This window comes from Paenibacillus sp. URB8-2 (genome assembly GCF_013393385.1).
Taxonomy (GTDB): domain Bacteria; phylum Bacillota; class Bacilli; order Paenibacillales; family Paenibacillaceae; genus Paenibacillus_AQ.
Genome location: NZ_AP023239.1, coordinates 4,207,824 through 4,323,166 on the forward strand (window position 1 = coordinate 4,207,824; position 115,343 = coordinate 4,323,166).

At 51.0% G+C, this 115,343-nt stretch carries 104 protein-coding genes, 5 tRNA genes, 3 rRNA genes, 1 pseudogene and 2 other annotated features (2 of these 115 cut by a window edge); of the genes and pseudogenes, 8 read left to right on the top strand and 105 right to left on the bottom strand.

Annotation, left to right across the window (positions count from 1 at the left end; genetic code table 11):
* Positions 1-275 carry the 3' portion of a hypothetical protein gene (locus PUR_RS19435; RefSeq protein ID WP_179036665.1) on the top strand. It extends 115 nt beyond the left edge of the window, so the window shows 275 of its 390 coding nt (coding positions 116-390); the start codon falls outside the window, past its left edge; it ends in the stop codon at positions 273-275.
* 31 nt (positions 276-306) lie between these two features.
* Positions 307-582, top strand: a complete 276-nt coding sequence (locus PUR_RS19440; RefSeq protein WP_179036666.1) for a hypothetical protein — start codon at positions 307-309, stop codon at positions 580-582.
* A 466-nt stretch (positions 583-1,048) separates the two neighbouring features.
* Here the strand turns inward: PUR_RS19440 and PUR_RS19445 are convergent.
* From PUR_RS19445 to PUR_RS19515, 15 genes and pseudogenes are all read right to left on the bottom strand, one after another.
* Positions 1,049-1,474, bottom strand: a pseudogene (locus tag PUR_RS19445) (AAA family ATPase); the annotation flags it as partial.
* A 266-nt stretch (positions 1,475-1,740) separates the two neighbouring features.
* Complete coding sequence (gene tnpA / locus PUR_RS19450; protein WP_179034640.1) at positions 1,741-2,229, bottom strand: IS200/IS605 family transposase; 489 nt, start codon at positions 2,227-2,229, stop codon at positions 1,741-1,743.
* A 186-nt stretch (positions 2,230-2,415) separates the two neighbouring features.
* A complete protein-coding gene (locus PUR_RS19455; RefSeq protein ID WP_179036667.1) occupies positions 2,416-4,605 on the bottom strand; it encodes a HelD family protein in 2,190 nt (729 codons plus the stop codon).
* A gap of 169 nt (positions 4,606-4,774) precedes the next feature.
* A complete protein-coding gene (locus PUR_RS19460; protein ID WP_179036668.1) occupies positions 4,775-6,073 on the bottom strand; it encodes an NCS2 family permease in 1,299 nt (432 codons plus the stop codon).
* Positions 6,074-6,195: 122 nt separating this feature from the next.
* On the bottom strand, positions 6,196-6,951 hold the full coding sequence (locus PUR_RS19465; protein ID WP_179036669.1) for a tRNA threonylcarbamoyladenosine dehydratase: 756 nt from the start codon (positions 6,949-6,951) through the stop codon (positions 6,196-6,198).
* Between the two features lie 12 nt (positions 6,952-6,963).
* Positions 6,964-8,739, bottom strand: a complete 1,776-nt coding sequence (aspS, locus tag PUR_RS19470) for an aspartate--tRNA ligase (RefSeq protein ID WP_179036670.1) — start codon at positions 8,737-8,739, stop codon at positions 6,964-6,966.
* A 64-nt stretch (positions 8,740-8,803) separates the two neighbouring features.
* Positions 8,804-10,066 (bottom strand): histidine--tRNA ligase, encoded by a 1,263-nt coding sequence (gene hisS, locus PUR_RS19475; RefSeq protein ID WP_179036671.1) that lies wholly within the window; start codon positions 10,064-10,066, stop codon positions 8,804-8,806.
* Positions 10,067-10,511: 445 nt separating this feature from the next.
* The gene (gene rpiB, locus PUR_RS19480; RefSeq protein ID WP_179036672.1) at positions 10,512-10,961 is read right to left on the bottom strand and encodes a ribose 5-phosphate isomerase B; all 450 of its coding nucleotides are present in this window, start codon (positions 10,959-10,961) and stop codon (positions 10,512-10,514) included.
* Positions 10,958-11,632, bottom strand: a complete 675-nt coding sequence (rpe, locus tag PUR_RS19485) for a ribulose-phosphate 3-epimerase (protein ID WP_179036673.1) — start codon at positions 11,630-11,632, stop codon at positions 10,958-10,960. Before rpe ends, rpiB begins: the two co-directional genes overlap by 4 nt.
* 41 nt (positions 11,633-11,673) lie before the next feature.
* A complete protein-coding gene (locus PUR_RS19490) occupies positions 11,674-12,684 on the bottom strand; it encodes a LacI family DNA-binding transcriptional regulator (RefSeq protein WP_179036674.1) in 1,011 nt (336 codons plus the stop codon).
* A 465-nt stretch (positions 12,685-13,149) separates the two neighbouring features.
* Entirely contained in the window at positions 13,150-13,578 is a 429-nt protein-coding gene (locus PUR_RS19495) for a hypothetical protein (RefSeq protein WP_179036675.1), read from the bottom strand.
* A 37-nt stretch (positions 13,579-13,615) separates the two neighbouring features.
* Positions 13,616-14,140, bottom strand: a complete 525-nt coding sequence (locus PUR_RS19500) for a type 1 glutamine amidotransferase domain-containing protein (protein WP_179036676.1) — start codon at positions 14,138-14,140, stop codon at positions 13,616-13,618.
* A gap of 108 nt (positions 14,141-14,248) precedes the next feature.
* Entirely contained in the window at positions 14,249-14,401 is a 153-nt protein-coding gene (locus PUR_RS19505; RefSeq protein ID WP_179036677.1) for a hypothetical protein, read from the bottom strand.
* Positions 14,402-14,592: 191 nt separating this feature from the next.
* Positions 14,593-15,036 carry a D-aminoacyl-tRNA deacylase gene (gene dtd / locus PUR_RS19510; RefSeq protein ID WP_179036678.1) on the bottom strand — a complete coding sequence of 148 codons (444 nt, stop codon included), beginning with the start codon at positions 15,034-15,036 and terminating at the stop codon, positions 14,593-14,595.
* A gap of 19 nt (positions 15,037-15,055) precedes the next feature.
* Positions 15,056-17,233, bottom strand: a complete 2,178-nt coding sequence (locus tag PUR_RS19515; protein ID WP_179036679.1) for a RelA/SpoT family protein — start codon at positions 17,231-17,233, stop codon at positions 15,056-15,058.
* 404 nt (positions 17,234-17,637) lie between these two features.
* Between PUR_RS19515 and uraA the strand changes: the two genes are divergently transcribed.
* On the top strand, positions 17,638-18,954 hold the full coding sequence (gene uraA, locus PUR_RS19520) for a uracil permease (RefSeq protein WP_179036680.1): 1,317 nt from the start codon (positions 17,638-17,640) through the stop codon (positions 18,952-18,954).
* Between the two features lie 127 nt (positions 18,955-19,081).
* On the opposite strand, the gene PUR_RS19525 is transcribed toward uraA, so the two are convergent.
* From PUR_RS19525 to PUR_RS19550, 6 genes are all read right to left on the bottom strand, one after another.
* The gene (locus tag PUR_RS19525) at positions 19,082-19,600 is read right to left on the bottom strand and encodes an adenine phosphoribosyltransferase (protein WP_179036681.1); all 519 of its coding nucleotides are present in this window, start codon (positions 19,598-19,600) and stop codon (positions 19,082-19,084) included.
* 161 nt (positions 19,601-19,761) lie between these two features.
* Positions 19,762-22,173, bottom strand: coding sequence for a single-stranded-DNA-specific exonuclease RecJ (recJ, locus tag PUR_RS19530; RefSeq protein WP_179036682.1), 2,412 nt, complete (start codon positions 22,171-22,173; stop codon positions 19,762-19,764).
* A 32-nt stretch (positions 22,174-22,205) separates the two neighbouring features.
* Positions 22,206-23,168, bottom strand: coding sequence for a cation diffusion facilitator family transporter (locus PUR_RS19535; RefSeq protein ID WP_179036683.1), 963 nt, complete (start codon positions 23,166-23,168; stop codon positions 22,206-22,208).
* Between the two features lie 117 nt (positions 23,169-23,285).
* Positions 23,286-24,188 (bottom strand): protein translocase subunit SecF, encoded by a 903-nt coding sequence (gene secF, locus PUR_RS19540; protein ID WP_179036684.1) that lies wholly within the window; start codon positions 24,186-24,188, stop codon positions 23,286-23,288.
* Positions 24,178-25,428 carry a protein translocase subunit SecD gene (secD, locus tag PUR_RS19545; protein WP_179036685.1) on the bottom strand — a complete coding sequence of 417 codons (1,251 nt, stop codon included), beginning with the start codon at positions 25,426-25,428 and terminating at the stop codon, positions 24,178-24,180. Before secD ends, secF begins: the two co-directional genes overlap by 11 nt.
* A 307-nt stretch (positions 25,429-25,735) precedes the next feature.
* The gene (locus tag PUR_RS19550; RefSeq protein ID WP_179036686.1) at positions 25,736-25,987 is read right to left on the bottom strand and encodes a post-transcriptional regulator; all 252 of its coding nucleotides are present in this window, start codon (positions 25,985-25,987) and stop codon (positions 25,736-25,738) included.
* 247 nt (positions 25,988-26,234) lie between these two features.
* Between PUR_RS19550 and spoVB the strand changes: the two genes are divergently transcribed.
* Positions 26,235-27,800: a stage V sporulation protein B gene (spoVB, locus tag PUR_RS19555; protein ID WP_232101896.1), complete on the top strand. Its 1,566-nt coding sequence runs from the start codon at positions 26,235-26,237 to the stop codon at positions 27,798-27,800.
* On the opposite strand, the gene PUR_RS19560 is transcribed toward spoVB, so the two are convergent.
* Positions 27,801-28,547, bottom strand: coding sequence for a YetF domain-containing protein (locus PUR_RS19560; protein ID WP_179036688.1), 747 nt, complete (start codon positions 28,545-28,547; stop codon positions 27,801-27,803). It abuts the gene before it with no gap.
* 211 nt (positions 28,548-28,758) lie between these two features.
* Here PUR_RS19560 and PUR_RS19565 point away from each other — a divergent pair, with 211 nt between their 5' ends.
* Positions 28,759-29,151 (top strand): TIGR04086 family membrane protein, encoded by a 393-nt coding sequence (locus PUR_RS19565; protein ID WP_179036689.1) that lies wholly within the window; start codon positions 28,759-28,761, stop codon positions 29,149-29,151.
* Positions 29,152-29,252: 101 nt separating this feature from the next.
* Complete coding sequence (locus PUR_RS19570) at positions 29,253-30,092, top strand: phosphatase PAP2 family protein (RefSeq protein ID WP_232101572.1); 840 nt, start codon at positions 29,253-29,255, stop codon at positions 30,090-30,092.
* A 164-nt stretch (positions 30,093-30,256) separates the two neighbouring features.
* Here PUR_RS19570 and yajC read toward each other — a convergent pair whose 3' ends face one another.
* The 55 genes from yajC to PUR_RS19845 form a co-directional block, all read right to left on the bottom strand.
* Entirely contained in the window at positions 30,257-30,574 is a 318-nt protein-coding gene (gene yajC, locus PUR_RS19575) for a preprotein translocase subunit YajC (protein WP_179036691.1), read from the bottom strand.
* Positions 30,575-30,618: 44 nt separating this feature from the next.
* A complete protein-coding gene (tgt, locus tag PUR_RS19580; protein ID WP_124695802.1) occupies positions 30,619-31,755 on the bottom strand; it encodes a tRNA guanosine(34) transglycosylase Tgt in 1,137 nt (378 codons plus the stop codon).
* 21 nt (positions 31,756-31,776) lie between these two features.
* Positions 31,777-32,805 (bottom strand): tRNA preQ1(34) S-adenosylmethionine ribosyltransferase-isomerase QueA, encoded by a 1,029-nt coding sequence (gene queA, locus PUR_RS19585; protein WP_179036692.1) that lies wholly within the window; start codon positions 32,803-32,805, stop codon positions 31,777-31,779.
* Between the two features lie 6 nt (positions 32,806-32,811).
* Positions 32,812-34,899, bottom strand: coding sequence for a SpoIID/LytB domain-containing protein (locus PUR_RS19590; RefSeq protein WP_179036693.1), 2,088 nt, complete (start codon positions 34,897-34,899; stop codon positions 32,812-32,814).
* Between the two features lie 37 nt (positions 34,900-34,936).
* A complete protein-coding gene (ruvB, locus tag PUR_RS19595; RefSeq protein ID WP_179038000.1) occupies positions 34,937-35,944 on the bottom strand; it encodes a Holliday junction branch migration DNA helicase RuvB in 1,008 nt (335 codons plus the stop codon).
* A 79-nt stretch (positions 35,945-36,023) separates the two neighbouring features.
* The gene (ruvA, locus tag PUR_RS19600; RefSeq protein ID WP_179036694.1) at positions 36,024-36,641 is read right to left on the bottom strand and encodes a Holliday junction branch migration protein RuvA; all 618 of its coding nucleotides are present in this window, start codon (positions 36,639-36,641) and stop codon (positions 36,024-36,026) included.
* Entirely contained in the window at positions 36,638-37,141 is a 504-nt protein-coding gene (gene ruvC / locus PUR_RS19605) for a crossover junction endodeoxyribonuclease RuvC (RefSeq protein WP_179038001.1), read from the bottom strand. The genes ruvA and ruvC overlap by 4 nt, the downstream gene beginning before the upstream one ends.
* A 295-nt stretch (positions 37,142-37,436) precedes the next feature.
* Positions 37,437-38,189: a BofC C-terminal domain-containing protein gene (locus tag PUR_RS19610; protein ID WP_179036695.1), complete on the bottom strand. Its 753-nt coding sequence runs from the start codon at positions 38,187-38,189 to the stop codon at positions 37,437-37,439.
* A 264-nt stretch (positions 38,190-38,453) separates the two neighbouring features.
* Positions 38,454-38,530 (bottom strand) — tRNA-Arg (locus PUR_RS19615).
* Between the two features lie 6 nt (positions 38,531-38,536).
* Positions 38,537-38,611: transfer RNA gene (locus PUR_RS19620), tRNA-Gly, on the bottom strand.
* 31 nt (positions 38,612-38,642) lie between these two features.
* Positions 38,643-38,719, bottom strand: a tRNA-Asp gene (locus PUR_RS19625).
* 24 nt (positions 38,720-38,743) lie between these two features.
* Positions 38,744-38,820 (bottom strand) — tRNA-Met (locus PUR_RS19630).
* A 33-nt stretch (positions 38,821-38,853) separates the two neighbouring features.
* Positions 38,854-38,928 (bottom strand) — tRNA-Glu (locus PUR_RS19635).
* 145 nt (positions 38,929-39,073) lie between these two features.
* Positions 39,074-39,190: ribosomal RNA gene (rrf, locus tag PUR_RS19640) — 5S ribosomal RNA — on the bottom strand.
* 120 nt (positions 39,191-39,310) lie between these two features.
* Positions 39,311-42,242, bottom strand: a 23S ribosomal RNA gene (locus PUR_RS19645).
* 220 nt (positions 42,243-42,462) lie between these two features.
* Positions 42,463-44,018 (bottom strand): 16S ribosomal RNA (locus tag PUR_RS19650).
* The 16S, 23S and 5S rRNA genes sit together here with 5 tRNA genes alongside, the layout of an rRNA operon.
* Before the next feature lie 526 nt (positions 44,019-44,544).
* Complete coding sequence (locus tag PUR_RS19655; RefSeq protein ID WP_179036696.1) at positions 44,545-46,029, bottom strand: LysM peptidoglycan-binding domain-containing protein; 1,485 nt, start codon at positions 46,027-46,029, stop codon at positions 44,545-44,547.
* A gap of 286 nt (positions 46,030-46,315) precedes the next feature.
* On the bottom strand, positions 46,316-47,200 hold the full coding sequence (gene ilvE, locus PUR_RS19660) for a branched-chain-amino-acid transaminase (protein WP_179036697.1): 885 nt from the start codon (positions 47,198-47,200) through the stop codon (positions 46,316-46,318).
* 4 nt (positions 47,201-47,204) lie between these two features.
* Entirely contained in the window at positions 47,205-48,092 is an 888-nt protein-coding gene (gene pheA, locus PUR_RS19665; protein WP_179036698.1) for a prephenate dehydratase, read from the bottom strand.
* Positions 48,089-49,069 (bottom strand): homoserine kinase, encoded by a 981-nt coding sequence (thrB, locus tag PUR_RS19670; protein ID WP_179036699.1) that lies wholly within the window; start codon positions 49,067-49,069, stop codon positions 48,089-48,091. Before thrB ends, pheA begins: the two co-directional genes overlap by 4 nt.
* 134 nt (positions 49,070-49,203) lie before the next feature.
* Positions 49,204-50,490, bottom strand: coding sequence for a homoserine dehydrogenase (locus tag PUR_RS19675; RefSeq protein WP_179036700.1), 1,287 nt, complete (start codon positions 50,488-50,490; stop codon positions 49,204-49,206).
* 71 nt (positions 50,491-50,561) lie between these two features.
* On the bottom strand, positions 50,562-50,999 hold the full coding sequence (locus tag PUR_RS19680; protein WP_025336025.1) for an ACT domain-containing protein: 438 nt from the start codon (positions 50,997-50,999) through the stop codon (positions 50,562-50,564).
* Between the two features lie 245 nt (positions 51,000-51,244).
* Complete coding sequence (obgE, locus tag PUR_RS19685; RefSeq protein WP_179036701.1) at positions 51,245-52,555, bottom strand: GTPase ObgE; 1,311 nt, start codon at positions 52,553-52,555, stop codon at positions 51,245-51,247.
* Between the two features lie 17 nt (positions 52,556-52,572).
* A complete protein-coding gene (locus PUR_RS19690) occupies positions 52,573-53,313 on the bottom strand; it encodes a Spo0B domain-containing protein (protein ID WP_179036702.1) in 741 nt (246 codons plus the stop codon).
* A 203-nt stretch (positions 53,314-53,516) separates the two neighbouring features.
* Positions 53,517-53,828 (bottom strand): 50S ribosomal protein L27, encoded by a 312-nt coding sequence (rpmA, locus tag PUR_RS19695; RefSeq protein WP_124695202.1) that lies wholly within the window; start codon positions 53,826-53,828, stop codon positions 53,517-53,519.
* 17 nt (positions 53,829-53,845) lie between these two features.
* Positions 53,846-54,181: a ribosomal-processing cysteine protease Prp gene (locus PUR_RS19700; RefSeq protein ID WP_179036703.1), complete on the bottom strand. Its 336-nt coding sequence runs from the start codon at positions 54,179-54,181 to the stop codon at positions 53,846-53,848.
* Positions 54,182-54,193: 12 nt separating this feature from the next.
* Positions 54,194-54,505 carry a 50S ribosomal protein L21 gene (gene rplU / locus PUR_RS19705; protein WP_179036704.1) on the bottom strand — a complete coding sequence of 104 codons (312 nt, stop codon included), beginning with the start codon at positions 54,503-54,505 and terminating at the stop codon, positions 54,194-54,196.
* A 14-nt stretch (positions 54,506-54,519) separates the two neighbouring features.
* Positions 54,520-54,604 (bottom strand) — a sequence feature (ribosomal protein L21 leader region).
* Between the two features lie 76 nt (positions 54,605-54,680).
* Positions 54,681-55,931: an Rne/Rng family ribonuclease gene (locus tag PUR_RS19710; protein WP_179036705.1), complete on the bottom strand. Its 1,251-nt coding sequence runs from the start codon at positions 55,929-55,931 to the stop codon at positions 54,681-54,683.
* A gap of 77 nt (positions 55,932-56,008) precedes the next feature.
* Positions 56,009-56,851, bottom strand: coding sequence for a M50 family metallopeptidase (locus PUR_RS19715; protein ID WP_179036706.1), 843 nt, complete (start codon positions 56,849-56,851; stop codon positions 56,009-56,011).
* A complete protein-coding gene (locus PUR_RS19720; protein WP_179036707.1) occupies positions 56,844-57,683 on the bottom strand; it encodes a M23 family metallopeptidase in 840 nt (279 codons plus the stop codon). Before PUR_RS19720 ends, PUR_RS19715 begins: the two co-directional genes overlap by 8 nt.
* 190 nt (positions 57,684-57,873) lie before the next feature.
* Positions 57,874-58,668 carry a septum site-determining protein MinD gene (gene minD / locus PUR_RS19725; protein ID WP_124695198.1) on the bottom strand — a complete coding sequence of 265 codons (795 nt, stop codon included), beginning with the start codon at positions 58,666-58,668 and terminating at the stop codon, positions 57,874-57,876.
* A 4-nt stretch (positions 58,669-58,672) separates the two neighbouring features.
* Positions 58,673-59,332, bottom strand: coding sequence for a septum site-determining protein MinC (locus tag PUR_RS19730; protein WP_179036708.1), 660 nt, complete (start codon positions 59,330-59,332; stop codon positions 58,673-58,675).
* 80 nt (positions 59,333-59,412) lie between these two features.
* Positions 59,413-59,943 (bottom strand): rod shape-determining protein MreD, encoded by a 531-nt coding sequence (gene mreD / locus PUR_RS19735; protein ID WP_179036709.1) that lies wholly within the window; start codon positions 59,941-59,943, stop codon positions 59,413-59,415.
* Positions 59,940-60,818 carry a rod shape-determining protein MreC gene (gene mreC / locus PUR_RS19740; protein ID WP_179036710.1) on the bottom strand — a complete coding sequence of 293 codons (879 nt, stop codon included), beginning with the start codon at positions 60,816-60,818 and terminating at the stop codon, positions 59,940-59,942. Before mreC ends, mreD begins: the two co-directional genes overlap by 4 nt.
* A 65-nt stretch (positions 60,819-60,883) precedes the next feature.
* A complete protein-coding gene (locus PUR_RS19745) occupies positions 60,884-61,918 on the bottom strand; it encodes a rod shape-determining protein (RefSeq protein WP_179036711.1) in 1,035 nt (344 codons plus the stop codon).
* A gap of 41 nt (positions 61,919-61,959) precedes the next feature.
* On the bottom strand, positions 61,960-62,649 hold the full coding sequence (gene radC / locus PUR_RS19750; RefSeq protein ID WP_179036712.1) for a RadC family protein: 690 nt from the start codon (positions 62,647-62,649) through the stop codon (positions 61,960-61,962).
* A gap of 333 nt (positions 62,650-62,982) precedes the next feature.
* Positions 62,983-63,699, bottom strand: coding sequence for a Maf family protein (locus PUR_RS19755; protein WP_179036713.1), 717 nt, complete (start codon positions 63,697-63,699; stop codon positions 62,983-62,985).
* Between the two features lie 30 nt (positions 63,700-63,729).
* Positions 63,730-63,975 (bottom strand): DUF4321 domain-containing protein, encoded by a 246-nt coding sequence (locus PUR_RS19760; protein WP_179036714.1) that lies wholly within the window; start codon positions 63,973-63,975, stop codon positions 63,730-63,732.
* Between the two features lie 141 nt (positions 63,976-64,116).
* The gene (locus PUR_RS19765; protein ID WP_179036715.1) at positions 64,117-65,448 is read right to left on the bottom strand and encodes an SPOR domain-containing protein; all 1,332 of its coding nucleotides are present in this window, start codon (positions 65,446-65,448) and stop codon (positions 64,117-64,119) included.
* 68 nt (positions 65,449-65,516) lie between these two features.
* Positions 65,517-66,299: a (S)-acetoin forming diacetyl reductase gene (locus PUR_RS19770; RefSeq protein ID WP_179036716.1), complete on the bottom strand. Its 783-nt coding sequence runs from the start codon at positions 66,297-66,299 to the stop codon at positions 65,517-65,519.
* Positions 66,300-66,596: 297 nt separating this feature from the next.
* On the bottom strand, positions 66,597-67,496 hold the full coding sequence (locus PUR_RS19775) for an ABC transporter ATP-binding protein (protein WP_179036717.1): 900 nt from the start codon (positions 67,494-67,496) through the stop codon (positions 66,597-66,599).
* 48 nt (positions 67,497-67,544) lie between these two features.
* Complete coding sequence (locus PUR_RS19780; RefSeq protein ID WP_232101573.1) at positions 67,545-68,681, bottom strand: taurine ABC transporter substrate-binding protein; 1,137 nt, start codon at positions 68,679-68,681, stop codon at positions 67,545-67,547.
* Between the two features lie 53 nt (positions 68,682-68,734).
* Positions 68,735-69,583: an ABC transporter permease gene (locus tag PUR_RS19785; protein WP_232101574.1), complete on the bottom strand. Its 849-nt coding sequence runs from the start codon at positions 69,581-69,583 to the stop codon at positions 68,735-68,737.
* Positions 69,584-69,623: 40 nt separating this feature from the next.
* Positions 69,624-69,938, bottom strand: coding sequence for a DMT family transporter (locus PUR_RS19790; RefSeq protein ID WP_179036719.1), 315 nt, complete (start codon positions 69,936-69,938; stop codon positions 69,624-69,626).
* A complete protein-coding gene (locus PUR_RS19795; RefSeq protein WP_197970099.1) occupies positions 69,938-70,336 on the bottom strand; it encodes a DMT family transporter in 399 nt (132 codons plus the stop codon). The genes PUR_RS19790 and PUR_RS19795 overlap by 1 nt, the downstream gene beginning before the upstream one ends.
* Positions 70,337-71,260 carry a LysR family transcriptional regulator gene (locus tag PUR_RS19800; RefSeq protein WP_179036720.1) on the bottom strand — a complete coding sequence of 308 codons (924 nt, stop codon included), beginning with the start codon at positions 71,258-71,260 and terminating at the stop codon, positions 70,337-70,339.
* A gap of 129 nt (positions 71,261-71,389) precedes the next feature.
* Positions 71,390-73,456 (bottom strand): alkaline phosphatase family protein, encoded by a 2,067-nt coding sequence (locus PUR_RS19805; protein WP_179036721.1) that lies wholly within the window; start codon positions 73,454-73,456, stop codon positions 71,390-71,392.
* A 203-nt stretch (positions 73,457-73,659) separates the two neighbouring features.
* A complete protein-coding gene (locus PUR_RS19810; RefSeq protein ID WP_179036722.1) occupies positions 73,660-74,841 on the bottom strand; it encodes a GGDEF domain-containing protein in 1,182 nt (393 codons plus the stop codon).
* A 239-nt stretch (positions 74,842-75,080) separates the two neighbouring features.
* Entirely contained in the window at positions 75,081-76,469 is a 1,389-nt protein-coding gene (murC, locus tag PUR_RS19815) for a UDP-N-acetylmuramate--L-alanine ligase (RefSeq protein WP_179036723.1), read from the bottom strand.
* A gap of 7 nt (positions 76,470-76,476) precedes the next feature.
* A complete protein-coding gene (locus PUR_RS19820; RefSeq protein ID WP_179036724.1) occupies positions 76,477-77,853 on the bottom strand; it encodes a bifunctional folylpolyglutamate synthase/dihydrofolate synthase in 1,377 nt (458 codons plus the stop codon).
* 5 nt (positions 77,854-77,858) lie between these two features.
* Positions 77,859-80,492, bottom strand: coding sequence for a valine--tRNA ligase (locus PUR_RS19825; RefSeq protein ID WP_232101897.1), 2,634 nt, complete (start codon positions 80,490-80,492; stop codon positions 77,859-77,861).
* A gap of 244 nt (positions 80,493-80,736) precedes the next feature.
* Positions 80,737-81,026, bottom strand: a binding site (T-box leader).
* A gap of 376 nt (positions 81,027-81,402) precedes the next feature.
* Entirely contained in the window at positions 81,403-82,083 is a 681-nt protein-coding gene (locus tag PUR_RS19830; RefSeq protein WP_179036726.1) for a DUF559 domain-containing protein, read from the bottom strand.
* A gap of 152 nt (positions 82,084-82,235) precedes the next feature.
* Complete coding sequence (locus PUR_RS19835; RefSeq protein ID WP_179036727.1) at positions 82,236-82,772, bottom strand: hypothetical protein; 537 nt, start codon at positions 82,770-82,772, stop codon at positions 82,236-82,238.
* A 16-nt stretch (positions 82,773-82,788) separates the two neighbouring features.
* Entirely contained in the window at positions 82,789-83,184 is a 396-nt protein-coding gene (locus PUR_RS19840; RefSeq protein ID WP_179036728.1) for a GntR family transcriptional regulator, read from the bottom strand.
* Between the two features lie 99 nt (positions 83,185-83,283).
* Positions 83,284-84,624: a LysM peptidoglycan-binding domain-containing protein gene (locus tag PUR_RS19845; protein ID WP_179036729.1), complete on the bottom strand. Its 1,341-nt coding sequence runs from the start codon at positions 84,622-84,624 to the stop codon at positions 83,284-83,286.
* A 244-nt stretch (positions 84,625-84,868) separates the two neighbouring features.
* Here PUR_RS19845 and greA point away from each other — a divergent pair, with 244 nt between their 5' ends.
* Positions 84,869-85,354 (top strand): transcription elongation factor GreA, encoded by a 486-nt coding sequence (greA, locus tag PUR_RS19850; protein ID WP_179036730.1) that lies wholly within the window; start codon positions 84,869-84,871, stop codon positions 85,352-85,354.
* A 409-nt stretch (positions 85,355-85,763) separates the two neighbouring features.
* On the opposite strand, the gene PUR_RS19855 is transcribed toward greA, so the two are convergent.
* From PUR_RS19855 to PUR_RS19920, 14 genes are all read right to left on the bottom strand, one after another.
* On the bottom strand, positions 85,764-86,645 hold the full coding sequence (locus PUR_RS19855; protein WP_179038004.1) for an RluA family pseudouridine synthase: 882 nt from the start codon (positions 86,643-86,645) through the stop codon (positions 85,764-85,766).
* Positions 86,646-86,704: 59 nt separating this feature from the next.
* Positions 86,705-88,006, bottom strand: a complete 1,302-nt coding sequence (gene hemL, locus PUR_RS19860; protein WP_179036731.1) for a glutamate-1-semialdehyde 2,1-aminomutase — start codon at positions 88,004-88,006, stop codon at positions 86,705-86,707.
* A gap of 135 nt (positions 88,007-88,141) precedes the next feature.
* Positions 88,142-89,143, bottom strand: a complete 1,002-nt coding sequence (gene hemB, locus PUR_RS19865) for a porphobilinogen synthase (protein ID WP_179036732.1) — start codon at positions 89,141-89,143, stop codon at positions 88,142-88,144.
* A 75-nt stretch (positions 89,144-89,218) separates the two neighbouring features.
* Complete coding sequence (locus tag PUR_RS19870) at positions 89,219-90,205, bottom strand: aldo/keto reductase (protein ID WP_179036733.1); 987 nt, start codon at positions 90,203-90,205, stop codon at positions 89,219-89,221.
* A 236-nt stretch (positions 90,206-90,441) separates the two neighbouring features.
* Positions 90,442-91,431, bottom strand: a complete 990-nt coding sequence (locus tag PUR_RS19875) for an SPL family radical SAM protein (protein WP_179036734.1) — start codon at positions 91,429-91,431, stop codon at positions 90,442-90,444.
* Positions 91,432-91,645: 214 nt separating this feature from the next.
* On the bottom strand, positions 91,646-92,062 hold the full coding sequence (locus PUR_RS19880; RefSeq protein ID WP_179036735.1) for a hypothetical protein: 417 nt from the start codon (positions 92,060-92,062) through the stop codon (positions 91,646-91,648).
* 1 nt (position 92,063) lies between these two features.
* Positions 92,064-92,873, bottom strand: a complete 810-nt coding sequence (locus PUR_RS19885) for a HipA domain-containing protein (protein ID WP_232101575.1) — start codon at positions 92,871-92,873, stop codon at positions 92,064-92,066.
* Between the two features lie 137 nt (positions 92,874-93,010).
* Complete coding sequence (gene cobA / locus PUR_RS19890; protein WP_179036737.1) at positions 93,011-94,552, bottom strand: uroporphyrinogen-III C-methyltransferase; 1,542 nt, start codon at positions 94,550-94,552, stop codon at positions 93,011-93,013.
* 5 nt (positions 94,553-94,557) lie between these two features.
* Entirely contained in the window at positions 94,558-95,514 is a 957-nt protein-coding gene (hemC, locus tag PUR_RS19895; RefSeq protein ID WP_179036738.1) for a hydroxymethylbilane synthase, read from the bottom strand.
* Positions 95,515-95,518: 4 nt separating this feature from the next.
* Positions 95,519-96,166 carry a precorrin-2 dehydrogenase/sirohydrochlorin ferrochelatase family protein gene (locus PUR_RS19900; RefSeq protein WP_179036739.1) on the bottom strand — a complete coding sequence of 216 codons (648 nt, stop codon included), beginning with the start codon at positions 96,164-96,166 and terminating at the stop codon, positions 95,519-95,521.
* Between the two features lie 7 nt (positions 96,167-96,173).
* Positions 96,174-97,001: a cytochrome c biogenesis protein CcsA gene (ccsA, locus tag PUR_RS19905; protein ID WP_179036740.1), complete on the bottom strand. Its 828-nt coding sequence runs from the start codon at positions 96,999-97,001 to the stop codon at positions 96,174-96,176.
* Positions 97,002-97,016: 15 nt separating this feature from the next.
* Positions 97,017-98,405: a glutamyl-tRNA reductase gene (gene hemA / locus PUR_RS19910; protein ID WP_179038005.1), complete on the bottom strand. Its 1,389-nt coding sequence runs from the start codon at positions 98,403-98,405 to the stop codon at positions 97,017-97,019.
* A gap of 965 nt (positions 98,406-99,370) precedes the next feature.
* Positions 99,371-100,891 carry an oligosaccharide flippase family protein gene (locus PUR_RS19915; protein ID WP_179036741.1) on the bottom strand — a complete coding sequence of 507 codons (1,521 nt, stop codon included), beginning with the start codon at positions 100,889-100,891 and terminating at the stop codon, positions 99,371-99,373.
* Positions 100,891-101,961 (bottom strand): polysaccharide pyruvyl transferase family protein, encoded by a 1,071-nt coding sequence (locus PUR_RS19920; protein WP_179036742.1) that lies wholly within the window; start codon positions 101,959-101,961, stop codon positions 100,891-100,893. Before PUR_RS19920 ends, PUR_RS19915 begins: the two co-directional genes overlap by 1 nt.
* An 833-nt stretch (positions 101,962-102,794) precedes the next feature.
* On the opposite strand from PUR_RS19920, the gene PUR_RS26630 reads away from it, so the two are divergent.
* Positions 102,795-103,121 carry a transposase gene (locus tag PUR_RS26630; RefSeq protein ID WP_179038006.1) on the top strand — a complete coding sequence of 109 codons (327 nt, stop codon included), beginning with the start codon at positions 102,795-102,797 and terminating at the stop codon, positions 103,119-103,121.
* 253 nt (positions 103,122-103,374) lie between these two features.
* Here the strand turns inward: PUR_RS26630 and PUR_RS19930 are convergent, their stop codons facing one another.
* From PUR_RS19930 to PUR_RS19995, 14 genes are all read right to left on the bottom strand, one after another.
* On the bottom strand, positions 103,375-103,776 hold the full coding sequence (locus PUR_RS19930; protein ID WP_179036743.1) for a hypothetical protein: 402 nt from the start codon (positions 103,774-103,776) through the stop codon (positions 103,375-103,377).
* 2 nt (positions 103,777-103,778) lie between these two features.
* Positions 103,779-104,405, bottom strand: coding sequence for a hypothetical protein (locus tag PUR_RS26120; RefSeq protein WP_232101576.1), 627 nt, complete (start codon positions 104,403-104,405; stop codon positions 103,779-103,781).
* A 445-nt stretch (positions 104,406-104,850) separates the two neighbouring features.
* Positions 104,851-105,843 (bottom strand): glycosyltransferase family 2 protein, encoded by a 993-nt coding sequence (locus PUR_RS19940; RefSeq protein WP_179036744.1) that lies wholly within the window; start codon positions 105,841-105,843, stop codon positions 104,851-104,853.
* A gap of 24 nt (positions 105,844-105,867) precedes the next feature.
* The gene (locus tag PUR_RS19945) at positions 105,868-106,839 is read right to left on the bottom strand and encodes a glycosyltransferase family 2 protein (RefSeq protein ID WP_179036745.1); all 972 of its coding nucleotides are present in this window, start codon (positions 106,837-106,839) and stop codon (positions 105,868-105,870) included.
* Between the two features lies 1 nt (position 106,840).
* Positions 106,841-107,839 (bottom strand): glycosyltransferase family 2 protein, encoded by a 999-nt coding sequence (locus PUR_RS19950; RefSeq protein ID WP_179036746.1) that lies wholly within the window; start codon positions 107,837-107,839, stop codon positions 106,841-106,843.
* A 47-nt stretch (positions 107,840-107,886) separates the two neighbouring features.
* Positions 107,887-108,828, bottom strand: coding sequence for a glycosyltransferase family 2 protein (locus tag PUR_RS19955; protein WP_179036747.1), 942 nt, complete (start codon positions 108,826-108,828; stop codon positions 107,887-107,889).
* Positions 108,829-108,870: 42 nt separating this feature from the next.
* Positions 108,871-109,929, bottom strand: a complete 1,059-nt coding sequence (locus PUR_RS19960; RefSeq protein WP_179036748.1) for an EpsG family protein — start codon at positions 109,927-109,929, stop codon at positions 108,871-108,873.
* Positions 109,930-109,974: 45 nt separating this feature from the next.
* Positions 109,975-110,790 (bottom strand): glycosyltransferase, encoded by an 816-nt coding sequence (locus tag PUR_RS19965; protein WP_232101577.1) that lies wholly within the window; start codon positions 110,788-110,790, stop codon positions 109,975-109,977.
* A 14-nt stretch (positions 110,791-110,804) separates the two neighbouring features.
* Positions 110,805-111,689 (bottom strand): NAD-dependent epimerase/dehydratase family protein, encoded by an 885-nt coding sequence (locus PUR_RS19970; RefSeq protein WP_179036750.1) that lies wholly within the window; start codon positions 111,687-111,689, stop codon positions 110,805-110,807.
* A 3-nt stretch (positions 111,690-111,692) separates the two neighbouring features.
* Complete coding sequence (locus PUR_RS19975; protein WP_179036751.1) at positions 111,693-112,319, bottom strand: sugar transferase; 627 nt, start codon at positions 112,317-112,319, stop codon at positions 111,693-111,695.
* 29 nt (positions 112,320-112,348) lie between these two features.
* Complete coding sequence (locus PUR_RS19980) at positions 112,349-112,573, bottom strand: hypothetical protein (protein ID WP_124695152.1); 225 nt, start codon at positions 112,571-112,573, stop codon at positions 112,349-112,351.
* Positions 112,574-112,599: 26 nt separating this feature from the next.
* The gene (locus PUR_RS19985; protein ID WP_179036752.1) at positions 112,600-113,592 is read right to left on the bottom strand and encodes a copper amine oxidase N-terminal domain-containing protein; all 993 of its coding nucleotides are present in this window, start codon (positions 113,590-113,592) and stop codon (positions 112,600-112,602) included.
* Positions 113,593-113,594: 2 nt separating this feature from the next.
* Positions 113,595-114,239: a RodZ family helix-turn-helix domain-containing protein gene (locus tag PUR_RS19990; RefSeq protein ID WP_179036753.1), complete on the bottom strand. Its 645-nt coding sequence runs from the start codon at positions 114,237-114,239 to the stop codon at positions 113,595-113,597.
* 23 nt (positions 114,240-114,262) lie between these two features.
* Positions 114,263-115,343: the 3' portion of a polysaccharide biosynthesis protein gene (locus PUR_RS19995; protein ID WP_179036754.1), read on the bottom strand. Its footprint extends 758 nt past the window's final position; the window shows 1,081 of its 1,839 coding nt (coding positions 759-1,839); the start codon falls outside the window, past its right edge; it ends in the stop codon at positions 114,263-114,265.

Consider the following 115,343-nt stretch of genomic DNA (forward strand, 5'->3'; position numbering starts at 1 on the left):
GTTTTTTAAATACTAACGATCCAATCCTCCAAAAGGCTGCGTTTTCTAATAGTGAATTGTTTATTGACAACTTTTTTCATATTTTGAGTAACCAAATTTCTTTCAAACAGGCGATAGGCACATTAATAGCTGTACTAGATAAAGTTGGATATGTTGATCCAATAGATGCAGCAGCGGTTATTCTTGAGTTTGAGCAGCTTCTTAAACAAATGCCCTTAGAAGAAACCGAAAAGTTATATACAGTACGTTGGGCATCTGATGGGTATCGGGGTTGAATAGACATGGAGCTCCAAGGAGGTATATATCATGGAACATCAGAGTGAAGAAGAACGCGTCATCAAAAGCATACTTCTTAAGGATATAACTTGTCCTATTTGTGGTGGCCCGGTTTATATAGATGATGGATACGGTTCGATGGAAATGCAAGAATATTGTGAGATTGACCGTAATCATTATCGATTTTTTATAAACTTGTTTGCTACAACGATAATAGTTGACGGTAAAAAATTTGATGATTCACAAGCAGGATTCAGGGCGGCTTGCAAATATATTGAAGAGTTTGTGAAGAAAAGGCCATTATGAATTTCAAAAATAATTGTATAAGAGGATCGGGGATGAAGGAACGACAGACTCTAGAAGAACAATCATTGTTCTCGTTGGACCTTCAGTTTGCTCCTCTTTTTTTCAAGGGTTCCAGAAAATATTTTATTCCATACTCATCTACATCAAGTACAAGCAAGAAGGACACGACTTGACCGCGTTCTACTTGCTTATTTGTTTTGTGCCTCCTAGCGATTATATCGTTACTTTACTGTAAGACAGATGCAAAAGAATTACCAGGTCAGAAATAAAGAGTGATCCCTCAAAATCAACAAAAGTCCGCTTTTTCACTGTCGTACATTCTACTATCAAAAAATATTTTGAGAAAAAGTAATGATTAAATACTTTTTCTCCAAAACTACTTATTCTCCAAACAATATTAATCATATACCGTTTAAGATATTGCCTTTTTATTTTTTCTCTTTAATGATCAATGTATATAATGTTATGTCGCCCCGATAAAAATGATCGTTCCCTTCTCCACCGCCGGGAGAAGCGCATCCTGGCGCGAGCTGTTGAAGCGATGCACCTCGTCCAGGAACAGGATCGTCTTCGTGCCGTACAGGGCTCTCGCGTTCTGGGCCCGTTCGATCACTTCCCTTACATCCTTAACCGTCGCTTCCACGGCGTTAAGCCTTACGAACTCTCCCTTTGTATGGTGAGAGATGATGTGGGCGAGCGTCGTTTTGCCGCAGCCCGGAGGCCCGTACAGCAGAATGGAGGAGACCTGATCCGCCTCAATCGCCCGGCGCAGCAGCTTGCCTTTGCCCACAATATGCTCCTGGCCTATATATTCATCGAGAGTCTCCGGGCGCATGCGGTCCGCCAGCAGGCGGCCGTCGCCGGCCTCATTCCCGAAAGAAAATAAATCCATATCTACACTCCTTGCTTTAAGCTGTATTGCTCTATCATACCATTTCATAGGATATAGAGCACAGCCTCGAAGTTATATAGAACCGGCCGCGCCACCTTAACACCCCACTCTTTCACGGCTCATCTTGTTAAGTCAGGCAAATCAAAACCACCCGTATAACGGGTGGTTTGTTCTGCGGCTGAAAGCCTTTATTACTGGCCAGCCCTAAAGGGCACTGAATGGTTCGCCAACCGCACTACTTTTACTGCTACCCCTAAAGGGGTTTTCTATTTCTTCTTCTTTCGATTATCTTTGATCTCTTCTCCTGTAAATGGATCAATGTATTCCATGATTGTTATTTGTTCCGCGACGATATCCTCCTGCAGTTGATTTTGGATATATTCTTGTATCACTTTCTTGTTCCTTCCGACGGTATCCACGTAAAACCCTTTACACCAAAATTTCCGATTTCCATACCGATACTTTAGGTTGGCATGTCGGTCAAAGATCATCAAGCTGCTCTTTCCTTTTAAATATCCTATAAACGCCGATACACTGAGCTTTGGTGGAATACTCACCAGCATATGAATATGATCTTTACACGCTTCTGCTTCGATAATTTCTACATTCTTTCTTTCACATAGTTGTCTCAGTATTTTCCCAATATCTTGTTTCAATTTCCCATAGATTACTTGGCGTCTATACTTTGGGGCGAACACGATATGGTACTTACAATTCCATTTTGTATGTGCTAAACTGTTCACATCAGATGACATCTGTATTCCTCCTATTGTGCGATAAATTCGGTTGGCGAACCAAATTTATTGTAACATTAGGAGGAATTTTTTTTGATACATCGCTGGAAGCTCTCCCGAACCATACGCATAGCGTATGGTTTTCTTTTGCCAAAAAAATACAGCCCGGAACCCGTTCCAGGCTGTATTTATATTCATCCTTTCAAGCTATTCCGTCTTCGCCGCAGAAGGGGCTTCGGGCCACCCTTTAGCCGTCTCCCCGCCGTTCGCCGCTTCGCGCAAATAGTCCGGCATTCTGCCGTTATGGAGCAGCCACAGCTCGTGCAGCGCCCGGGTGCAGCCGACATAGAGGAGCTTCGCGTCCCATGCCGTTTCGCCATAAGATTCCAGATCGGCGTCGGCCACAATGGCAGCATCGAACTCCAGTCCCTTGGACAAATAGAGCGGAAGCACCGAGAGCCCTCCCTGGTATTCCGCGATTCCGCCGTCGATCAGATGGATATCGTCAAAATGCGCCGACAAAACTTCGTAGAGATGCGCTGCGTCCGCCAACGTCCGGGTCAGGATCGCCACGGTGCGGAAATCTCTTCCAGACAGGTCCGCAAGCGCCGACCGGATGTCGCCTTCCCGGCTCTCACCGTATTGAATCAGCCGAACGGGGCTGCCGCTGCGGAATACAGGGACGGCAAGCAGGTCGCTGCGAACGCCCGCCGACAGAATCCCGTTGGCAAAATCGATTATTTCCATCGTGGACCGGTAGCTTCGCGTCAGCGCGTGGTACGATGTATGCTCCGGCGCGAACAGGGACTGCATTTCGTTCCAGTCATGCACCCCTTTGTAGGCATGAATCCCCTGCGATAAATCGCCGAGAATTGTAAAGGAATGTCCGCGCACATACAGATCGAGCACCGCTATCTGAAACGGCGAGAAATCCTGCGCCTCGTCGATGACGACATGGTCGAACTTCTGCACGCCTTCATCCCCGTTGAGCAGGTAATGAATATACAGCAGCGGCGGTAAATCCTCCTCCAGCACCATCCCCTTCTTGAGCTGACCGCGCGTCTCCTTCAGCACGGCCGCCGGAATGGCCTCTGGGTCTTCGCTAGGCCAATCCGCAGGCGTCTTCACAGCGCGGAAGATTTGCTTGTAGATCGTCAACGGATCGTATTTGGGCCATTTGGCGCCATAGGCCTTCTCGCGCTGCGCCCCTTTCTTCTTCCGGTCTTTCAGCGCCGCTGCTGAAGGGCTCTTCTTCAGCTCCATCTCGATCCAGCGGTGAATCCGGGCCATGACCCGTTCCTTTCGCTTGGCAGGCGGATAAGGGGCGTATTCTTCATTATGCCACTTGAGAATCATTCTGCGGGGCAGAACCGCCCCCTCCCACGGAGAGAAATCCCCTTCCGGGACAGAGCTTGTTTCCAGCCGCCGCACCGCGTCTTCGATGATTCCCATCAGTACCGTCGACCCCTTGAAACGTCCGGGTGTCTGTTCCGTGATTTCGGGCATCCCGCCTGGCGCCTCGAACCAGCGGTTCAGCGTCTCCATGGCGTCATTTTGCGGCAGCTCCAAACCCAGCATATCCCCCGCCCAGTCGGCAAAGGTGCTCTGCTGAATGTTGCCGACGCCAAGCTCGGGCAATACATCGGAAATATAGTCCAGAAACATCCGGTTCGGGGCAAAAATAATCATCCGCTCCGCCGCCACCTGCTCCTTGTACTGATACAGTAAAAAGGCGAGCCGGTGCAGCGCCACTGTCGTTTTTCCGCTACCGGCAACGCCCTGGATGATGAGCGCCGTGTTTTTTGCCGCCCGGATAATGCGGTCCTGCTCTTCCTGGATAGTCGATACGATATCTCTCAGCCGGTTATCCTTGTTCTCTCCCAGACGGTAGACCAGAAATTCATCCGACACCGCCGGACCGTCGCTCTCGCGGTCAAAGGTGTCCGCAACCCGTTCCAAAATCCGCTTGCGGATCACCACGTTGCGCTTGAGATACACAAGCCCTTCGACAATACCCTCCGGCGATTCGTAAGAAGCCGGCTCCATGCCCCCGGTAAACGAATAGAACAGGCTCGCCACCGGTGCGCGCCAATCGATGACGAGCGGGCGGTCGCTAACCTGTTCGCGGTCCACGCCGATTTTGCCGATATAAAGCGCCTTGCGTTCCCCGTCGCCGCTCTCCTCGAAGTCCAGCCGTCCGAAGTAAGGCTCCTGTCGCAGCTTGCCCAGACTGCCGCGTCTTTGCTCCCTCGATGCCTCCAGAATCTGTTCCGTGTAATCGTTGCCCGTGTACACCGGTGTGTTTGTCAGCGTTGTCAGCTGCCGGTCAATTTCCGCAAGCGCTGTGGTCAGCCTTTCGTGCTCCTCTTGATAGGCACTTTGAAAGTTGTCCTCCAATTTCAGTTACCTCCTAAAAGTAATATGGGGAAAGCCTTCCCCCGTCCATGTTAAGGCAAAACCGGTCCGAAGGAGCTGCGCTCCCTGTCGCCATGCTCGCACAAAAAGGATATTCATTGTAGCACAGGTCATAAGCAATTACCATATCCCGGAATGTGAAACCTGCATTTCAAAGGAAGGCATGAAGAATAAAATTCGCTGTAAACAGACCGGCAATGCCATACAAAGCAGGAGGAACCTCGCTGCTTCTGCCCAGCGCAAGCTTTGCGACGGGATAGGCGATGAATCCGAAGGCCATGCCGTCGACAATGCTGTAAGTGAACGGAATCATGACCATGATCAAAAAGGCGGGAAAGCCTTCGCTGGGATCGCTAAAGTTCATCAGGCGCACACTCTGCACCATCAGGCCGCCGATAATGATCAGAATCGGCGCGATGGCGCTGTCCGGTATATAGGCCAGCGCCGGAATGAACAGGAACGTGGCGCCGAACAGCAGCCCGGCGATAAATGAGGTCAGGCCGGAACGTCCACCGGCGGCGATTCCGGCGGACGATTCGGCAGCGGCCACGACCGGACTGCTGCCCAGCAGCCCGGCGGCGATGTTGGCAACCGAGAGCGCCCGCAGGCTGCTCTTAAAGCGTTCGGGATGTCCGGCCATCAAGGTCTGCGCGGAGACCAGGCCGATGTTCTCAAATACGACGATCAGCAGCAGCAGAAAGACGGCGATCCAGAACACGAGGCTGAGCACACCGGTCCAATCCATGCCAAGGAACACTTTCCCGTAGCCGGCGAAGAGAGGCCCCGTCTCTGTCTTGTCCGGCCCGTGTCCTGCGCCGAGAAGGTAAGCAAGGCCGCTCCCGGCCAGCATGCTGATCAGGAGCCCGCCCCGCGTGCCGCGCAGGAACAGCACAATCGCCAGCAAAAGAGTGACGCAGGATGTAATGACTGCGGGATCGCTGAAATGCCCGATGGCGACAAAGGTCGTCCGGTGGGCGATCACGATCTCGCTTTTTTGCAGGCCGATAAAGGTCAGAAACAGCCCGATTCCAACGGTAATCGCATGCTGAAGATTGGACGGAATCGCATCGCTGAGTATCCGGTAGAGCGAAGTGAACGCCACCAGGGCGAACAGGAGACCCGTGACGACGACAACCGCCAGCGCTTCTCTCCAGTCCAGCTTCATGGAATGAACCAGAGTATACGTATAAAAAGCGTTGATGCCCATGCCGGGCACTACGATAATCGGCGTCTTTCCGCCGAAGGCCATCAGCAGGCAGCCGGCGACGGCCGTCAGCAGCGTGGCTGCCATCCCCGCCCGAAGCGGCATGCCCGCATCATGCAGAATGGCGGCATTGACCATGACGATATAGACCGACGCGAAATAGGAGACGATGCCGGCTGCCCATTCCCGCTTCAGATTAAGCTCCGGTTCAATCCCGAGGCTGCGGCGCCAAAAGTCGTTGTTCATGCAAGTTTACCTCCGGTATTACTAAGTATGCCAAAAATAACGTGAAAGCTTCACGGTCAGCAAAAGAGCGAGCCGCCCGCTTTCGGCGCTCGCTCTTTTCTCGATTCTATTTATGACCGTTTTTAAATCTTGACCCCGCCGATTTCCAGCAGCTCTCGCACGGCGACGCTGACCATAATGAGTCCCGCCACCGGCGGCACGAACGCGTTGCTCGCGGGAGGCTGCTTCGCCTTCCGGATCTCGGGCGCATTCTCCGGCACGATTTTGTCCGTCACATCCTGCCGGGGCTTCATCGGCTCCTCGGTCGAGAACACGACCTTAACGCCTTTTTTGATGCCTTCCTTGCGCAATCTCTGGCGTATGACACGGGCGATCGGGTCCATCGTCGTCTTGGAGATGTCAGCGACCTGGAATTTCGTCGGGTCCATCTTATTCGCCGCGCCCATGCTCGAAATCATCGGGATTTTGCGGGCGAGACATTCCTTGATCAGATGGATTTTGTAATGAATCGTATCCGATGCGTCGAGGATGTAATCGAGCTTGTATTTGAACAGCTCTTCATACGTTTCTTCGGTATAGAACATATTCAGCGCGATCGCTTCGCACTCCGGGTTGATCAGCTTGACCCGTTCCACCATCAGGTCCGCCTTCTTCTGACCGACCGTTGTCGTCAGCGCATGAATCTGGCGGTTGATGTTGGTAATATCGACCGAATCCTTGTCAATCAGGATAATACGGCCGACTCCCGTGCGGGCCATAGCCTCCACTGCAATGGAGCCGACGCCGCCAATGCCGAGCACGGCTACCGTGCTGTTCTTCATAATTTCCAGACCTTCGGGTCCGATAGCCAATTCGGTACGTGAGAACTGATGCAGCATGATGCCAGCCTCCTATTTCTTGGCTTTTTCCTTGATAGCGACTCTGATGTGCAGTTCGTCCAATTGCGCGTCTTTTACCGGAGACGGAGCGTCCATCAGCAGATCGGTCGCACTGGCCGTTTTCGGGAAGGCGATCGTTTCGCGCAGATTATTGCGGCCTGCCAGCAGCATAACGAGCCGGTCGAAGCCGAAGGCGATGCCGCCGTGAGGAGGCGTGCCGTATTCGAATGCGTCAAGAAGATAGCCGAATTTATCCTGCACTTCTTCTTTGGACAGTGAGAGCGCGTCGAACATTTTCTCCTGTACTTCGCGCTTGTAGATCCGCATCGAGCCGCCGCCGACTTCGTAGCCGTTCAGCACGATATCGTAAGCCTGCGCGCGGATTGCGCCGGGATCGGTGTCGAACAGGGCCACATCTTCTTCGCGCGGACGGGTGAACGGATGATGCTCCGCCATATATCGCTTCTGTTCCTCGTCATAGCCGAGCAGCGGGAAGTCGGTTACCCAAGCGAACTTGTACACACTGTCGTCGATCAGCCCGAGCTGGCGGCCGATTTTGAGACGGAGCGCGCCGAGGACGTCGGCGACGACCTTCTTGTTGTCTGCGGAGAAGAGCAGCAGGTCGCCTTCCTCGGCTCCAGTGCGTTCTTTAACTGCTGCAATCTCTTCCTCGGTGAAGAACTTCACGATCGGACCGCGGAATTCGCCTTCCTTCACTTGAATCCAGGCAAGGCCCTTCGCTCCGTAGCGTGCCGCATAAGGTCCGAGATCGTCGATCTCCTTACGCGTCCAGGTGCCGCAGCCTTTGGCGTTCAGGCACTTCACTTCCCCGCCTTTTTCGATGACGGAGGCGAACACCTTCACGCCGCTGCTTGCGACGATATCGTTCATTTCGATCAGTTCAAGACCAAAACGCAGGTCCGGCTTGTCCGAGCCGTATTTGCCCATCGCCTCGGCATGAGTCAGGCGCTGGAACGGCAGGGCGAGATCTACGCCGACCGTCTCTTTGAACAGGCGCTGCATCAGGCGCTCCATCATGGCAAGCAGGTCGTCCTGGGCCAGGAATGAGGTCTCGATGTCCACCTGGGTAAATTCCGGCTGCCGGTCGGCTCGCAGGTCCTCGTCGCGGAAACAGCGGGCGATTTGGTAATAGCGTTCCACACCGCCGACCATCAGCAGCTGCTTGTAAATCTGCGGCGACTGTGGCAGGGCGAAAAATTCGCCTTCATGCACACGGCTTGGCACGAGATAGTCGCGCGCGCCTTCCGGCGAGCTCTTGGTCAGAATCGGCGTTTCCACGTCGATGAAGCCTTCTCCGTCAAGGAAGTCGCGGAAAATCTTGGCCGCTTTCGAGCGGAGCAGCAGCGTCTTCTGCATTTCTGGACGGCGCAGGTCTAAATAACGGTATTTCAGGCGAAGCGACTCGTCCACTTCGACGCCGTCTTCAATGAAGAACGGAGGGGTCTTGGCCGCGTTCAGCACCTCAATGGCGGTAACGCGTACTTCGATCTCGCCGGTAGGCAGGTTAGGGTTCACGGTTTCCGGGTCGCGCTTGACTACCTGGCCGGTAACCGCAATAACATACTCGCTGCGCGTCTTGTCGGCAATTTCCAGCGCTTCGCCGGAATAATCCGGGTTGAAGACGGTCTGTACGATTCCGCTGCGGTCGCGAAGATCGATGAACAGCACGCCTCCAAGGTCGCGGCGGGTCTGCACCCAGCCGCTTAATGTTACGGTCTGTCCAATATGTTCCGTCGTCAACTGTCCACAGTTATGGCTTCTTTGCATGATATATCATACCCCTTTGTAATTAAAATCTATCTTTCATTGCCGTTCTGAGCAGACTTTTGGATCAAGCCTGCTCCGCCAGCACTTCTCCCAGATCTTCCAGTTTAACGGTGCGCTGCTCGCCTGTCGCCATGCTCTTGAGGGCGATTTCCCCGCGCTGCAGCTCTTCCTCGCCAAGAATGGCGGTATAACGCGCCGACATGCGGTCGGCGGATTTCATCTGTGCCTTCATTTTGCGTCCCAGGTAATCCCGCTCCGCCGAGAAGCCTTGGCTGCGCAGAATGAACAGCTGCTTGGTGATTTCGGCTTCCGCCTCTTCGCCGAGCGCTATGAGATACACATCCAGCGGCTTGGACGCTTCCAGCTCCACCTTCTGGTTCTCCAGAATAAGCTGAATGCGTTCCAATCCAATGCCGAGACCGACGCCAGGCTGGTCCGGTCCGCCGATTTCGGCAACCAGGCCGTTATAGCGCCCGCCTCCGCCGACCGTGTCAATGGAGCCGATGCCGGCCGCCTTGTACTCGAACGCCGTGTGTGTATAATAATCGAGCCCCCGAACAAGCCGCGTGTTGATGGCATAATCGACGCCCATCGCATCCAGATGCGCCCGCACCTTGGCGAAGTGAACCGTGCACTCTTCATCCAGACTGTCCAAGATGGACGGGGCATCGACGAATTTCGCCTGATCAACCTTGCAGTCCAGCACGCGCAGCGGGTTGCGCTCCATGCGCCGCTGGCAGTCGCTGCACAGGCTGTCCTTCATCGGACGCAGGAAGCCGAGCAGCTTCTCCCGGTATGCGGCCCGGCTTGGAATATTGCCGACCGAATTAATCTCGACCCGCACGCCGCTGAGGCCAAGGTCCTTGCAGAACTGGTAACCGAGCGAAATAACTTCTGCATCGATCGCCGGATCGACCGCGCCGAACGCTTCCACGCCGAACTGGTGAAACTGGCGGTATCTTCCAGCCTGCGGACGCTCATAGCGGAACATCGGACCGATGTAATAGAGCTTGCTGACATCCGGTTCTCCGTACAGCTTGTTCTGTACGTAAGCGCGGACGACGCCGGCCGTCCCTTCCGGACGCAGCGCCAGATCCCGGTCCCCCTTGTCTTTGAAGGTGTACATCTCGCCTTCCACGATATCGGTCGTCTCTCCGACGCCTCTTTCGAACAGCTCCGTATGCTCGAACATCGGGGTCCGGATTTCACGATAGTTGAAGCGCCGGCACAAATCTCTGGCTTTCTCTTCAACGAACTGCCATCTTTCCACCGCGCCTGGCAACACATCCTGCGTGCCAGTCGGCTTCTCAAATCTTTCTTTAGCCACAGCTGATCCCTCCTGAAAGTACCCTTGACCACTTTGAAAATTCCATAAAAAATCCCCCGCCCTGTTTGATCAACAGGGACGAGGGATTATCGCTAACGATCTTCACCCGTGGTACCACCCACATTCCAGCCGGAAACTCGAAGTTTCTGACCGCTCCAAGCGGTTAACGCCCGCCTACGCGCAAAACGGCTACTGACGCGGACATCCGCCGCTGTTCGCCGTGCGTTCTCGGGGAGGTCATTCATTCGCTCATCAACAGAATCCTTGCAGCCAAGCTGAATATTTACGTTGACCTCTTCAGAAGGCAGGTAAAATTCAACGATGGGATTCCTCTCTGGGGTTGTGGGGGTCGAATTACTGGGTCCCGTCATCAAAACATAATATTAAACCGTATATTGTTAGATTCTACTGAACCACTGCGCTAAAGTCAAGGGAAGGAATCGCCTCAGCATAAATATTGTTCTTCGATTTCTCCAATCATTCCGACCCGGTCCACATGCCTGCCGCCTTCAAACTCCGCTTCCAGCCAGCATTTGACGATCATCTTGGCAAGTTCGCCGCCGATCACCCGGGACCCGAAAGCGAGAATATTTGTATTGTTATGCCGCTTGGACATCTGCGCGGTGTACGGCTCGCTGCACACTACCGCCCGAATCCCTCTTACTTTATTCGCAGCGATGGAAATGCCGACGCCCGTTCCGCAAATCAGAATTCCCGCGTCCACCTGCCCGCCGATTAGCGCTTCGGCCACCAGTTTAGCGTATTTCGGATAATCGGTTCTTTCGGCGCTGTGCGGCCCGTAATCGATGAGCTCATGTCCCAGCTCTTCGACGTACGCCGAAATAATCGGCTTCAATTCGAATCCTATATGGTCGCTGGCGATGGCGATTTTCATCGGCTGCACTCCCGTTCTTTGGTTTTTAATCGGTCAATAATTTCCCGGTAAGACTCCCCCCTGCCAAACAAAGTAGAAGTGCCCAGCACAAAGCCTTCAACCCCGTATTGAGTGAGCTCGGATATTTTCTCCTCTGAAATGGCACCGTCAACGACAATAACAAACCCGCAGTGATTCCGCGACTTGTACTCATTCAATCCTTTGATCTTGTCATCCACATAGGGCAGATATTTTTGACCGGCGAATCCGGGGTTAACCGTCATGACCAGCACATAATCGACCAGGCTCAGCAAAGCTTCGACGGCCGCGATGGAAGTACCCGGATTGATGGCGATCCCGGCTCTTACCCCGTTAGCGTGTATGCGGTCAATAGTGCGAGTCGGATGCATGTCGGATTCCGGATGAAAATAAATAATATCGGCGCCTTTTTGCGAAAACATATCGATATGGGCGGAGGGATTGTCAATCATTAAATGAACGTCTACCGGCTTGCTCGTCTGCTTGCGGATATATTCAAAATCCTGGAGACCCATGCCGAAGTTCGGAACGAATTTCCCGTCCATAATATCAATATGATACACATCCACATCCGCCTTATCCAAAGCGGCCACCTCATCTTCCAGAGAACGAAAGTCGGCGCACATCATCGAAGGACACAGCAGCTTGCTCATCGCAATCCCCTTTCTTGGAGTAAACGATTACTCTTTCATTTTTATGTGGTCTTCCTTTCCACCAAACTGACCGGCACGATCTGATGCCTTTCGATGCTTCCCGGAACGCCGTCAATCATATCAAGAAGAATCCGGCATGCTTTATTGGCCAATGAAGCTTTATCCTGATTGATCGTAGTAATCGGAGGGTCGCAGTATTGAGAAATCAAATTGTTGTCGAACCCGACGATTTTAACCTGCTCAGGCACTTTATATCCCGTCTCTTGAATAAAAAGCAGCGCCCCGAGAGCCAGCCAGTCATTGGTGGCGAAAATCCCGTCAAAGGGGACACCGGCATCAACCAGGCCTTGAATGGCCTCCTTGGCTGCCTCAAGGCTGCTTTTTTTCGGATCAGTGTACACGATTCGTTCATCTTTTACGGGAAGACCGGCTCCGGCCAGCGCGTCTTTGTAACCTTTCAAACGTTCATTCACAGACGACAGATTGTTTTTCTTGGTCAGCAGAACAATCTCTGCGCAGCCCTTTTCAATCAGCTTATGCGTGGCCAGCCGGCCGCCTTCATAGTGGTCGGACTCGACAAAAGCCACGTTGGTATCCATTTTCGGACGACGGTCGATGCAGACGGTGGGCACTTTCCGTTTCAGAATATCCGTGGGCACTTCCTCCTGGCCGGAGATGCAGACCAAACCGTCCACCATTTTGCCGTCCAGCGTCTTCAGATATTCTTTCTCTTTCTTCGCGTCCTTGGCCGTGTTGCATATGATGGTGGAATAACCTTCTTCGAAAAAGAAACTTTCGATCTCCAGCACGACCGCTGCAAAAAATTCGTTGCTGATATCCGGAACCAGAACGCCGATCGTTTGGGATTTGTTCATGCGCAAGCTTTTGGCGATGCTGTTCGTTTCATATTGGTGCTCTTGAATTATTTTCAGCACCTTATCCCGCGTCTCGTTCGAGAATCTGCCGTTATCGTTGATCACGCGGGATACCGTCGCTACCGAAACACCGCTTAAACGGGCAATTTCCTTGATTGAGATTTGACCGTTCTTCATTTGTATCTTCCTATCCCTTCGAAATTTATAAGAGTAATCGATTACCCATTCGATAGTTAAATCATAGCACCCTTTGATAACGCTGTCAAAAAAAATTCAAGAAGCACATTCCCTTGTCTTTTTCAAAATCCATAAGAAGAAACGGCTTCGCCGTCCTCTGGAAGAGGAAGGCATCCGTTTCTCGTAAAAATATCAGGTTAAGGATAAGCGCGAAGCTTATACTTTCTGATATTTCAAAAAAATGACCTGCAGCCGATTGCTGCAGGTCCAACGTTATATATTATAAAAAAGGGGGTCATGGCTTTATTATAAACACAATATATTAAGCGATCATGATAGTAATATTACTCTTATATTACAGAAAAGAAAGCGTTTTATTTTCCTTGGATTACAAAAGCCTCCTTCGCCATTAAGGCGCAGGGGCTTTTATAAGTAAAACATTTTGCAGGCATGATGCCTAAGCTTTTAATCAAAAATTTCGACATAGGCATTTTTGCTCCGCAGGGTATGAACCACCGCGTTGAAATCCTCATCGCTCGCTTTGATCTCCATGACATAATGCAAATGATCCAAATCTCCGCCTGAGTACATCCGGTCCGCACGAAGATCATCCGTGCCAAGGGAATCATCGCCACTCAGCGGCGCTCTGCCGGCGTTATTGTCCACCGTAACCACCGGCACGGCCGCTGGGGCAGCACCGAAGGCTGCAAAGGTAGAGCCGCTTCCCGCCAAATTATTCGGCGGCATTAGAGGAAGTAGCAACCGCCTGTCTTCCCCCAAAGGATCGGTTAACGCCCCTACGTCCAGCCCTTCCACATCAAACGAAAGCAGCGCCGTCTTGGCGCCTTCCGCTTCGTCTTCCGTTCTGAAGTAAGCCTGAATCCGTTTGGTCATTCTTATCGCCTCCCTTAATTAACTTAGGGTGATGCGCTTATTGGGTCACTTTGACTTGGAGCGCCTGCAACAATTCACGCACAAAGGCGGGCTCGTCTTTCGGTGTGCGCGACGTGATATAATTGCCGTCCACAACGACTTCTTCGTCCTTGAACTTCGCACCCGCATTGACCATATCGTCTTTCAGCGGCGGATAGGACGTAATGGTGCGGCCTTTCAACAGGCCCGCGCTGATCAGGATTTGCGGTCCATGACAGATAGCCGCGATCGGCTTGCCGGCGCTGTCCGCTTCCTTCACGAATTTGACAATATCGGCATCCGAACGCAGCCCTTCCGGCGAGGAACCGCCAGGAATAACAACGGCGTCATAGTCGGCGGCCTTCACTTCGGAAATGGCCTTGTCGGCCGTATAAGAGGCTACGCCCTTTTTGCCTTTGAGCATCTCGCCCTTTTTCAATCCAATAATATCGGCCTCATGTCCGGCTCCTTTAACCGCATCGTAAGGAACCTTCATTTCGGAATCTTCAAATTGAGCGGCAAGCAGAAAAGCAACTTTACTCATTGTAAAATATTCTCCCTTCTGTTGTTCTTGGTCTCGTAGTCATATTACCCGAAATCGGCGTCTTTCTAACCGAATATCGAAAAAGCCGCCTCTTCTTCGCCCCTTCACTCACGAGCGCGGCAGCAGATTGCGGCTTCTTCCTTTCAGTACATCCTTGCTGAGCCATTCGGACTCCTTCACGCTTGCGGCGGCTTCCTTGGGGCTTCCGACCGGAAAGGCGGCCAACGTTCTCCAGGCCCAGGCTTTTGTCGGCTGTCTCATTTCTAGCGCTCCTTGGTCTTATGCTTGTCGTTCTTCCCTTGAAGTGTGCCCCGACCGCTAACAGCCTATCCAACATGATAACCCCGACCCTAAATCAACAAAAAAACGGATGGTCCGAGAACTTATTTTAAGTTCTCAGCCATCCGTTTAATATCATACCGCCTCCGGCGACCCGCTAACCTTAACTGCTTCTATCCCCTGCTGTCCAGAATCAGCGTAACCGGTCCCCAATTGATCAAGGACACATCCATCATTGCCCCGAAGACGCCTGTTTCGACTTTTAGTCCGGTAGCCGCCAGTTCACGGTTAAAGTAGTCGTAGAGCCGCTCCGCTTCAACCGGCGCAGCCGCTGCCATAAAGTTCGGGCGCCGCCCTTTGCGGCAGTCGCCATATAACGTAAACTGCGATACGGACAGAATCGATCCGCCCGTATCACTGACGCTGTGATTCATTTTTCCCGCTTCATCCTCAAAAATCCGCAGACCGGCGATCTTGCCCACCAAATACATGGCGTCCTGCTCCGTATCTTCATGGGTGACGCCGACAAGAAGCATCAGGCCTTCGCCGATCTCCCCGGCGGTCTTTCCATCAACTTCGACCCGCGCTTCTTTGCAGCGCTGTACAACCACTTTCATGAATCCCACAACTCCTGACTCACTGCATAATCCGGTGAACCGTGTAGACGTCCTTAACCCGTTTCACCTTTTCCACGACCGAATACAAGTGATCCGTATTGCGGATCAGGATGGTCATATGAATCAAAGCCATCTTGTTCTTGTCGGAACGACCGGTGACCGCCGAAATATTCGTCTTGCTCTCGGATACCGCCTGCAGCACTTCATTAAGCAGGCCGTTGCGGTCATGGCCGGTAATCTCGATATCAACGCTGTAATTCGCCTCCATGCTGCCTTCCCATTCGACCTCGATGACGCGCGCCGCTTCCTCGCTCTCCTCCGCCTTGATGTTCGGACAATCCGAACGGTGTACGGAAACGCCGCGGCCGCGCGTTACATAGCCGACGATGTCGTCGCCCGGCACAGGATTACAGCATCTGGCAAAGCGGACCAGCAGGTTGTCTATCCCTTTGACGCGCACGCCGTTCGTCGGCTGGTTTCGCTTCTCGGCGACCTTGATTTCCTTCTTCTCGGTCGTCAGTTCCAAATGGGCCGCCGCCGCTTCCTCCTGCTCCTTGCGCAGCTTCTCCGTTAAGCGGGTAGCGATTTGCGCCGCCGTTATGCCGCCGAAGCCCACAGCGGAGAGCATATCCTCTATATCGTTGAAAGCGAACTTTTTCGCCGCTTCCAGCAGCTTGTCGTCCGACATCCAGTCCGAAGGCTCGGTTCCGAGCCGCTTCAGCTCGCGCTCGATCGCTTCGCGTCCTTTTTCGACATTTTCCTCGCGCTTTTCTTTCTTGAACCACTGCTTGATCTTGCTTCGCGCATGCGAAGACTGGGCGATCTTCAGCCAATCCCGGCTCGGCCCATAAGAGTGCTTCGAGGTCAGGATTTCCACGATATCGCCGGTCTTAAGCTTATGGTCGAGCGGTACGATCCGCCCGTTCACCTTGGCCCCGATTGTGCGGTTGCCCACCTCCGTATGAATCCGGAAGGCAAAATCCAGCGGCACGGAACCCGCAGGCAGCTCGATTACTTCCCCTTTGGGAGTAAAAACGAAGACAAGGTCGGAGAAAAAGTCCATTTTCAGCGATTCGACAAACTCCGAAGCATCCTTGGCTTCATGCTGCAGCTCCAAAATTTCGCGAAAAAAAGGCATCCGGTTCTCAGGATTGGCGGCCCCGCCGCTTCCTTCCTTGTATGCCCAGTGAGCTGCTATCCCATATTCGGCTGTTCGGTGCATTTCCCACGTTCTGATCTGCACTTCCGTCGGTTCGCCGCCGGGGCCAACCACCGTCGTATGCAGCGATTGATACATATTCGCTTTCGGCATAGCGATGTAATCCTTGAAACGTCCGGGCATCGGCTTCCACAGCGTATGGATAATGCCGAGGGTGGCATAACAATCCTTGATGTTGTCAACGATAATGCGTATCGCAAGCAGATCGTATATTTCGTTGAACTGCTTGTTCTTGGTTGTCATTTTGTTATAGACGCTGTAAATATGCTTGGGCCGTCCCGAGAGGTCGCCTTCGATGCCCATTTCGTCCAGCTTGACACCTATGCGGGTGATGACGCTGTCGATAAACTGCTCGCGCTCGGCGCGCTTTTTGTGCATCAGATTGGCAATCCGGTAATACTGCTGGGGATTCAGGTAACGAAGCGCAATATCTTCCATTTCCCATTTAATGGCCGAAATACCGAGCCGATCCGCAATGGGACAAAAAATTTCAAGCGTTTCATAAGAAATGCGGCGCTGGCTTTCTTCCGACTGATACTTCAGCGTCCGCATATTATGCAGACGGTCCGCCAGCTTGATGACAATGACGCGGATATCCTGTGCCATGGCGATGAACATTTTGCGGTAATTCTCGTTCTGCTGTTCTTCCTTTGACCGGAAACGAATGCGTTCCAACTTGGTCAGACCGTCCACGAGCATGGCGCAGGTATCGCCGAATTTGTCACGAATCTGCTCGAGCGACACCGTCGTATCCTCCACAACATCGTGCAAAAGAGCCGCGATAATGGAGATGACGTCCATCTGCATGCTCACGACAATATCGGCCACAGCAAGCGGATGCAGGATATATGGCTCCCCCGATTTACGCACCTGCCCGTGATGGGCTTGGTCCGCAAATATATACGCCTCCTGTATGCGTGGAAGATCTTTTTCTTTTATATAGGCTCCGGCCCTTTCCAGTAATCGCTCAATGCCCATACTCGTCGTATCCGTTTCCTTTCTATAATAAAATGAACCCGCGTATTTTGCGCATCCGCAGGCAGGGTTCGGTTCTTTTCAATTTAAAAAAGCCGACAACTTCCCTTATACTGAAAGTTTCCTATTATTATGACGCTTGCGGCGGATTACGTCAACACTTGCCATTCTGTGGCATTTCTGAACGATTTATAAGACGGCTGTGAAAAAAATAACGGACTTTGTGAAAATGTTGTTGAAAAAACGGTCCGATCTATTTAATCTAGTAAAGGCGGTTTTCCTTACCGATAATGTAATAGATTCGTAAGGTCCGCAAGCCATCGGAAAACGCATTGAAGACATTCTTTACTTTGCGGGGCAAATTTCCGTGAACATCCAGATTTAAAACAATTAGAGGAGTGAATGTTTTGCAACGCGAAATTCAAGTCAACGAAAGACTCCCCCTGGGCCCAGGTTTTCTACTCAGCCTTCAGCATTTGTTCGCCATGTTTGGCAGCACGGTGCTTGTGCCCAACCTGTTCGGGGTCGACCCCGGAATGATTCTGCTGATGAACGGCATCGGCACACTGCTGTACATATTGATCTGCAAGGGCAGAATCCCCGCTTATCTCGGTTCCAGCTTTGCTTTTATCTCGCCGGTTACGGCTGTGCTGGCTGCGCATCAAGACGATCACAGTCATGGTTATTCGCTTGCTCTGGGCGCTTTTATCGTAACGGGCGTAATCTTTGTGGTTGTCGCCCTAATCATACGCTATGCAGGAACGGGCTGGATTGACGTCGTTTTCCCGCCTGCGGTAATGGGCGCCATCGTCGCTACAATCGGACTCGAGCTTGTGCCGGTGGCCGCGGGAATGGCCGGGCTGATCGCTCCATCGGGCGCTGTGGATTGGAAACCGGATGCGGGCGCGATTACGCTCTCCATGGTTACTCTTGGCGTGACGGTTATCGGATCGGTTCTGTTCCGGGGATTCCCCAAAATCATTCACATTCTGATCGGTATCGTCACAGGATACGTCCTGGCTTATCTTATGCACAGGGTTGATACCTCGGCAATTGCGAACTCGCATTTCTTTGCCCATCCGACGGTTACTACGCCTTCCTTTGACTGGCAAGCAATCTTGACCATCATTCCGGTCTCCCTCGTCGTTATTGTCGAACACATCGGGCACCTGCTCGTGACCAGCAATATTGTGGGCAAAGATCTCGCCAAGAATCCCGGACTTGACCGCTCGCTCATGGTCAACGGCATTTCGACGATTATTTCCGGGTTTGTCGGTTCCACTCCAAATACGACTTACGGCGAAAATATCGGCGTTATGGCCCTTACGAAAGTTTATTCCGTCTATGTTATCGGAGGAGCGGCGGTTATCGCCATTTTGCTATCGTTCTCCGGCACGTTTTCTTCCATCATCGCCAACATTCCACTTCCGGTCATGGGGGGCGTATCGCTGCTGCTGTTCGGTGTCATCGCGGCTTCCGGACTTCGCATCTTTGTTGAACAGAAGGTCGATTTCTCAAAGCCGACCAATATGATTTTGGCAACGCTCGTTCTCGTAGTGGGCATCAGCGGCACCTCCCTTACCATCGGAGGCGTTCAGCTCAAAGGCATGGCGCTTGCGACAATAGTTGGCATTGTGCTCTCCCTGCTGTTCAAGCTGTTCCAGGTTCTTGGCCTGTCCAATGACAAGGAAGAGATCAAGCAGGCCAAAGCGTCGGATGTTTGATAATATGCGCTCAGCATATCCATTCTAATATTTGCAAAAAGCCGGCAGCCTCATCGTACTTGAGTACGGTAATGGCTGCCGGCTTTTTATTTCCCGGAAAATAGCGAAATCTACCTAGAGATAAATGTCAATCTTCGTAACTAAGAAGGGAAACCACTTCAACGTCAGGAAGCTTCTTTCGGCCTTCAAGCTGCTCCAGTTCAATCAAAAATGCCGCTCCGACCACATTGCCTCCGAGCTGGTGAACAAGGTTAACCGCAGTCGAAATGGTACCTCCTGTTGCCAGCAGGTCGTCGGCGATCAACACATTTTGGCCGGGAAGTATCGCGTCGGTATGTACTGCAAGCCGGTCTTTGCCGTATTCCAGATCATATCCCGCTTCAATCGTATCGTACGGCAGCTTTCCGCTCTTGCGGATCGGTACAAAGCCTACACCCAGCGCATAGGCAAGAGGAGCCCCTACCACAAAGCCACGGGCTTCCGGACCGGCGATGACATCGATATTCAAATGAGACACGCGTTCTTTCAGCGCGTCAATAGCTTGGCGGTACATCTCGCCATCCTTCAGCAGAGTCGTAATATCTTTGAAGCTTATACCCGCCATCGGAAAATCCGGTATCACACGGATAAATTCTTTGAAATCCAAAATAACTCCCCCTAAAAGTTTTGATAGCATAACTTCTCTGAATGATCTTCGCAAAACTTGCTTCGGAAGCATTTGCTTTGTTTTGATAGCATAACTTCTTTGAATGATCTTCGCAAAACTCGCTTCGAAAGCATCTGCTTTCTCACAAGGCCTCAATGGATTTAGGATGCACCGAGTCTGCGCGACTCCATCCATTCTTGAAGCTCGGCTGTACTCCCTTCCGTGAAGTACTGCTCCATTTCCGCCAATTCACTGAGGTACATGAAATGGCTTGAAGAAGCCAGGTCGCGGGCTGCGGGCCGGGTCACAAAGGATAATTGTCCCTGCTCCCTCATAATAAAATCAAGCTCTTCGAATACGTCCAGCATCATCTTCAGCATCCGCAGGCTCATCGGCGATTTCCGGCTCAGCCGCAGAAGGACTTCCTGCTCTGAAATTGGCTTGGCGGCGATGACGGCCAGCCATTTATATAGGGTCTTGAAATGATCTCTTGTTGGAACGAGCAGACGATCTCGCTCCTGGCGGAGCGAGTGCAGCAGCGCGATGTTCTGCACCTCCGGAAAAGTCTTAAGCAGCACGTCAAGCTGCTGCGGCGACTCCGGCATATCCAGCAGGCATAGCAGGGATAATGGGTTCTCCAAATGTCCTCCCGCCGGCAGATCGTCTACAGGAGAAATTCCTTTATATTGATCATATACCCAAAAGGACATCCCTTGCCATTCCGTCTGCTCCCGCTCGAGCAGACGTTCCTTGCGGACCACCACCGCCGCAAGATCTTGCCTGGCGGCGGTCTGCGGAAGCAGCAGATCGAGCAGACGTTGTGTCCTGCCTGCGGCATCCCGCGCACCGCGGAAATCGAACAGCTGTGGCTGTGGGACCGCCAGATCTTGCAGCATAAGCTGCGCCTTTCGGGACCCGTTCCATTCGTTGACGGACAATTCCGCAAGCACATCAATGCCGGTCCCTGGCGGCAGCAGCTCGGCCAGCTCTCCCTTGCCAAAAGCGACGGCTTCGACCGTCCTGCCTTCCTGCTGCAGAACCAGCTTCAGGTGACGATTGCCCTGTCCCATAGTACGCGTCTCTTTCACTGCCGCTCCCCGAACGATAAATTTCGGTAGCGGATTGCTCATTCCGAAAGGAGCCAGCAGCTCCAGCTCCTCGGCGGCCCGTAGCGATAAATCGGCGAGCGTATATTCTCCGTCCGCCGTGACCACCGGCACAAAGTGTTCCTCCGTCAGAACACCGGAAGCGAACTCCTCAAGCGCGGCGGCAAATGCGTCCAGGTTGTCACGGTGCAGGCTCATGCCCGCCGCCGCCGGATGGCCGCCGAAGTGATCCATGAGATCCGCGCAGGATGAAAGCGCCGCGTAGATATCTAGGCCGGGAATGGACCGGGCCGAGCCTTTGCAATAGCCCGTTTCCGGATGGATGTCCAGTATAATCACAGGCCGGTAGTAACGTTCGAGCAGCTTGGAAGCGACAATGCCGACTACCCCGACATTCCATTCTTCCCCCGCCAGAACTATGATGCTTGGGAGTTCTCCATCCTTAACTCTTTCTTCCAAGCGGACTAACGCTTCGGCAACAATCCGGTCAACGACCATCTGCCGTTCTTTATTCAGCATGTCCAGTTCTGCGGCAAGGCGCTCTGCCTCCACGGGATCTTCTGTGGTCAGCAGAGACACCGCCCGTCCGGCATGATCGAGGCGCCCGCTGGCATTAATGCGAGGCGCCAGCGCAAAAGCGACATTGACCGCGCCTACCTTCTCCACGTTTACGGCGCTCACATCAAGAAGCGCCCGAATGCCGGGATACTTTGATTGGCGCATACTTATAAGTCCCCTTCGCACAATGGCTCGGTTCTCGTCAAGAAGGGGCATCAGGTCGGCTACCGTTCCGATAGCTGCAATTTCCAGCCATTCTTCCGGGACTTGTCCATCCAGAAGCGCCTGAGCCAGCTTGTAGGCGACCCCTACACCGGCTAATCCCTTAAAAGGATACGGGCAGCCAGGCAGCTTCGGATTGATCAGAGCATATGCGGGAGGCAGAACAGCCGGAGGCTCGTGATGATCCGTAACAACAACATCCATCCCAAGCTCATTCGCATAAGCGATTTGGCTGCAGGCGCTGATTCCAGTATCCACCGTAATGATCAGCGAGACGCCCTGCTGGAGCGCCCAATCGAGCGCGTGGTTATGCAGCCCGTAGCCCTCATTGGAACGGTGGGGGATATAAATGTCGAAGGAGGCGCCCAGGTGCCGCAGAAGATGAATCATCAGCGAAGTACTGGATACGCCGTCAGCGTCGTAATCGCCGTAGACGAGGATATGCTCCTCTTCCTCCAGCGCCTTTTTGATGCGGGGGACGGCCTCCTTCATCCCTTTCAGCAAGAATGGATCATGATCTTCTACCACTGCGCCTTCTATAAAGCTAAGTGCTTCTTCCGGGTCGCTCATCCCTCTCGCGACAAGCAGGGATGCAACGAGCGGAGAAACAGAAAGTCTCCGGGCCAATTCCCTGGATTGAACGGGATCGGCTACCGGAGATTGCCATTTGGTTTTTGAATGAAGCAATGCGGTTCACCTTTCTCTCGCGCTTGAGCCGGCTATTGCAGCAGCGTCGGCATTTCACTGTCCGTCAGCTCATAATTGGTTTTGTAAGGATAACCGGGTTCGTAAGGCACGATATCCATATGAACGTGGCCGACATGGACGAAACGGTGCTGCAGCAGCTTTTTGGCGCAATCTGCGATTTCGCGCGCTTCCATCACGCTGATTCGCGGATTGACGCTGATCGTGACCTGAAGATTGACATATCGGCCTTCCTCAAGCGCCTTTAAATGTTCCACGCGAATGACTCCATGAACTTTTTGAACGGTATCGATAAAATTTGCGGCATCTTCATGCGGAAGCTCCTGGCTATTCTTGCCGTAAATCGTACTGAGAATAAGCAAATATCCTTTGCGGAGAATAAGGCAAGCAGCAAGAAGTGCGGCGATCGGGTCCAGGTACAAGAGAGGATGCCAATTCAGATAGCCTCCGAGCATGGACGTCGCCACGCCGATTAATACGGTCAGCGAAGTATACAGGCTGAAGCGATGATTATCGGCATAAGCGGCATGACTTCCGTTTCCGATTTTTTGGGCAGTGCGGTATTGATATTGAAAAATAGCTTCTTTCACCAGCAGAGACAGACAGATCGTCAACAACGCGAGTTCTCCTGAAGGATTCAGGTCTCCGCTCGTCAAGTCGCGGATTGCGGAAAAAGCGATTTGCAGACCGCCCATTAAAATTAGCACCGCAAATACAACGGATAATAAAGGCTCGTTCTTATTCTTCCCATCCCGCGAATCCGGTTTCCGCGCCCTGTTGCCTTCTCCGCCGCTACGCCACGGAAGAATCTCGGCCAGCTTCGCCGCGGCATCCGCACCCGAGTATAAGGCATCGGCGATCAAAGCCTTGCTCCCCGAATAGTAACCTGCGACTCCTTTGGCCAGAGCCAGCGTGAAATCGCCGGCAATTCCCGTCCAAGCCACCCGCTCGTTTTGAGACGAATACTTTTCATTCATCTGGGTTCCTCCTTGCCGCTCCATGTACTCGCTGTGCTGATGGGTATAATATCCGACATCCCGCCTGAGGTTTCAAAAGCCGCGTCGTCATGGACGCGGCTTCGTTTAAAGGATCATTTACGCTTTGGCAGGCTTGCTCTTGGGCTTAACCTTCTGGTTCTTCTTCAGCAGCAGCCACAGCGGACTTGCGATGAAGATCGAGGAATATGCACCGAACAACAGACCGATAACCATGGCCAGAGAGAACATTTTGATCGACTCGCCGCCAAGCACCAACAGGAAGAATGCGGCGATGAATACGGTAAAGGCGGTGTAAAGAGAACGCATGATAGTCTGAGAGATACTCTTGTTGACGAGAACTTTCAGATCGTCGTAGGTCCTTTGCTTGCCGAAGCGCAGATTTTCGCGAATCCGGTCAAAAATAACGATCGTATCGTTGATTGAATAACCGATAATCGTCAGCACAGCGACAATGAATGTCAGATCCACTTCCAGTCTGAAAATGGAGAATACGGCAACGACCATGAACGCATCATGGATCAATGCAACGATCGCAGCTATCGCAAAGCGCCATTCAAAACGGATGCTTACGTACACGATAATGCCCAGGCAGGAAATGAGAACCGCATAAATCGCGTTGCGGGCGAGTTCTTTTGCCATTTCAGTATCGACGGTGTTGACTTCAAATGATGCCTTGTCGTCAAGCTTGGAAATGGCGCTCTTCAGCGCAGCATCCTGCTCACTCGTCAGTACTCCGTCATAGCGGATGGTCATGCGCTGCGTTCCGGGTGTAATATTCGGTTCATGATCTGTTCCTATGTTAGCGACAGCCGTACGGATTTGGTCCACCGTCAAATTCTTGGAAAGAGAAACGTCAACGTTGGAGCCGGCTTTGAAATCGACGCTGTAATTCAGATTGAATATCGCCAGGAAAATAATCCCGAGAATCGTGAGCGTGATGGAAAAAATGTAAAAATATTTGCTCAAGTGGACGTAATCGAGCTCTTTCTTAAAGCGCACTGATTTCACTCTCCTTTACCCCGAATTGCTTTGGCTTGCTCAGCTTGCCGGCCTTAACCAGCATATTAAGCAGCCAACGGGCGAAATAAAGGTTCGTAAATATGCTGAGCAGAATTTCTACAATCAGCACGAGCGCGAAGCCTTTTACCGAGCCTGTACCGAAAGCGAACATGACGGCCGCGACGATAATCGTGGTGACGTTCGAGTCCATAACAGTACGGAAGGAGGACTTGCTGCCTGCCTTGACGGAGGACATGATGCTCTTACCGCTCCGCATTTCTTCCCGAATTCGTTCATTTGTAATAATGTTGGCGTCAACCGCCATCCCGATCCCGAGTATGAATGCCGCCACGCCCGGAAGCGTCAAGGTAAAATCGGCAAATACGAAGACCAGAATAAGCAGCCATGTATGCAGAATCAAGGCAAAGCTGGCGATAAGGCCAGGAACACGGTACATACCGATCATAAAGAGCAGAATAAACACTGAACCAATCAGGCCGGCTTTAACCGTCTGATCCAGGGACTGCTTGCCCAAGGTTGCGCCTACGCTCTGGGAGTATTTCTCCGTCAGCTTCAGCGGCAGGGCTCCGAGATTGATCGTATCGGCCAAATTCCGGGCTTCCTCGATTGTATAATTCCCCGAAATCGATGCGGTTCCTTCCGTAAGCTCCGCTCTTACTTGCGGATCGGAAAGCTTAGTATCATCCAGGTAGATGGCCAGATGCTGACCGAGCAGACGCTTCGTAATTTCCGCAAATTTCTGTTTATCTTTAACCTTGATGCTGATTTCGATCTGATTCAGGCTGTCGCGGCCGATGGTCGCGGCGTTCTCAACGAAATCGCTGCCTACCAGCTCGATTTTGCTGTACGTTCCTTCGGCGTCGCCAGGCGCGGCGCTGCGGAAGGTAAGAACTGCCGGCTCCTTCATCTTTTCACGAACCTCAGCTTCATTGGTGACACCGGCGATTTTCAGACGGATACGATCCGTTCCTTCGGTGGTAACCTCCGGTTCGCTCGTTCCTAGTACGTTGGCCCGTTTCTCAAGGCTGGCAGCGGTCTGCAGCAAAGAAGCCCGGGTTATTTCCTTGCCTTGCTCGGAAGGCTGGGCTTGGTATAAAATTTCGAAGCCGCCCTTCAAATCAAGACCCAGCCGTACTCTGTCAAGCAGCCCGGGAGTCGATACCGCCATAACGGCCGCTAAGACGAGCACGGTAATGATGAAGCTCAGAAGTCTTTTCATGCTCTTGCTAGTTCCCCTTTCTTAAACTCAATATTCCTATTATAGCTACGCGCCAAATCAGCGTCAATTCAGCAAGCATTGGCAGCGCTGTGTTCGCGGCGTTCCTCCGGCAAGCTCCTATTAATTATAATCCTGCCTGACGGCATGCGGAAACAAGCGGCCAAAAGAGCGCCGCAATCAAAAAGAAACGGCAGCCCTCAGCCGCTTGCCGGGAATAGCCATCCGTTTCCTGAATTTCTATGAAGTTACCTTTCTCCTACTTTACGCCTTTGTGGAGCCGTTTGCAAAATATCCTCGCAAATTCCGTTCACTTTAGTCCCTTGTACATGGAAATGGTCAAATAATTCATATAGGTGGTTACTTTCAGGGAATAGATGTCATTCACGATTCTGTGGAGCGGCGGCGTTCCTTCCTTGGCATAATTCCGGCTGACACATTCCCAAATATCTTGGGCGATAACATATTCATAGCCGAGAAGCCGAAATTCCTCCGCTTTGCTGAGACACATGGCTTCGAACTCCTTGTCCAGCAGTTCTTGATCCTTACGCTCCGATTCCACGTGTTCACACCTCCCTGTTACGTCTATCAACAATGTCCATGAACTCTCTTCATAATTTTATAATATTCGACCTTCATTCGCGCTTTCCTTCTTTACCGTCAAAATGTTATGCGGGGAAGACTGTCATGTCCGATCACATGCGGCATATCCATTTAAAAGGACAACGTTCGGCTGCCGCCACATTTCACCCCGGAAGAAGGAATGCCCTTTGAGGAAACCGAAAAGGCAAAGCTTTATCTATGGAACGATGATTCTGCTCTCGGCTGGTATTGTTAACCGGATGCTGGGCTTCATTCCGCGCATTATCCTGCCGCGTGTAATTGGAGCCGAGGGTGTCGGCTTGTATCAGCTGGGCTATCCTTTCTTTTTAGTGCTCGTTACGGTCATTACCGGTGGGATTCCGCTGGCCGTCGCCAAAATGGTGGCGGAAGCCGAAAGCAAGGGACATCCGGAGCGGTCGCGACGCATCCTGCATACGGCTCTGGGGCTTAGCATCTCGCTGGGCATTCTGTTTACGGGAATCGCCCTTGCCGGCGCATCCTGGGTATCCAACGTTATTTTAACAGACAGCCGTGTATATTATACGTTCATCGCCATGATTCCAATGCTCACCATTGTCGCAGTTTCCGCCGTATACCGGGGTTATTTTCAAGGTCTGCAAAATATGATTCCCTCCGCGCTGTCTTCTGTGTTGGAGACGGTAACGCGAATTTTCTTCATGCTGTGGTTCTCTTGGCAGCTGCTGCCAAAAGGGATCGCCTTCGCCGCAGCCGGAGCCATGCTGGGAGTTACCGCGGGTGAAATTACAGGGATGCTGGTGCTGCTTATCCAGTACTATTCCGCCTTAAAAAAGGACAAACCGGAGCCTGACCAGCAGAACGACAAACCGGTTGAAGCGACAAAACAAGACCCCGCCCTAGGGAGCGCCGGCCGAAATGGCGGAATATTGAGACGTCTGCTTGGCATTTCCGTCCCCGTAACCGCCGGAAGGCTCGTCGGCTCGTTTTCCTATTTGCTGGAATCGATTATCACTGCGCGGAGCCTTGCCATGGCAGGGATTGCCACTTCAATGGCAACTGCTCAATACGGTTCACTTCAGGGTATGGTAATCCCGCTGCTCTTATTGCCGGGCGCGCTTACCACCGCGCTTGCCGTCTCGCTGGTGCCTTCACTGTCCGAAGCGTCGGCCCGCCGCGATCTCAAGGCGATTCATAAACGGATTCATCAGGCCCTGCGCCTGGCCATGGTCACAGGCGCCCCGTTCGCCGTGCTTATGTATGTGCTTGCCGTCCCTTTATGTACCCTGCTGTACGGCAGTTCAGACACTGCTCCCATGCTGCAAATGATGGCGCCGTTCGCCCTGTTTCTGTACGTTCAAGCTCCGCTTCAGGCTGTCCTTCAGGCGATGGACCGCCCTGGAACGGCATTGATCAATACATTGATCGGCGCGACTGTAAAAATTCTGCTGATCCTTTCGCTCGCCTCAAGACCGGAATACGGAATCAACGGCGCTCTGATCGCTATTATTGCCAACAGCATCCTGGTCACATTGCTGCACGGTTACAGCGTCGTCAAATTGATCTCCCTTCGCTTGAAGCTGAACGACCTGCTCAAGACTGGAGCGGCGATGACGATCATGGGCGCCGGCGTAAAATATGTATACACCCACATATCGATAGCCGAGGCCCAGTGGATGCAGTTTTTGTTCGCGTCCGCTCTCGGCATGGCGCTGTATCTGGGGATTTCCCTGTTAACCGGACTATTTTCCCGCCGCGACCTTGAACGAATTCCGCTTATCGGCCGATGGCTGTAGCTATTTGGAGCGGTTATGATCCACATAAAGCTTGCCTTTGTGGTCGATGGAACAAAGAAATACGTCACGAAAATCGGAGACGCCTTGTTGCCGAATCTGATTTCTTAGCCAAAAACGCGTTTTCCCAATCATCTCCAGATTATCATCCTGTACCTTGCCGTCCATAATCAGCGGTACCGGCAGTCCCTCATACCGGATTTTGTCTTTAGGGAACTCATTGACGGACGCTTCGCTGTCTGAAATGATTTTGCCTGAACTGCTGTTCCCTGAACGGTTGGAGGAAGAAATGTCATTGTCTTTCTCAATTACGGTCAGCTGTCCGGTAGGCTCCAATATCGCGAACTCGACATCTGCCAAGCTGGTAATATTTTGTCCTCTCAGCTGCAGCAGCAGATCGTCAATATTATATCTTTGTTTACGCATTTCCTTACGCTGAATTTTGCCGTCCGATATCAGAATGCTCGGTTTACCGTCAATCAGCAGCCGCAGCTTACGGCTTTTCAGGCTGAAATGGGCAAGCACCACCTGCGTCAGAACAAGCGTCACTATCGGCACGATTCCGTCATACAACGGACGCTCAATATCTTCGATTGCGAATACGGCAATTTCGGCGATCAGAATTGAAATCGTAAGGTCGAACACCGACAGCTTCCCAATCTCCCTTTTCCCCATGATGCGCAAGCTCAGGAAAATGAAGAGATACATCAGCAAGGTCATAAAGATATGTGCGGTGATATGCCGGAACATATTGCTTCGCTCTCCTTTACAGGTCCCCGGGCACACAGCGCCGGATGGAACAATGTAGTCCTATTCTGACCGCGAGTCCCATGTAACATTCGGAAACCCGGCGCTCAATTACTGGTAAATGCCCGTCCATCGCTTTCGTGTACTATTGGGGCAAGCCGTCTCATAGTATGAAGTAATTGACTTAGCACTTTGAATAAGAGGAGGTTAAACCATGGATTTGCTCCGGAAACTGTTCTCGCTGAAAATAGGGAATCCCGTGCTGTCGGGCCTGTGCCGCGCTTTTTTGTGGATGCTGATGGGAGCTTTCATTCTTTCGCTGCTGCTTTGGGGAAGCGGGCTGAGCGAACATGATCTCTCGCTGTATACCTATGTTGTACATGGACTGGCTATTGCCCTCGGAGGCTGGACGGCAGGCAAAAGAGCCATCAGCAGGGGATGGTATCAAGGCTGCCTTACAGGCGCTTTTTATGGAGTCATTGTGCTGATCATCGGTTTCTTGGCTTTGGACAGCCCTCTGAAAGCGCCTGATCTGCTGTGGATTGCGGCTGCAGCGTTCATCGGCGCGCTTGGAGGAATGTTCGGGGTCAATTTCCAGAAAGTATAATGTTTATATTTTCAAAAAATTGAAACAGCGCTTCCCAAAATGTGATACACTGTCATCATCTAATTGCTGTTTTTTGCACATTCAAGGAGGCTTTGATCGCTTTGCTTTACCAATCTATGAATACTGTTTCAGGGTTTACCGTAGTGATTGTCTTTCTGCTGATCGGCCTTGTCACCCGCCGAAATCCGTTTATGGCACTGGTTTACCTCGCCAAAGAAATGCTGCGATCCTATAAACTCGTGCTTCTGATCGCCGGCATGTCCGGTGTGCTGGCCCTTAACAAGTATGAGCTGCAAATTGAGAAAAAACTGCATCTCACCTCCGATTTCACCGGCTTTGTGTTCGGTCTCGAAGGACATTTCGTTCAGGCAGTACAGCATCTCTTCTACACTCCGTGGCTGACTCCGATTATCGTGTTCTTTTACATTTTTATGCTGCAATCGGTGCTTGCCGCTTCGCTTGGAGTGTATCTGATGGACAATAACCGTCTGATGCTCTACGCGACCTGTTACGCCGTTATTCTAAATTACGCAATTGCCATTCCCTTCTATCTTTATTTTCCGGTAAATGAGGTTTGGTCCTATGCACCCGCAGGGGTCCGGTTCGTGATGCTGGATGTATTTCCGAGATTTGAGCAGGAGTACCGGGCGTTGTCCGGACTGAATAATTGCTTTCCCAGCCTCCATACCTCCATTTCCCTGACATCGGCGCTGCTGGCTTTCAGGTCGGGCAACAGGCGCTGGATGACAGTCGCGGGCGTTTCGGCCGCCTTCATTATTTTCGGTATTTTCTATCTGGGCATCCACTGGTTTACCGATATGATCGGCGGTACACTTCTTGCCGTGCTTTCTTCCTCGCTCAGCGTTAAACTCGCCAAGCTTACGCTTCGCGGCGGTGAGGCTGCTCTGCGGGTCGGCAGTGAAGCTACCCCTTTGCAATAGGCTGTCAGTATCCCCATTCGGTATTGAGCGCTCCTTTTCATGCGCATGGCTTATAACATTCATCGAAGAAGTCCCGAACCGGGGCTTCTTTTTTCACACAATAAAAAGCGGTGTGCCTCCCATTCATGGAAAGCGCACCGCTTAGTGAAACAGAAACTTGCAAACTATTGCTTTGAATCCGCTTCCGTTGTTGCTACGGAATGGCTGATCGAACCACGGTCAAAGGTCAATTTTGTTACATCATTCACCCGGAGAACCACGATATCGTCCGAAATCTCCATAATCGTGCCGTGAAGGCCGCCGATCGTAACGACCTTGTCACCCTTTTTCAATGCCTTTAACATCGAATTGCGCGTCTTGGTCTTCTTCTGTTGAGGACGGATCAGCAGGAAGTAGAACACGATAAACATCAAGACAAACGGCCCAACAAGCCCTAAAATGCTTGAGGATTGGGATCCTGCACCTGCAGCGTACTGAAACATATTTCACCCCCCTTTCAAATCTTCGCTAAAGCACAATCCAGAGCTTAGAAACCTTTTGAATTATCATTTAAACCGTATTGTGCGAAAAACTCATCTCGAAAATCCAGCAGCCGGTCTTCCATGATGGCTTTACGCACCTTACGCATCAGTTCCAACAGGAAGTACAAATTATGATAGGTCGTCAAACGAAGTCCGAAGGTCTCGTCGCTCTTGATCAAATGACGCAAATACGCACGCGAATAATTGCGGCAGGTGTAGCAGCCGCATTCCGGATCAAGCGGCCCGAAGTCGCGGGCATACTGTGCATTTCGGACAACGAGTCTTCCCTGGCTGGTCATTGTCGTTCCATTGCGGGCAATACGGGTCGGCAGCACGCAATCGAACATGTCAACACCCCGGATTGCGCCTTCCAGCAGCGCGTCAGGAGAACCGACACCCATCAGATAGCGCGGCTTGTCCTGCGGCAGCAGCGGAACCGTATAATCCAGCACTTCATACATAAGCTGCTTCGATTCTCCGACACTGAGTCCTCCAATAGCATACCCCGGGAAATCCATGGAAGTCAACTCGGCAGCGCTCTGCCGGCGAAGATCTTCAAACATGCCTCCCTGAACGATAGCAAATAGGCCCTGATCATGAGGACGGGCATGGCTCTTCAGGCAGCGTTCCGCCCAGCGAGTCGTCCGTTCCAGCGATTTTTTTACATAGTCGTACTCTGCCGGAAAAGGCGGACATTCGTCAAAGGCCATCATAATGTCGGAGCCCAGCGCATTCTGAACCTCCATCGCAACCTCCGGCGACAAAAACTTCTTATCCCCGTTCAGATGGGAACGGAAGTGAACGCCTTCCTCCGTGATTTTACGCATCTCACTCAGAGAAAACACCTGAAAACCGCCGCTGTCTGTGAGGATCGGACGATCCCAGTTCATGAATTTGTGCAAGCCTCCGGCTTCACGGACGATATCATGTCCCGGACGGAGAAACAAATGGTACGTATTGCTCAGAATGATCTGGGCATCCATATCCTTAAGCTCTTCGGGACTCATCGTTTTGACAGTCGCCTGGGTGCCTACCGGCATAAAAGTGGGCGTCTCAATAACCCCATGAGGAGTATGAACTCTGCCGAGACGGGCCCCCGATTGTTTGCATGTCTTAATGTGTTCGTATGTTATTGCTGCCATATTCGTAACCCATCCTCTTACTTAGTAAATGAACATTGCGTCGCCGAAACTGAAAAAGCGGTACTTCCTCTGAATCGCCTCTTGATAGGCATCAAGAATATGCTCCCTGCCCGCCAAGGCGCTGACCAGCATGACCAGCGTCGATTTCGGCAGATGAAAATTCGTAATCAGGGCGTCCACCAGCTTGAATTCGTATCCAGGGTAGATAAAAATATCCGTCCAGCCGCTGCATGCTTCGAGCGGTCCATCGCCGAACATGCCGCCGACCGTCTCCAGCGTACGGCATGAGGTGGTTCCAACCGCCACGATTCGGCTTCCCTTTGCCCGGGCTTCGTTCAGCATATCCGCCGTTTCACGTGACAGCATGAAAAATTCCGCATGCATAACATGCTCCTCAACCGTATCCACGGACATCGGCCGGAATGTGCCAAGCCCGACATGGAGGGTAATGTAGGCTAGTTTAACCCCTTTTTCCTTAATCTTCTTCAGTAGTTCCTCCGTAAAATGCAAACCGGCCGTAGGTGCGGCCGCCGAGCCTTCATTGCGGGCATATACGGTCTGATACCGTTCCCGGTCGTCCAGCTTCTCCTTAATATAAGGCGGAAGCGGCATCGTTCCGAGCCTGTCCAGAATCTCCTGGAAAATCCCATTGTACATGAACCGCAGCGTGCGCCCGCCCATGTCGCTTTCATCCTCGATTACCGCCCGAAGTTCCTCACCGAAGAATATGACGGCACCGGACTTGAGCTTTTTTCCCGGCTTCACCAGAGCCTCCCACCGGTCTTCGCCCAAGCTTTTGAGCAGCAGCACTTCGGCCTTGGCTCCGGTATCTTCTTTAACGCCGAACAACCGGGCGGGAATCACTCTCGTATCATTCAGCACAAGCGTATCGCCTGGCTGCAGTTCATCAAGAATATCGGTAAATTGCCGATGCTCTGTGCTTCCGCTTCGCTTGTCCAACGTGAGCAGCCTGGATGCGCTGCGGTCGGCAAGCGGAGTCTGGGCAATCAGTTCTTCCGGCAGATGAAAATCATACAAATCCACATTCATTGCTAGTCATTCCTTAACTATAGTGACATTCTGAAAATAGTGTTGCAAAATCTCCTTGTAATCATACCCTTTATCCGCCATTCCCTTCACGCCCCATTGGGACATGCCGAGTCCATGGCCGTTGCCCCAGCCAATGAACAGAAAGCCTGGATTGGCGTCTACTACCCGCGCCTTGGAGTCCACGTCCATAACGACGGTCCCGCTGCCGCTTTGCGTTACCATACCTGAAGCGGACAGTACGCCCGTCTGCTGTGAACCGCTTACTGTTGCGGTTTGGCCGTCGGCGCCTAGTACAGTATAACTGCCCGAAGGCACAATATCAAACAAAGTGCTGGGCAGTCCGCCTAATGCGGAGCGGTACAAATCGGGATACTTCACTGTAAGGGCATTGCCGTTGGCCTGGACCAGAACGGCCCGGCCCGACGGACCACGCTCCGTTACCTGAAGGCTGACGATGGATGAAGGCAGAGTGCCGCTCGTCTTCCCTTGCAGACTCTTCAGAAGCTCGCCGGATGAATAAGGTCCTTTAATCCAACTGTAGCTGCCCGACTCCAGCACACTGTCCAGAACGACCGCATTTTCTCCCGGGTTCAGCTTGCCGACGGGGCTTACGCTGCTGTCAACCACAGGCAGCGCCCGCACATTGACATCCTTGGTCGTCGCCGTCAGCATGTTCAGGCCGGCGGCGGTCTTGTCGCCAGTCAATTTCACATTGTCTTCCCGGACATAGCCGTCCAAGCCGTTAGACAGCTGCACATAATACCATTTCTTCGCAGTAGCCACAGCGGAACTGTCGCCTGAACTGTCTACGCTGGAAAATACATTTCCTCCATTATTCCATACTTCGGACGGATCGGCTGTCATTCCGCCGCTGTTGGATGAGAATACGGCTTCAACGATATTCCCTCCACTCTTCAGCACCTCGCCTGCCGTGGAATCCACCGCCGACGTAATCGATGCCGCCTCGGCTCCAGTCCCGTTGTAGACCTGGCTGAGCGTAGTGTCCACGACATTCGCAATGTCGAATCGCAGCCCCTGCGCAAGCGCATAGCTGCGAGCAGCCACCGCCTGCGCCTTAAGCGCTTCGGCCGGCCAACTCGAAGAGACCTCCCCGCCAACGACCGAGTACAGATATTGTTCTAGCGAGAGTTCATTAACAACGGACAGCGATCCGTTCGATCCACCAAGCTCCAGGCTTCCGCGGTAGGTCCGCTTTGATCGTTCGGCAAGCTGAATGCCTGAACTGCCCGCTGAAGCCTTAAACTTCGCATCACCGGATACCGCGTAGTGTACTGCTTGAGTCTCGCTGTTCAAATCCAGTCCGACATCACTACGGATCATGAGACCCGCCGATGCCGTCGTCAATATCAGCTGCGGCATCACCTGGCCAAGCACAAGCCGTGCTGCGGCCAAGTCGCTGTCATTGGCAGCTTCGGCTACCCACACCTCGTACCGCGACCCTCCGCCTTCGGAAGGAACGACGGCGGTCCAGGCGTCAACGCCGGCCGCGGCTATACTTGCCCTTGCGGTGTCGGCTTCCTGCTGAGTGGCATAGCTGCCCGCTGTCAAATGCTTGCCGCCCTTGACAACGGGAACTTGGTCCGCCGGGAGGTTCAAACCGGCTTTGGCCACTCTATCAACCGCATTCTTCGCGGCGCTTTCGCTGGCGTATATCCCGGTATAGAGCTGATATACATTGCTGCCTCCCTTTGAGTTCAGAAACAGCAAAGGCTTGTCCGACGTGGACTGGAGCTTCTTCGCCGCATCGGCTACCGTCTGCCAGGAAGATGTCTCAAGCACCTTGACGCGGTATCCGTCCAGGCTTGCGCGCACCTTCGTCCCCGAAGGAATCGTAACGAGAACGGTCCCGCCATCTTGGGCGGTCAGGCTCCAGGCCTGGCCCGAGAGCAGCGTGACCGCCGGGACCGTCAATTTATATTTGCTGCCGATATCCGCAAAAAGCGCGACCCTGATCGTCCGGGCGGAATCGGCGTAACCGGCCCCGGCGGGCAGCAGCAGACTTCCCGCTGCCAGCGCGGCTGCCAGCAAGCCTTTTGCCAGAGCCGTTCTCTTTTTCCTCCATGCATGACTCATCTTCACGTTCTCCTCCAATCGCCAAAGTCGATAAAGTTCAAGATTGCTCCGGAGGGAGCGGAATTCCTAAATGCTGATAAGCGGCCGGGGTAACCATTCTTCCCCGTGGTGTACGCTGTAATAAGCCGATTTGCAGTAAGTACGGTTCATAAACATCTTCTATTGTCTGGCTCTCTTCGCCTATCGTAGCTGCAATCGTATCCAGCCCGACAGGTCCGCCGCGAAAGCCCGTAATCATCGAGCGCAGCATTTTATGGTCAATACTGTCAAGGCCCCTGGGATCAACTTGCAGCATTTTCAACGACTCCCCGGCAATTTCCGGAGTGATAATCCCATCTCCTTTGACCTGGGCATAATCACGGACCCGTTTCAGCAGCCGGTTGGCGATCCGGGGAGTTCCCCGTGAGCGCAGCGCAATCTCCTCGGCTGCGTCGCCAACAATCTCAATACCAAGAATATCAGCCCCCCGAGAGACGATATAGCTCAGCTCATCCTCTGTATAGAACTCCAATCGGCTGACAACGCCGAAGCGGTCGCGCAGGGGTGCGGACAGCAAGCCGGCTCGCGTGGTGGCCCCCACAAGTGTAAACGGCGGCAGATCCAGCCGGACCGAGCGGGCGCTTGGCCCTTTGCCGATCATAATATCAAGCGCAAAATCCTCCATCGCCGGATACAGCACTTCCTCAACCGTCCGGTGCAGCCTGTGAATTTCATCGATAAACAGCACATCGCCTTCCTGCAGATTGGTCAGCAGCGCCGCCAAATCACCTGGGCGTTCAATCGCGGGACCGGACGTCGTCCGGAGGTTCACTCCCAGTTCGTTGGCGATAATATTGGCTAGCGTCGTCTTTCCGAGCCCCGGCGGCCCGTACAACAGCACATGATCCAGCGCCTCGCTCCGCATTTTTGCCGCTTCGATATAGATTTTCAGGTTCTCTTTAACTTGATTCTGCCCTATATATTCAGCCAGATAGCGGGGACGCAGACTGAGCTCCACCGCCTGGTCTTCCATCATTAAATTCGCGGATATGATCCGGTCCTCCATCTTCCCATCGCTCCACTTCATCATGTACTTAGCGGACCTTTCGTCAACCGATGCTCATCCACTTCTTGCTTGGCCGGATCTACTTCGCCACATACAGCAGCTTGAGCGCCTTTTTCATCAGGACGTCAACCGAATCGGTCTCCGCTCCTTCCTTCTTCAGCGCCAGCCAGACACGGTCCAGCTCTGTCTCCGTATATCCAAGCGCCTTAAGCCCGTCTCTAGCTTCCTGCCAGGAAAGCTCGCCGCTCTCCGTATTCTGTTCCAACGCAAACAATCCGGTTTGGAAATTAGCCGTTCCCAGTCCGTCCAGCTTGTCCTTGAGATCCAAAATCATCCGCTGCGCCGTCTTCTTCCCGATGCCCGGCAGTTTCGTCAGAAATGTAATGTTCTCCTGATAAATGGCCGAAATGACATGGTCTGGCGTGCCTCCCGTTAAAATCCCGAGCGCCACACGGGGGCCGATGCCCGACACCTCAATCAGCTTGCGGAACAGCTTCTGTTCCTCTCTGGTGGGAAACCCGAACAGAAGAATCGCGTCCTCCCGCACGTGATGATGAATATATACAGTCACCGGTCCCTCTTGTTTGGCAAAAGCATAAGGATTCGGGCAAAAGACCCGGTATCCAACGCCCTGAACATCCAGCACCACATATTCTTGTTCCAAATGGACAACCGGTCCCCTTAAAAAATCGATCATTTGCGCAATACCTCATTTATCTTTGAATTCAGCGTATACGAATGAGCATGACAGACCGCAACCGCCAGCGCGTCGGCCACATCGTCGGGTTTCGGAACGGCGGACAGCTTGAGGTACATCCGCACCATTTCCTGCACTTGCTTTTTCTCCGCCTTGCCGTAACCGACAATCGCCTGCTTCACCTGCATCGGGGTATATTCCGCCACCGGTAGCCCACGCTGCACAGCCGCCAGCACCAGCACACCGCGCGCCTGTCCGACCGACATTGCCGTCGTCACATTGCGGTTGAAGAACAGCTTCTCCAGCGCTACGGCCTCCGGCTTGTAACGGTCAATCAGCTGCAGCATACCCTCATAAACGTGGAGCAGCCGCTCCTCCTCCGGCGTATGGGCTTCCGTCTGGATACAGCCATACTGAACCGGCGTAAGCTTGCTGCCATTTTTGTCAATGAAGCCGAAGCCGACAATCGCTATCCCCGGATCGATCCCCAGAATTCGCAAAACCATCTCTCCCCTATTTATCGGTAGCCTTCCCGCACGGTTCATTTCCCCGCCTTGAAAGCGAACATATGTATTCCTTCTACCCATTATAGCAAAAATAGGCTGTCCGGGGAGCATAAACTTTTCCATACCCGATATATAAAATAGTTTCACAAAATGTAACCTTAGCCTCAACCTCACTCAGGGCTTGACCAAACACCCGAAACTGATAAATCATACAACAAAAAAAGACCGCCGGTTTTCACCAACGGCCTTCATTACCCATCTCCTCAAGAATTCTCTTCAAAAACCCGCCCTACATCGTCTGCTCGGAATCGTCCCGCGCATAATCGCTAAAGGTCGAAAGCACACTATTGTACTCATCAATATCCTGTACCCGGATTCCGCCCTGAAGCTGCTTCCATACTTTTTCCGGCAGCGAGGATTTCATCGTTCCAATATCGATTTGAAAAAAGGTTTTAAGCGCCTCCTCCCGTTTAGGAGGTCCTTTGAACAGGGTGAGATTTCCTTCGTTATCTATGCCAATGTACGCTTCCTTCTTGCAGGAAGGCGATAAATCATTCACATTCCGCTCCAGCCAGACATCTCCGTCAGACCCGATTCTTCCCTGCCAGTCCGGTTGTTCCGAAAGCAGAGCCTGCAATTTCTCGGGATTCATTGGTCCTAAAGTATCCCGGACTTCATCACCACTAACGTAGGATGTCTTGTAATGGACTTTACGGCTGAGGCCGGTATCTTCAATAATCATGCTAAGCGACTTCGCATCGCCCAGACCCAAAATTCGTTCCCCCGGCTCTTCTTGTCCGAATACGGCCGAAGCCTGCTCATGCAGCAGAGTATAGTTGGAAACGGCATGGTTGTTCAGTTCGGCAAACTTTGCTTCCACCGCCGACATCGATCCCGTCAGCAGATCCGACAAGCGATCCGATACCCGCAATCCCGACCAGGCGCATACCGTAAGGACCGCACAGGCCGTTCCGACCCACAGCGCTTTTTTCCAGCGTCTCCACCGGCGCCACAGCTGCTTTTTCAAACGAAAAGCACTCATGTTAATCCCTTCATTCTGCTTTTTTCCCTAATTTGCCCGGGGTAGGCGGGATTTATGCAAGCTTTAGCTTTTTCGTTCGATGGATTTGCTTTCCGAAACTAATGATGATTACGCCAGACTTCGTTAATCAGAAAGTGACGTTTTGCCGGAGGATCAAATTCGAGGCAGGCTCTAAATACGAAGGCACAAAAAAAGGCTTAATCAAGCTGTACACTCAGCTTAATCAACCCTAAATTAGGTATCGACTCATTTAATAAAGTAAGATGGCGCGCCCTGAGAGATTCGAACTCCCGGCCTTTTGATTCGTAGTCAAACGCTCTATCCAGCTGAGCTAAGGGCGCAAAATATGGAGCGGACGACGGGAATCGAACCCGCGACCCTCGCCTTGGCAAGGCGATGCTCTACCGCTGAGCCACGTCCGCATAACGCTTTTAAATTAGGAAAATACAATAATGGCGGAACCGACGGGATTCGAACCCGCGATCTCCTGCGTGACAGGCAGGCATGTTAGGCCTCTACACCACGGTTCCAAGAGGCTCTTCTTTAAGAAGAATTGGTTGCGGGGGCAGGATTTGAACCTGCGACCTTCGGGTTATGAGCCCGACGAGCTACCGTGCTGCTCCACCCCGCGTCAACAAACAAAAATTCAAATCTGATAAATAAATGGTGACCCGTAGGGGATTCGAACCCCTGTTACCTCCGTGAAAGGGAGGTGTCTTAACCCCTTGACCAACGGGCCATACTAATCAACTCTTGTTCGTGACGACAAAATTTATTATATCAAATTTATGCACATAAAGCAATAGTTAATATTGTTTTCATATAGTTGCTTTAAAGATCGACATAACAAAAAACCACTGCTGAAATTCAGCAGTGGCTCATGTGCTTGGCGGCGTCCTACTCTCCCAGGACCCTTCGGTCCAAGTACCATCGGCGCTGGAGGGCTTAACGGTCGTGTTCGGGATGGGTACGCGTGGAACCCCTCCGCCATCGCCACCAAACGGATGTTTTCCGGTCGCTTCGCTTCCCGAATCTCTTCAGGAAAATCATCGACTACAGAAAACGCGCTACAGAGATCTTACTCCCTGAAAACTGGAACCGAAACGAATCTTGCGTTTAATTTGGATAAGCCCTCGACCGATTAGTATTGGTCAGCTCCATGCATTGCTGCACTTCCACCTCCAACCTATCTACCTCGTCGTCTTCAAGGGGTCTTACTAAATTGGGAAATCTCATCTTGAGGGGGGCTTCACGCTTAGATGCTTTCAGCGCTTATCCCGTCCGTACGTAGCTACCCAGCCATGCTCCTGGCGGAACAACTGGTGCACCAGCGGTACGTCCATCCCGGTCCTCTCGTACTAAGGACAGCTCCTCTCAAATTTCCTACGCCCACGACAGATAGGGACCGAACTGTCTCACGACGTTCTGAACCCAGCTCGCGTACCGCTTTAATGGGCGAACAGCCCAACCCTTGGGACCTACTTCAGCCCCAGGATGCGATGAGCCGACATCGAGGTGCCAAACCTCCCCGTCGATGTGGACTCTTGGGGGAGATAAGCCTGTTATCCCCAGGGTAGCTTTTATCCGTTGAGCGATGGCCCTTCCATGCGGTACCACCGGATCACTAAGCCCGACTTTCGTCCCTGCTCGACTTGTTGGTCTCGCAGTCAAGCTCCCTTCTGCCTTTGCACTCTTCGAATGATTTCCAACCATTCTGAGGGAACCTTGGGACGCCTCCGTTACGCTTTAGGAGGCGACCGCCCCAGTCAAACTGCCCGCCTGACACGGTCCCCGCACCCGATGAGGGTGCCAGGTTAGAACCTAGATACGATCAGGGTGGTATCCCAACGGCGCCTCCACCGAAGCTGGCGCTCCGGCTTCTAAGGCTCCCACCTATCCTGTACAGATCGTACCCAAGTTCAATATCAAGCTGCAGTAAAGCTCCATGGGGTCTTTCCGTCTTGTCGCGGGTAACCTGCATCTTCACAGGTATTAAAATTTCACCGGATCTCTCGTTGAGACAGCGCCCAAGTCGTTACGCCATTCGTGCGGGTCAGAATTTACCTGACAAGGAATTTCGCTACCTTAGGACCGTTATAGTTACGGCCGCCGTTTACTGGGGCTTCGGTTCACAGCTTCGGGTTTAACCCCTAACCGCTCCCCTTAACCTTCCAGCACCGGGCAGGCGTCAGCCCGTATACTTCGCCTTGCGGCTTCGCACAGACCTGTGTTTTTGCTAAACAGTCGCTTGGGCCTTTTCACTGCGGCCCCCTCGGGCTATTCACCCTACCGAGGCACCCCTTCTCCCGAAGTTACGGGGTCATTTTGCCGAGTTCCTTAACGAGAGTTCTTCCGCGCGCCTTAGAATTCTCTTCTCGCCTACCTGTGTCGGTTTGCGGTACGGGCACCTTCTCCTGGCTAGAGGCTTTTCTTGGCAGTGTGAGATCATGACCTTCGCTACTGTAATTTTCGCTCCCCATCACAGCCCAGCCTTATGGTGTACGGATTTGCCTATACACCAGCCTCGCTGCTTGGACGGACATCCATCAGTCCGCGTCACTACCCTCCTGCGTCCCCCCATCGCTCATAGCGGATTACGGTGGTACAGGAATATCAACCTGTTGTCCTTCGACTACGCCTGTCGGCCTCGCCTTAGGTCCCGACTTACCCTGAGCGGACGAGCCTTCCTCAGGAAACCTTGGGCTTTCGGCGGATCAGATTCTCACTGATCTTTTCGTTACTCATACCGGCATTCTCACTTGTATGCTGTCCAGCTGTCCTTACAGTCAACCTTCAACCCACATACAACGCTCCCCTACCCCTGATGCAAAGCATCAAGCCATAGCTTCGGTGGTGTGTTTAGCCCCGTTACATTTTCGGCGCAGAGTCACTCGACCAGTGAGCTATTACGCACTCTTTCAATGGTGGCTGCTTCTAAGCCAACATCCTGGTTGTCTGTGCAACTCCACATCCTTTCCCACTTAACACACACTTGGGGACCTTAGCTGATGGTCTGGGCTGTTTCCCTTTTGACAATGGATCTTAGCACTCACTGTCTGACTCCCGGTGCATCAGTAGCTGGCATTCGGAGTTTGACTGAGCTTGGTAACCCTTGCGGGCCCCGCACCCAATCAGTGCTCTACCTCCAGTACTGTTAATCACCGAGGCTAGCCCTAAAGCTATTTCGGGGAGAACCAGCTATCTCCGAGTTCGATTGGAATTTCTCCGCTACCCCCACCTCATCCCCGCACTTTTCAACGTGCGTGGGTTCGGGCCTCCAGTGCGTGTTACCGCACCTTCACCCTGGACAGGGGTAGATCACACGGTTTCGGGTCTACGCCCACGTACTTAAGTCGCCCTATTCAGACTCGCTTTCGCTGCGGCTCCGGCTTCTCGCCTTAACCTTGCACGTTAAACGTAACTCGCCGGTTCATTCTACAAAAGGCACGCCATCACCCATTTAACGGGCTCTGACTTCTTGTAAGCACACGGTTTCAGGTACTATTTCACTCCCCTTCCGGGGTGCTTTTCACCTTTCCCTCACGGTACTGTTTCACTATCGGTCGCCAGGGAGTATTTAGCCTTGGCAGATGGTCCTGCCGGATTCATACGGGGTTTCACGTGCCCCGCACTACTCGGGATCCGTCTCGGAGGGAACCAAATTTGGGCTACAGGGCTTTTACCTCTATCGCGGGCCTTTCCAGACCTCTTCGCCTATCTTGTTCCTTTGTAACTCCATGTGAGACGTCCCACAACCCCAGGGAGCAAGCTCCCTGGTTTAGGCTGTTCCGCGTTCGCTCGCCGCTACTGACGGAATCACTCTTGTTTTCTCTTCCTCAGGGTACTTAGATGTTTCAGTTCCCCTGGTCTGCCTCCACCTACCCTATGAATTCAGGTAGGAGTGACTGTGCATTACCACAGCCGGGTTTCCCCATTCGGACACCCCCGGATCAACGCTTGCTTACAGCTCCCCGAGGCTTTTTCGTTGTTCGCCACGTCCTTCATCGGCTCCTGGCGCCTAGGCATCCTCCGTGTGCTCTTAATAGCTTAACCAATTAAGCACTTTATCTTCACTTGATCAATCGCTTGACACAAGTTCAGCTAAAAGATGTTCTAAAACGCAATTTTCGTTTCGGTATCCAGTTTTCAAGGATCAAGATTGAGAGTTTGAGCTCTCAAAACTGAGCAACGAGTGAGCAACAGGCCTAAACCTGAGTTTTGGAAGCTTAGCTTCCGATTTGAATGTTTCCACTCGGGAAACGATTCTCCATAGAAAGGAGGTGATCCAGCCGCACCTTCCGATACGGCTACCTTGTTACGACTTCACCCCAATCATCTACCCCACCTTCGGCGGCTGGCTCCCTTGCGGGTTACCCCACCGACTTCGGGTGTTGTAAACTCTCGTGGTGTGACGGGCGGTGTGTACAAGACCCGGGAACGTATTCACCGCGGCATGCTGATCCGCGATTACTAGCAATTCCGACTTCATGCAGGCGAGTTGCAGCCTGCAATCCGAACTGAGACCGGCTTTATAAGATTGGCTCCACCTCGCGGTTTCGCTTCCCGTTGTACCGGCCATTGTAGTACGTGTGTAGCCCAGGTCATAAGGGGCATGATGATTTGACGTCATCCCCACCTTCCTCCGGTTTGTCACCGGCAGTCACTCTAGAGTGCCCAGCTTCACCTGCTGGCAACTAAAGTCAAGGGTTGCGCTCGTTGCGGGACTTAACCCAACATCTCACGACACGAGCTGACGACAACCATGCACCACCTGTCTCCTCTGTCCCGAAGGCCGCGCCTATCTCTAGACGATTCAGAGGGATGTCAAGACCTGGTAAGGTTCTTCGCGTTGCTTCGAATTAAACCACATACTCCACTGCTTGTGCGGGTCCCCGTCAATTCCTTTGAGTTTCAGTCTTGCGACCGTACTCCCCAGGCGGAGTGCTTACTGTGTTAACTTCGGCACCAAGGGTATCGAAACCCCTAACACCTAGCACTCATCGTTTACGGCGTGGACTACCAGGGTATCTAATCCTGTTTGCTCCCCACGCTTTCGCGCCTCAGCGTCAGTTACAGCCCAGAAAGTCGCCTTCGCCACTGGTGTTCCTCCACATCTCTACGCATTTCACCGCTACACGTGGAATTCCACTTTCCTCTTCTGCACTCAAGCTGCCCAGTTTCCAGTGCGACCACAGGTTGAGCCCATGGTTTAAACACCAGACTTAAACAGCCGCCTGCGCGCGCTTTACGCCCAATAATTCCGGACAACGCTTGCCCCTACGTATTACCGCGGCTGCTGGCACGTAGTTAGCCGGGGCTTTCTTCTCAGGTACCGTCACTCTTGTAGCAGTTACTCTACAAGACGTTCTTCCCTGGCAACAGAGCTTTACGATCCGAAAACCTTCATCACTCACGCGGCGTTGCTCCGTCAGGCTTTCGCCCATTGCGGAAGATTCCCTACTGCTGCCTCCCGTAGGAGTCTGGGCCGTGTCTCAGTCCCAGTGTGGCCGTTCACCCTCTCAGGTCGGCTACGCATCGTCGCCTTGGTGAGCCGTTACCCCACCAACTAGCTAATGCGCCGCAGGCCCATCCCCTGGTAGCAGATTGCTCCGCCTTTCCGTCTTCCGGTATGCACCAGAAGGTCTTATCCGGTATTAGCTACCGTTTCCGGTAGTTATCCCAGTCCAAGGGGCAGGTTGCCTACGTGTTACTCACCCGTCCGCCGCTAAGTCCTTTTGAGAGCAAGCTCTCAAAAGGACTCCGCTCGACTTGCATGTATTAGGCACGCCGCCAGCGTTCGTCCTGAGCCAGGATCAAACTCTCCAATAAGGTTTTTTCGTGAGGTTACCACCCGGATCACTCCGAGAAAATAACCATCCGAAAAGTTTATCGATAGAGCGATAAGCTCATTTTGAAACATCTGACGAGAATTTGCATTCTCTTCATTTTGGAACTCGCTAAAGCGAATCCCCACTCACTCGTTGTTCAGTTTTCAAAGATCAAACTTTATCGTTTTAAATCTTCAGTGCGGATGAGCATTTCTCAACCGGATCTTTATCATATCACTTTTTTCGACCGATTGCAACAACTTTTTTAAAAGCGTCAGCGTCTTTATATTAAGACTCTCTTTTTCCCTATTAAAAAATTGTTGTTAAACAGCTGCATCAGCGACTGGATTTATAATATAACATGTCCCGGCAAGAGTAACAACCCGTAAATTTTACCAATTTGGAGCTGGTATCATTTCCTTACTCAATTCGCCCTAAAGTCCCGTAAAGGAAACGCACACGAAAAGCGTGCAGACCGCACCCAAAGATAATGGATCTGCACGCGCAATTTCTATAATATTGACACCTTAATCGGAAATCCAGGGATTCCGGCGTTTTTTCGACGTCCCTCTGCTTTTGCTAGAATTCTGTTTAGCGGAGCCGCTCGGTTTGACATCCTTGCCGGAACGGCTTGATGTTTTGACTTTGGCTGCGGACGTAGCGGAAGCTGCTTTGGTCTCAACAGGGGCGGCATTCTGGACTGCCGCAGTCCCGTTGACCGTATTCAGCCCCTCCTGCGAAGACAATTCTCCTGCTGCGGCATCCGCCTGCGTCTCTCCCGGGATTCGGCTCAAGTAGTCCCAATCGTCCTTGCCCGGATATTCCGGCATCTGTGGAATGCCTGCGGTAACGGGAGAGCCGTAAGCTCCGGGTGGGTATGAAGGCGCCGAATAGGGTGGGGGAAACCCCATTCCATATGGAAAGCTTTGGGCTTCGCTCGTATAAACAGGCATTGCGCCATATACCGGTGCCTCATGGCCGCCAGGGTACGGCTGGAGACCGTCGCATCCACAGGAAGGCCAAGGAAGTGTTGCCGGCTGAATGCCGTACTGCGGTGAGGTATAGGCCGGATGCTCCGGGTAGGGTTTGACGTTGGCGGCGGGCATCTCTGCGGTATAGCCCGGCATGACTCCCGGATAGCACGGCGCCGCGATATTGGCGACAGGATAAACCGGTGCCGGGTAGCAATAAGGAGCCTGCATTTCAGGCATATACGCAGCAGGCTGAACGTTGCTAGGAGCATAAGGGATCGGCTGCACAGCCTCATACAGCGGGTATGTTGGAGGGCAGTCGTAATAGTACGGATTTTCGGCTATCCCCGGGTATCCAAAGGATTTATCGCAGGGGGTTACAGGTTCACAGGCGCAATATTCTTTGGGATGCTCGGGCATCGGTGGCAAAGAAACGGCTTCTTGGGCAGGAACCGAAATCTGTACAAACAGGCTCTGCGACTCGGTATGAATCTTCTCGGTAACCGGCGCCACAGGTGCCGGGATCACAGGCGCAGGGATAACAGGCATAGGGTTAACAGGCGCAGGGGCTGGCTCAACTGGCACCGGAGCAATGGGAGCTGTCTCTTTCGCTTTTTCAATGGGACCCGTATATGCTTTTCCGCCGGGAACGGTTTTGTCAGAAACGCCCATCACTGCATGTTCCGGTTGGTGTACAAGCGGAGCTGCCCCTTTTTTCGGAATGTTGACGATATCTCCTATTTTAAGCACATCGGGATTCTTGAGCTGGGGATTGGCCTGGATGATATCCTTGAGCTGAATCCCCCATGCCTTTGACAGTTTCCACAGGGTGTCTCCCTGCATGACCGTATGTTTGTGGAACAGCTCGCCGCCGTCCGGCACGGGAACGGGAACCGAAGGGATTTTCACCTTGTCTCCGATAGCCAGAACTTCGGGATTTGCGATTTGCGGATTGGCCTCAATTAATTTATCGAGCGGCACCCCATACTTTTTCGATAATTCATAGAGCGTATCGCCTTGCTTGACCATGTGTATTTTCACGCAATAATAACCTCCTAACGTTTTGTGGAGCAATGCTTATTGAAATATAAGAATGCATAAGCTTTGAGCTTACCCAAGGCCTTATATTTCCGCGAGAAACGATGCTGCCTCTCATGAGAACGGGACGCTCGTTTCTTCTGGCGCAGTGATTTGCGGTAGAGCCGCCTCCTTCGTTACTACATCTTATGCAGCCCATGGGCGATTGACATCCCGGAAGCAAAAAAAATCCTTTGACACGGCATGAGTGCATGCGCATCAAAGGATTGGTCGTTGCTATTCAAAAAACTTAGGACTGCCACACCTTGTAGCCGTCTTTGTCCACAATGCTCCGGAATTCCTCAAGTAGCTTCAGTGTGATCGGACCGGCATGGCCTTCGCCAATAATCCGTCCGTCGATTTCACGGGCCGCAATAACCTCCGCCGCCGTTCCGGTGAAGAATACTTCGTCCGCAATATAAATATCGTGCATCGTAAAAGGCTGTTCCTTAAGCGTGATGCCGAGCTTCTCGCACAACTCGATAATGGCAAGACGCGTAATGCCTTCGAGAGCGCCAAGGTAGCAAGGCGGCGTGTAGACAACGCCATTTTTGATGATGAAAATATTATCTCCGGAGCCTTCGGTTACATACCCCTGTGCGTTCAGCATGATCGCCTCATCGGCTTCCGCGAGGTTGGACTGGATTTTGACCAGAATGTTGTTCAGATAGTTAAGCGATTTGATCTTCGGATTCAGCGCATCCGGAATGTTGCGGCGCTGGGACACGGAAACGGCGCGAAGGCCGTTCAGATAAGCCTCTTCGGGATAGATGGCCAGCTGCTCTACAATAATAATGACACTGGCTTTGGGGCACCGGCGCGGATCAAGTCCGAGGTTGCCGGGGCCGCGGGAAACGATAAGGCGGATATAACCGTTGCGCATCTCATTGCGGCGAATCGTCTCTGCCATCGCTTCCAGCATCTCGTCATAAGTCAGCGGGATATCAAGCATGATGGATTTAGCCGAATCATACAGTCTGTCCAAATGCTCTTTGCATTTAAAAATGTTGCCGTTATAAATCCGGATCCCTTCAAAAATCCCATCGCCATACAGAAAGCCGTGGTCAAAAACGGATACCATGGCATTTTCCTTCGTTACGTATTGTCCATCTAGATAAATCAACTGCTCAGACATGAACTTACTGCACCTCCGCTTTCTCTTCCTCATAGGTGTATGTGGGATACGAGCCCAGAATTCGGACCTGGCAGCCCAAAGCTTTGATTTCCTCAATAGCGGCAGGCAGGAGGACCGATTCCAACGGTTCGAGCACATCGATATAAAAATAATAGGTACCCAGCTTCTTCTTCGTCGGCCGCGATTCAATCCGCGATAAATTCAGCTTGCGCCAGGCAAAAGCCGAGAGCACCTGATGAAGCGCGCCCGGAAAATCCTCCGGCAGCGTGACCAGCACGCTGGTCTTGCTGCCAGTGCTTACGCGGGGGATATCAAGCTTCCCGGGTCCCGCCAGCACAAAACGGGTAAAATTGTTGTGATGATCGGTAATTTTGCTTGCGATAATCTCTAGTCCAAAAGTCTTCGCACCAAGCTCAATGCCGATTGCCGCCCAGCCTTTGCCGGGATTGTTCTTGACGATTTCCACAGCTTCCGAGGTGCTGCCCACGGTTTCAAGTTCGGCTGACGGGGCATGACTTCGGATAAAATGGCCGCACTGGGCCATTGCAACCGGATGGGAGAGGATTTTTACGATGCCCGAGTAATCGACCTCGCCTTTTCCGTCCGTAAACTCGCCGGGATTAGCGATCAGGTTCTGCACGGAAGGATAAATCCATTCGGCCTGCATCGGCAAATCCACTTCATGAATAAGCCAGTCCATGTGCAGGCTGACCGAGCCTTCAATCGTATTCTCGACCGGAATGACGCTGTAATCGGTCTCTCCTTTGGCCGTGGCCAGAAACACGTCGGAAATAAGCTTATAGAACACAGGCCGGCAGGGCTCCCCTTTCATTAGATACAGCAAAGCTTCATGAGAGGTCGTTCCCTGCGGCAGCACCGCTATTGATTTCATGACCGTACTTCTCCTTTTATCATATCCAAAAATGATTGATTTTGCATCCCATTTTCGTCTACAGATTCCGCAAGCGCTCCCGTTCGGCACGGCAGAAGCCAGCGGGTACGCGCTTCAATGCCATGTTTACGCATAGTTTCTGTCAGAAAGGCTTCCAGTTCGCTCTTTCGGGACTCTCGCCCATCCACAAGCGCAATCAGCGTCGGGCCGGCGCCGCTTAAGGCGATGCCGAGGGCGCCGTGCCGCGTAGCTTCGGCCAGAACGGCTTCCATGCCGGGAACCAGAGCGGCCCGGTACGGCTGGTGCAGGCGATCCCGCATCGCCGCCCCGATCAGATCGAGGCGCCCGCTGGCAAGCGCTCCTGTCAGCAGCGAAGATCGGCTGACATTGTATACGGCATCGGCGACAGTCACGCTGGACGGGAGCACTTCCCGCGCTTTGGACGTCGCCAGCTCGAACTCGGGTATGACGACGAGGGTCTCCAGATCATCTGGCGGTTCGATGCGGATGACATCGGCATGGCTGCCATCCCAGGCGGCGGCGATAATCCCGCCGAACAGGGAAGCGCCGACGTTATCGGGGTGCTTCTCCAGCGCCGTAGCCATATCGAAGATCCGCTCATGGCTCAGAGGGGAACCGATCAGCGCATTGGCCGCAACCATGCCACCGATAATGGCGGAGGCGCTGCTGCCGAGACCGCGTGTCAGCGGGATCTCGGAATACATTGATATTTCCAGTTCGGGGACGGATACGCCCGCCTCGTCGAACACCATCTGCGCGACTTTATAAATCAGGTTGCTTTTATCCCGGGCCACATCCTTCATCTCATCGCCGTAAAGGTGAAACTCGGTCTGCTCCGCTTCTCCCATTTCGATCCAGGCGTACAGCGACAGCGCCATCCCGAGCGTATCGAATCCCGGCCCCAGATTGGCGGTGCTGGCAGGAACTTTTACCCTTACCTTCCGGACGTTACTCATGTCTGCACCGCCCTTTGGCAGCCATAAGGCCTTGAATAAAAATCATGGGACACTTCTCTATATTATCCTTCAATATGAAATATCTCACAAGCCATGTTCTCCTTTAAAGATAATTGCCTTTCCGGCGGTTTGCTTTAGCCCTCGACACGGTAATGGCTCTTCACGCGGCGAATGACCTCAAGTTCCTCGAAACGGCGGAGAACCTTGTTCATGCTGGCTTTGCTGGCATCGTGCGTAACGATAATGATTTCGGCATTCGGGTTGTTCGGATTAGCCTGCTGCACGACAGAATCAAGGCTGACGTCGCATTCGGCGAACACCTGGGTGATTTTGGCAAGCACTCCCGCCTTGTCGTCCACATGGAGCAGCAGAAAGTTTTTAAAGTAAATATCGTCGTCGCTCTTCAGCTTCTTCTGCTTGTAGGGAACAATCTGTTTCAGGCCATTAACGCCCAGCTTCAAATTCTTGATCACCGCCACCAGGTCGGCCACGACAGAGGTTGCCGTCGGCATTTCACCGGCTCCCGCTCCGTAGAACATCGTCTCTCCAACCGCTTCGCCATAAACATAAACCGCGTTGAACACGCCATTGACGGAAGCGATCGGATGGCTCGCCCGGATCATAGTCGGCTGGACGCTGATGCTGAATTCATCATTTTGGCTCTCGGCAATGCCCAGCAGCTTCATTTCGTAGCCGAGACGTTTGGCAAACTGGATATCCTCCTTGCTAACGCCGGAAATCCCGCTTACGCTCACATCCTGCAGCTCAACATTGGTGCGGAAGCCAAGCGTGCCGAGAATCGACATTTTGCGGGCGGCGTCCAGTCCCTCCACATCCGAAGTCGGATCGGATTCGGCATAGCCAAGCTGCTGCGCCTCTTTCAGCACATCGTCGTATGAAGCGCCTTCCTGGCTCATTTTGGTGAGTATGTAATTGGTCGTTCCGTTGACGATGCCCATGATTTTGACGATCCGGTCGGATGAAAAACCTTCGATCAATGTCCGGATAATCGGAATGCCCCCCGCCACGCTGGCTTCATAGAAGACATCACACTGTTTCTCCTGCGCCTTGGCCAATATTTCAGTGCCGTGCAGCGCCATAAGATCCTTGTTGGCGGTAACGATATGCTTACCCCGCTCGAGCGCCTCCAAAATATATTCTCTGGTGGTCTCGACTCCGCCCATAACCTCAACAATCACATCGATTTCCGGGTCGCGGATGACCGCCCACGGATCTGTGGTCAGCTTCGCCGGATCGATCTCGATCGAGCGCGCTTTATCTGCGGATTTAACGGCAATACGTTCAATATAAATCGGCGAACCGACCTGGCTGCTCAAATCCTCCTGGTTCCCCTGCACGATGCGCACCACGCCCGTACCGACCGTTCCCAGCCCGAGCAACCCTACTTTCACCGGTTTCATTTGAATCTGAATCCCCCTTAACGTGTATTCCACTCTTAGCCTTACACATTCTTTCAAAGACGCTTCCATCGTCAACCCTGTCCTACAATCAAAGCGCGTTTGACGCCGGGCATCCCCTTTAGGCTGTCCAGCATGTCTCCAAGCTCATCGTTCAAATGGGTAATCTCAATGGAAAGGACAACGTTCGCCCACCCTTGCAGCGGAATGCTCTGATGAATGGTCAGCACATTGGCTCCATGCCCCGCTACGGCTCCGAGTACCTTGGACAGCATACCGGACTCGTGTTCGAGATCCATCGAAATCGTTACGATGCGCTCCCTTTCCAGTTGGTGAATCAGATGGATGCCATCCTTGTATTTGTAAAAAGCGCTTCGGCTGAGACCCACCTGCTCCACGCCCTCATGCACCGTCTTGGCATCGCCGGCTTCCAGCAGCTGCTTGACCTGCATCGTCTTCAGCACCGCCTCGGGCAAAATATCTTCACGAACCAAATAATAACGTTCTTTCACAAACGTCCTCTCCTCAAAGACTTTTGTTTTTACATAGTGGACATTATAAGGTTATTCAGAAGGAATTGCAATACTTTTCACAAAACCGTTGTTCTCCGAAATTCAACTTCTGTTTCAGCCGTATCCCCCCGGGGACCACCCCATGTACGATCCATTCTTTGAAAAAAGCAAGAAAAAAGCGCCTGCACGGTCTTCCCTAACGGAAAACCAATACAGGCGCCTGATTGCGTGCCTTAATTATTTAATTAATAGTAGCTGCTGTTCTCGACGAACTCGAATTCAAAATCAGCGATCCGCACGATAGTGCCTTCTACCGCTCCGCGTTTGCGCAATTCCTCGTCAACGCCCATATGCCGCAGTGTCCGCGCCAGCTTGAGGATCGCATCATGCGAATTAAGCTGCATCCGTTTGAGCATCCGCTCAATCTTCGGACTGTTGACGACAAAGGCTTCGTTATCGCGAGTGATGGTAAACGAATCGTCCTCCGCCGCATTCAGCTTGTACACCTTGCGCTCGGCGCTCTCTACGACTTCCTCCACGGCCGGAGCCTGCGGGATGGAATCGAGCAGATCGGCGGCGCGGTAGAGCAGCTCCTGCACCCCTTGGCGGGTGAGTGAGGAGATTGGAAGGATTTCCAGATCGGGCCGAACACTGCCGGCGCGCTCACGGAAAGAAGCCAAGTTCTCCTGCGCTTCTTCCATGTCCATTTTATTGGCCGCCACAATCTGAGGACGATCGGCAAGCCCTACATTGTACTGCTTCAGCTCGTCGTTGATCTTCACCCAATCCTCAAAAGGATCTCGTCCTTCCGAACCGGCCATATCGACTACGTGGATAATGATTCGCGTGCGTTCGACATGACGCAAAAATTCATGTCCGAGACCGACGCCCTCATGGGCGCCTTCGATCAGCCCGGGCAGATCCGCCATGACAAAGCTGCGGCCGTCCCCGACGTCAACCACGCCAAGATTTGGCGTAATGGTAGTAAAATGATAAGCGCCAATCTTTGGCTTGGCCGCCGAAACAACAGACAGCAAAGTCGATTTGCCTACACTGGGAAAGCCGACGAGCCCCACATCCGCCATGACCTTAAGCTCAAGCACAACGTAGCGCTCCTGACCTTCCTCCCCATTCTCCGCAAGCTCGGGAGCGGGGTTATTCGGCGTCGCGAACCGGATGTTGCCACGGCCGCCACGGCCGCCGCGGGCCACAATGACTTCCTGGCCATGACGCGTCATATCAGCGATGATCTCGCCGGAATCGTCGTCGATCAGCACCGTTCCCGGCGGAATACGGACAATCATATTTTCGGCTCCCGCGCCGTGCTGGCTCTTGTTGCGCCCTTTTTCTCCGCGCTGAGCCTTAAAATGCCGCTGATAGCGGAAATCCATCAAAGTCCGCAGGCCTTCGTCCACGCGGAAAATAACGTCGCCGCCCTTGCCGCCGTCGCCGCCGGCCGGACCGCCCTCCGGCACATATTTCTCGCGGCGGAACGCCACCAGACCGTCGCCGCCGTCGCCGCCTTTTACAAATATCTTCGCTTTATCTACAAACATGGATGTCTCACCTTCCTTCACATTCCCATCGGCAGGCGCAGCTGAAAGTCCGACTTATGGGCCGTCAACCGCTCCGCTTTTACAATTTTGCCCTGCACGATATTAAATATCTGCTTCTGGAACAACTCCGCTCTCCCGCGCAGACCATCGCTGCCGAATACGATTACGATGTCCCCTTCATCCCGTTTAAAAGTAAGACGCAGCGAGCGGGTCTCGCCTTGAGCGGCCATTCCGCCGAACTGACAGGCTCTGACCATCTGCACAATAACCGAGGTCAGCTCATCTCCGGCTTCGGGCGTCAGCATGTCTTCCAGATGCAACCCTTCTTCCACCTCGATATCCAGTTGCAGGCTGCCGCCCACAGTCCGGAAGGATTGAAGGTAGAAGACCAGCGAAGGAATACCGAGCTTGGCGATCCGACTGTCCAGCGCGATGCGTTCCTTTATTCTTTCCACACACTGCACCGATTTATCAGGCTTGCCGAGCTGAATATAACCGTACAGCACTTGGAGATCATTCATCCAGTCATGACGGTGATGATTAAGCGTCCGAATCGCTGTCTGCTGCAGAATCCGTTCCTGTTTCCATAGTTCCCGTTCAAAATGCCGACGGACCGTTAAAACGCTGAATAAAGCCGCAGCAACTGCCCACAAGCCAAGCAATAGACATGTCCAAAGCGTCGGCCATATACAGGCGAGACCCAAAGGAAACGCTACCGACAACATCGCTGCTCCTATTGCGCTTTTCCAGGATTTCATACTGTCTTCCCCGTCCCTTGCGTTCGCGAATTGTTAGCATTCTACCGTAACCAGATCATTTCATGTTTACCAGTATACCATAGGAATTCCCGCAAATTCACCAAGAGGTTGTAAGATCTTCCCAGATCCAGTTCCCTATTTCTTTGAAAAAAAGCCTCCGGCATGATCGCCGGAGGCTTTACTAGCAGTTATGGTCCGTAAGCTTACGCTTCCAGAGCCGCCGCTACCGGAGCGACGTCTACCGGGTAGACGCTCACTTTCTTGCGATCGCGGCCCAGGCGCTCGAACTTCACAACGCCGTCCACTTTGGCAAACAAAGTATCGTCTTTGCCGATTCCCACGTTTGTGCCGGGGTGAATTTTCGTTCCGCGCTGACGCACCAGAATGCTTCCGCCGGTTACGGCTTGACCATCGGCGCGTTTCACACCAAGACGTTTCGCTTGGCTATCGCGTCCGTTCTTTGTGGAACCCACACCTTTTTTCGATGCGAACAATTGAAGATCCAATTTCAACATGCTGTCTACCTCCTTCTTCAAATAATGACTTCCTGTATCTGAATATACTTCCCGTACGACTCTGCAATCGTATTGAGCATAACGACCATGGATTCCATAAGCAGCTGCACTTTGGCAGCAGTCTCGGGGTCTTCAATCGACAACAGCGTCCCGCTGAGAAACCCGTCCTTCAGGGACGAATCCAGCACGACTCCAGTTAAGGCTTCAATCGCATTGACGGTACCGACCGTTACGGTCGAAACGCCGGCACATACGATATCTCTACCCTTTCTGTCATACTCGGCATGGCCTTTTACGGCAAAACCGAGGATCGCGCCTTGAGAGGAAGACCTCGTAATCCGCACGTTAATCATTAACGCACCTTCTTACGCTTGAATCTTCTCGATCGTTACTTTCGTGTAAGGCTGACGATGGCCCTGCTTCTTATGGTAGTTCTTCTTCGGTTTGTATTTATAAACGACAACCTTCTGACCTTTACCATGCTTCTCGACCTTCGCCGTTACGGAAGCGCCGTTTACGAGCGGAGTTCCCGCCGTCAGACCGCCTTCGTTCGATACAGCCAGGACACGATCAAACGTTACGCTTGCTCCGTCTTCCGCGTTAAGCTTCTCGATGAACAATACGTCGCCCTCTTGGACTTTGTATTGCTTGCCGCCAGTTTCGATAATTGCATACATTGGTTTTGCACCTCCTCATGTCTCAGACTCGCCTGGTCCAGGTGGCTCTCCCTTTCGGAATCGCGCTTGATTACCCGATCGGAGCGGTTACAGCATGTGCAGGAAAATAATAAACCGGACACATACTTATAGATAATAGCACGGAGAACTGAAATAGTCAACGTTTATAAATAAGCTATCCCTGGCCCGGTTTCCACAGCGGCGTTCTCCCGGTGCCTCCACAGCATTCGCATAGGCGAGACGAGAACTCCAGCGCGTCATGCCGCACTTTCTTTCGCGTCATCTCCAGAAGCCCCAGCCGGGTCCAGCCCAAAATGTGCGTCTTCGTCCGGTCTCGGCCTACGATGCTCTCCAGCCGGCCAACAACCATTTTACGATGCTCCTCCAGTTCCATGTCAATGAAGTCGATGACGATAATCCCGCCGGTATCCCGAAGCCGGATCAAGCGCCCGATTTCCTCCGCGGCAAGAAGATTCGTTCGCGTAACCGTCTCTTCCAGTGACGCTCCGCCCGTATATTGGGCGGTATTGACATCGATTACGGTCAGCGCCTCCGCCTCATCCCAGATCAGCGTCGCTCCTCCGTCGAGCGTGATTTTTCGGCTGAAACCTCGCTCCAGCTGCTCTTCCACTCCATATGCGGCAAAGATCGACAAGTTTCCGGTGTACCGTTCCACCGGCTTGTACCCATCCGGAGCCATCTCGCTTAAGAAGGTCTCGGCCTCCCGGACGGCCTGCTGCGAGTCGATCAGGAGCTCGTCCCTCAGAGGATCGAACGTATCGCGGATGAAACGCTGAACGATGCTGAGGTCGCTGTGCAGAAGAGCAGGGGCCTCCACCTTCTGCGCGCGACGCATAATCCCTTTCCACTGCGCCCGCAGAATGGAAAGGTCTCCTTCCACCGCTTCGGGAGGCTCGTCCTCGGAAACGGTGCGTATAATCAGGCCCTCTTCGTTCTTCCGCAAACGTTCGCCCAGCGCCTTCAATCGGCTGCGCTCGGATTCGCGTCCGATTTTTTTGGAAACCCCGACGTATTCCGCAAACGGCATGTATACCATCCATCTTCCGGGAAGCGTATAGTGCGTGGTGACCCGGGCTCCCTTGTTACCTCTGGGCTCTTTTCTGACCTGAACGACGATTTCCTGTCCGGGACGAAGGAGCGTATCAATCGAGGGCTTTACTTTGGGCTGCTTCTCCAAATGCGGATGCAGCACATCATCGACGTATAGAAACGCGTTTTTTTTCTGACCGATATCGACAAAAGCAGCCTGCATGCCTGGAAGAACATTCATTACCCGGCCTTTGTAGTAGCTGCCAACAAGTCCCTGCTGTTCCTGTCGCTCCGCCGCATATTCCACCAGTCTCCCCTCCTCCAGAAGGGCCATCCGGGTCATATGCTGAGAGCAGTGAACGATCATTTGTTTCATGGCTTCACCTCTGGCTTACATAAGAAGAACGGCTTCATTTCCTTTTTAGGACAGCGACCGCACTCTCGTAGAAATAATCACATTCCAAAATAAGATGAGAGCAGACGCTGTTCCGGTACGACCCCCATCACGCCTCCCTTGGCGTCAAGCACATAGATCAAATGATACTGGTGCCTTTTAAATAGACGCAAAATATCATCCAAAGGTTTCGCAAGAGGCGCAACTATCGGGCGTGCCGGAGTGCCTTTGTCCATATGTTGTTCATAAACGGCCTCCCGGCTCATGAGAAAAGCCATAAACCGGAAAGGAAGGTTCCGGTGGTCCGTTATATTGGAATACAGCAGAAAAGCGGCGATCATCAGCAGATTAAGCCGTAGTCCGCCTCCGCTTTCCAAGGGCAGCAGGGCGTACACGGCCGTCAAGGCGCTTGCGAATATACTAACTCTTCCGCACCACAGCAGAGTCGAATAATAAGGTGCTTGCAGGCTGACTGCAGCCTGTACGATTTTCCCCCCGTCAAGCGGCAAAATCGGAAGTAAATTGAACAGGGCAATGATGAGATTGGCGTGAATAAGATAAGTCATAAAAGCGGCGCTGCCCCAGCCCATTTCCCTCAATGCCGCCGCGACCAGAATCATCAGGACGTTCTGCAGCGGACCCGCAAGCGCAATTCCGATTTCACGGTAAGCGGTCAGCTTCCCGTTGTCCTCGAGAACCGCGACTCCCCCGAACGGGAGCAGCTGCACCGATTTGACAGTGGCACCTGCAAGGAGCGCCGCCCAGACATGCCCCAATTCGTGAACGAGAACGATGGCAAAAAGCGTAAGCAATTCGAGAAACTGCCCGGTAAGCACGGAAATCAGCATGATGATTACGAGCAGCGGATGCAGGGAAAAGGAAATGCCCCAGACCCTAATCAAAGCCGATCTCTTCCGCCGGATCGATATAAGCCTTGTCCTGTATAAGCGCAAAATAAAGCAGATTGGTTGAAGAAGCGCCGGTTTCCTCCATCCATCCCACGGTATCTCCGCTTTGAAGCCAGTCGTCCGCTTTCCGCTTCGTTCCGCTTAAATGTCCGTATTCGGCGGTAATTCCGCCGCTGTGCTGAACGGTTACCCGAATGCCTCCTTCCGCTTCTCTAGAAACGGACAGCACCCTTCCCATATCTACACTCTTGACCGTTACGCTTCCGGATGAACCGGCCGATGGTATAATTTCAACGCCTTTAAGCGTAGAAGCGAACGGCTTGACAATACTGCCTGTCAACGGCGGAGCAAGCTTATGATGAACCGAAGCTTTCCGAGCCGTCTCACTATCCCCAAATATCGGAATAAATGCCGGAGCGCCGTCAAAATAACGTTCGTACCACGCCCGGACCGAAGTAAAGTCCATGTCCTTGCTAAGGGCACCCGTTATGAAATTTTGCGCCCGATAGGCCCAGGGCTGCTGCACCGCGAATATCCCCCATACCGTCCCGAACAAAAGACAGCTGATGACCGTTCGCCGGATCAATCCGGACAGGAAGCGAGGCTTCTCCCGTCTCCCTTCATCGTTCCAGTCCTGGCGCCGCTCTTTCCAAAGCTTTTCGGGATCGGGCTCGCCCGTACTCCCGTTCTGGAATCCCCGCCAATCGTCCGCGCCGCTGTCCTCGGGCATGCCGAACCGCGGCGGTTTGGCGAAGTCCTGCTTGGTGTTCGGCAAATTGCGGATATGCTCCTTACGGTAGTTCCCTGCGTTTGGTTTATGACCCATATCCATCCCTCCGGCGGGCTTGTTTTATACCATCCTATGAGGGAATGAAGGTATTTTAGAACAAGCGTCCCTTTCCCACACGCGAAGAGCTGCATCCCATGCCTGACGCAAAAACAAAACAGTCCCGGATGACCACTGAAGAACGTGGTATCCGGGACTGATGCGTTTCGGGGGCCTCCGGCCCAAGGCGTTAGCCCAGACCGAAAAATTTCTTCAGCTTCTTGAATGTGCCAGGCTTGCGGTCCAGCTGCATGAGCGGTACCGCGTCGCCCAATATGCGGCGGGCAATGTTACGGTAGGCGATGGCTGCGCCCGAATCCGGATTCATAACCGTCGGCTCTCCGAGGTTGGCGGCCTTGATCACCAGTTCGTCATCCGGCACGATCCCAAGAAGGTCGATATTGAGCACCTGCAGAATATCCTCGACTTCCAGCATGTCGCCGGATTTAATAAGTCCAGGCCGGATGCGGTTGACGACCAGCTTGGGCGACTGCACTTCGGACTGCTCCAGCAGTCCGATCACACGGTCGGCATCGCGCACGGCCGCATGCTCAGGCGTCGTCACGACAATCGCCTTGTCGGCGCCGGCGATCGCGTTGCGGAAGCCGTGCTCGATCCCAGCAGGGCAATCGATCAGAATATATTCATACTCTTTCTTCAACTCCAGCACGATGTCTCTGACCTGTTCCGGGGTGACTGAAGTTTTGTCCTTTGTCTGCGCGGCCGGCAGCATATACAGCTCGTCAAACCGCTTGTCTTTGACCAAAGCCTGCCCGAGACGGCAGCGGCCTTCGGCTACATCCACCAAATCGTAAATGATTCGATTTTCGAGTCCCATAACGACATCCAGGTTTCTCAGCCCGATGTCGGTATCAACGAGACATACTTTTTTTCCCTGCAGCGCAAGCGCGGTTCCAATATTGGCCGTTGTGGTCGTCTTGCCCACGCCGCCTTTGCCGGAGGTAACAACGATCGCTTCTCCCATGAGGCTACACCCCTTTAAACACATTTAAATCCCGACGCAGCTTGACGATGTTGTGTATTTTGTCGATCTGCATGACACCTTCCGACAAAAAAGCGAACTCCATGCTGCTCTCACGGGTTTCCCATTCATCCGGGGGGCGACTGATTATCTCGGCTATGCGAAGCTGGGTCGGAGCCATCACGGAAGCCGCGATAACCGCTCCTTCGTTGCCCTCCACTCCCGCGTGAGCCACGCCTCTCAGAGCCCCGAGAATAAAAATATCTCCTGTACAGGTAATCGCGCCGCCGGGATTCACATCCCCGAGAAAGAGCAAGTCTCCCTTATGGTTCAGCACCTGCCCGGAACGAAGAATTCCGCTCATTACATACAGTGAGCTTCCGTTCCCCGGTTTCACGGCATCCTGCGCCTCGACCGACCGAATCAGCAAGTTGCCCTGTCCGCGCAAAATATCCAGCACCGCTTCCTTTTCTTCCTCAGTCACCGAGCGTTTGCCCATCTTGATATCCACATGCACGATTGGTCCGGTCAAAATATTTTGATGGCTGTGCTCCAGCTTGTAGCGAAGCTCGCCAAGCATCTCTTCAAAGGGACATTTGTCGTCTAACAGGAAGACCAGGCCGTCCTTGATGCCTTTGATCCGTACATGCTTGGATTTTACTGTCATTTGACCCTCCCCCCATTCTCATTCATTCGTGCCGCGCCCCTCAAGTTCCTGCTTTTATCCGAGAGAAATTGCGCCGGCCTTTACGCCTTCTCTTCCTTGCGCGTCTCGTTCTTCAGCTTCTCAAGCTGACGGCGGACAGGAATGTACAGCAGAAGCCCAAGGGCAAAATGAATAAGCATGGTAGGCAGCATATGGTTCATTAGCGCCCAGTTGTATGGCTCGCGGTTCAACTTGAAAATGCTGTAAATGCCGAACAGGATGCTGTCCTCAAGCCAGCTTCCCAGCAGTAAGACAGTCATCATCAGCGGCAGCGGTGCGCGGGGCGTCTGGAATATCAGGCCGATCAAATAGGCCGACACTCCCATCGCAAAAGAATGGGCTCCGATGATTCTTCCGTAAAATATGATATCATGCAGCATGCCGAAGCTTAACCCCAGCATCAGCGCCATGTGCCGATGATGATAAACCGTTATGAATAATAGAACGATAAAGACGAGATTCGGGACAATTCTCATTTCCCATGAATTCGGTATGAGCCAGGGCAGCACGGCGCCCTGAAGAATAAACAGCAGAAACAACAGCAAAACTAGGACCGACCTGTGCGCTCTCACTGCGGCCCCTCCGGAGTAAAGACGACAAGCAGCTGTTTCCAGTCCTCATATTCAGCCGCCGGCTTGATGACAGCGGTCTTGGTCAGCCCGAACTCCCCGTCCTTGACGCTCTCGACGGTACCAATCGTTAGCCCCCTAGGATAGAGACCGCCAAGTCCGGACGATATAATGGTGTCCCCCTCAGCGATCGGGTCCTTCTCGTCAATCCGGGTCATAATGAGCCGACCGGTCTGCTGGTCGTAACGCTCAACCATGCCAAAGGTCTGGTCGATCTTGCCGATGGCCGTGGCGGCGATCGGCGGCTGTGAATTCGGATCGCTGCTGTCCATCATCGTCAGCAGCTTCACGGTCGACGTAAAGTTGCTCACCTGGCTGATGATGCCGACCAGGCCTTTTTCGGAAATAACAGACATATTCGGTTTGACGCCGTCCCGCGCCCCCAAATCAATAACGAGCGAATTGTTGCTCGGCTCCGTCGTCAGGCTGATCACCTGAGCGTAATGATACTCGTAATTATATTTCGTTCTCTGCGCCTGCGTTAAATTCCACAGCCGTTGATAGTGTTCATATTCGGCCTTTATCAGGTTATATTGAGCTTTCTCCCGGGTATACTGCGCTGCGATGATCTTCAGCCGCTCGTTCTCCTCGGCCAGATCCTTCAGGTTGCCGATATCTTCAAACAAGCCCGCTACAAATCCAGCGGGCTTGTAAAAGAGATTCTGCACAAAACCGGTAGTATCCCTGACGAAGTTCTCGGGCCACGACAGCGATTTTCTTGTTCCGAGAGAGAAGCCCATGACCACAATAAAAAGCACCAACGTAATCAATAGAATAAATAGTCGCTTATTGCCAAACAGCTTAAACAGTTTCAACACCCTCTAACAACCGTTTTTCTCTCCCGCTCCAGAGGTTCCCTTCGTCCTTCCCTCTCCTCACCTGCTTACCGTTTCGTGCGAAAAGATCCGCTGCTGCGGGTCTTGAACAGATGGATATTGTCCAGCGCTTTCCCGGTTCCAATCGCTACGCAATCGAGCGGATTCTCCGCAACGATAACGGGCATGCCGGTCTCGCTCGCCAGCAGCTTATCCAGATTGCGCAGCAGCGCGCCCCCGCCGGTCAGAACAATCCCGCGGTCCATAATGTCGGCTGCAAGTTCCGGCGGACATTTCTCCAGCGTTACCTTGACCGCTTCGGTAATCGCATTGACCGTATCGGCCAGCGCTTCGGAAATTTCGTCCGATGTGATGGTGAGCGTCTTAGGCAGTCCGGTTACCAGGTCCCGTCCGCGGATTTCCATCGTCTCTGCCTTTTCCAGCGGCATAGCGGAGCCAACGTCCATCTTCAGTTGTTCGGCGGTACGTTCCCCGATCATGAGGTTGTACTGACGCTTAATGTATTGGATAATCGACTCGTCCATTTCGTCTCCGGCCACACGAACGGACCGGCTGGTCACAATGCCGCCGAGCGAGATGACGGCAACCTCCGTCGTTCCTCCGCCGATGTCAACGACCATGCTGCCCGTCGGTTCCCATACCGGCAGGTCGGCTCCGATCGCGGCCGCGAACGGTTCCTCGATGATATACGCCTCGCGGGCGCCTGCCTGCTTGGTCGCATCTTCCACGGCGCGCTGCTCCACGGCGGTAATGCCGGAAGGAACGCACACCATGACGTTTGGATGGCGCTGGAACACGGACCGCTGCTTCTGAGCCTGGCGGATAAAGTATTTAATCATCGTAGCAGTTGTATCAAAATCGGCGATAACCCCGTCCTTCATAGGACGGATGGCGCGAATGTTCCCCGGCGTGCGGCCGATCATTTTTTTGGCGGATTCCCCTACGGCTTCAATCGTTTTCGTATCGGTACGGATCGCCACAACGGAAGGCTCTCTGACCACAATGCCTTTCCCGCGGACGTAAACCAGTGTATTTGCCGTTCCCAAGTCGATTCCCAAATCTTTTGTAAAGCCACCTAACATGCTGTAAACTCCCTTTCCCTGTCAATGTGCATCGTTTAATTTTACATAAGACCTTGTTCCTTCATGCTGATAAATCCGTCATCTCCGATAATCAGATGGTCGAGAACGTCGATTCCGACAATTTCTCCCGCCTCAAGCAGTCTCCGGGTTAAAGCAATATCCTCGGGACTCGGCGTCGGGTCCCCGCTGGGATGGTTATGCGCACATATTATGGAAGCGCTGCTGCATTTGATGGCTGCCCGAAACACCTCTCTGGGATGAACAATGGAGGCGTTGAGACTGCCCATGGACAGCGTTTCCTGCGCAATTACGTGATTTTTTGTATTCAAAAACAGGCAGACAAAGTGCTCCTTCTGCAGATAACGAAGCTGCTCGGTCAAAATGTCCGCCGCATCATGCGGGCTGCGAATCGTAACCGGCTGATCCAGCCTCGTATTCGCCATCCGGCGTCCCAGCTCCATACCGGCCTTCAGCTGTACGGCTTTGGCGGGACCGATTCCTTTAATTTGCATCATTTCTTCAATGCTAAGGTCGGCCAGACGGCGAAGACCGCCTACCTGTCCCAATATGCGCTGCGCGACATGAATCGCCGATTCCCGGCGGGTTCCCGTCCGCAGCAGAATAGCCAGCAGTTCGGTCTGGCTGAGTGATTCCGCCCCATATTGCATCATGCGCTCTCTAGGTCGTTCTTCATGGGGAAGGTCTCGCAGCATAAACGTCGACGATTCCATCCCTGTTCTCTTCCTTTCAGCCGCAGATAACGCGGTATTGCTGTATAAATGTGATAGTTCATTGCTTATACATACCGGACAAGCCCGAAATCCCTTCAGGCAACGCCAATATCTTACACCCTCAATCATTATACGGGTAAAGCCTGCTCAATACAAATATAAATCGGGCAGGGGAAGGATTACCAAATCACGGCATCAAGCGATGCAAAAAGACTCCTCCAGGCCGTTTTACCGGCATGAAAGAGTCCATGGATTAACGCATCCTTCGGAAGCCGTTTCCGAAATGCTGCAGTTCAGCCGGGCTCCGCCGGCCGTTTGTGTCCTGCCTGCGCCTTAGCCGATTTTGAAAGGACAGACATTGTATTTCAGCAGCATTTGATACAGCAGATTCAGAGGAAGCCCCATTACGCTGTAAAAGTCGCCTTCAATCTTCTCAACAAAAACGGACCCAATCCCCTGTATCCCGTACGAACCCGCCTTATCCAGTGGCTCGCCCGTCTTGATATAATCTTCGATTTCTTCCTCCGACATCGGCCGGAACGTGACCTTGCTTTCCGTATAACCGGCCATAACGACAGGCTCGCCATCAGGCGATTCCGAGAGAACACTGTATTGTCCAAGGTCCCCCAGCCGCACCGATTGGCTACCGCTATTATCTGTGACTTCCGGCCGAAGAGTATCATTCCTGCCGTCCCCAAGTTTGATGCAGGCCACGCCCGTATATACCTTATGGCTTCTTCCCTGCAGGGCGGCCAGCATTGCCCTGCTGTCTTCCGCATCAACCGGCTTGCCGAGAACCCGGCCGTCCAAGACGACAATTGTATCGCTTCCGACGATGATGGCGTCCCGTTCGCCCGCCAGCGGAAGAACCGCTTCCGCCTTGCGGAGAGCAAGCTCGCTTACGATGCGTTCCGGCTCCCATTCCGGCGGGAAGCTCTCATCGGCTTCACTCGGTATAACCTCAAGGGGAAGTCCCAGTAATGATAAAAGCTCCCGGCGGCGAGGCGAACCGGAAGCAAGAATGATCGGAGTTATGCTGTTGTCGTTCACGTCGTATTATCCTTTCCATAGGCTAAACGGCTATTTTCTGCGGTACAGCCAAACGGCTATAATAATGCCGACCAGACTGAGCAGACATAGCTTCAACCGAATCGTAATGTCATAGCTGATGATGTCCAAGTCGGCTTGCGGCGACCATTTGATCAAAGTTGACTTTGTCAGGAACGACAGAGCTTTAACCGGCTGCAGCAGCCTGGCGATCCAGGAGCCGGCCAGCCAGCCCAGAATCAGAAACAACAGAAGCGTACCTATATTTTTCTTCTTCATCGACCGTCTTCCCTCACCTTTGTGACATCTTCATTATTATACGGTGAAAAGACAGTGAAATACAACGCAAAATCCGGCGCGGATTGAGATCCCTCCCTTCCGCGCCGGATTCGGTCAACGCATGATCATAACCGGTTCTGTCTAACCTTGTTCCATTGCGGCCATCAGCCGTTTTTGGCCGCTGAGCATTTCGAGCATGGAAGACTGGACTTCCCAGAGCAGGCCGTCGGCCTTGCTTTTACCATATTCGTTCATCGCCGATACACCCTGGCTTACGGATTTCTCCAGTTCCTTGGCTACAGCCTGTTCCTCGGAAGGCAGTCCCGCTTCCAGCGCCTTCACCGCTTCCGTCCACTGCAGATGGAGATCGCTTACCTTCGTCGTATCCGCCGCCGTATCGCCGCCAAGCAGCGTCGCGGAGAGAGAGCTAAGCTCGCCGAGCAGCGCTCCGCTGGCTTCAAAATACTGGGCCACCGTTTCCCCGTCTCCGTTATATACAAGCCTGCTTTCGTTTGGAAGTGTTACTTCCTTAACATACAGATCAATGCCCTGCGCCTCCAGCCTGCTCCCGAGCAGCTTCGCCTGCTCCCGGTCGGATGACAGTCCGGCGTACACCCGGTTGCCGTCCTCCGGGTCGATTCCAGCGGCCAGTCCGGCGCTCACCAGCTCCTGCTTCGCCTGCGCCGCTCCTTCCGGTGTGCTGAACACCCCGTACTGGAGCAGATAATAGCTCTGTGACGCCACCTGTACGGGAACCGCCGGGGCGGTTGCCGCATTGCCCGCGGTATGCTGACCCACGGCTGAATTTGACGATGCCGTATCGGCGGAATCGCCGTTATGGACTCCGCCGATAAAAGTCAGCGCGGCATATCCAAGCATTAAGCCGATGCCGATGGCGCCCGCGACCGAAGCCGGGAACTTCCACCAGGAAGAGGAACGCCGGGTTGTGTAGTATCCCCCGCCGGCGTCTTCCGTCTCCTCCGGCCATTCCCCCAAAGGACCTTTAGCCGGTGGACTATCGTCTTTCGTGAACGCCGGAGAGCTGTAATCGAAATCGGCATAGCTCACATCGGTTTCCGGCTGTCGCTCCCGGAAATCTCCGATCCGCCGGGAGCGAAGAAACGAATCGCGCAGCAGCTCTCTGTCCACAGCACCTTCACTGTCCCGCCCATCTCGGTTGTCATCGTCCCAGTCGTCCGAATCTACGCCGCTGCCGGCGGTTTTCTTGTTATTGTTGTAAGCCTGTTCCAGCTCCTCCAACCGATATTCGCGATCCTGCAATCTGCCCCGTGGATGTATAGGGTCCAAGGTTCTTCCCGGCCGGCTTCCCCCGGCCGTACGCCGGACCTCGTCCAGACTGTATACTTCCGCCTGCTGCTCCAGCTTCGCCTTTTCCGGTCCGGATTCCGGCTGAAGCTCCCTCGGCTTGTCCTTTCCGGCATCGAACCGGAACGTCATTCTACCGTTACTCAATCCGTCCACCTCACCTTGTCCAGTCTATAAGAAAAGATATGATAGACGGTAGAGAAGTATGCGTATGATTACAGGAAAACCATCCCGCCGTCAATCAGCGGCGATTGACCAGTCATATAATCCGAATCGGGCCCTGCCAGGAAGGAAACAAAAGCAGCGACATCCTCCGGCGTTGACAGGCGTCCGAGCGTAATTTTGCTGCCGAACTCCTTGGTTGCTTCGCCTTGTTCTTCCCCTTTGGAGCTTGTGATTTGTTTATCTATAGAACCCCACATTGGCGTCTGAACAATACCGGGGCAATATGCGTTTACGGTGATTCCGTATTTCGCCAGCTCCTGAGCGGCGGTCTGCGTCAGCGAACGCACCGCGAATTTCGATGCGGAGTATACGCTGAGACTCGCATTGCCAACATGGCCGGCCTGCGAAGAGGCATTGACGATTTTGCCCCCATGTCCCAGTTCTTTCAGCTTGGCCGTCGCAGCCTGAATTCCCCAGACGACGCTGGCCACATTGATATGAAATACTTTGTCCAAGTCCTCGATCGTTACTTCTTCAAGCATTTTTACAGGCGCAATACCGGCGTTATTGACAATAACATCGAAACCTCCCAGCTTCGCGGCCGTCTCCTCCACTGCAGAAAATACCTGATCACGGCTCGAGACATCGGCCTTCAGCGCAATGGAGCGACCGCCTGCCGCTTCGATTTCCCGGGCGACTTTGCCCGCATTGTCCTCATTCAGGTCCACTACAGCAACAGCAAATCCGTCTTGACTAAGTCGAATCGCGATAGCCCGGCCAATTCCTTGTCCTCCGCCAGTCACCAACGCCACTTTTTCGTCAACTCTACTCATTTTCGTGCATCTCCTCTGTACGTGTAAATTTGAAAGAATTAGATAGCACGGCAAACGATTAGTACTATTTGCCCTTACCTAACTATAGCACTCTGGGAGAATAAGGCAAAAAAACAGGGCGATTTTCAGAAAAACATCAAACAATTTTCAACAAGTTTTAACAAGTCTGATACAGTTTGTTCTAATCTCAGCAGTGAATGAACTGGCTTCCTGCAAGAATGAGAAAAAGACCCCTATCTTCCTTAAACAGGAAAATGGGAGTCCTCCGATTGTGCCCTTCAAGTGACCGTTGACCGCCTAATGTCCGCCGATTCGCGAGACCAAAAACTGCCGCAATACGGTATATTCCTGGCTGGCCCTTATCTCGCTGAATGGACGCTGCGTTTCTCCGGTTGTCAGCGGATTGGCGAAATCCTCCACAATCCGGCCCGGTCCGGGATGCATAACGACAAGGCGGCTGGCCAGAAGCAGCGCTTCGTCCACATCGTGGGTGATGAAAAACATGCATTTCCCCGTCCGGCTCCAAATCTGGCGCAAATGCGCCTGCATGTTCTCCCGGGTTAGGGCGTCGAGCGCGCTGAAGGGTTCGTCCAGCAGGACGATTTCCGGCTCAGTCGCGAGCGTACGGGCAATGGCGGCCCGCTGCTTCATGCCACCCGACAGTTGATGCGGCAGCAGACCCGCCGAAGAGGTCAGGCCCATCATTTCCAGAAAGTCCGCCACCCGTTCCTTGCGCCGGGCCTTGGGCATACCTTTCATCCTCAGGCCGAACTCGATATTCCGGGCAAGCGACAGCCACGGAAACAGATTCGCCTGCTGAAAGACGACACCCACATCGGAATCGGGTGCGGTATGGCGCTGTCCGTTGATGGTGATCGTCCCCCGGGTAGGCCGCAGATACCCAGCGATGATGTTCAGCAGCGAGGTTTTGCCGCATCCTGAGGGACCCAGTACCACCACAAGCTCGCCCGGTTCAAGCTTCATATTGATGTCGTCAAGCGCCTGCTTGAGGACCTTTCCGCCGCGGTAGGACAGCCCAATTCCCTCAAGCACAATACCGTGCCCCCGGTCAGTCAAGGCCTTTGTATCGGAGGAAGCACTCCGGGCGGCGGTTGCGCCCTCCGATGTTTGTGCATTTTCCCCGTAAACTCCCGCGCTCAATATCTCCTGGCCGCCAAGCCGCTCCTCCAAGATCATAGTGCCTCTCCTTCCTTCCGCTAAAATAACTGTCCCGACGCGCTTAGATTAGTTGACCGGATAAAGATCGTTTCGCAGCGCTTGTTGATATACGGATAAATCCGGCGAAGCCGTAATCGATTTCTGCTCCACCAGAAAATCTCCGGTGTCTTTCAGCAGTTGGCCGAATGCTCCCGGCTTGTCCGGTGTCCCCATATATTCCGGCGAGGTCTGCTGGGAAGCGTCAAGCACGATGATTTCATTCATCGCTTTGAGAGTGGCTTCCGGCGTTAATCCCAGTTCCTTGGACAGCGCCTGCGCCGATTCCTGTGGATGCTCGCGGTAGGTTTTCACCGCTTCATCCAGCACGGAGATATATCCTTTGACGAAATCCGGATACTTGTCGACAAAATCCTTGAGGACAACGCCGAACTCTCCGGTTATGCCGCCCTTGGCCGCAACCTCGGCGGAACTGATAATGACTTCACCGCCGTCCTCGGTCAGCTTAGACTGGCTCGGCTGCCAGGTATAAGCGCCATCAATGTCTCCCCTTTGCCATGCGGCGACAATATCGGGTGCCTGCATATCGAGGATGGTTATCGTGGACGGGTCGATGTTTTCCTGCTTCAGCGCGGACAGAAGACTGAAATGGGAAGTGGAGCCGAAGGTGGTCGCGATTTTATGGCCCTTGAGATCCTGAAGCGACTTGATGCCGGAATCCTTCTTGACGACCAGTGCTTCACTCTTGCCGATAACGTCATGAATGTAATAGATCTGGTATGGAAGTCCTTGAGCAATGCCCGAAGATCCGGGAGGAGTGCCAACCAGTCCGAAGTCGATGCCGCCGCTGGCCGCCGCCACATTGACATCACGCCCGGAATCGAATTTCAGCCAGGATATTTTAATGTCGGGATATTTCTTCTCGAGCAGGCCGAGCGATTTGGCTAAAAGCTCACCGTTTGGAGACACCTGATAACCAATTCGGACTTCTTTGGGCAGTTCTCCTGTTGCCGCGCCCGCCGGGTCCGAAGAAGCCGCCGCCGATGGCCCGGCCGAATTTTCCGGGGAAGGCGCTGCGCTTGCCGCTGCATCCCCGGCAGTATTGCCGCCTGCCGTTCCGCCATTGTTCCCGCAGGCCGATAATAGGAGCAGCATAGCAAATAGACTGAGTGCAAAGATCCATTTAAATTTATTAGGTTGTTTCATTTCCTGTTTTCTCTCCCTTTAGTACGTCTAGTACATCAACTGCGTGAACCTTTCTATTGCTCAATCCATGGCGACACGCGCCGGATCAGTCCGCGAATGCACAGATCAATAACAATCGCGATCAGCGCCATGATAATAATGCCGAGATACATAATATCGCTTCTCAGAAATTTGCTGGCGTCCAGCACCATCCAGCCGACGCCGGACACGGCGGCCACCATCTCCGCGGCTACCAGTGTGGCGTAGCTGATGCCAACAGCGGTACGCAGCCCGGTCAGAAGCTCGGGAAGGATGGACGGAAAGATGACAAAGACATAGAGTCTCCAGCCCTTTGCGCCAAGCGATTTGGCCCCGTTGATCACTTCGCCGCCCAGACGCTGAACGCTGAATACGGAAGTAATGAACAATGGCGCGAACGCTCCCAGGAACAGCAGTATGACTTTGGACACATCGGTAATACCGAACCAGAGAATCAGCAGCGTATAATAGGCCAGTGGCGGGAGCGGACGGTAAAATTCGATAAACGGATCAAAGACTGCCCGCAGCCAGCGATAGCGTCCGCATAAAACGCCCAGCGGCACTGCGGTTGCGAATGCGGCGGCAAGAGCAAGAAACAGTCTCCGCATGCTTGCCCCGATATGGCTTAGCAAACTCTCCCCTTTGTACCCCTCATGAAGGATATCCGTGAAGGCGGCCCAGACCGTATGCGGAGAAGGGAGAAACAGGGGATTCACCCAGCCGCGGCCGCTTGCCAGCGCCCAGATCAGTGCTGCAACCAGCAGTGATCCGACGGAAATACAGCGGTACAGCCACTTTCCTGTGAAAGATGGATGGACCGGCCGGTCCGATTTGCCGCTTCCTCGTTCTCTTGTCCTGGTTTCCCGTATCTTTGTCTGCATCATATTTGCGTCCCTTTCCCCATTCTTGAAGATATCATTATTGTTACGAGGTCAGCTTGAGTCCGACCATTCCCATGACGATCAAAACCATGCATGCCAGCTTCAGCGGATTTACGGATTCTCCATATAGGAAAATGCCGGTTGCAATGGCTCCCGTGGAGCCGATTCCGGTCCATACCGCATAAGCCGTTCCGACCGGGATGGAAGACAGCGACTGGGAAAGCGCATAGACGCTTAGCGCCAGAGCGGCAATTGCGGCCGCGGCCCATCCCTTCTGTCTCCGTCTTTGCCATTCCTTAAGCAGCGGAACGCTGATTACCTCGACCGCTCCGGCAAGCAGCAGCCAAATCCAGGCCATTAGATTGGATCACCGCCTTTTTTCCAAGCCGTCTCGCATCCGGACGAAAGCTTCAGTCCTACGATCCCCACAAGCAGTATTCCGATGAAAAAAATTCTCCAGCCCCCAGCAGGCTCGCCAAGGAATAGGATGCCGATCAGCCCTGTCCCGGCCGTTCCGATCCCGGTAAATACTGTATACGCTGTTCCGGCCGGAAGAAGCTTTAACGACAATACATACAAAAAATAGCTGACTGTTATGGCGGCCAATGCGAATACACTCGGCCAAAGTACGGTTAATCCTTCCGAAAATTGCAGCAGAACCGCCCAGACTACATCTATCAGCCCTCCGGTAATCACAACCATCCAGGCCGCCTTGTTTCCAGTCGGGCTATCCGGACTTTGCAGCTTTTGTTTCACTTACAGTTCTGCTCCTTTAACCGGTAAATGGAACATCGAACAGAACGACTGGATCGTCCCCATCATCTCTTTTTCCATCAGCGACAGATGATGCCGCTTGCTCCAGGCCAGAACGATGGAAATATCGAGCCGCGTGTCGGATATGTCCAGCGGCACAATGCTCTCCCGGTTGACAAAGTATTCACTCATGAATTTCGGAACGAATGCGGAGCATTCATTCAGGGATATGACTTTTTCCAGCATGGGGAAGCTGTCGAGCCGGTAAGCCGCATGGAAGGTGCCATACTTTCTCAAAAGCTCCGATACGCCGCAATCGGTGGCGAATTCGGTATTGTACAACACAAGCGGCTGGGCCATCGCCTCCGCAAGCGTCACCGAGGAACGCGCCGCCAAAGACGACTCGCGGCTGACCATCAGCACCAGTTGATCCCCAAACAGCTCTTTGATGCACAGATCCTTTTCTTCGGGATGCTTGCCGGTTTTCATAAGAACCCCGAAGTCAGCCTTGCCCGCCGCGATGTCGCGCAAATTGTTATTGGATTCTCCCACCTTCATCAGCACATTGACATTGGGGTGCCGGTTTTTGAAGGCGGTCAACGTATTGACCATTATCGAGTTGCTGATAAACGGCTCTACCGCCAAATGAATGCTGCCGGTCAGCGTTTGCGTGCTCTCCTCCGCGATGGAGCGGATATCTTCCAGCAGGCCGATCGCTTCCATCGCCTTCTTAATAACCGCTTCTCCAACTTCCGTAGGATGCACTCCCTGATTGGTGCGTTTGAAGAGCGTAATTCCGAGCTCCGTCTCCAGCTTGGATACCGAGGAGCTCAGCGCAGGCTGCGAAATGTAGGAACGTTCGGCGGCAAGTGAAATCGAACCCGTCTGCGCAATCGCCACGATATGATAGAGCTGTTCCACACGCATGCGCTTCTCCCTCTTTACCCTTTAGTAATCCATAGTATATTATAAATCCAATGTGAATACTAGGATAAAGATTATAGAGGAGAAGTGCCGCTCATTGCGAAACGGTCGGCTGTTATTTTCCGAAGATGATTAGATCAATTCGCCCAATCCGGCAGGAACAGGCTGCTCGGTTTCATTTTCCCGCTGCGGCGATGGATTTCCTTCCCCGCTCAAAATTTGATAGATAACCCCGCCTTCCACATTCCGCGGAACCGGCGTTTCGGTCAACTCGCAAATGGTCGGCACAAGATCCACCACCTTGACTTTGCGGTCAATCGTCTCGCCGGATTTCACTCCTGCGCCGAGTGCGATAAACAGCGCCTTCATGGAATATCCCGACAAGGTGTGGTTGCTGAGGCCGTTGCCGTGGCAGCGGGTAAAATCGGGCTCCAGAATGTAAAAGATGTCGCCGCTGTTCTCTCCGCCAAGGCCAACCACTTCCATATCATTGCGATTCAGCGCAAAGCTGATCACTCTTCTGCCCGTCTTCGGATCGCGGTAGCTGTACAGATCGTCAATAATTTTCTCCACCGTCTTGTCATAATCGGCCGGGTCGACAATCCCTTGAGGGTCTCTGCCTTTTACATTCAAATATATGAAGGTTGCGCGCTGGGCGACGGCCGTGGTGCGGCTCCAGTCGATTTCTTTAGCCCCGAAAGCGTCCTCCTTGAGCTGCGTGTAGCCCAGTTGTCCCAGAATCCCGACGTTGATCCCCCACATATCGCCGATCAGCGGATGATCGGTTTCCGGATTTTTGGCTACGCCGCCATGATCGGATACGATGAATATCGCCGTTTCGCCGTCCAGCCGATTAAGCAGCGCCCCGATAAAATGGTCGGTGATTTCATAGATTTTATAGACGATTTCCTGGTAGCGTTCATACTCGGGTGAGGCGGCTTCCAGCGTATGATCGAGATAGAAGTGCATGAACATGTCGATGCCGTGCATATGGGTGTAGAACAAATCCCACTCTTTGTTGTCCAGCAGGTAATTGATGGCGCCCTCATGCCAGCGGTACATTTCCTCGATCGACTCCAGCAGCACACCGTCGGCCTGCGGGTTCAACCGGCTGTAATTGGAAGGCTGCAGCATCGGGCCGACATTGGTGTACAGCTCCTCGCCGATGCTCTGCGGGTAAAAGTATTTTCCCGTCTTCAGATCGAGCACGTAGGAGGAATAGAACGTAAAGCTCTCGCCTGAAGGGTCAAGCTCCAGCACACGGATTTTATAAGCCACATCCACCGCTTCACCGTTAATGGTATATCGGTCGTAAATCCAATCGCTCCATTCTCCGGATGCCGCATCGCCGAGAGGGACTTCGCTCTCTTTGGACGAATAAATGGCAATACGGTTGTAAGTAACGCCGTCGTCGGCTGTGAGCAATCCCCAGCGCCGCTCCGCTCCGCCGTTGACCGGAACAATAAACTCCCGCGCGCCCTGCGGAGCGTTCTTCCAGCCGGATGCCGGCTTAATCGGCGTCTTGATCTGATCGGCCGTCGGGACATCGGCGGAGAGTTCGCCGTCCTGGGTTGTTGTTACGAGTCCCGGCTGTGTGTAGCCGAAGCCTTCGTAGGTGTCCTTGCTGATCTCGGCTTTTTGCGTCGTCTCCTCGCCTTCGAAGCGGCAGTTGGCGCCGGTGTTGTCCACGATATGTGGAATCTCGATCAATTCAAAATCCCCGGTTTCCCCTTCATATATTTTCTCGTAATCAATATATCCGCGAAGATTGGTATAGATGCTAGTACCGTCGACGTAGATTGCGTCCTTCACCTGAGGCGGCCAGGAGGTCGGATAATTGAAAATAATGCTCTTCTTGCCCGCTCTCGCATAAGCCTCCCAAATCGTTTCGGCCTTCAGCAGGCTGGAATCGAAACCGTAATCGAGCACATCCAGTTCATTGCCGAGCGTATGGTTCCAAAAGCAGGTGATGCCGTGCGTGTTCGGATAAGCGCCTGTAGCGATCGACGCCCAATTGGGCGGGGTAATTGCCGGGAGCACGCTTTGCATGCTGAGGTCCTCTGTCGATACCCCGAGATTCAGCGCTTTTTTGAAATTGGGCAGTTTCCCCTGTGCAATGTAACGCGCAACGAGTGTCGGGTCCGCGCCGTCGAGCCCGAGCAGCATCACTTTTTTGGCTTTGCCGTTGTTCTGTGCCATGTCTCCACCCCATTCATCAATATATAATCCAATGAGTTAACTAGGAATTATATTATGGTCCTATTATAGAGCCGTGAGATGGAGGTTGTTAAATAGTTGTTGATTATATCGGGTATAAGTCACGGTTATCCGGCTATTCAATGCATAACAAACAGCCCCTCGCCTGCCTGACGGCAAACGGGGGCATGATAAGGAGCGGCGGGTCAACTCGTCTCCGGCTCTTCCGGCCAGCGGCTTCGGACCACACGGTTTCTTCCATCCTGCTTCGCTTTGTAGAGAGCGGCGTCGCTAAGCTTGTACAGTAAATCCAGCTGCGGCTTTTTGCCCGGGATAACGGTAATCACGCCTATACTGATCGTATATTGGAGAGGGTGGCCTTCAATCCGCGAATTCATTACGGCTTGTCTCAGCAGCTCCGCTTTCCGGTCGCTTTCTTCCTCGTCCGCACCTGGCAGCAGAACCGCGAATTCTTCGCCCCCGTATCTGCCGAACAAATCTCTGGGGCCCAAACGAAACTCCACGGTGGCCGCAAAACTCCGGAGAGCGCTGTCACCGGCGACATGCCCGTAATTATCGTTGACCAGCTTGAAATGATCAATATCGATCAGCAGAAAAGATATCGGCACTCTCCGCTCGGCCGCGACGGCAGCGGCAAGCTGCGCTTGTACAATAAATGCCCTGCGGTTCAGAATTCCGGTCAGCTCATCGACATTCGCCATCCTTCTAAGCTCGTCGTAAGACCGTTCCTTTGACAGCAGAACAAAGCCGACGGTTCCCAGAATCATGATCAAAAACATGCCGATATAGTAGAGATGCTGGGCAAGCCCCGGCGAGAATACATTCATATTCCGCTCCGAGAAAAGCGCTGCAAAAGCCCTGGCGAGCAAGATGGATGCAAGCAGCGTGTACACCAATCCCATAACCGTCTGAAGCGGCGATCCTCCTCGGGTTGCGGTAAAGCGGTAAGCGGGGAATGCGATGAACAGCCCTGCCGCCAGGGAAGCGGAAGCGATGCGCAGGTTGTCCGAATTATAGAAAAAATAAATCAATCCGAAGCTCAGCACGCTCAAGATTGTGATGACCTTATAGTAACGTCTAGCGTCCGCGCCGAACCCCTCCGCCATCATCAGCAGGGCGATGATTTCCAGCCCGCCGCCTCCAAGCATCAGCGCATTGCTGAGCAGAACAAATCGCGGCCCGGGAAGACTGTCCCGTATCATCACCAGCAGCCAGCAAGCCGCCTGCAGCCATTTGGAGACAGCAAAAAATGAAGTCGCTTTATCGTGGAGAGAGCGGAAACGGTATGCGGCGATAAGCAGCACCATGAACATATTTCCGAGGATAAGCGTAATCAGTATTGTTCTTATGTCCAGTTGGAAATCCATACGACGTTCACCACCACATATGTGCGTAAAATGACGGGCTGCAAACACTATGTAAAAAGAATATTAGTAAAACAGTACCATATCATGATGCTAATATCTGTCGATTTATGGGGAATCATCGAAGAAAAAACGCATCCCCTTCTTCCGAAATCGTGAAGAGAATGCGTTCTGTCCATTTGCAAAACCGCAAGCGTCATCGCCTCAAATGCGGCGCATTATTCTGCGGATGCGGCTCCGCTTTATTTCGAGGCTCCGCGCTTCAGAAGGTTGTCCGCGAGCGCGTATCCGACTTTCCAAATATCGCCTGCTCCCATGGTGATTACAAGATCACCGGGCGCCAGTCGGTCCCTGAGATCCGCAAGAACATCTTCTTTGGTCGGCAGATAGCGTGCTCCGGGGTTGCTGTTCTGAATGATCAGTTCAACCAGCTTGGCGGAAGTCACGCCCTCGATCTGCTTCTCGCCTGCCGGAGAGTAGATATCGGTAATGATGACCTCATCGGCTTCGCCGAAGGCCCGGCTGAACGCGTCAAGCAGAAAAAAGGTGCGTGTGTAGCGCTGCGGTTGAAAGACCGCAATAATCCGCTTGCCGGTCGCTTTGGCCGCGCTGATTGTCGCCTGGATCTCCGTCGGATGATGGGCGTAATCGTCAATTACGAGAATGTCGTCCGCTTCGCCGAGGACTTGGAAACGCCGCTTGGCCCCGTTGAATTTCACGATGGCCGAGGCGATAGCCGCAAACGGAATGTCCGCCTTCAGGCAAGCGATAACCGTGGCCATCGCGTTGTACAGATTATGCTGGCCGGGCACCGACAGCTCGATCCGTCCGAGCGTCGCTCCCTTGTGATTCATCGTAAACGTTACCTGGCGGTCGCCGAGCGCAATGTCCGTCGCGGTATAGTCCGCCGTCTCCGAGCGGATGCCGTAGGTTGTCACATCCGCTTTGATCTTGGGAAGAAGGGAGATGACGGTCTCGTCGTCCGCGCAGACAATCGCCGTGCCGTCCGCACGCAGCTGGCTCATGAACTGCGCATATGCGCTCTTCAGGCGTTCGAAATCGCCGCCGTAATTCTCAAGATGATCGGCTTCAATATTCGTGACAATCGCAAGCCAAGGATGATACTGGAGGAAAGAACCGTCGCTCTCGTCCGCTTCGGCCACAACGAATTCCCCCTGGCCTGCCTTTGCATTCGTACCTACGTTCATAATCTCCCCGCCGATAATATACGTAGGGTCAACCCCGCATTCTTCCATGACGAGGGCAATCATCGACGAGGTCGTTGTTTTGCCATGCGCTCCGGCTACGGCTACACCCTTGCGCTCGTTAAGCAGCCGGGCCAGCATCTGCGACCGGTGCAGAATCGGAATATTCAGGCGCTCCGCTTCCACCCGTTCCACATTATCCTTCGACAAAGCCGTGGAATAGACGACCAGATCGGCGCCCTTTACCTGCTCCGCCGTATGGCCGATATATACTTTTGCGCCTTTGGCTATCAATTTCTCCGTCAGTTCCTGGGCGGCCACATCGGAGCCCGTTACGGTATACCCCATCTCTAACATGACACGGGCAATAGCGCTCATCCCGTAACCGCCGATCCCTATAAAATGAACTCGTTCCGTAGTATCCAACAGTTAGTCACCAGCCTTTTTCAGAATCGGGTTGCCGCAAAAGCGCGCTCCGTACATCAGCGATCAAATAAAGCGTACCGGACACGACCGCCAAATCGTCTTCTTCCGTCATCGACTTCAGAAGCTGGAGCGCTTTGCCCCAATCATGCTCCACAATGATTTGCAAATGATCCTTGGCATAGTTCTCCCGCAGACTCTCCGCGATGAGCTGAAGGTGTTCCGCGTCCATTTTCTTCCGGAAATCCGGTTCGGTCAGGATAAGCGTATCCACTATAGGAAGTATATGCTTGAAGTACGACTCATGATGCTTGTTTGACAGCATACCCATCAGTAAATTTAATTTTCGGTAGTGATAGTACTTCGGCAGGCTTGACGCCAGGCTCTGCGCCCCCTCGGGGTTATGCGCGCCGTCAAGAACAATCCGCGGGGTGCCCGGAATTTCTTCCAGCCTTCCGGCCCAGAACGTATGGCGAAAGCCGGAGAGCACATCCTCGTCCTCGAGAATGAACGCCATGTACTGGCGCAGCACCTCCAGCGCCATCATGGCGCCAGCGGCGTTGGCCACCTGATGCTCCCCCTTCATGGCAATGCCGATATCCAGCGAGCGGAAAGGACCTCTGAAGGTAAAGGTCTGCACACCCTCTTCGATCCCTTTGCTCTCATAGGCAAATTGATCCCCGGCGAGATACAGGGTCGCCTTGCAGGACGAAGCCTTATCCTTAAGCACGGAGATCGCTTCGGGCTGGGAGACGCAGCTGACGACAGGAACGCCGGGCTTGATAATGCCCGCCTTCTCGTAGGCGATTTTCTCAAGCGTATCTCCAAGAACATCCGTATGATCGTAGCCAACGTTCGTTATGACCGACACGATCGGGGTAACGATGTTCGTTACATCCATCCTTCCCCCCAGGCCCGTTTCCCATACGACAACGTCAGGGCAGCATTCTTCCGCATAATATAAAATCGCAAGCGCGGTTGCTACCTCAAACATCGTAGGAGAACCCAGCTCGGTATTCGCAATTTCTTCAACCAGCGGATGCAGGCGGTTCGCAATCGCCGTCAGCGTCTCTTCGGGAATGTCCTCGCCGTTAAACTGAAACCGGTTCGTGAACTTCGTAATATAGGGGGAAGTAAACGTTCCGACGGAATATCCGCTTTGTCTTAGCACCGACGTCAGGAAAGCGCAGGTTGATCCCTTGCCGTTCGTTCCCGCAACATGAATGAATTTCAGCCGGCGGTGCGGCTGCCCCAGTCTTTCCATCATCTGTTCGATCCGTTCAAGGCCCGGACGGATGCCGAAAGGAATGAGGCCGTTGATCCAATCCACCGCAGCAGTATAGCACTGTAAAGGGGCGGCTGAGCCGGCCCCGTTCATCTCTTCCATATCCGTTATCCTCTCAGCTCCGCGATACGGGCCAGCACTTTCTCGCGTTTGGCCGAGTAATCAGCCTGCTTGGCCCGTTCCTCTTCGATGACTTTGGCCGGCGCCTTGGCTACGAAGCCAGGGTTGCCGAGCTTTTTCTCCACGCGTTCCACTTCGCTGTTCAGCGTCTGCACCTCTTTTTCAAGCCGGGCGATTTCCTGCTCAATATCGATCAGACCAGACAGCGGCAGCAGCAGCTCGGCCCCCGTCACAACGGCGGACATGACCTTCTCCGGAGCGTCCGGATTCAGGCCCGCCTCGAAAGAGGAGGTATTGGCAAAACGGCTGATGTAGGCGTTGTTCCGCTCGATAATAGCCAGCGTCTCTTCGCTTCCCGCCTTGACGATCAGCTCGACCTTTTTGCTCATCGGCACATTCACTTCGGCCCGGATATTGCGCACGGCGCGGATCATATCCATCAACAGATTCATTTCGGCCACCGCATCCGGATTCTCAAGCGCAGCATCATATTCCGGCCATGCGGCCAGCGTAATCGTCTCGCCCTCATGCGGCAGATGCTGCCAGATTTCCTCCGAAATGTACGGCATGAACGGGTGGATCAGGCGCATCGTGCGGTCGAGCACATAAGCCAGTACGGATTGCGTGCTGCGTTTGGCGGCGGCGTCCGAGCCGTACAGGGAAAGCTTCGCGAACTCGATATACCAGTCGCAGAGATCATCCCAAATGAAATTGTACAGGAGACGTCCGGTCTCGCCAAAGTCATATGCATTAATGAGACGCGAAATATCGCGGGAAGTTTCGTTCAGGCGGTGCAAAATCCAGCGGTCGGCGGTGCCAAGCTTGCCGGAAATGTCGATATCCCCAAAGGACACGCCTTCCAGATTCATCAGCGCAAAGCGCGAGGCGTTCCAGATCTTGTTCGCAAAATTACGCGCCTGTTCGACCTTCTCCCAGCGGAAACGCAGGTCCTGTCCCGGCGTGCTGCCTGTGGAAATCATATAGCGCATGGCGTCGGCGCCGTATTTCTCGATGACTTCGAGCGGATCGACGCCGTTGCCGAGCGACTTGGACATCTTCCGTCCTTCCGAGTCGCGGACAAGGCCGTGAATCAGCACGTCGGAGAACGGCTTCTCGCCGGTAAATTCCAGCGCCGTGAAGATCATCCGCGCCACCCAGAAATAGATGATATCGTAACCCGTCACGAGCACGTCAGTCGGGTAATAGCGTTTCAAATCTGCGCTGTCATCCGGCCAGCCGAGCGTGGAGAACGGCCACAGGCCCGAGCTGAACCACGTATCCAGCACATCCTCGTCCTGCTTCAGATCGTCCAGGCCGCTGATCCGGCGCGCTTCCTCTTCGTCGCGGGCGACAACCATCTCGCCGGTGGATTCGGAATACCAGGCCGGAATGCGGTGGCCCCACCAGAGCTGGCGGGAAATACACCAATCGCGCACATTTTCGATCCAGTGCAGATATATCTTCTCGAACCGGTCCGGCACAAAGTTCACGCCGCTGCCGTCTTTTTGCGCCTGGATCGCCGCTTCGGCGAGGGGCTGCATCGCCACGAACCACTGCGTCGATAAATAAGGCTCAACCACGGCGCCGGAGCGCTCGCTGTGTCCCACCTGATGGACATGGTCCTCAATGGAGATGAGCACGCCCTGTTCTTTCAGGTCGGCGGTAATGTTCTTGCGGCATTCGCTGCGGTCCTGGCCCTGGTAAGGCCCCGCTTCGGCGTTCATCGTGCCGCTCTCGTCCATGACGACGATCTGCGGCAGATTGTGGCGCTGGCCGACCTCGAAGTCGTTCGGGTCATGGGCAGGCGTAATTTTAACCGCGCCGCTGCCGAATTCTTTTTCAACATACTCATCGGCAATGACCGGAATCTCGCGGCCGATGATTGGAAGAATCAGCGTCTTGCCGATCATATCTTTGTAGCGCTCATCCTCCGGATGCACCGCAACCGCCGTATCGCCCAGCATCGTCTCCGGACGCGTGGTCGCCACGGTGATAGAGCCGCTGCCGTCCTTAAGGGGATAACGCAGATGATAGAGATGGCCGTTGACTTCCTTGTACTCCACTTCAATATCGGACAGGGCCGTGCGGGCCGCAGGGTCCCAGTTGATGATGCGCTTGCCGCGGTAGATCAGGCCCTTTTCGTACAGCTTGACGAATACCTCGCGCACCGCCTTGGACAGTCCCTCGTCCAGCGTGAACCGTTCGCGGGTGTAATCGAGCGACAGCCCCATTTTGGACCACTGCTCATGGATGGTTGCCGCGTACTGGTCTTTCCACTCCCATACCTGTTCGAGAAATTTCTCGCGGCCGAGATCGTAGCGGGATACGTTCTGGGCGCGCAGCTTCTGCTCGACCTTCGTCTGAGTCGCGATGCCCGCATGGTCCGTACCCGGCAGCCACAGCGTATCGTAACCTTGCATCCGCTTCGTGCGGATGAGAATATCCTGCAGCGTAAAATCGAGCGCATGCCCGATATGCAGCATCCCCGTCACGTTCGGCGGCGGAATGACAATCGTATAAGGCTTCGCGTCCGGACGCAGTCCTGCGCGGAAGAAGCCTCCCTCCATCCAGTAAGGATACCACTTCTGCTCCGCAGCCTTGGGATCATACGTGGTCGGCATATCGTTCTTGGCGCCGCCCTCCGCCGGGCTGCCTCCGATCTCTTCAAGTTCCGGCTGCTGCGCCGGAGTCAATGGATTATGTTCTGTCATTGCTTTTTACCTCCATATTTGTCTAACTGTCGAACCGAAGAAACGGCTGGCACCATCCGTTCAGGGACGGAACCGTTTCACTTGGAAATATAGGGCCATGGATAAGCGCGCAGCTAAGAGTCCCTAAATTAAATACAAAAAAGACCTTCCGTCCTCAAAGGACGAAAGGTCATTCTTTCGCGGTACCACCTTTGTTTCGCGTAATTCGCCGGGCAACGGCGGAGCCGGTACGTTCTATAAAAAACGCCGGCAAAACGCGACACTCAATGCAGAAATAACGGCCTGCGGCCGGCGCGCTCTAACGGTATGGCCTTAAGCGGCTATACAGCTCAAGCGTGCGACTCCGGGGCGACTTCGGCTGGCTGCATCCTGCGGAAGCTCACAGCTGTTGCATTCCGCTCTCTGAAGGGCTGACCGCCTACTCTTCCCGTTCCCAGTCTTTAAGGAAATATTGCTTAATACTTTACATAATACATTTTGAGTTCGGCGTAGTCAACCGGAAGACTGGTCATAGCAGGACAATCGCTTACGAATTTTTGAAGGAAAGTTTTTGCAGAGTAAGAAGGCTTGTTGGGGTCTCATCATTTTGCAGGCATTACTCTGGCGCCTTGCAAAGCAGCTAATCGACAATCGGCGCCTTGCAATTGCAGCTATAGTGCAGGTTATTTCGAACACAAGCGGTGGTTAGGCGGAAAAACCTGCTATTGTGCAGGAATTCAAGGCTCTGCCGACTGCATTTGAGCTTGCACGGGAAAATAACTGTATCTAGGCAGGCATCTTATTCAGTGAACGTTCCAACGCCGATAAAAGATGTACAATTTCAGGTTTTCTGCAACATTTGGTTCATCGCGCCTCGCTGCAGCTCGTACCGCACTATATGTTTGCCCGCCGCTCCGGTTGCAGCAGTAAACCATCCTTTCTCGCAAAGTGCTTGCAGCATTCGAACGGCTGTGCGATGGTTGATGCTTAAATGAGTCTCCACATCGATGGGGCGAAGGGGGCGGGCGAGCATACAGGCCAGACGGATGATTTCCCGTTCCGCTACACTGTTCAGGTTAACCGGAGAAGACTCGGACTGATAACGGCTAAGCACCATGCGCAGAAGCGTGATCGTTCGTTCAGGATGATGAGCGACGTCGTCATAGGCAAAAGAAATGACCTGGAAACCCATCGCCGTTAAAAAAGTTTCCCGGTTCAGTTCGTTGCAATATTTTTTTCTGTCCATGTCCGTGACGTGGGGACCGAAACCTTTAATTTCGATGATCAGCTTCGCAAACGGCGTAAGCCAGGCAAAATCGCAGAAATAGGATAGCCCCCGCCAATCCAATACTTCGTATTCCGGATGCAAATTATTGAAGTTTCCTTGAAGCGGCCACCATATGCTGTGGCAAAACAACCTCTCTGCATCACGGTGTCCCCGCTCCAGACGGCCTTTTCGTTCTCCCGTTCTGCTCCGCAAATGGTATTCGATAAATGCTGCATGCGCTTCCTCAACATTCATTTTGATCATCTCCTCTAAAATGACGAAGAACGTCCCGATCCATTCGGCGGGAATGGATCGGGACGTTCTTCGTCTCCTATATTTTAGTCTAACGCAAAATCGACCAGTTCGCCAGTACAGCCTGATCGCAGCCACGGATATTTCACGGATATTTAATGCGGAAGTTTGCGTCTGAGCTCCTCGAACATCCGCCGGGTATCCGAAGCTTTTTTATCGTTAAACACGATATATTCATCCGCTAACCTGATGACAATATAAGGAGGCGAGTGCTTGAATATGTACGCCCTGGTAAGCGTGGTATCGACTCGAACGATGCGCCGTTCTCCCATGCTCCAATCATGCTCACGCTTGATCCGGGCCGCGGCCCGGTGATATTTTACGAACAATCGGTATCCGCCCCATATTACAAGCCCCATCCAGACCCACCAGTATACAAAGACCAGTGAAAAATAACGATTCAACGCAAACATCGGGAGAAGCGTCAACGAGCCCATAACGATAAAGAAGATATTGTTTTGACGGAAAGAAGCCCTTAGGCTCTCCAGTTCCTCGGCCTGGTTGGCATGCTCCGGGATGCCAATACCGAAAACGATGATTCCTCGAGTAACGTACGGCCGCATACCGTAAGACAGTTGCATTGTTAAGAGGATAATGAGACATATGGGAATCAATATCAATACCATTGTCATTTCAACAGGCCCCTTTCTATTCTGCAATCGAAGGTTGTCCAGCGGCGAGCGCTGCGAAAATATCCGCGCAGGTATCGAGGAATTCCTTCCGGCCCACTCCCTTTAGGCTGGCTTCGCTGATAACGAGAGTCAGTTCCTGTTCCAGCTTCTCTCTGTACTCTGCGCGTCCGCCCTCGGGCCTTGTTACCGTAGCTCCGTGCCTGCGGTCAATCGAAATGAATCCTTCGTTCTTCAAAATTGCGTAGGCTTTATTTACCGTCATCGCGTTAATCCCGAGCTCCTCTGCCAGCTGCCGGATCGTCGGCAGTTTCTCACCGTCCTTCAAATCGCCCCTGCGGATAGCCACGACCACCGCATTGCGAAGCTGCATGTAAATAGGCGTCTCACTCTTGAAATCAAGCGTTATGATCATGAGTTTCCTCTCCAGGAAAGACGTCTTGTTAAGATCTTCCAAACAAAAATCCCGACTGTTAATCAGCCGGGATTTTGATTATGTTCCGCCGGAAAGTCCTTACGGAATATAAATGACCTGCCCCTCCTCCACCGCCTGGCCGGGCAGCCGGTTATACAGAACCAGTTCGCGGGCGCTGAGCTGATATTTCTCCGCAATCGTATCCAGCGTCTCCTCGCGCTGCACAATGCAGAGACGAACCTTGCGGAAGGCCCCCTCCCCGTCCTTGTTCCTCATGAATCGGCTCTTCCACTCGGTATCCTCAGACGATTCCGCCGCAGTAATCGCAGCAGCTTCGGAGACGGCTTTTTCCGCCAGAGCTTCCTCATTCTCGCTGTGCGAGCGGCTGGAGGACAACAGGGAAGAGAAGCTCAGGTGCTCCTTGGCCTGCTCGCCGGTGTCCTTTTTGCTGCCGAGAGCGATCTTCAGATCATGCTTCTCCTCCGGGGACAAGGCCGTCTCCGAGAGGCTGCCGGCGTCCTGCGCAAGCTGTTCTTCCTCCGAAGCGCCGTTGGCCGCAGCGAGGGAATCGAAGGAACCCGCGTCTGAAACGTCTGCGATATCCGCACTCTCTGCGCCGTCCGCCGCCGCAATATCCGCCGTGTCCGCAGCGGCAGTCCGGTCGCCGGCAAACGGACTGCCGCCGCCTGCGTTCGTGCCGCCCGTGGCAAAATGGCTCCAGCTTTCCGCAGTCTTCCGGTGGCCGCCAAGTTCCGTCTTTTGTTCAATGCTGAACGGTTGGCCGCTCTCCGTATGAATCTCGGCATACCGGTCCTCCTCCAGATCCAAACTGGGCGATTCATCGCCGTCTTCATCCTCCGTGATTCCCGGAAACGCTTGAGCGGCACTGAATGCTTCCGTCTGCTCCCGTTCCTGGACGGCATCCTCCGTTGCTCCTTCCCCGAAAGTCCAAAGGGAATTTTCATACAATCCCTCCGCTCCCTCCGCCGGGGCATTGGCCTTTCCGGATAAAGCTCTGTCTCCCTCATCCGGCGAATAAGCAACGGTAAATTCTCCGCTCTGCCAGGCGGGAACCGCCTCCGCCCCTCCGATTCCGCGCAGCGACAGCACACCGGTAATATTCACACTGCGCATTGTCAGCAGGTCGATATCGAAATTTTCAATTTCCACACCGATCTCATCAAGCGAGCTGACCCGGGCCAGCGGCACCGTGATTTCAACCGGAATGGAGTGCTCCAAACGGTGGGTCCGGTCATCTTCGCTCCGGTAAAGGCCGGTCAGCAGCAGCTGTCCGCGCAGCTCCGCCCGGTCTTCACGCTGAATGACCTGAATATCCGGCAGCAGCTCAACCTCTTCCAGTTCGGCTATCCCCGGAAGGTCTTGAGACAGGTGAATGCGTTCGTAAATATCAAACCGCAGGCCGTGGGACTGGTCAAACACGGGAAATGTCCTCCTTCTTGGCATAATCTAACCCCGGGACAGGCCCAGAGCGTAAGCCCAAAAATGTTACTCTCCCCATGTATATGCTTCTAAAAAGAGCACATGACAATCCGTTCGAAAAGCGCCGCCACCAGCCACCTGAAGCTGCGGAAATTCCGCGGGTAAACGGCCATTATCACATCCGCCCCTATTTAGGGTACAATAGAGACAGATTTAAAAGCGAGAAATTGGGAGTTGTGATTAAATGGCGAACAAAGAAGATGAAATTATCCTGACTCCGGAGGGCTTTGCCCAATTGGACGAAGAGCTTAAAGAGCTTAAAACGGTCAAACGCAAGGAGCTGGCCCAGCGCCTGAAAGTGGCGATCAGCTATGGCGACCTTAAGGAAAACAGCGAATACCACTCCGCTAAAGACGATCAAGCGTTCATGGAGACGCGGATCAAGCAGCTTGAGAACATGATGAAGCACGCCCGCGTTGTCAGTGCGGACAGTCTGGACGTTTCGTCTGTCGTCATTGGGTCGCTCGTCGTACTGAATGATATCGAGTTCTCCGAGAAAGTCGAATACCGGATTGTGAGCCCCGCCGAAGCCGATGTAGCCCAGAGTAAAATTTCGTACGAAAGTCCCCTGGGCAAAGAGCTTATCGGCAAAAAAGCCGGCAGTGTCATCAAGGTGGATGCGCCTGCAGGCGTAATTGAGTATGAGCTGCTGGAAATCCGGCTGGTCTGATACCCGGCGTCACTGAGTAGAATGGCTGGAAATCCGGCTGGACCGACACCCGGCGCACAGGTTATGAAAGGGCGAAGGGCCGGGCCGTTAGTCTCCGAGGACTCTGGCGTGAACGGGAAAACCTCCCTCTTATTTCCTGAAAAATGGGAAGACCATGCCATTAAGCGGGAAAAGCTCCGGCTTATCGACTTGCATCTGGGCAGTTTTCAGTGGAAACGTCCAATTAAGATGGAGAAATTCCCGCCCAGGCGTAGCCTAAGGCCACTTTTTGAGAAATAAAAGGGAGAAATTCCGTTTCATCCATTCGCTTCCCACTCCCGGCTTCTACTTTTCCGCAACAGCTAAACGAAAAAAGGATCAAAAGCGCTCGGCAGCTAAGCTGATGCGCTTTTGATCCTTTTTTGTCGGTTTACCCGATGCCGCCGCCAAGAACGTTCCGCAGCAGCAGCATATCGTCCGGCCAGGGATCGACAATGTCAAGCTCTTCCCCGCTCCATGGATGCGCAAAGCGCAGGGCTTCCCCGTGCAGCGCCTGCCGGTTCAGCGGACGGTTCCCCTGAACTTCCGGCGCCTTCGGCCCGCCGTACAGTGCGTCTCCGTATAGGGGATGGCCCACATGGCTTAAATGCACCCGGATCTGGTGCGTCCGGCCCGTCTCCAGCTCGATATGCAGCAGAGATGCTCCCTGCCACACCTCGCGGCCGACAATCCGGGTCACCGCCGCCTGACCGCCGGGGGATACCCTCCGTCGTCCGGCATGATGGCGGTCGCGTCCAATCGGCTGATCGATCACAGTCAGCGATTTCGGCACCTCTCCCTTGACTATGGCGGCATACCGGCGGGAAATCACCTTGTCCCGCATCGCCTCATCCAGAATCGCCTGCGCAAATTCATTCTTCGCGTACAGCACCGGTCCGGTCGTCTCCCTGTCCAAACGGTGAATATGCCGGACGGCGCAATTCTCGCAGGAGGCGGCGTAATGGGCGGCGACCGCATGATCCAGCGTCACGCCGTTCCCGCTTCCGTCGGGATGCACCGCCATCCCGGCAGGCTTGTGAACGACGAGGCAGAAGTCGTCCTCGTGCAGCACTTCAAGCTCATGCCAGACCGGTTCAATCCCCGGTTCCCTGGGCGGAAAAAGGGCCAGCCGCAGCCGGTCCCCTCTCCACTGGATGCCGTCCTCGCGGCGAAGCCGGGACAGCAGCTTGTCCGGCATTCCGACCGTCTCCTTCAGCCACCGGTCAATGGCCTCGCCTTTGTCCTCGGCGGAGGTCACACTGCGGCCGGGCATCGTCTCCAGCCATTCCCCGCGCCGCGCCCAACCGGGCTTCTTGGCGGATTCTCCCGGCCTCACAGCGTCTTCAGGGCCGCACGGTGAGCCTCAAGCGTATCGTCGATATCCTGCTCGGTGTGGGCCGCGGAAATAAACATACCCTCAAATTGCGAAGGAGGCACGCTGATTCCGCGTTCCAGCATCTCGCCGAAGTAGGCGCGGAAACGGTTCACGTCGCTGCCCTTCGCCGTTTCGTAATTGGTTACCGGCCCCGCCGTAAAGAACGGGCACACCATCGAGCCGACGCGGTTAACGGTCAGCGGAACTCCGGTCTCCTCCGCATTCGCTTTGAGCCCTTCTTCCAGCCGCGCGCCCAGGGTTTCCAACCGGTCGTAAACTTCCGGTGTCAGCAGCTTCAGCGTCGTAAGACCCGCCGCCATCGCCAGCGGATTGCCGCTGAGCGTGCCCGCCTGGTAGATCGGACCGGATGGGGCGATTTGCTCCATAATCTCCCGGCTTCCGCCATAGGCACCGACGGGAAGTCCGCCGCCGATGACCTTGCCGAAGCAGGTCAGGTCCGGCTTGATGCCGAACAGGCCCTGCGCGCAGCCCCGGTTCACGCGGAAGCCGGTCATAACCTCGTCAAAAATAAGCAAGGCTCCATAGCCCGTTGTCACCTTGCGCAGGCCTTCCAAAAATCCGGGAGCCGGCGGAACGACGCCCATATTCCCGGCAATCGGCTCCACGATAACCGCGGCGATATCGCTGCCATACCGCTCGAAAGCCAGCTTGACCGATTCCAGGTCGTTGTACGGCACCGCGATTGTATTCGAGGCTATCCCTTCCGGCACTCCCGGGCTGTCCGGCAGCCCGAGCGTCGCGACGCCTGAGCCGGCCTTGATCAGCAGGCTGTCGCCATGGCCGTGATAGGAGCCTTCGAATTTCAGGATTTTGCTTCTGCCCGTATACCCGCGGGCCAGCCGGATCGCGCTCATAGTCGCTTCCGTGCCGGAGTTGACCATCCGTACGATATCCACTGAATCAACGCGTTCCACGACCGTCTTGGCCATTTCCGTCTCGATCAGCGTAGGCGCTCCAAAGCTCGTTCCTCTGACCGCCGTTTCCTGCAGAGCCTTGACTACTTCCGGATGGGCATGGCCCATAATGAGCGGTCCCCAGGAGCAGACGTAATCAATAAAGCTGTTCCCGTCGATATCGTAAATCCGGGAGCCTTCCCCGCGTTCCACGTAGATCGGTGTCAACCCGACCGATTTGAACGCCCGGACCGGGCTGTTCACCCCGCCGGGAATGTAGTTCTTCGCCTCTTCAAAGGCTGCCCGGGAAGCTTCCTCCCTCCGGGCCAAGCTCTCCTTGCCCATTCCAGAACCCCTCCTGTCTCAAGAAGAAACGCCTGACGGAGTCCTTGAAGGACGCCCGAACGTTTCTCGTAGATATATTAGGCTAATAATACGCGCGAAACTTATAAATTCTTGTATTTTAAAAAAGCCTCTCCGTTACTCCCCGCGCAGCCAGCGGACCGCGTCCTTGGCATGGTACGTAATGATCGTATCGGCGCCTGCGCGCTTAAGGCCCGTCAGAAGCTCCAGTACAATCGCCTTCTCATTGATCCAGCCCTGCTGTGCAGCCGCCTTGACCATTGAGTATTCGCCGCTGACGTTATAAGCGACGAGCGGAAGATCGAACTGGTCGCGGATCACGCGAATGACATCCATATAAGCGAGCGCGGGCTTCACCATCAGCATATCCGCGCCTTCCAGCACGTCGCTCTCCGCTTCGCGGATCGCTTCGCGCACATTCGCGGGGTCCATCTGGTACGTCTTCCGGTCGCCGAACTGCGGCGCCGAATCCGCAGCCTCGCGGAACGGACCGTAGAACGCGGAAGCGTACTTGACCGAATAGGACATGATCGGCACATGCTCGAACCCGGCCTCGTCAAGCCCGGCGCGGATCGCCTGGACGAACCCGTCCATCATGTTCGACGGCGCGATGATATCCGCTCCGGCCTTCGCCTGCGATACCGCCGTGCGGGTCAGCAGCTCAAGCGAAGCATCGTTCATCACATCCCCGTGCAGGGTGCCGTCCACGGTATGGGTATGCACCATGCCACAGTGGCCGTGGTCCGTGAACTCGCACAGACAGGTATCGGCGACAACGAGCAGATCTGGATACCACTGCTTGATTAAGCGTGTCGCCTCCTGCACGATTCCGTACTCGTCGAACCCGGAGGAGCCGACGGCGTCCTTCGTCTCGGGAATGCCGAACAGCAGTACCGCCGGTATGCCGAGAGAGACAATTTCATCCACTTCCTCCTTCAGCGTATCGAGCGAGAAATGATAGACGCCCGGCATGGAGCCGATCTCCCGTTTGATCCCGGTTGCATACGTAACAAAGATAGGCTGTATCAAATCAAGCGGATTCAGCACCGTCTCGCGCACCATTCCGCGAATTCCGGCGGAAGACCGCAAGCGGCGGTGCCGCGTAATCGGAAAGCTCATTCTACTTCCTCCTGTATTTCCGTTAGTGTTAACAAATATCCGGCTCCCATCCGCAGTAATTCAACGAACGCGGTCTTAGCGGTCAATGTTCTTCATCGAAGCTTCGGGATACCGGAAGCCCGCTGCTGCTCCCTGCGGAGCCGCTTCTTCGATCCGATGAAGATCATTCTCATCCAGCGTTATATCGAGAGCGCCGATGTTCTCTTCCAGATAGGATCTGCGTTTCGTTCCGGGAATCGGCGCGATGTCATCTCCCCGGCTGAGCAGCCAGGCCAGCGCCAGCTGCGAGGACGAGCAGCCTTTCTCCTTGGCAATCTCATGAATGCGATCGACCAAATCGAGATTCTTGCGGAAGTTATCCCCCTGAAACCGCGGAGCGAATCTCCGGTAATCATTCTCCTCCAAATCGTCGAAGGATTTGATCTGACCGGTCAGAAATCCTCTGCCCAGCGGACTGTATGGCACAAAGCCGATCCCCTGTTCCCGGCAGAAAGGCAGGATTTCATCCTCAACCTCCCGGCTCCACAGCGAATATTCCGTCTGCAGCGCGGCGATTGAGTGAACGGCATGCGCTTTGGCTATCGTCCGGGGCGATGCCTCGGATAAGCCGAGGTACCGTACCTTGCCGGCCTGTACAAGATCGGCCATCGCGCCAACCGTCTCTTCAATCGGTGTATTCGGATCGACCCGGTGCTGATAATAGAGATCGATATGATCCACACCAAGCCGCCGCAGGCTGGCGTCGCACGCTTGCTTCACATACTCGGGCCGGCCGTTTATACCGAGCGGTGTTCCGTCAGCCGCGCGAACGTTGCCGAATTTCGTAGCCAGGATAACGTTATTCCGCTGTCCCTTGATTGCCCGACCGACCAGCTCTTCGTTTCTGCCGACGCCGTACATATCAGCCGTATCGAGGAAAGTAACGCCCAGCTCAATCGCCCGGTGGATCGTACGGATAGATTCCTCTTCGTCGAGGCCGCCGTAGAATTCGGACATGCCCATACAGCCGAGACCGAGAGCGGAAACCTCCAGACCGGATTTACCCAATTCGCGTTTCTTCATATCCATCCCTCATTTCTCAATGAATATTAAAGCCGATGATTAACCCTTTAATTTTAACGCAGCCTGCCGGGAAAAGCATCTTTATCCATTCTGAAAAAGAGGCAAAGAGGTCCGTCTACGCTCAAGTCCGCCTCTAACGGCTCTTCCCTATGACACCTAGAGACAACAGAATCGCCAGCCAAAGACCGAACTGTCCTCTCCGATCCGCGCCGGGGGACATAGCCCATTAGCCATTGTCAAAACCGAAAAGACAACTGCTCGACCGGCGGCTCTCCGGCGATTTCAGCCAGATCGGGACGCCCCGGCTCTTCACCAGCGCGGTTCGCTCCTCTTGAGAGAGACCACTCCGGCGCGGCGCGGAATCTTGAAGCGTACTTGCGGTGCAGTTCATCCAGAAGCCGGGACATGTTCTCGCGATATCCCGCTTCGGCATAACTTCCGTCCGCATACATTCTCCGGTACCGCTCCAGAACATCCGGGAACTGTTCTTTCAGCGTGCGGAAATACCAGCCTTTCACATCCGGGGAAAGGCGCAGCAGCGAAGTCATGACGGATTCCGCTCCCCGCTGCGCCGAGGCGGCGAACAGCGCTTCAAGCCCCTCAAGATCATCGTTCAGCAGAGGAAGGATCGGAGCGATGAACACGCTCGTCGCAATTCCCCGTTCCGCCAGCTTTTGGACCGTATCCAGCCTCTTGGAAGGGAGCGGCGATCCCGGTTCCAGCCTGCGCGCCAGTCTGTCATTCAGCGTATTGATGCTGATATTGACCGTTAGTGAACACATTTGCTCCAGGAGATCCAGGTCCCGCAGGATTAATGGAGAGCGGGTGGTCACCGAGGTGCGGATACCGTACTTGGCCAGCACCATCAGACATTTTCGGGTCAGTTCCGTTCTGCCCTCAACCGGTTGATAAGGATCGGTTGCTGTCCCGATCACCACTTCGCCCAGCCCTTCTCGCATGGCTTCCAGATCATGCCGGTGTCTGCGGGCCAGTCTCGACAGCTGTTCCTCCAGCGCTTCCGCCGCGTTCAACTTGAGCATAATATGGTTCTGGAATTCGTCGTCCGCCTTCTTGTCGATGAATCCCTGAAATCCTCTGGCATAACAGAAGCTGCAGCCATGCGCGCACCCCCGGTACGGATTGACCGACCAGCCGAAGGGCATTCGTTCCTCTTTTACCCGTGTCATTCCCGTCTTCGTTGTTACCGGTTCGTATGTCTTCGGCATTGTCTCACCCTCCCGATAAGAACACCCGTTCCTATCATAACACATAGAGAGCTTCCCATACAATTAACACATTAAGGCTAAAAAGTTTCCACGCCAAAAAGCCCGACGGAAACAGTCCCGACGGGAGGCTCTTTAGACGAAAGGGCAAACCGATATGATTAGATAATGAGAAGTCTGAAGGATGGCTTGGATGAGGAACATGGCTCCATATAATTCAAGGATAAATCTCGTACCTTTCAGAGGTCGCAGAATCCTCCAACCCGAAAAAACTTATAATATCAGGACTACCTTTGATGCTTTTCAATTCATCCTCAGTCAAATATATAACATTATCAGTGGCTAGCTTTCCCTTGGTCCTTTTTAACAGTTCCCATGCATCATAGTGATCCAAACCATATTTACCCAAAATGTTTTGTATATCGGGGCGCCTTCTTGAGTACAAGCGTCTAGCTGCAATAGACGGCAACCCCCTTGATTTGATTGTTTGGTTAGGCCGTGGAATGTTATCTATTTCAAGGTTATATGGTTTAAAAATGTAATTGTTCCCATCTCGCTCTAACGTAGCGACTACCGTTATACTAAAACCCTTATCTCTTTTCTCTACGTTAACTGCGTACAGGATTTCGTTCACGTCATGTCATCTCCTTTAGAGTGTTTAATCGATGAGTTACTACATACTTAATATATCCAAGCAAATCATTATCAACCACACCGCTAAAGTTATGCATTACTGAACTTAGACTTTCTTCGGAAATCATGCAGCACATATCCAGATTTTCCTTAAAAGTTCTATGATCCGTTGCATGCAATACCTTCATTAAATCCAGATTTGTATAAACTGTTTTCCCATCAGATTTCAAACATCTGGAAATGGGATTGACGTACGCATTGGCATAAAACCTTTTTTTATTGCTGTATAGCGCTGGAATATCTTCTGGTTTCAGTCTATAGGATAAAGATGAGCCGTTATCATATACTGGTGCAAGAACACCATTAGCCAAAATCCCAAAATTTCTAGTATGTCGATCAAAATTGCCAATAAGATAATCAATCATCAGCATGTGCTGAATTTCATTAAACGTTGTTGGGGATACCACCTTACGAAGCATCGTTAAGTCATAGCATCCCTTTTTGCGATTGGGGAAAAGAGCCAACTCATCATCCATTTCGAAGAAAGTGCCATGCTCAAGTGTGAAATCATAACATAGACATCCTAGGGCTCCATGGTATATCCCCATATCGGCTTTCATACATACCATACCGGCAAGAAAAAAGATATCACTAGCCAAACTCTCTACCCAGTAGTCACTATATGCATCTCTTTGGTATTTAAACAAACCACGCTTTTGATTATTAACCAACCATAATTTTCGATTAGCACCTGAAACAGGAATCTCTTCTACTTGCCAGGAGGAAAAATCCATCAGCTCATATATAACCAAACACCTCCGACTATCGGTTTATTATAGCATAAATTCGAAAGTGCCTTTTTAGTATTGATCATAACTACTGGTACATGTATAGAAAAAGAAGCCGCCAATCTCAAATACTCAGCGACTTCTTTAGACCCTTAATCCTTCTACTGCTCCTCCGCATTCCAGCGGCACAGCTCGCGAACCAGCGAGTCGATCGTGGCTTCCGCCGCCAGCAGTCCAGGCTTCAGCCCCGCTTCCACAGCCGTCTGCTCCGTGAGCGGGCCGATGCATGCAATCTTGACCTTCTCAAGCTGCGGCAGAGGATCTTCCAGCCCCATCCGCTTCAATACTTCGAGGAGGTTCTGCACCGTGGACGAGCTGGTGAAGGTGACGGCATGTATCCGTTCTTCCTCCAGCAGCTTCAATAACTCGATGTCATCTTCGCCGGTAACGACCGTCTCGTACGTGTCAATCTCCGTCACCGGCAGCCCCAGCTCCGCCAGCTTCTGCGGCAGCCAGTTCCGTGCAAGATCGCCGCGCGGCAGCAGCACCTTTTGCCCGGGAAGCAGTTGCTCGCCGTATGCTTCGATCAGCCCTTCTAACTGGAAGCGGGCCGGCAGTTCCTCGGCGATCAGACCGCGCTGCGCAAGCGCCGCCGCGGTTGCGGGTCCGACTGCGGCGATGCGGGCGCTGGACAAGCCGCGAATGTCCACTTTAAGCTCCGCCAGATGGCGGAAGAAGAACTCCACGCCGTTGACGCTCGTAAAGAATACCCAATCATATTCCGGAAGCTTTGACAGCGCCGAGGCTATCGCTTCCTTCTTCTCTTCGCTCTCAGGCATGACCGTTTCGATAACCGGGAATTCATAAGGCTCTCCGCCCAGGTCCTCTATCCGGTCCACCAGCTCACTCGCCTGGCTGCGCGCCCGGGTGACTAGAATCCGCTTGCCGAACAGAGGCCGTTCCTCGGCCCACTTCAGTTCTTCACGCTGCTTCACCACATCGCCGACGACGATAACGGCCGGCGACCCGAAATTCGCCGCCTTCACTTTCTCTTCAATATCGGCGAGTGTGCCAATCAGCGTCTCCTGCTCCGCGCGCGTCCCCCAACGCACCAGCGCCACCGGCGTCTCCGGCGAACGACCGTGCTTGATCAGATTGCCGCTGATATAGCCGATTTTGGCGACTCCCATCAGAAAGACCAGCGTGCCCGTCGCATTCGTCACTTTATCCCAATGAATCGAGTGGTCCAGCTTGTCCGGGCTTTCGTGCCCGGTAATAATCGACACAGAAGACGCATAATCGCGGTGCGTGACCGGAATGCCGGCATAAGCCGGCACACTGATCGCCGATGTGATCCCCGGGACAATTTCGTAGGAAATGCCGTTTCTGCGGAGCAGCTCCGCTTCCTCACCAACCCGGCCAAAGATCGTCGGATCGCCGCCTTTTAATCGCACCACCGTCTTGCCCTGAAGCGCCAGATCGACGAGCAGCTGATTGATTTCCTCCTGCTTCATCGTATGCCGGTCCGGCAGCTTGCCCACATAAATCTTCTCTCCGCCGGGAGGCATCCATTTCAGCAGCCGGGGACTGGCCAGCCGGTCGTAAACCAGCACATCCGCCTTCTGGATACATTCCATGCCTTTAATCGTAATCAGCTTTGCATCGCCGGGGCCTGCGCCCACCAAATATACTTTGCCCGTCAATCTCCTCAACCCCTTAGCTGTGACAAAATCTTCTCCGCACCTCTCACGGTCAACGCTTTCGCCACTTCTTCGCCCAGCCGCACCGGGTCGGTCCCGGTGCATGTCTCCTTCAATATCACGGCTCCGTCCGGCGTGCCGACCATGCCGGTAAGCGTTATGCTCCGGCCTTCGGCCGCCGCGCCATCCTCCCCACTCTTCGTAAGGGTCGCAAAAGCGCCAATCGGCACCTGGCAGCCGCCATTAAGCACGCCGAGAAAGCGGCGTTCCGCCGCTACCGTGAGCGCAGTCTCTTCATCATTATACAATGAAAGCAGCTTCCGCAGCTCGGCATCGTCTTCGCGGCACTCAATCCCCAGCGCGCCTTGCCCTACGGCGGGAAGACACTCCTCCGGCGGCAGATAGGCCGTCACGCGGTCCTGCCAGCCCATCCGGGCCAGGCCCGCTGCCGCCAGCAGGATCGCGTCATACTCGCCGCTCTCGAGCTTCCGCAGCCTGGAGTCGATGTTGCCGCGCACCGGCTCGATGACCAGATCCGGCCGCAGCGCAGCCAGCTGGCTGGAACGGCGCAGACTGCTTGTGCCGACTCGCGCTCCCTCAGGAAGGTCTGCTAGTGCCACACCCCCGCGTGAAATCAGGCAGTCCCTTGGATCAACGCGCCGAGGAACCGCGCCGTTGACAAGACCTTCGGGCAGCTCGGAGGGCATATCCTTCATGCTGTGCACAGCCATATCGATCTCCCGGTCCAGCATCGCCTGTTCAATTTCCTTGACGAACAGCCCCTTGCCGCCCACCTTGGACAGCGTAACGTCAAGGATGCGGTCGCCTTTGGTGACGATTTTTTTCACCTCGAATGTAAAAGAGAAACCGTGCTCCGCGCTCAGCCGCTTCAAATCGTCGATCACCTGGCCGGTCTGCGTCAATGCCAGCGCGCTTTGTCTGCTGCCAACTATAATCGTTCGCATTCTTTTATTCCTCCCGATGTTGTGCGATCCAGGTCCCGATCTGCTCCGAATCCCACTCTGTAAAGGTGCCCATCCTGATCTCATCCAGCACACTCAGTGTGCCCAGCCTCTTCAGCAGAGTTTTTCGAGCCTCCGGCAACGGTTCCCGCCGCTTGATTTCCTGCCGCATTTTATATAAAAAATCCAGATAAGCTTCGTACTCCTCGCCAAGCGTTTCCTCCAGCAGCTTCGTGATCTTCGCGGCGATGCCGGGACCCGAGCCCGAAGTCGATACCGCCACGGTCAGACGGCCCCGACGCAGCACGCCCGGCGTGATGAAACTTCCGGCTTCCGCATCGCTTCCCACATTGACCGGCACGCCCAGGCTGTCCACTTCCCGCGCCACTTCCACGTTCACCGCCGGATCGTCGGTTGCCGCATAGACGAGAAAAGCTCCTCGGGCATCCCCGGGAGCATAGATACGGTTCAGCCAGACAATGGATGCCTGTTCCGACAGCTCCGAGAGCTGCGGCGTCAGCGCAGGGCTGATTACCGTTACCGCTGCTCCTGCCTCCAGCAGCCCAAGCGTCTTGCGCTCCGCCACCTTCCCGCCTCCGACAACGACGCAGTGTTTTCCCCGCACATCCAGCATTACCGGCAAATATACAGCCATTGTCTACTCACTCTCCGCCCCAACGATGAAAATCAGACCACGAATTCAGCAAAAAATTAAGGATGATGAACCCGTAGCCCGAGACCGCCCAACGCGCCATGACAATCCCGCTGCGCCGGCCCGATCGTCTAAGTATAAGATAGCTTATGTAAATCCCGAGCCCGATAAGCGTGGACAGCACTTTTAAATCCTGAAACAGCGGCAGACGCCCTTCGGAGACAATCGAGATCCCGGCCACCACAAGCGACACCGCAAGCAGAGGCGTCCCGGCAAGCACCGATGTGTAAGCATACTTATCAAGGACTTCCAGACTTGGCAGGCGACGGACCCGGTCATTCCATTTCTTGTGCTTCAGCCTGGCGTGCAGGAACAGGTACATAATCCCGAACACCGCACCCAGCGTCAGCGCAGCAAAGCTCAAATTGGCGAGAATAATATGCATAGCCAGCCAGCCGTGCACCGCTTTCCAGCTCTGAAGCGTATGATCCTCAGCCGTCAGCCACACCCGGTTTAGCAAAAAAGCGCTGAACCCTGCCACGCTGAGCAGCAGCACTGTGAACTCGGAACGCCTCATAAACGATTGGACCAGCGAAATCAGCACAATGGTGAAGGAGAACCAGAACAGGAAATCATACGGCGTAAAAATCGGCAACCCCCGCTCCTCGTAAAAGCGTATGCCAAGTCCGGCACATTGCAGCAGACCGACAAAGACAAGAAGCCCTGTGCCTAACCGCTTCCGATCCGGACTCCGTTTCAGGCAATCCGAGAAATAAAACAGCAGGCTCAGGGCGTACAGCAGCAAGGCTGCGTCATATATTCCATTCAGGTATTGCATGCCGCTATCCTCCCATTAGAGGCCAGCCGGAGCAAAAGCAGTCTTGGGCAGAGCGGCGTTTCCGCTGCCGGACGAAGGTTCGGGCGGTTTGCGGTTCCTCTCGGCAGCGGCGCTCCCGCCCTCCGATCCAGACTCCAGCCGATCCTCAAGCGCAAAGATCTTCGTAAAAAACTCAAGCGATTCATTCCCGTTCTTGTCGCCCGACATTTCTTTGATTACATTAATCGGGTCATGCATCATCTGGTTCACGATGCTCTTGGTCAGCCGGCGGATAATCTTGCGCTGATGCTCATCCAGTTCAGGCAGCTTGTTGAACAGGCTGTCCAGCGTTTCTTCATGAATGGCATTTGATTTCTCCTGAAGCGCCCGGATGACCGGCTGCACGCCCAGCGTCTTGACCCAATGCTGAAAGCTGTCGCTCTCTTCCGCAATCAACCCTTCGATCTTCGCGGCTTCGCTGCGCCGCATTTCCAGATTGCTCTCCACAATACCCTCCAAATCGTCGATATCGTACAAAAACACATTCGGAAGCTCAGACGCGGACGGATCAATATCGCGCGGAACCGCAATGTCGATCATGAACAGCGGACGGGACGGACGGTTCTTCATGCTTTCCGCGATTCTACCAGCCGTAAGCACATAGCCTCCAGCTCCCGTCGAGCTGATCACAATATCGAACTCATACAGTCGCGAAGCCGCTTCTTCCAGTGTGCACGGACGGCCCGCGAACTTCTCCGCCAGCTCCGCCGCGCGCGCTAGGGTGCGGTTCGCCACAACCACTTCCGCCGCTCCGCTCGCGTACAGATGCTTGACCGTCAGCTCGCTCATTTTGCCGGCGCCGAGAATCAGCACTTTTTTGCCGGTGAACATACCAAAGATACGCTTACCCAGCTCAACCGCCGCGTAACTAACGGATACCGCGCTCTCTCCGATCGACGTCTCACTGTGCGCCCGCTTGCCCACGGTTACCGCTTGCTTGAACAGCCGGTTGAACCACGTTCCCGTGACGCCTTCGCTCTGAGCAGTCAAAAAGGCGCTGCGAACCTGACCCAAAATCTGCGTCTCGCCGATCACCATGGAATCCAGACCGCAGGTCACCCGGAACAGATGCCGGATCGCCTGCTCGTCCTCATATATATACATATGTTGTGTAAATTGCTCGCTCTTCACGCCAAACCACTGCTCCATGAAGCTGCGGATAAAATGCCCGCACATCGGAAGACGGTCCACAACCACATAAATTTCCGTCCGGTTGCAGGTGGCGACAATGACCCCCTCCAGTACGCTCTTCGTCCGCATCAGTTGATGAAGCGCTGCCGGCAGGTCCTTCTCAGCAAAAGCAAACTGTTCCCTCACTTCGACAGGCGCTGTACGGTAGTTCAGGCCAACGGCGACGATGTGCATCTGCAAGTTCACCATCCTAGTCTTAATTCTTTGCTGTATATTAGCATTTGCATGTTCAGTCCGAAACAATCGGGTTTACCCATTTCATACATTCGCTACACACTATATAAAGTATATCACACAGACATAACGCTTCTTACTCATTTTTTTGAATACTTTATGAAATTAGAATAATTATAATGTAGGGAAAAGAATGGAGCAAGACAATCATAAAGATTTCATTATTTTCGCAAACGCGCAATAAAGTCCTACATCATGTACAATTTAATTCAATTCAGCAAAAAAGTTCAAAAAAACATATCCACCTATGAGATTAAAACAACAAGGAAATTTTCCGGATGCGAATAATTGGTCAAGATCGCCAACAAGAAAACAACATATTAAGGGCATAATTCCATTTGCAGATCAAATATATAACCATTTATGTAGGGTACTATTCGAGAAAGGATATGTATAATAATTATTTTCCGGGTCAAAAAACGACAAACATTACTTACGAACCAGCTTATAATTGGAGTAATATAGCAATCGGTAAGGAGAAATCGAATTATGCCCAACTACTATTTCAAAGAAATCTGGACCCCCTTAAAGCTGTTTCGGATCAGTTTCTTCCGTGATGATGAGGACCGCGTTTGGATTAAGTTTGGAACGAAGCCGCGGAGGTTGTTGCGGAGACAAGCGGCGGACAAGTCGGGTGGAGATGTTGTTTAGAGGCTTAAGTTTGAGGTAGTTTCATTAGTGTAGTCCAGTTCTAATTGGCGGAAATGATAAGAGTTAGCGGAACCAGCCCTTGAACAAATCAAGGGCTTTTTTGGCTTTCATCATATTCCAACTCTGCTCATAACAATGATCATTATGAAAGTTAAAAAATGCAGATATGACATGAACCAACAGAACCACCAGACTAGTTGACTAGATCTATTATCTGACCTTACAATAATCCATTTTGTTCTGGTCATTTTACTCTATTTGAATAAATTTAGCACTACCTTTTTTATTGGTAAGATCAATAAGTTCTTTTCCTCCTGATTCATTCCAAAACTCACCATTGTAAGTGCAAACAATAAAGAATATAAACAGACAAAAAGAAAAAGTGAGAGATATGAAGTTATACTTATAAAATTCAATGCTATACTACTACCCAAAGTGATAATGAATATAGGAATGAACACTTTAATAATTTGAACCCAAAAATGCCGAATACTTAGTTTTAACTTCATATTGTAATAAAGATTGTTAACTAATGCGTTAATAAGCATTCCAATTGCAGTTGCGATTGCACAGCCTAAAATCCCCCATCTTGGAATAAACAATACGGTTAAAAAGATATTTAATATTGCAATTGAAAGATAGATGTATGCTTTTACTCTATGCATATTCATCGCTTCCAACATTGTAGCAAATAACGATTGGATAATTGAAAAAACTTGAGGAATTATTATTATAATGGCGATTGTGTATGAATATCTATAGCTTTCTCCTACCCATAAAGTAATGAAAGATTCCCCAAACAATACAAAGCCTGAAAATATATATCCAACTATAAAACATTGAATTCTTCCAATTCTAATCAATTCACTCATTATTTCTTCTGTATCTGCCTTATTGACTATCATTTTAGTAAATCTGGGCAAGTAAAAACTGGATATAACATTTGAAAAATTTGTAATATATGAATTAAGTTGAGTTGCTATCGCGTAAACAGCTATTGGAGTGGCTCCTAGATATAAACCAATTATAAATTGATCAGCATTCCAATAAATTTGAAAAGCTATTGCCGATAAAAAAATAAAAAAAGAATAACTGAATATTTCTCTAAGCAACTTGAGATTAATAGTGGATAGCTTAATAACTAAATTCAATTTAAATCGACAAAAAAAGATATTGATAACTCCTACTAGAAGATTAATTATTAAGGTAACTATAACCATACCTAAAGATTTGTATCCTATAAATAATACTAAGACCATTATTAAGGGGGTTAGTATTGTTTTAAATAGATTTACTATTTTCAAGAAAACAAATCTTTCATTCGCAGTAATAATTGAGCTAAATACGTTTAGAGGGAAAGAAATCGCGACATTTATTGCAGCAATAATAAATATTTTTTTAAAGATAACCAATTCGCTTAAAGTTAAAGTATTATGGAAAATAGAATTCAAATTTTGGAACAAAATAAAGCTTATTATTAGTGAAACAAGACCTATGAAAGAATAAAGCATTAAAAACATACCATTAACGCCTTGTTTCCCTACTTCGTTTTTTTCAGACAAATATTTCGCATTAAATCTGACAACTGCACTCCCAAATCCTAAATCAAGCAAAGCAATATATGCAATTATTGAATTGACAAGAGAGAACAAACCATATTCCGATTTCCCTAAAATTGAAACTATAAAGGGAGTTGAAACAAGAGAAATAGCAACTCCCACGAAAATTGATATATAAGTTATTATTGCTGCTAATTTGATATTAGTTTTTAGCATTACATCGAGTCCCTTGAGGCTTTCATAGATTCGACAATTTTTTCGTAATAATCTAGGGAAAAAGAGTTATTGTACTCAGACGGATCTATCTTCTTGAGTTCTTCTATAAGTCCAGGAATTTTTTCAACACTATTCGTATATTTAATGTACTCTAAGTGTTTAATCCAATTATAGCTTCCTTCAACCTTATAATTATAATTTCCCAGAGCAATACAAGGAGTCGAAGTAATAGCTGCAAATATCATTCCATGCAAACGATCTGTAATAACAATTTTAGACTCCCTAAACTGATTCCATAATTTATTGAGTTCTTCTTCCCGATCTTCAACTGAAACATTATGATGAACACACGTATCCGTGTAAATTACCTGCTCATAAATTTTCGAGCATTTTTGGATAATTTGTTTATCAATCTCCGTTAAGGCACTTTCCTTGTCATTTCTAATACATAGTAAAGCACCATTTCTTTTCTTATAGGGATAACTCATCTCAAGAAACATTACAATATCTGGAGTCAGTAAAACTTTATTATTCCCGAATCCCTCTTTCATGATATCATATGAAATTTGTTCTCTTGCTACTAATGTTAGGTGTTTATGCTTTTTATAGATTTCTTGTGATTTTTTAAATTCGGATTTTCCTTGTTCTGTATCACTAAAAAAAATTGTCTGTGGAAATAATATCATTTTATTGTTAGGAAATTTTGTTATTATCTCCCTTCTTATCTTTTCTTCTCTAAAATATTCTATTCCAAAGTTCCCACCACCTTGTAAAACAAAAATATCTTCTTTATTTGCAAACTTTTTCAAACACCTCAGGTTTTGAAAAAAATCAACAGTCAACACTTCTAAAATCTCATATTCAGAAAAATATTTTTCAAGTAATTTAATTTCAGCAAGTACTATTGCATGATCACCAAGATTGTCATGTTCAGGAGTTCCTACAACAAAGATCTTTTTTCCTTTTAAGTTGTATTTTCCTTTATTTTTTGAATATCCAGTATAGTAATTAACAAAATCTCGAATTGATATTTTCATTTTTAAGGGAACGAGTTTCTTTAGAGTCTTCATTTATAAATTTTCCTTTCTGCATTTATGAAGTTTTTAATAGAATCAATCACATCTTTTTTGATAATACTTGTCTAATTTAAACGAATTCTCCAAAGCTTTATCACTTTTACACTGAAAGTAAAAAGCGATTAAACTAAATTTCTTGATAAATTTTTCAAAATCGAAATAATAATTAAAAAGATCAGTGTTAATTACGATACTTCTTTTTTAGTAAAAAAGGAAACAAAATAGTAAAAATACTAAGACAAATAGAAAAAACAATAGCAGATGTATAGTAATGATTTAAAGAACTACTGAAATCTAAGAGAACGTTCAAATCGGTTAAATAAAGAGTAAAACTATCGTTAAGGACATGAATAACAACTTCGACCGTTGAATGGAAAGCCGGGAATAAACCATGAAGCAAATTCATACAAACAAATGTACGAGTACTACTTAGCTGTGCTTCATTGCAAGCCGAACATTCCCCAAATCGTAAACCGCTAAAAATTAACAAAAGAGCAAACCGAGCAGCTCCTAGACTTACTTAATCATAAGTGTCCTATGTACGTTTGGGTTAAAGACAAAGTACACTTGGATCTTAAATCTGCGAATAATGTCATACCTTAGTTAACGCGTCTGTCTTTGCTGCTACATTGCCTTGGACTCAACTACACCAAGGCGATGTATGCGTTGGCTCGTGCGGATCAAGGCCATTCGTGAGAAGACGCTGCCCAGTTTAATAAAAGATACTGGACGAGAAATCGCACACCTCCTATAAGAGAAACGAGTTCATGATTTGTGCCTATCAATCCTTACAATACAACTGGTTTTCTTAAGAACACCAACGCAAAATAAATAAAGCAAAACTCTTTTGTGTACTCAACTACGAAACCAACAAGGTGTATTACAAGGAAGATGATACGTACGATGCATCTGATCTGGAGCGTTTTTTAGATTCTATTTTGCAAGTATACCCGACTGGGAATATTTCCATGGTGGTAGACAATAGACGCAATTACAAGACGGCAGCGTTCGAAGGATTTGTGGAGAACCAGCTTCGCCTTAAGTTTATGTTTTATTCACGCCGGAGTACTCATCTGAGCTTGACCCGATTAAAGGACTATGGAGGTGACTCAAAAGCTATGTCAGATACACAATTTCATTTACAACCGTACTAACTATAAAACAATGACTTGTTAATGTTCTCATGAATTTATCCAAGGTATAGTGGACCTATTAAACCCGATTCATTTTTTTCTACGACTGCTCAATTAACGAACAGACGCGGTGTTCGAGACGACGCAAATAAAAGGTAGGGTCCCGGCGGAAACGAAGTCGGTTTGTTCCTTCCAGCAACCGAGACTCCCAACTCTTTCGTTCTTGGAGGTAACTTTCATAGTCCACATGTTGCAGTCGTTTCAGCAATTTATCCTACTTCAAGGCATCATCGACCCAGATCACGAATTCTCCACTGCGCCAAATGTAGCGATTCCAACTGCGTAGTCCCATCATTCGGCGGTGGCGCGTCTTGGTCCGGCGGAAAAATCGTTCATGGTCGTTATTGGTCCTTGGCAAGTAAGACGTGTCGTAACAGGCAAACAAGCCCTCCCAAAATCCGGTCGTGTATCGTTCAAAATTCTCCACCATTACGGTATCTTCTGTGCGGGTATAGGTATTCTTCAATTCATTTTTCAACCACTGCATTTGTACACGAACGCAGTCCGCCGTTTGCTCCGCAGAAGCACTCAAAATATGGGCGGCGTCTTCCAGAGGTCTTAGCCAGCGCTTCACGTTCTCGTACGAGGAGCGGAAGCCATCCAGCTTTTCAAACAACTTCAGTAGCTTTTCGCTGTAGGCGAACCCCCTTTTTTAGCGCTTCGCTGAAGCGAGTTCCGAATCGCCTGGGCTTCTTCATAGACCCGGATGCCCGGGAGATCCAGTGGCGGGTTGCCATCTTCGAGCAACACGGAACGCACCGCCGCCAGGTAGTCTTTAGCAATGGCGGCATCTTCAGAATCGTCGGGCTGGACCTGTTTTTCCAATTGGCGAATCCCCCGCAAGTTCTTCTTAATCCCGGTCTTGAGCTTGCGGTCAAGCTCCATGACCGGTTTGGCAATATCTTTTAGATAATGGTACTGACAATATTGGTAGGGCACTTCCGGCCACATACCGGACATCGCCAGGCGAATGGAGTGCTGGCCATCACTAAGGAGTCCAATGACGGGGAAGCCAAGTTGCTCTACCGGTTCAAGCAGACGCTTCAATTCTTCAGCGCTGCCGCTTTTTAAGTTTTTGGCCGCCAAGATGCTGCCGCTAAATCCTTCCCGCACTACGTACAAGGTTTCATTGCCTTTTTCCGGTTGAACGCCGTCCATGGAAAGAAGTAAACCTCCATGTTCCTGCACAACTTCGGCTAAGATCTCGCGAAGATGCTCTGTTACTGAAGCACGAAGCAGCGTCAAGTATCGCTCGTAAGAGTCGTTCACAGTTTCGTTCAGACGTGACAACCCCGCGTCGGTTCAGTTCCGTATGCAGTTCGGACAGCGTATAGTGGTGCTTAAACCGAAGTTCACCCACAAGGGCAAGAACGTCGAATCCATAGGAAGTATGTTTCATGACAAGAGCATCGGCTTCGACAGAGCGATAATAAGACCCCGGATAAGGACACTCCGGGTGAGGACAAGCATAGGCCATATTCCAGACGTCAAAAATACCTGTCAATGTATTGACGTATTTATGCCAGGCCGTATGATGTCGTTTGAGTTTGGTTCCGCAGTGCGGGCATTGTCGCAGTTCACTATGAAAATAGACTCTTTTTTCCGGGGTAATCCGGTTCTTGGTTGAAGGCATACATACCTCCTCCTTCCTTACCTTTTATTACCCCATAGGAGAATCTTTCCACATAGGTTAGTGAAACGGGCAGACGTAGTTTTTTTTGCTATATTTTTTATAAAAAAAATTATATAAAGGGTTATACAAAAGGATTAACAAAATAGCAATTTTCAATTCTACTCTAGCATTTTTATTAAAAACTATTGCAAATAAATTTTTTTTAATAAAGAGAATAAAATTTTTGCTATAGTTTTTATTAGATCCATCGTCTTCTCTCAACTGATAATTGTAAACTCCCACTCCATCGTTTAAAGCTTTACTTAGCGATAGCTTAACCAAACTATTATAATTGTTTCCTTTAATATTTTTATACTGTTCGACTGATGCGCAAAATTTATCATACACTTTCTTACTACTAATAGACCCAGTAATACTTTCTGCCCGCTTTAAATAATAGTATTTAGGCCTGCTAACAAAAACAACTTTTTCTGATTTAATGAATAATCTATGTGTAGTGAAAATATCTTCATAATATTTACCAATTGGATATCTAATACTCGAAAATAACTCCTTTTTATATATTTTATCCCAAGCAAAATGATTAATCTCTTTATCTTCCAATAACATACTGACAGATTGTTTATTATTATAGATAAAGACTTCTCCAGAATACTCTTTAAACTCTGTTGCAACATTATTAAAAACTTCATAACGACCACATACTACAATATCAGCTTGATATTTTATAACTTGTTCATACATTACTTCAAACATATCATATTCAATCCAGTCGTCACTATCTACAAATCCGATATAATCCCCCTTAGCAATATCAATACCAAAATTCCTCGCTTCAGATAAACCACCGTTTTCTTTATGAACAACTCTAACCCTAGAATCTATTTCTGCATAATTATCACATATTTCAGGACAATTATCTGGAGAACCATCATTAATAAGTATCAATTCGAAATTTCTGAAGCTTTGATTTAATATAGAATCAATACATTTTCTTAAATAATTTTCTACATTATAAATTGGTACAATTATGCTAATTACTGGATTCACTAATAGCACTTCCTTTAGAACAGTCTATAATCGATTAAAAAGCTTGCCTATAACTTTAATTCCAAAAATATTAACAGCAATAAATAATAATTTATATTTTCTATTTTTATTATATTTCAATACATACTTTTTGCTTTGTAGTTGCTTATTAAACTGATTCATTTCCTTTTTATGAGTTTGATAATATTTATAAGATGATTTAATAAGTCCTAAGTATAATTGGGCACACCGAGATAAGATCAAGTCTCCCTTTACTCCCTTAAATTTTTCACTTTGAGCTAACATTAATAGGTCATTAAGGATAAATAATTTATCGGTTTCTTTTTTTAGTTTGTGGCTATTAATAATTGATCCCTTTCTCTCTGCTCTGTTTACATAGAAAGAATCATAACAAAATCCAATTTTGTTAGCAGTAAGCAATAACTCAGGGCCATATCTTTCATCTTCATGATAAATTCCCTCAACAAATTTGAGTTTATTTTCTATCAAAAAACTTCTCTTGACTACAAATTGCCAAGCGGCCCCCCAGAAGTCAGCTTGATTATATAGAAATTCAAATACTTCAACACCCGAATAGATCTCACTACTTTTAGTAAGATATTTTCTTTCTCTATAAAAATTATTTTTGTCATAATATGACTTAATATGGACTACCAATATTTCTAAATCTTGTCTTAATATTCTTTTACTTAGTTTATCAAAGAAATCTACATCTAACCAATCATCACTGTCCAAAAAAACTATGTATTCCCCTGAGGCAATACTCATTCCCACATTTCTAGCAGAAGATAACCCTCCGTTATTTTTATGAATAACATGCACCCTACTATCGGACTGTTTATAACTATCACATATACTAGGACAATTATCTGGTGACCCATCGTCAACTAAAATAATTTCTATGTTGATATACGATTGATTTAGGACACTGTCAATACATTGATGAATATACTGTTCAACTTTATATACAGGAATTACCACACTAAACTTCACCATTTTACTCTCCCCCGAATTTCAGTAACGATCTTATATATAAGATTTTCGCTGTCATTCGAATCCCCAAAATATCACATAAAATTTTTGAATACCTTTGCTTTTTTGATTTAATATATTTAGTTCGATTATATTCTTTCTTAACTTTATCTAACAGATACTTCCTTTCATTTATTGGTAAATAATTCAAATTAATAATACTTGTAAATATCATACATGCAAAATTGTTATTTAATCTAATTGATAAATACTCATTTTTTAAGTGATTATTAATCCAATCAATGCTTTGACAAGCTGCATTTATTCTATCAAGTTCTGGTTTTAGTTTTTTAATAGAAGTTGTAGCACCATTTCTCTTTATTCTGTAAATTAGGACCTGACAGTTATTGAAAGAGATTGTAATTGAATTCAAAATAAGTTTGAAAACTAGTTTAACATCTTCATATAAGACTCCTTCTTCAAAAAACAAATGATTTTCAAAAATAATATCTCTTTTTATAATAAATTGCCAAGGAAACCAATCAAACAATGGATTTATTTGTAGTAATTTTATCATTCCTTCAGTAGATGAATATTTACTATTTTGTAATTCCGAGTAATCAATAGATGAATTCGTAAGTTCTCCAGTCGAACTGTTTAAAATTTTATAGTTATGAAATATTATATCTACATTTTGTTTGGCAATAATGGAATCGGTAGAAGTAAATACATCATCTATCAAGTAATCATCACCGTCTAAAAAAAACAAATAATCGCCTGTTGAAGCACTAATTCCAGCATTACGTGCAGATGATTGGCCATTATTTTTCTGATGTAGGACTTTAATTCTATCATCTAGTTTCGCATAATCATCACAAATTTGTGGACAACGATCTGTAGAACCATCATCTACTAATATAATTTCTAAACTTGAGTATGATTGATTCAATATACTATCTATACACTGATGCAAATAATCTTCTATATTATAAACTGGAATGATTACACTATATCTTTTTGACATAATACCCCCTGCTATGATTTCACTTATTCTTTAAATTCCTTATTGCTTTAAATTAAATACTTCCCTTCCAGCATAGTTTTGTATCTAAGTTTATATAAAAGAATAAACAAACCAACAAGTACATTGTGCTTTGTGAATTGAAATTTATAATTTTTCAAAACAAAATCTATACTTAGTAGTTTGCTTACAGTCTTTTCATCAGAACCTTTATTTAAAATTTCTCTAAAATTATAAACAAATAAAATACAAAGGTAATTTTCATATTCACTTTTCAATTCATCACTGATAAGAGAACTTAAACGAAAATACACATCAAAATTTTCCCTTATAACTCTATTATTTATGGCCGAGCCTTCTCGTTGTATATAATAAAAATAAATTGTAGAATCATAATAAATATTTCTACAATGATTGATACATTTTATTTGAAACTCTTGATCTTCGGTATATTTGGTGTTTTCATCAAAATATAAAGCATTATTCTTAATAATATTTTTTTTGATTATAAAAGAACACATACACTGACTTATTTTTTTAGTTAAAAATAATTTTAAAAATTGTTGATTTGAAAATAAGCCTTCATCAAATTTCAATGTTTGGTATTTTTTAATAATATGATTATCACAAACATGAATATATCCAAATGAGTACATATCTATATCCTTGTCTTTAAGAATCTCATCAGCATTCTTTAATAAATCAGAAGTTATCTTATCATCTCCATCCAAAAAAAGAATGTATTCTCCTAAAGAGGAACTAATTCCATTATTCCGTGCTGATGACACACCACCGTTCTCTTTGGAAATTATTTTTATGCGTTTATCTTTTTGCTTATACTTCTTTACTACTTCCAATGTTTTATCAGTTGAACCATCATCAATCACGATAAGCTCAAAATCTTCAAAAGATTGGCTCAAGACGCTTTCAATGGTTATGTTTATAATATTTTCCAAATTAAAACATGGAACAATAATACTAAATACACACATATTTTTCTCCTTTTGTGATAAGACAATAAATTTTATTTTTAATTATTTTGGAAAGAAAAATACAAAAGGAAAATTTGCTGGATTTTTTAATTCTGATAAAAATAATAATGATGCCCAAATAATTACTATGAAGAAGATAAAGCTTTTTTCATATTTGTTGATATCCAGCTTTAATAAAAATGGAAATAATACTATTTCTAACACTCTAAACAACATATTTATTCTTGTTGCAAACATTTCTTGAAATGAAAAAATACAATATAAAATAAAACCTAAGAAATATAATTTAAATAACCCTTCGAAGCTATTATTTGACCGTATTAATTTGGGATAGTAAAAAAGAAAAGGAAATAGAAGCAGAACTCTCTGCAAAATCCCTAGACTGTCAACAGAGACTTCAAAGTTATCAGAATATATTATTAATTTGGTCTTCACAAAATTTGGCATTATATCAATAACAAAATTAGAAAAGTATCTATTCGTTAAGAAAATAACTAGAAGCAAAACAGTTAGGCTAAAATATCTTCTCCTTGTTATCATTATGTTATAAAAAAAATAAGCTATAAAGATAAAAATACCCGAAGTATGAACACTTATACTAATTAATGCAAAAATGAATACTTTTTTATAGTTTCTCTCCTCAATATCTTTTAAAAGATATAGGAATATCCCCATCACAACCCCTTGTCTAATTCCATTAAAAACATAACCTATATAAAAAACTAAAATAAAAATAAAAGAAGAAAATATTGGATATACACTTTTCTTTCTTATTCCTTCGAACATAAAATAAAGTGTAAATAGGGAAAAAATAAAAAATAAGGAGTAACTCGAAAATCCCATCATCTTTAGCATACTTACTACTAATCGAAAGCCTGGCTCCAGATATTCATAATCGTGATAATGATTTATACTTTCAAATATAATTAAATATCGAAAAAAATCTGTCCCTATACCAAAGCGTATTCCAGCAAGGAACGAAAATGATAAAATAAACAAAAAAACAAAAAATCTAATCTGCTTTTTTGAATATTGTTGAATCACTACTTCTTTAACTGATAATAAAAACATTATAATATAACTGACAAAGTAAACATTCATTAGTACTCACCTTTTTTATTTCAAGTTCTATAGTTAGATTATTGTTTATCCTCTTAGTAATTTTATATATAACCATTTTCTCACTTTATTGGGTAACATAAGACGTGTAACAAACCTAACAGAATTATTATAAAAATAATCAAAAATATTTATCATTTTATTTTTTAGCATAAAATCAAATATTCGTTTCTGTGTTAGAAAATAACTCCATCCTCCACGTCTACGAAATGTATCCTCATTTATTCGAACATTTACTAGTGTCTCGTTAAGATTTGCAAATGTACACCCAGCAAGGAACATTCTAATCCATAGATAATAGTCCTCATTTAAATACCAATGCATGTAACTTCCGCATTTTTCCACATCACTTTTCTTGAACATGACGCTCATATGATTAAATGGACTTCTTGTCTTCATATATCTTTTTATATCTTGATCTTCTAATGGAACTTTTCTATAACTAACGATGTTATCGGAGTAACAAATGAATTCTGAAATATTTGTACCCACTAAACTTATTTCTTCGTTGTTCCCAAAGCACTCAAGTTGCTTTTCAAACCTTGTTGGCATACTTATATCGTCACTATCCATACGCGCTACTAACTCATGACTACAATACTGAAGCCCTTCTCTTAATGCAGCTCCAAGACCAACATTTACAGGTAGCCAAACCAATTTCATAAAATTAAAAATATTTTGGTATTGTTTTAATTCATATTCTGTAGCATCTGGTACTTTACCATCGATAACTATCACTATTTCATCGGGCTTAACAGTTTGATTAATAATACTATCTATAGCTTGCTTCACATGTGCAACACGATCATTTTTATAAACCGACATTAACACTGAAAATTTCATACTCGTCAACTCTTTCATGTTGATTCTTTGTCAATATACATCTTTAATGAATCAATAGAATTTACAATACAATAACTCCAATTGAAATGATCAGACATTTGTCTATCGTAATATTTACTCCCAAATATTTTATTAATAATTTTTAACTTTATAGCCATGAACTTTAAAATCCCCATAAAGCTACGAGTAAACCATATCTTTCTTCCCATTATTTTGGCTATTACTTTTATGATTAGAGTTGTATTCATGTAATCTTTATTTTGCGGATAATATACCCCCATTGCCCTATTCACGATAATAAGTTTTAAGAACTCAATTAAATTATCAATGTAGATCATACTTCTATCATTTTTTATGTCAAAAAAAACTGGAGTATATTTTGCGATTTTGATAAGCCTAGGAAAATTCCCTTTGCAGTTCGGTCCATATACCATTGGCGTTCTAACTACAACGGTCTTAAAATATTCGCAATTCAACCCCTGTATAGCGACATCAGCTTCTAATTTGCTTTTCCCATAAAAATCGATCGGGTTCGGCTTAGTATCAGCCGTAATTATTTGCTGTTCTCCAATTTTGCTATCAGAACCATAAATGATCATACTGCTCATAAATATAAATTGCTTTACTTTTTCTATCTTCGCCTTAGTCGCCACTTCTATTGCAAGATCCCGATTAACCTTATAATACAAATCTTCCATTTTAGGATCAGCCGAGACATGCGCTATACCAGCAACATGCAGAACTGTGTCATATCCTGAGAAATCGTGGTTTTTCCATTCTTCCCCCCTAACGGATATCTCCTCGACCTCGTACTGATCCGGCCATTGGCTTACCCATTTGATAAAGCTTGTTCCTATGTAGCTTCCCCTGCCGGTTATCAGAATCTTCTTTCTGCTCATTTCTTAAGAGGCAACTCCTTTAGCTTTGGATGCTGATTTGAGGTTCTCTCCTTCAACGACGCCGTCGGATTTGAGGACTCGGGCAATGGTCATGACAAAGATTTTGGCATCAAAAATGAGAGAAACTTTCTTGGTATAAGCTCCATCAAATTTCGCCTTTTCTTCATTAGGGAGTTCATCGCGTCCGTTAATCTGTGCCCATCCGGTCAGGCCCGGCTTAATAGCATTTGCTCCGTACTTGTCTCTCTCCTCAAGCAAATCATACTGATTCCAAAGGGCAGGGCGGGGTCCGATAATGCTCATTTCTCCCTTTACTATATTGATAATCTGAGGCAGCTCGTCCAAGCTTGTCTTTCTGAGGAACTTGCCAACTCTAGTAATGCAGGCTTCCGGGTTCTTCAATAAATGGGTGGGCATATCTTTGGGTGTGTCGGTGCGCATCGTTCTGAACTTCAGAATAAAGAATTCACTCTTATGCTTACCGATCCGTTTCTGCTTGAAGAGAACCGGGCCCCTGGACTCAAGCTTTATGGCCGCTGCGATAATGATAAGGAAAGGCCACAAGCAAAGCAGAGCGATGAGAGCAAGCAGAATATCCACGACCGGTTTAATCCTTGTATAAGACCTCATAGAATTCACCCTTATTCCAGTTTTCGTTACTACATCCCAACTTCAAACGAATAGCCCAATTCTTCTAGCGTTGGCACTTTTCTCGGCTCACCCAGTTGAATGATCAAGCCGCTGTCCATCGTCGCAAGCCGTTTAACTTCAGAGTTCATGCGGGTGTCAGGTATACTTGCCTTGGTCGCATACGTTTCTTGCTGACCCGATATTTCAAGCGTTACGGTATTCTCGACAACGGTTAACAAGTCTCTCAATCTCATAGTTATACCTCCATTGGTATGTTCGATTAACCTGCCATGCCTTTAACCAACTCAAGCCCACTATTGACTTGTGACTCAAAGGCGCTGCGATACTGGTCAATAATGGCTGTATCATAACCGTTCGCTTTCAGCTTCGATTCAGCAGCGGAAATTATGCTATTAAACGATGAAGTAAATGAACTCAACTGCTGCTCGCCTTTGGAGAGAATTGCAGCCTTGGCTTTGTCATCCTTGGCGTTCAGATATTCCAATGCCAGTCCCATCAAGACAGATTTTGCTTGGGATTGTAGCGAGGTAAGTTTCGCTTCCGTTTCGCTGGTGATCTGTTCGTAGGAAGGTTTACTTTCTGCCGCACCTCCGGAAGCGCCCGTTCCAGCCTGTGCGGTCGGCGCAGGTGTTGATGTTGGTTGTTCCGTTGGACTTACGCTTGAGGAATCGTCGCTTTTACTCTTCGTATCATCCGGATTTTGCGCCTTATATGCGCTGGTAAAGGCTGTAATGCTCTTGGTCTTCTGATCCCATTTCAGGGTGGTCCCTGCCGCTTCAGATAGAAAGCGCAGCGGCACATACATGGTGCCGTTCAGTATGTAGCTGGATAAACCTTGGGGGATACTCTTGATGGAGCCGTTAAAGACATAGCTTGCATTTACTTTACTGAGAGCAACGGTCTTGGTTACTCCTGTGGAAGTTTCCTGATTGCCCGCGTTTATTAAATATTCTTGGATCACGGTCATCTCACGGCTGTTTGGCTCAGCGACTGTTACTCTGACATTCTTGGCGTCCCAGCTTACGCTCCTCTGAAGCGCGTAAGAGATGAAGCGCAGCGGCACATAAGTGGAATTGTTATAAATAATGATATATTGTCCCTCAGGAGGCTGCAGGTTGATCCCGTCAAACGTTATTGCTGCCTTTACAGTCTGCGCTTTAATGATGACTGGAGCAGCGTATGCCGAAACTGGGGCAATGCTGATCAGCAGCGTCAGCCATAGTATTGCAGCGGAATATCTTAATTTGCCCATATTTACTCACTTTCCTTTTCTTCTGCTAGTGTCTGGCTGCGTGATTTCCCCTCGCTGACGCCATATTTCTTGGCAATCTGCACGAGCTCGTTATACTGCTGTTCCGAGACTTTTCCCATCACAAGAGTTCGGGCTTCCTTCTTCTCATCGATTGTCAAACCGCCTTGAGCCAATGCCTGAAGTTGTTTTATGTCAGACATGCTTAATTCGCCCAAAACAATGGAGACGACGTCGGCCTTATCTTTTACACTTACATTTTCCTGGATCTTCTTGGCCATCTCCGTGGAGATTTGCGGAGTGTATTGGGTTAGAGAATCCGACTTGGCAGCAGGTGAAGATGAGGGTTGACTCTGCTCCTTGACGGCTTTGGTACCGGTATTGTCGTCCGCATTAGCATTGGCTGCAGTGTCTATCGGCTTGGTATTTGTTGAATCCGTCACCTGCGGAACAGCTGTTTCCGTTGGTGAAGCCGGTGCCGTAGATACTTGAGGTTCGGCTATGCCCCCAGTCCCCGTCTCCAGTCCCTCCGCCATGGAATTCATCAGTTTGTTCACCGCATAATTGGCAGCAAATGCTCCGCCTATACCCAGAATTATGATGACCGACAACGCCCAGGCCAGTATTTTAGTCCATCTCTTCTTGAACATTGTAATCCTCCGTTAGCTTGTGATTAACTGATGGCCGCATTGGCAACAGGCATCATCGGTACAATCTGATTGATAATCTCCCGGACTGAAGCCGTGTTGCTCTCTGATAGTGCACGCTCCAAACGTTTAAATTCAAGCTCCAATTGGCTTGAGGTTAAGACCGCCGGTCTGCCAATAAATATACGGTCATGCTGAGTTGACCCCAAATTCTCTTCCGCCGTAAGCAGCTCTTCGTATAGCTTCTCGCCCTCGCGGATACCGGAAAATGCTATCTGGATGTCCTTGTAAGGCTCGTAACCGGATAAGGTGATCAAGTCTTCGGCCAGAGTCAGAATCTTCACCGGTTTACCCATATCCAGCACAAAGACTTCGCCGCCTTCGGCAATTGCTCCCGCCTGGATCACAAGCTGTACCGCCTCAGGAATCGTCATGAAGTACCTAACCATCTCGGGATGGGTGACGGTAACTGGCCCCCCCTCAGCGATCTGCTGTTTGAAGACCGGAACAACGCTTCCCCGGCTGCCGAGCACATTACCGAAACGCACAGCTGAGAACTTGGTCTTACTTCTTGTATTCAAGCTCTGTACATACATTTCCGCAATCCGCTTCGTAGCCCCCATAACGCTCGTCGGGTTAACGGCTTTGTCCGAGGATATCATGACAAAGCGGTCTGTACCGTATTCATCCGCGCAGTCCGCTACATTGCGAGTGCCAAAAACATTGTTCTTGATCGCTTCGGAAGGATTACCCTCCATAAGCGGTACATGCTTGTGCGCTGCTGCGTGAAAGACAACCTGCGGGTGATGGGCACGAAATACATCCATCATACGGGCGCGGTCCTGAATATCGGCGATGATCGGAACAAGATTCAGATTCGGGAAGCTTTTTCGAAGCTCCATTTCGATCGTGTAAATGCTGTTCTCTCCGTGCCCGAGAAGCAGAAGCTTGTCCGGCATAAATTTGGCGACCTGACGGCAGAGCTCCGAACCGATGGAGCCTCCGGCCCCGGTAATCAGAACCACTTTGTTATGAACATAACCTAAAATACTGTTCAAGTCCTCGACTATGGGTTCGCGTCCAAGCAAATCTTCTACGCTGACATCG

Coding starts and splice junctions, on each gene's coding strand:
- PUR_RS19875 (WP_179036734.1), bottom strand. CDS start 91,431: ATGCCGAAGACATACGAACCGGTAACAACGAAGACGGGAATGACACGG.
- radC (WP_179036712.1), bottom strand. CDS start 62,649: ATGGAATCGTCGACGTTTATGCTGCGAGACCTTCCCCATGAAGAACGA.
- PUR_RS19825 (WP_232101897.1), bottom strand. CDS start 80,492: ATGCCGACCACGTATGATCCCAAGGCTGCGGAGCAGAAGTGGTATCCT.
- PUR_RS19975 (WP_179036751.1), bottom strand. CDS start 112,319: ATGAGGTCTTATACAAGGATTAAACCGGTCGTGGATATTCTGCTTGCT.
- greA (WP_179036730.1), top strand. CDS start 84,869: ATGGCGAACAAAGAAGATGAAATTATCCTGACTCCGGAGGGCTTTGCC.
- PUR_RS19920 (WP_179036742.1), bottom strand. CDS start 101,961: ATGAAGACTCTAAAGAAACTCGTTCCCTTAAAAATGAAAATATCAATT.
- ruvA (WP_179036694.1), bottom strand. CDS start 36,641: ATGATCGATTTTTTAAGGGGACCGGTTGTCCATTTGGAACAAGAATAT.
- PUR_RS19900 (WP_179036739.1), bottom strand. CDS start 96,166: ATGGCTGTATATTTGCCGGTAATGCTGGATGTGCGGGGAAAACACTGC.
- PUR_RS19745 (WP_179036711.1), bottom strand. CDS start 61,918: ATGTTAGGTGGCTTTACAAAAGATTTGGGAATCGACTTGGGAACGGCA.
- ruvB (WP_179038000.1), bottom strand. CDS start 35,944: ATGGAGGACCGGATCATATCCGCGAATTTAATGATGGAAGACCAGGCG.
- hemL (WP_179036731.1), bottom strand. CDS start 88,006: ATGGGCAAGGAGAGCTTGGCCCGGAGGGAGGAAGCTTCCCGGGCAGCC.
- PUR_RS19960 (WP_179036748.1), bottom strand. CDS start 109,929: ATGAATGTTTACTTTGTCAGTTATATTATAATGTTTTTATTATCAGTT.
- PUR_RS19495 (WP_179036675.1), bottom strand. CDS start 13,578: ATGACCAAACGGATTCAGGCTTACTTCAGAACGGAAGACGAAGCGGAA.
- dtd (WP_179036678.1), bottom strand. CDS start 15,036: ATGAAAGTGGTTGTACAGCGCTGCAAAGAAGCGCGGGTCGAAGTTGAT.
- PUR_RS19565 (WP_179036689.1), top strand. CDS start 28,759: ATGGATTTGCTCCGGAAACTGTTCTCGCTGAAAATAGGGAATCCCGTG.
- PUR_RS19505 (WP_179036677.1), bottom strand. CDS start 14,401: ATGAGACAGCCGACAAAAGCCTGGGCCTGGAGAACGTTGGCCGCCTTT.
- PUR_RS19760 (WP_179036714.1), bottom strand. CDS start 63,975: ATGAAGAAGAAAAATATAGGTACGCTTCTGTTGTTTCTGATTCTGGGC.
- PUR_RS19590 (WP_179036693.1), bottom strand. CDS start 34,899: ATGAGTCATGCATGGAGGAAAAAGAGAACGGCTCTGGCAAAAGGCTTG.
- PUR_RS19965 (WP_232101577.1), bottom strand. CDS start 110,790: ATGAAATTTTCAGTGTTAATGTCGGTTTATAAAAATGATCGTGTTGCA.
- PUR_RS19675 (WP_179036700.1), bottom strand. CDS start 50,490: ATGAAACCGGTGAAAGTAGGGTTGCTCGGGCTGGGAACGGTCGGTACG.
- PUR_RS19460 (WP_179036668.1), bottom strand. CDS start 6,073: ATGAACAACGACTTTTGGCGCCGCAGCCTCGGGATTGAACCGGAGCTT.
- rpmA (WP_124695202.1), bottom strand. CDS start 53,828: ATGTTGAAATTGGATCTTCAATTGTTCGCATCGAAAAAAGGTGTGGGT.
- PUR_RS19465 (WP_179036669.1), bottom strand. CDS start 6,951: ATGCTGCATCAGTTCTCACGTACCGAATTGGCTATCGGACCCGAAGGT.
- queA (WP_179036692.1), bottom strand. CDS start 32,805: ATGAATGTGGATTTGTATGATTTTCATCTGCCGGAAGAACTGATTGCC.
- hemA (WP_179038005.1), bottom strand. CDS start 98,405: ATGCACATCGTCGCCGTTGGCCTGAACTACCGTACAGCGCCTGTCGAA.
- PUR_RS19820 (WP_179036724.1), bottom strand. CDS start 77,853: ATGGAAGAGATGAACGGGGCCGGCTCAGCCGCCCCTTTACAGTGCTAT.
- PUR_RS19700 (WP_179036703.1), bottom strand. CDS start 54,181: ATGATTAACGTGCGGATTACGAGGTCTTCCTCTCAAGGCGCGATCCTC.
- PUR_RS19515 (WP_179036679.1), bottom strand. CDS start 17,233: ATGGGCATTGAGCGATTACTGGAAAGGGCCGGAGCCTATATAAAAGAA.
- obgE (WP_179036701.1), bottom strand. CDS start 52,555: ATGTTTGTAGATAAAGCGAAGATATTTGTAAAAGGCGGCGACGGCGGC.
- PUR_RS19830 (WP_179036726.1), bottom strand. CDS start 82,083: ATGAATGTTGAGGAAGCGCATGCAGCATTTATCGAATACCATTTGCGG.
- PUR_RS19970 (WP_179036750.1), bottom strand. CDS start 111,689: ATGAGCAGAAAGAAGATTCTGATAACCGGCAGGGGAAGCTACATAGGA.
- thrB (WP_179036699.1), bottom strand. CDS start 49,069: ATGAGTAACGTCCGGAAGGTAAGGGTAAAAGTTCCTGCCAGCACCGCC.
- PUR_RS19730 (WP_179036708.1), bottom strand. CDS start 59,332: ATGACAGTAAAATCCAAGCATGTACGGATCAAAGGCATCAAGGACGGC.
- pheA (WP_179036698.1), bottom strand. CDS start 48,092: ATGAAATCAATAGCGGTGCTGCCGCAGGGAACGACCTCTCATGAAGCT.
- PUR_RS19985 (WP_179036752.1), bottom strand. CDS start 113,592: ATGGGCAAATTAAGATATTCCGCTGCAATACTATGGCTGACGCTGCTG.
- aspS (WP_179036670.1), bottom strand. CDS start 8,739: ATGCAAAGAAGCCATAACTGTGGACAGTTGACGACGGAACATATTGGA.
- rpe (WP_179036673.1), bottom strand. CDS start 11,632: ATGAGCAAGCTGCTGTGTCCTTCGATGATGTGCGCCGACTTTCGTTCT.
- PUR_RS19835 (WP_179036727.1), bottom strand. CDS start 82,772: ATGACAATGGTATTGATATTGATTCCCATATGTCTCATTATCCTCTTA.
- PUR_RS19840 (WP_179036728.1), bottom strand. CDS start 83,184: ATGATCATAACGCTTGATTTCAAGAGTGAGACGCCTATTTACATGCAG.
- PUR_RS19980 (WP_124695152.1), bottom strand. CDS start 112,573: ATGAGATTGAGAGACTTGTTAACCGTTGTCGAGAATACCGTAACGCTT.
- ccsA (WP_179036740.1), bottom strand. CDS start 97,001: ATGCAATACCTGAATGGAATATATGACGCAGCCTTGCTGCTGTACGCC.
- PUR_RS19770 (WP_179036716.1), bottom strand. CDS start 66,299: ATGAGTAGAGTTGACGAAAAAGTGGCGTTGGTGACTGGCGGAGGACAA.
- tnpA (WP_179034640.1), bottom strand. CDS start 2,229: ATGTCATCTGATGTGAACAGTTTAGCACATACAAAATGGAATTGTAAG.
- PUR_RS19955 (WP_179036747.1), bottom strand. CDS start 108,828: ATGTGTGTATTTAGTATTATTGTTCCATGTTTTAATTTGGAAAATATT.
- PUR_RS19945 (WP_179036745.1), bottom strand. CDS start 106,839: ATGGTGAAGTTTAGTGTGGTAATTCCTGTATATAAAGTTGAACAGTAT.
- PUR_RS19915 (WP_179036741.1), bottom strand. CDS start 100,891: ATGCTAAAAACTAATATCAAATTAGCAGCAATAATAACTTATATATCA.
- PUR_RS19870 (WP_179036733.1), bottom strand. CDS start 90,205: ATGAAGAAACGCGAATTGGGTAAATCCGGTCTGGAGGTTTCCGCTCTC.
- PUR_RS19780 (WP_232101573.1), bottom strand. CDS start 68,681: ATGAAACAACCTAATAAATTTAAATGGATCTTTGCACTCAGTCTATTT.
- rplU (WP_179036704.1), bottom strand. CDS start 54,505: ATGTATGCAATTATCGAAACTGGCGGCAAGCAATACAAAGTCCAAGAG.
- PUR_RS19560 (WP_179036688.1), bottom strand. CDS start 28,547: ATGTTCCGGCATATCACCGCACATATCTTTATGACCTTGCTGATGTAT.
- PUR_RS19810 (WP_179036722.1), bottom strand. CDS start 74,841: ATGGATTTCCAACTGGACATAAGAACAATACTGATTACGCTTATCCTC.
- PUR_RS19720 (WP_179036707.1), bottom strand. CDS start 57,683: ATGGGTCATAAACCAAACGCAGGGAACTACCGTAAGGAGCATATCCGC.
- PUR_RS19785 (WP_232101574.1), bottom strand. CDS start 69,583: ATGATGCAGACAAAGATACGGGAAACCAGGACAAGAGAACGAGGAAGC.
- PUR_RS19800 (WP_179036720.1), bottom strand. CDS start 71,260: ATGCGTGTGGAACAGCTCTATCATATCGTGGCGATTGCGCAGACGGGT.
- PUR_RS19610 (WP_179036695.1), bottom strand. CDS start 38,189: ATGAGTGCTTTTCGTTTGAAAAAGCAGCTGTGGCGCCGGTGGAGACGC.
- PUR_RS19490 (WP_179036674.1), bottom strand. CDS start 12,684: ATGAAGAACGGTCAAATCTCAATCAAGGAAATTGCCCGTTTAAGCGGT.
- tgt (WP_124695802.1), bottom strand. CDS start 31,755: ATGGCAGCAATAACATACGAACACATTAAGACATGCAAACAATCGGGG.
- rpiB (WP_179036672.1), bottom strand. CDS start 10,961: ATGAAAATCGCCATCGCCAGCGACCATATAGGATTCGAATTGAAGCCG.
- PUR_RS19805 (WP_179036721.1), bottom strand. CDS start 73,456: ATGGCACAGAACAACGGCAAAGCCAAAAAAGTGATGCTGCTCGGGCTC.
- PUR_RS19950 (WP_179036746.1), bottom strand. CDS start 107,839: ATGTCAAAAAGATATAGTGTAATCATTCCAGTTTATAATATAGAAGAT.
- PUR_RS19790 (WP_179036719.1), bottom strand. CDS start 69,938: ATGGCCTGGATTTGGCTGCTGCTTGCCGGAGCGGTCGAGGTAATCAGC.
- PUR_RS19990 (WP_179036753.1), bottom strand. CDS start 114,239: ATGTTCAAGAAGAGATGGACTAAAATACTGGCCTGGGCGTTGTCGGTC.
- PUR_RS19775 (WP_179036717.1), bottom strand. CDS start 67,496: ATGATCTTGGAGGAGCGGCTTGGCGGCCAGGAGATATTGAGCGCGGGA.
- PUR_RS19440 (WP_179036666.1), top strand. CDS start 307: ATGGAACATCAGAGTGAAGAAGAACGCGTCATCAAAAGCATACTTCTT.
- yajC (WP_179036691.1), bottom strand. CDS start 30,574: ATGTTTCAGTACGCTGCAGGTGCAGGATCCCAATCCTCAAGCATTTTA.
- ilvE (WP_179036697.1), bottom strand. CDS start 47,200: ATGTCTGAGCAGTTGATTTATCTAGATGGACAATACGTAACGAAGGAA.
- PUR_RS19690 (WP_179036702.1), bottom strand. CDS start 53,313: ATGAAATCCTGGAAAAGCGCAATAGGAGCAGCGATGTTGTCGGTAGCG.
- minD (WP_124695198.1), bottom strand. CDS start 58,668: ATGGGAGAAGCGATCGTTGTTACCTCCGGCAAAGGCGGCGTGGGCAAG.
- spoVB (WP_232101896.1), top strand. CDS start 26,235: ATGATTCTGCTCTCGGCTGGTATTGTTAACCGGATGCTGGGCTTCATT.
- PUR_RS19500 (WP_179036676.1), bottom strand. CDS start 14,140: ATGAGTAAAGTTGCTTTTCTGCTTGCCGCTCAATTTGAAGATTCCGAA.
- hemC (WP_179036738.1), bottom strand. CDS start 95,514: ATGCGAACGATTATAGTTGGCAGCAGACAAAGCGCGCTGGCATTGACG.
- PUR_RS19535 (WP_179036683.1), bottom strand. CDS start 23,168: ATGAATGAAAAGTATTCGTCTCAAAACGAGCGGGTGGCTTGGACGGGA.
- PUR_RS19710 (WP_179036705.1), bottom strand. CDS start 55,931: ATGAAACAAATGATCGTTCACTGCTCTCAGCATATGACCCGGATGGCC.
- PUR_RS19855 (WP_179038004.1), bottom strand. CDS start 86,645: ATGCCCGGCCGCAGTGTGACCTCCGCCGAGGACAAAGGCGAGGCCATT.
- hemB (WP_179036732.1), bottom strand. CDS start 89,143: ATGAGCTTTCCGATTACGCGGCACCGCCGCTTGCGGTCTTCCGCCGGA.
- secD (WP_179036685.1), bottom strand. CDS start 25,428: ATGAAAAGACTTCTGAGCTTCATCATTACCGTGCTCGTCTTAGCGGCC.